This window comes from Streptomyces sp. NBC_00370, from assembly GCF_036084755.1.
In the GTDB taxonomy this organism is placed as follows: domain Bacteria; phylum Actinomycetota; class Actinomycetes; order Streptomycetales; family Streptomycetaceae; genus Streptomyces.
Genome location: NZ_CP107968.1, coordinates 7,243,254 through 7,358,596, shown reverse-complemented (window position 1 = coordinate 7,358,596; position 115,343 = coordinate 7,243,254). Strand labels below are relative to the sequence as shown.

Genomic DNA, 115,343 nt, shown 5'->3' with positions numbered 1-115,343 from the left:
CGACCGTATCGAACTGGTCGGTGAGGGCAGGTCGACGGCGACGCTGGACCTGGTCGGGGGCCAGGTCGCCCTCCTCGACGCGCTCGCCGCGACCGGCAAGCCGCTGGTGGTCGTGGTCATCAGCTCCAAGCCGCTCGTCCTGCCGCCGTCCGCCCGCGAAGCGGCGGCGATCGTGCACGCCTTCAACCCCGGCATGCTCGGCGGACAGGCGGTCGCGGAGCTGGTCCTCGGCCTCGTCGAGCCGACCGGCCGGCTGCCGATCTCCTTCGCCCGGCACGCCGGCCAGCAGCCGACGTACTACAACCAGGTACGCGGCCAGCACGGCACCCGCTACGCGGACCTGACGCAGCGCCCGGCCTTCGTCTTCGGCGAGGGCCTGAGCTACACGACCGTCGAGTACGCGGACCTGGAGATCCGCACCACGGAGCTGACGGCGGACGACTCGGTCCACGCCCGGCTCACCGTCTCCAACACGGGCACACGCCCCGCCCTGGAGACCGTGCAGGCGTACATCAGCGACACGGTCACCTCGGTGACCTGGGCGGAGAAGGAGCTGAAGGCGTACCAGCAGGTGGCACTGGCACCGGGTGAGTCACGCGAGGTCCTGATCGACCTGCCGGTCGCCGCGTGCACGCTCGTGGACGCGGAGGGCGAACGCGTCGTGGAGCCTGGCGCCTTCGAGCTGCTGGTCGGCCCTTCGTCCCGCGACGAGTCGCTGCTGCGGGCGGGATTCACCGTCAAGGACTGACGGCCGAAGCGCGTCCAGGGCCGGTTCCGCACGCCCCCGGAACCGGCCCCGGCTCTGCGCGGGGCCGTGTCAGCGTTTCGGCCATGCCGCGCCTCCGACCGCGCCGAGCCGGCTGACTCCAACGACCGCGAAAGGGGAGTCAGAGACACTAAGGCGCAATGCTGAAGCGGTAGTCGGCACGAGGGAGGCCTGATGGACGGCGCTGTGGCGGGACTGCTGGCCGCTGTGGTGGGTGTGGGCGGCACGCTCGGTTCGGCGTGGCTGACCCAGCGCCGCGCGGACGCCTCCCGCCGCGCGGAATGGGAACGCCTCGACGCCAACCGCCTCGCCGAACTCGCCGCCCAGCGGCTGGAGTCGAGCCTGGAGACCAGGAAGTCGGTGTACACGCAGTTCAACACCGCGGCCCGGCACTACCTGGCTACCCTGAACGATCACGCGCATGTACTGCGCCTCGGGTACGACCCGCAGGAGTCGCTGGCCCTGGTCGAGACGGCTCGCATTGAATACCGCCGCCAGTACGCCGAGGCCCAGATGACCGTGCCGGACACGGTGCTGCCGAAGGTGAGACGGGTCGACATCGGCCTGGGCTCGGTCTACGGGACCCTGGCCCGTATCAGCCACAACACGGCACGCGACGGCGACGACGCCGAAACCGTACGGGACGTGATCACCCAGGGCTGGCGCGACCTGTCCGCGATGCGCGCCACGATGCGTACGGATCTGGGCGTGACCGAGCCGTCGCACGAATAGGCCCCCGGGCTTCACCGGCAACGCGCCCTGGGCGGTCTTCAGTTGGGCGTCGTGGTTCGGGGCGGTGGTGCGGTGGAGCCGCGGGGGACGAGGCTGGGGACTTGTGCCGCGTGGGACGTCAGCTCCCGGTGCATCATCACGTCGAAGAGCGTTTCGGTGACGTCGGCGCCGAAGGAGAAGACGTCGTGCTGCATGGCCGACAGTGTCGGGCGCGTGAGCTGGCAGAGCTGGGAGTCGTCCCAGGCGAGGAGGGACAGGTCGGCCGGGACGGAGAGTCCGAACTCACTGGCGACCCCGAGGGCCGTGACCGCCATCAGGTCGTTGTCGAAGACGATCGCCGTGGGCCGCTCGGCCGACAGCAGCAGTGTGCGGCAGGCCTTGCTGCCTTGGTCGGCGGAGAAGTCGGCGACCACGGTCCGGGCCTGGAGGCCCAGTTCACGGGCGATGTCGGTGAAGGCGGTGGTCCGGATGGCGCTGTGGCCCAGTTCGGCCGGTCCGCTGACCCGGGCGATCCGGCGGTGTCCGAGCGCGGCCAGGTACCGTACGGCCTCCACGACGGCGGCGGCGTCGTCGGTCCATACCGAGGTGAACGGTCCGGCGAGTGACGGGTGGCCGACCACAACGGCCGGCAGTCCGATCGAGGACAGCGCCGGGATGCGCGGGTCGTCGACCCGCAGGTCGACCAGGATGCTCCCGTTGACCCGATTGCCCTGCCACCACTCCCGGTGGACTTCGACCTCCGCGTCGGGTTCCACGAGACGCAGCAGCAGAGAGCAGGAGTGCCGGCCCAGCACGCTTTCGATCCCGGAGATGAACTCCATGTAGAACGGTTCGAGGCCGAGCATCCGGGCCGGCCGCGCGATGGCCAGCCCCACGGTGTGCAGCGCCCGCCCCGACAGGGACTGTGCCGCCTGGTTCGGGCTCCATCCCAGTTCGCGGGCCGCCTGGAGAATCCGCTCCTTGGTCTTGGAGGAGACGCCGGGCTTGTCGTGCACCGCGATGGTCACGGCGGAGGGCGAGACCCCGGCCAGCCGGGCGACATCCTTGATCGTGACCTTGCGCCCGCTGCCGGTGGCTGCTGTCTGAGTCACTGGGGATCCCGCCTTCCCGTTGTCGATCGCGCACCAGGCTCAGCAGTGGCAGGCGGTAAAGCGCACCAGTGCGAGGACAGCTCAGGTTAGCCCCCGCCGGTCCGCGGACGTGCAATTGTCTCATCGTAAACGATGTCGCCCGTGTCCCTTGAGGGCTGGGGTCCTGTCGGGAGCCTTGAGAGCGGCCCTGCCCCTCGCAGACGCGCGCGTACAGGCGCTCGAAATCGGCCTCGGACGCCTACGGTTTACTCAACCGTTTTATGTCAGGCTCACGCGCACGTTCCCGCGCGTCACTGGAGGCGGATCAGGCCGTGCGCGTTCCAGAAGTCGCAGTGATGGTCGGCGGTGAAACCGGCCGTCAGTCCGGACCGCGGCAGGCGGAACTGCAGGGCTTCGGGGTGCCCCGGGCGGTAGGCCGGCCACCGGCCCTGCCGGGGGTCGGGCCGGCCGGTCGCGATGAACGCGCCCCACTGGGCGCGCATGGCCCGGGCCAGCCGCTCCTGCGCCGGGTTCAGCCCGGTCAGGAACTTCCGCGAGCCGTCGCTGCGGGTGAAGGTGAACAGGTATTCCAGTTCGGTGGTGTGGTAGGCGCCCCAGGCGAAGCCCGGAGTGACGTCCTCGGCCGGTGCGGTGAAGTCCGCGAACTCGTAGGCGTAGGTACGGGTCTGTGGCGCGAGCGCGTTCTCGATCGTCCACGTCCGGCACACCCGGTCCGGGTCGGAGGCGATGGCCCCCGCCGCGTCGGCCGGGTCCATGCCGGAGTACAAAGCCAGGATCTCGTCGGCCTGCTCCGGGTACGAGCGCCGCACCCAGGCGGTCAGGGTGTCCTCGGTGGCGGGCTGGGCGATGCCCGGGTAAGGGCGGTTCTCGTCATGGGTGTTGCCGACCAGGACGGGCACATGCGTGAAGTCGCCTGCGGCGATCGCCTGTCGTGGGTCGCGCGGCAGGAGCGTCCCGCCGATCGTGGGAGTACCGGGCGAGCCGGGCCGGTCGAGCAGTGTGCCGACGCTCTTGCCGCGCAGGCATCGCACGGCCGTCGCGGCGTCGTCGCAGCCGACCGAAGCGGCGAAGGTGGTCCCCGACTCCTGTGCCGCGCCCAGCGGCCCGGCGTCGCACGCGCCGCTCTCGATGATCGCCCGGGCGAACAGGCCCCTGGCCGACGGCACGGCCAGCAACCGGCAGACGGCGCGCCCGCCAGCCGACTGTCCGGCCACCGTCACCTTGGCCGGATCGCCGCCGAACGCACGGGCGTTGGCGCGCAGCCAGCGCAGCCCTGCGACCTGGTCCATGAGCCCGTACTGGCCCGACATGCCGTCCGGTGCCTCGCGGCCGAGCGCGGGCAGTGCCAGGAACCCGAGCCGGCCCAGCCGATGATTGACCGTCACCACGACGCTGCCGGTCTCGGCGGCCAGGTCGGCCGCCTGGTACTGGCTGCCCGAGCCGTTGATGCCACCGCCACCGAAGATCCAGTACAGGACGGGCGCGTGACCGGCCCGGGCCGCCGGAGTGTCAGGACGCCACACGTCCAGGTACAGGCAGTCCTCGGTCTCCGACCGGGGCCCGTTGCTGTTCTCGGTCTGCGGGCAGACCGGGCTCGGCTCCGAGGCGTCACGGACACCGTCCCACGCCTGCGCGGGTTGCGGCGCCCGCCAGCGCAGGGCGCCGATCGGCGGTGCGGCGTACGGGACATGACCGAAGAAGTCCACCCGGGGTGTGGCCGCTTCGCCGCGCAGAACACCCTGCTGAACCCGGACGACCGGTGAGCTGTGCGCCGTCGCTGCGGGAGCCCTGATGGAATCGGCGGGCGTACGGCCCGGCGGCGCAGCCGCGCTCGTCGCGCTCGTTGCGACAAGCACCGCCACCACCGCGAGGACAGCGCCCACCAGACGCTGGGAGGGCAGGCGAAGACAAGCTCGGAACACGTGATCATCTCCTCGACGGAACGCGGGAGTTGTTCTCCGTTCAGCACACTGCCGGCTGTCACCGCACGGCGCGGTCGGCGCCCGCCGCCGACCCTCGGCCGGCGCCTGACGGATCCGCCGTTCAAGGTAGACGCCACACCCGCAGTACGTCTATAAAACGTTCGAGGAAAGATGGGCGGCGCTCGGCCGGCCTGCTTCCCCTCACCACGGGAGACGACGATGCGGCTGACGACGCACACCTGGGGCACCGGCGACCGCGTGGCGCTGCTGATCCACGGCATGATGGCTGATCACCGCACCTGGCGCCGGGTCGGACCGGCGCTCGCCGACCGCGGTTACCAGGTCGTCGGTGTCGACCTGCCCGGGCACGGTGGCAGTCCCCGCAGCAGCGGCCGGGACGGCGCCAGGCTGTACGGCCTGGACGACATGGCGCGCGCGGTGGCAGCCGCCTGCCCGTCCAGGGCCGAGGTGGCGATCGGACACTCCCTGGGCGCCCTGGTGCTGGAACGGGCCGTCGACCGTGGCCTGGCAGTTGACCGCGCTGTCTACAGCGACCCCGCCTGGCGCAGCGAGCCGCACGACCTCGCGCCGGCCCGCGCCTACAAGCACGCGACCCGCGACGAGATCCGCACGGCCAACCCGCGATGGGAACCGGCAGCCGTGGACGACGAGTTGGCGTGCCTGGAGTTGTGGGATCCCGACACGCCGACAGTCCTGGACCCGCCGCCCGGCCTTCCCGCATCGGCGGCCGGTCCTTCCCTGGTGCTCCTCGCCGACCCCAGCGAGCGTATTCCGCCCGGCGGCCAGGAACTGCTGCGCGCCCGCGGGTTCGAGCTGCGGACCGTACCCGGCGCGGGCCACTCGATCCACCGTGACGACTTCCCCGGGTTCATGTCCGCCCTCTCGGGCTGGGTCTGACCGATCGTAAAACGCTGTACCAGTCTGCACACCCATCGCGCCGCCCATCATCGTCCGGACGGAAAACAGTCATGGTCACTCGATCCCCCGAGGCGTTGTCCCTGCCTCCCGTGCACACCGGCGACCAGCTTCTGGCCGCCCTCGATGTCGGCGGTACCAAAATCGCCGGCGCGGTACTCGACGGACAGGGAACCGTCCTGCACCGCTCCCAGCAGGGCACCCCTCCCGCGGGCGGCCCCCAGGAGGTGTTCCTGGCCGTACGGGCGGTGCTGGCCGAGCTGGCGGCGCTGCCGCAGTGGGCCCGGGTGATCTCGCTCGGCATCGCCAGCGCGGGCCCGGTCGACATCGCCCGTGGCACGGTCAGCCCCGTCAACATCCCCGGATGGCGTGAATTCCCGCTCGTCGAGCGGGTCATGGAGCTGCCGGCCGTGGCCGGGCTGCCCGTGACGCTGTGCGGGGACGCGGTCGCCATGACGGCCGCGGAGCACCGGAAAGGCGCCGCGCGCGGCTGCCGGGACGCGCTGTGCATGGTGGTGTCGACGGGAGTGGGTGCCGGACTGGTCATGGACGGCGTGGTACGCAACGGCCCCACCGGCAACGCCGGCCACCTCGGCCACATCACCGTCGACCTGCTGGGAGATCCGTGCGCGTGCGGGTCCCGGGGCTGTGTCGAGCAGCTCGCCAGCGGCACCTCCCTCACCCGCCGGGCCCTGCAGGCCGGTTGGCGGCCCTCCGGAACCGCCGACGGCGCCGCGCTCGCGGCAGACGCCCGCGCGGGCGACACCGTCGCCCTTGCCGCTTTCGACACCTCCGCCCGCGCTCTGGCAGCCGCCGTCGCCGCCGTGGCCACTCTGGTGGAGATCGAGGTGGCCGTCATCGGCGGCGGCGTCGCCGAGGCCCACGACGTACTCTTCCCGCCCCTGCGCCGCCACCTCGCGTCCTACGCGACGCTGCCGTTCGCAGCAGGGGTCCGCATCGAGCGCGCGGCGCTACGGGCCGACGCCGGACTCATCGGGGCCGGCCTGATCGGAGCCGGTCCGATCGCGGCCGATCCCAGGGCAAGCGGAATCGCCCCGCGTCACTAGCACGTTTTACTTCCGGGCTGTCCAATCCATTGACACTGTCATGTACGCGTTCTAACTTCCAGGCGTCGATCCCGACATGGATAGAGCGTGACAGTGACGCGCAGCCGCGGGATGTTGCTGATTCGAGCAGGCCGCGCATGCAGCGTTTCACCCCCACCGCACGCATGAGAGGGCTCCCCATTGAGACCGAAGCTCTTCACCCGTAGGACGACCGCTCTGCTGGCCGCACTGCCACTGGCCGCCGCGGCCTGGCTGGCCACGTCGCCGTCCCCGGCGTCAGCGGCCGGCGCCTCGACGCCGGCCGCCGTCATCGACTATCTGCATCAGATCAGCGGCAATCACGTGATCAGTGGCGTCCACAACAAGGAGCCGCTGAGCAACCCCTCGCAGTACACCGCACAGGCGCACTCGATCACCGGCAAGTGGCCGGGCCTGTGGGGCGGCGAACTCGGCTTCACCGCCTCGGACGTGGCCAACCGCCAGACCCTGATCAACCAGGCCAAGACCGAGTGGGCCAACGGCTCGCTGGTCTCCCTGACGTGGCACATGTGCCGGCCTGACGTGGCGACCTGCGCATTCGACGGCGGCATCAACGGCGCCAGCCTGTCGGACTCCGACTGGAGTCAGTTGATCACGAACGGCACCTCGCTCAACAACGCGTACAAGGCCAAGCTCGACACCGCCGTGCCGTACTTCCAGCAGCTCAAGGACGCGGGGATACCTGTGCTGTTCCGGCCGCTGCACGAGATGAACGAGAGCTGGGCGTGGTGGGGCGGCCGCTCCGGCGCCAACGGCAGCGCCAAGCTGTTCCAGATCACCCACGACTACCTGGTCTCCAAGGGCCTGACCAACATCGTCTGGGTGTGGAACATCAAGGACACCGACCAGAACGGCGGCTCCGGAGGCGTCTCCGGCTTCTACCCCGGTGACTCCTCCGTGGACGTCGCCAGCCTCGACCCGTGGGTGCACTCCTGGCCGGGTGGCGACTGGTACAACGCCATGCTCAACGTCGCACACGGCAAGCCCATTTCGCTTGCCGAGGTCGGCACGGTGCCGACGGCCGCACAGCTCGCCTCACAGCCGCAGTGGGCCTGGTTCATGATCTGGTCCGAGTACCTCACCTCGGCGAACTCCGCCTCGGGCCTGCAGGCGACGTTCAACTCCTCCCGGGTGCTCAGCCAGGGCCAGTTCACGATTCCTACGGGCAGTTCGCCGACGTCTCCTCCGGACGGTGCCCGTACGGGTGCGATCACGGGTGTGGGCGGTAAGTGCGTGGATGTCGCCGAGGCGAACAGTGCGAACGGCACGGCGGTGCAGCTGTACGACTGCAACGGCGGCACCGCGCAGTCCTGGACGGTCGGCACGGACGGCACCATCCGCGCCCTCGGCAAGTGCCTCGACGTGACCGGACAGGGCACCGCCAACGGTACGAAGATCCAGCTCTGGGACTGCAACGGCTCCGGCGCCCAGCAATGGACCACCGAGACCGACGGACACCTCAAGAACCCCCAGTCCGGCCGCTACCTCGACGCCCCAGGCGGCAACACCACCAACAGCACCCGCCTCCAGATCTACGACCGCAACACCAACCCCTGGCAAACCTGGCACCTCCCCACCTGACACCAGACGCACCCAACACCCAACACCCCACAGGCGTGCCGCCGTTCCCCTGATCGCGGTCGGGGGAACGGCGGTGGTCGACCACGATAATGTACTGGTGCGTTTTAGCACATTCAGTGAAGGCTTGTAGAGCGCGAAATGCTTACATAAAACTAGACCGTTCTATGGACACGTGCGGATGTTCCGTCTACGTTGAGCAACCATCAGCCGCTTCGCCCTCGACGACGAGACGTCCGTCGCTGCGCGGCATGCAGTGCGGCGCCCTTTCGTTCAGCAACAGGGAGTGGGATCGGCATGCGAAAAACAGTCCTTGCGGCCACCGGCGTGGTCCTCACCATGGTCCTGGCGGCCTGCGGCGGGGGAGGCGGCGGCGCCGCGTCCACCGACGTGGTGAAGGTGCCCGCCGACCCCTCGAAGGTGACCGGCACGATCACGGTGCTCACCAACCGTACCGACCAGGTGCAGGACGGCACCGCCAAGAAGTACGCGGCGGCCTTCAACAAGGTCTACCCGCACGTGAAGGTGAAGTTCCAGGGCCTCACGGACTACGAGGGCGACGTCAAGATCCGGCTCAACAGCAAGAACTACGGGGACGTGCTGTCGATCCCCAACTCGGTTCCGCTGAAGCAGTATCCGACGTTCTTCGCCCCGCTGGGCAGCTCCGCCGCCCTGTCGAAGACCTACGACTTCACCGACCACGCGACCGTCGGCGGGAACGTCTACGGCATCGCCAACATCGGCACCGCCAACGGCTTCGTCTACAACAAGGCCGTGTGGAAGCAGGCCGGGATCACCGACTGGCCCACCACACCTCAGCAGTTCATCGACGATCTGAAGGCCGTCAAGGCCAAGACCGGTGCGACGCCGTACTACACGAACTACCACGACGGCTGGCCGATGACGAACTGGGGCAACGCCCTCGGCTCGCCCAGCTGCGACCCCGCCGCCAACGACAAGCTCGCCGACACGAAGGAGCCCTGGGCGGCGGGCCAGGACCTCAACACCGTCGACACCCTGCTGTACGGCATTGTCCACGAGAAGCTCTCGGAGACCGACCCCAACACCACCAACTGGGAGAACTCCAAAGCCCTGATGGGCTCCGGCAAGATCGGCGCCATGTGGCTGGGCTCCTGGGCCGTGGTGCAGATGCGGGACGCCGCGAAGGCGGCCGGCAAGAACCCCGACGACATCGGCTTCATGCCCTTCCCGACGCAGAAGGACGGGCACTTCTGCTCCGTCGTCCGCCCGGACTACCAGTACGCGATCAACGTGCACTCCAAGAACAAGCCGGCCGCCCGCGCCTGGATCGACTGGTTCATCAACAAGTCCGGTGACGCACAGGCCGCCTTGTCCATCTCGTCGGTCAAGGGCTCGGCGCTGCCCGCCGACCTCAAGCCCTTCCAGGACGCCGGCGTCACGTTCGTCCCCATGGCGTACGGCAAGACGGCGACGGTCGACGAGATCGACAAGGCGTCCGAGATCGGCCTGAACAACCAGGACTACCCGCAGCACATCGTCGATGTCGCCCGCGGCGCCGCGGGCGGGGACATCGACAGCATCTTCAAGGACCTCAACAAGAAGTGGTCCGACGCCCAAGGCACCGTCGGCTGACCGGGCATGACCCACGCCGCTGCTTCGGCCCGGCCTGGCACCGACCGATCCGGGCGCCGGCCGGACCGGAGCAGCGGCACCCCAGGGCGCGCCCAGCCCTCGCAACAGGAGGGGCGGGCGACCGTCCCCCCGCCAGCACACAGACCTGCCGCCCCGCCACGCGGCGACCGGAAGAAGGACCCCATGAGCGCACCGCGGACCGCAGGCCGTACGCCTCCCGCCCGCAAGCCTCCCGCCGGCACGTCTCCCGCCAGCGCCGTACCGCCGGACGCGGCCCGCTCCCCCGCCGAGAACCGGCCCCGACGGCCGGGTTCGCGGCGCGGGAAGGGCGGCGCCCGGTGGTTCACCCCGTGGCTGTACCTGCTCGCGCCGCTCGCGCTGCTGGTGGTGTTCACCTGGCTGCCCGTGGTGGACATGTTCGGCTACAGCTTCACCGACTGGGACGGCATCAGCCCGGTCCGCAACTGGGTGGGACTGTCGAACTACTCGGACCTGTTCACCCGGCCGCAGCTGTTCCAGGTGTTCTGGGTCAGCCTGTTCTACCTGGGCGCTTCGGTCGTACAGATCTGCGCGGCCCTGTACTTCGCCACCGTCCTCAGCTTCAACACCCGGCTGCGCAACCTGTTCAAGGGGGTGCTGTTCTTCCCCTACCTGATCAACGGAGTCGCCGTCGGCTTCGTGTTCCTGTACTTCTTCCAGCCCGGCGGCACCCTCGACACGGTGCTCGGCTGGTTCGGCGCCGGGCCGCACCTGTGGCTGAGCGACCCGCACCTGGTCAACACCTCGCTCGCGGGCGTGTCGGTGTGGCGCTTCATGGGCGTGAACCTGGTGTTGTTCATCGGCGCCATCCAGTCCATCCCGCCGCAGCTGTACGAGGCCGCGGCGCTGGACGGGGCGAGCCGCTGGCAGCAGTTCCGCTACGTCATCGCGCCGAGCATCCGGCCGATCATCAGCCTCAGCGTGATCCTGGCCATCTCCGGGTCGCTGTCGGTCTTCGAGATCCCGTTCATCATGACCGGCGGCTCCAACAACAGCGAGACCTTCGTCATCCAGACGATCAAGCTCGCCTTCAACTTCAACAAGACCGGGCTCGCCTCGGCAGCCGCCGTCGTGCTGCTGGCGATCGTGCTGCTGGTGACCTGGGTCCAGCGCCTGCTGTTCCCCGACGAGAGGGTGGAACAGTCATGACGGCACTCGACGCTCCCGCCGTGGCGCGGGCCCCGCGCTCCCCCGGGCGGGCGGCGCCCGTGCGCGGCCGGGTCGCGGTGTTCCTGAAGTACCTCTCGCTGGTGCTGGCCAGTGCGGTCGTCCTGGTGCCGCTGGCCGCTGTGCTGCTCACCTCGCTGCGTACGAGCAAGGAGATGGCCGGCGGCGGCGCGCTCGCCGCCCCGGACAACTGGCTGAACTTCCACAACTACGCCATCGCGTTCACCGACGGGCACATGCTGCGCGCCCTGTGGAACACCACGTTCATTCTCTTCTTCTCCGTGCTCGGTACCGTACTGATCGGCTCGATGACCGCCTATGCGATCGACCGCTTCCACTTCCGGTTCAAGAAGCTGGTGATGACGCTCTTCCTGGTCGCGTCGCTGGTGCCGAGCGTCACCACCCAGGTGGCGACGTACCAGATCGTCAACAACCTCGGGGTGATGGACACCCGGTGGGCACCTGTCATGCTCTACATGGGCACCGATATCGTGTCGATCTACATCTTCCTGCAGTTCATCCGCTCCATCCCGGTCTCCCTGGACGAGGCGGCCCGGATCGACGGCGCGAACTCGTTCACGATCTACTGGCGCATCATCATGCCGCTGCTCAGACCGGCCGCCGCCACGGTCGTGATCATCAAGGGGGTCGCGATATACAACGACTTCTACATTCCCTTCCTGTACATGCCGGACGACAGCCTCGGCACGATCTCGACCTCACTGTTCCGGTTCAAGGGCCCCTACGGCGCCCACTGGGAGGTCATCTCGGCGGGCGCCGCACTGGTGATCATCCCGAGCCTGGTCGTCTTCCTCGCGCTGCAGCGCTTCATCTACAACGGTCTCGCCTCCGGCGCCACCAAGTAGCTCCACCGCACCGAAAAACACGCACCGCCCTCTACAGCCGAGCCCCCATCGGGCCCAAGGAGACCGTATGAAGGTCAGCACGCCGCTCACCCGCGGCTGGACCCTGTGCCTGGACACCTCCAGGCACCTCCCCGTGCAGGCGCCGCCGGTACTGGCGGCCGGACCCGTCACCGCGACCGTGCCGGGCTGTGTGCACACCGACCTGCTGACCGCGGGCCTGATTCCCGACCCCTTCCTCGACGCCAACGAGACCGACGTGGCCTGGGTGGGCCGGGCCGACTGGACCTACCGCACCGAACTGCCCGCCGACGGAGGCGGCCACGAGCGCACCGACCTGGTCTTCGACGGCCTCGACACCGTGGCCGAGATCCGCGTCGGGGAGACGGTGCTGGGCCGGACCCGCAACATGCACCGCTCGTACCGCTTCGACGTCACCGAGGCGCTCGACTCGGGTCCGGCGCCGCTCACGGTGGCCTTCACCTCGGCCTACCAGGAGGCCGAGCGCGTCCGCGCGCTGCTGGGCGATCGGCCGGGCCCGTACCCCGAGCCCTTCCCGTTCATCCGCAAGATGGCCTGCTCGTTCGGCTGGGACTGGGGGCCGACCCTCGTCACCGCGGGCATCTGGCGCCGGCCCCGGCTGGAGCGCTGGTCCACGGCCCGGCTCGCGGAGGTCCGCCCGGAGGTCACCGTCCGCGAGGACGGCACGGGAGTCGTCTCCGTCCATGTGACCGTCGAGCGGTCGGCCGGCGGGACCGGCCGCGGGCTGCGCCTCGGTCTCGACGTAGCGGGCGTCGCGGGCGTCTCGGGTGTCGCGGGCGTCTCCGTACACGGCGAACTCCCCCCGGGAGCAGACCAGTTGACGCTGCGGGCCGAGGTCCCCGACGCCGAGCTGTGGTGGCCCCGCGGATACGGCGAGCAGCATCTCTACCCCTGCACCGTCACCCTCGCCGACGCCGAAGGGGCCGAGCGCCTGGACATGTGGGAGCGCAACGTCGGCTTCCGTACCGTCGTACTCGACACCGGCGAGGACGAGCACGGCAGCGCCTTCACCCTGGTGGTGAACGGAACGCCGCTGTTCGCCCGGGGGGTGAACTGGATCCCGGAGGACGTCTTCCCGTCCCGCGTCACACCGGAGCGCTACCGGCGGCGGCTGGAGCAGGCAGCGGCCGCCGGGGTCGACCTGGTACGGGTCTGGGGCGGCGGGATCTACGAGGACCGCGCCTTCTACGACATCTGCGACGAGCTCGGCCTGATGGTCTGGCAGGACTTCCCGTTCGCCTGCGCGGCCTACCCCGAGGGCGAACCCCTGCGCTCCGAGATCGAGGCCGAGGCGCGCGAGAACGTCGTCAGGCTGATGCCGCACCCGTCCCTCGTGCTGTGGAACGGCAACAACGAGAACCTGTGGGGCTTCAAGGACTGGGACTGGGAACCGGCTCTCGCCGGGGCCTCCTGGGGCGAGGCGTACTACCTCGACCTGCTGCCCCGTATCACCGCCGAGACCGATCCCACCCGGCCCTACTGGGCAGGCAGCCCCTGGTCGGGCTCGTGGGAGGTGCACCCCAACGACCCCGGGCACGGCACGGCCCACTCGTGGGACGTGTGGAACCGCGAGGACTACACCGGCTACCTCAACGAAGTCCCCCGGTTCGTCGCCGAGTTCGGCTGGCAGGCCCCGCCCGCGTACGCGACGCTGCGCCGCGCGCTGAGCGACCGGCCGCTGACCCCCGACTCCCCCGGCATGCTGCATCACCAGAAGGCCGAGGACGGCAACGGCAAGCTGGACCGCGGGCTGGCCCACCACTTCGCGCCGCCCGCCGACTTCGACACCTGGCACTACCTCACCCAGCTCAACCAGGCGCGGGCCGTCGCCACCGGCGTCGAGCACTGGCGCTCCCACTGGCCGCGCTGCGCCGGCACGATCCTGTGGCAGCTCAACGACTGCTGGCCCGTCACCTCGTGGGCCGCCATCGACGGGGACGGCCGCGAGAAGCCCCTCTACCACGAGCTGAAACGCCTCTACGCCGACCGGCTGCTGACACTGCAGACCCGGGACGGACGTCTCGTCCTGGCGGCCGTCAACCAGAGCGGCGAGCAGTGGAGTTGCCAGGCCCGCGTGCGCCAGGTGGACGCCCACGGCGGCGCGGTCGCCGAACACCACGTCCCCGTCGAGGTGGCGCCGCGGTCGGTCGTCCTGCTCGACCTCCCCGACCGGCTGGCGGTACCCGGCGATCCGCGGCGCGAGTTCGTCGTCGCGGACGCGGACGGGCTGCGCGCCGTGCACTTCGCGGTGCCCGACCACTCCTTCGACTACCCGGTCGCGGAGATGACCACCCAGGTCATCTCCGAGGGCGACGACGCACGGGTGCGGGTCACGGCGCACACCCTCGTACGGGACCTGCTGCTGCAGGCCGACCGCCTGCACCCGGACGCCCGCACCGACCGCGGCCTGGTGACGCTGCTCCCGGGAGAGAGCGTCGAGTTCACGGTCACCGGCTGGAACGCCGAAGCCACGGAGGCCCTGTCGTCAGCGCTGCGCTGCGTCAACGCCGCCCACGCGTCGGACCCGGTCGGCGACCGGGTGTCGTAAGCCGGGAAAACCGGCAAGGGCCGGGTTCGGACGCCACCGGACCCGGCCCGCCCCGCGTCCCACGGCCCTTGCCGAACTCATTGACACGGACTGCCGCCGCTGCCAATGTCTCGTCTGGCAGCGGCAGTTCCCGGTGAAAGCCCCGACGGGACCGCCGCTCGTTCCTCCCCCCACCCGCGTCTCCCCCGTGGCCGATTCATCGCCGGTGTGGGAGCGCTCCCAGAAGGGCTGCACTCTTGAGAAAGAAGATGCGTACGCTCGTCACGTCGGCATTCGCGTGCCTGCTCCTGCCCCTCGGTGCCGGGCAGGCCGACGCCGGCGCCCTGGCCGATCCGATCGGCATGACCAGCGGGTTCTACGTGGACCCGAACTCGACTCCGGCCGCATGGGCAGCGGCGAACCCCGGCGACGGACGGGCGCCGGCGATCCGGGACAACATCGCCTCGCGCCCCATGGCCCGGTGGTTCGGTTCCTGGAGCGGTGACATCGGGTCCGCGGTTGGCTCCTACGTAGGAGCCGCGGACGCCGCCGACAAGCTTCCCGTCCTGATCGCCTACAACATCCCGGGCCGCGACGCCTGCGGCGGCCACTCCGGCGGCGGTGCGGGCTCTCCGGCGGCGTACAGCGCCTGGATCTCCGCCTTCGCCTCGGCCATCGGCGGACGACCGGCACTGGTGGTGATCGAGCCCGACTCCCTCGGCGACTTCAGCTGTATGTCCCAGCAGCAGATCGATGAGCGCAACGCCATGATCAAGGACGCCCTGGCGCGGTTCTCCGCGCAGGCGCCCAACACCTGGACGTACCTGGACGCCGGAAACCCCGGCTGGATCGACGCGGGCGCCATGGCCCGGGCTCTCGACGGCGCCGGGGCCCGACAGGCGCACGGTTTCTCGTCGAACATCTCGAACTACTACAACAACGACCGGAACATCAGCTACGGCAACGCCCTCAACTCGGCGCTGTCGGCGTCCTTCGGCTACACGAAGCCCTTCGTCGTCGACACCAGCCGCAACGGCAACGACTCCAACGGCGAGTGGTGCAACCCCGCCGGACGGAAGACCGGAACGGCCAGCCAGACGGGCGGCGGAGCCGAGATGCTGCTGTGGCTGAAGACCCCCGGCGAATCCGACGGCGACTGCGGAGTCGGCGCGGGCTCCGTGGCCGGGCAGTTCCTCCCGGAAGTCGCGTACAAGATGATCTACGGCTACTGAGACCGCCGATACGGCACGGTGGGCTGCTTCCTCCGGGTGGCAGCCCACTGCCGTCGGGGGCGCCGGGGCTTTCGCGCCGGCTTCAGCGGTGAGTGGTGCTCGCGTACGGACAGGTGCGCGCCCGCCATCAACCGACTGGCGGCGCTGCTGGGACGCACCGTCCCCGCCTGATCCCCAACTGGTCCCGGGAACGATCAAGGGCCGGTATCGGATTTCTCCGACACCGGCCCTGACCTCGACTCTTTCGAGTCGGGACGACAGGATTTGAACCTGCGACCCCTTGACCCCCAGTCAAGTGCGCTACCAAGCTGCGCCACGTCCCGATGCGTGCCGTGTACGGATGTCGCCGTGCGGTCACGCAGCGCCAACGTTACCGCACTCCGGGAGGGGGTTGTCCAACGCGGGGCTGCTCAGTCCGTGCCCGGGAGGCGGGCGGCCGCCAGGTCGCCGCTCGTCACCGCGTAGTACTGGAGGTCCTGCGACTGGGCCGGGGGGCCCACCGGGTAGCGGGTGGTCACCTCGGTCGACTTCCGGCCGTCGCGTACGACGGCCGCCGAGCTGTGGCCTGTTCGCAGCGGCAGCAGTGTCGCGGTGACGCCCGCCGGCAGGTCGAAGCTCTTGTGGTCGGTGCCCACGGCGGTGTCGACGGTCGCGGGTGCCGGGAGGAAGCTCAGCACCTCGACCTCGTCGCGTGGCTGCGCGGTCCCGGCGCGGGGCCGCATCAGTCGTTGGCCGGCGCCAGCCGACGGTACGGCGGCGGCGAACTGGACGCGGGAGGTCACGTAGAGCCGGTCGCGTACGAGCTGCGGCCACTTCCCCGTCTTGAAGCGGGTCAGGTAGTACGAGGAGATGTCGAGGTAGGCGTAACCGTTGTGGAGCGAGGGGGCGAACTGGCTGCCCTCCGAGTAGTCGTTCCAGGTGGTGAGCTGGACCCAGTCGGCGCCGTCGTCGATGGCATGGCCCCAGGTGGTGCGGAGGTTGGCGGTGTTGCCTGCCTCGTCGTACACGCCCTGGTTGGGGCGGGCGTCCTGGACGGAGACGGGCTGCATCCACACCTTGCCGAGCCGGTGGGCGAGCGCTGTGTGGGCGCTCGCGCCCTCCTGGGCGGTGTAGCTGCGGTTCCCCCACTCCGAGAATCCGTAGCTGATCGACGCGTAACGCTCCGCGTTGGCACCGAAGTTGAGGAACAGCGGGACCAGTGCGGTCCTGATGCCGTGCTGTCCGTCCAGCCGCGCCATCATCTGCGACCACCACGCGGGGTCCACGGCCTCGGCCTTGAACGGGGACACCACCAGCCTGCCGTCGGCCAGCCGGTGGGCCGCCGGCTGGGCGGCGAGCTTCGCCAGGGCTTCGGCCAGGGTCGCCGGGTCGGTGTGCAGGGACGTCATGTCCGGCATCAGCATGATGCGGAACGCCGGGTCGACCTCGTGCGCCGCTTTGAGCAGCAGGTTGACCCGGTCCCAGTTCGGTCCCGACAGCGAGAGGATGTCGACGCTGAATCCGTCGATCCCGGCGTCCCGCGCGGTGCGCACTTCCTGTTCCAGGTTGGCCAGTTGCCAGTCGCCCTGCTGCTCGGCGACCGGGAGCGGGCGGTCGCGCAGCAGCCCGCCGTACGCGGCGTGCTTGCCGTTCTCGCCCCGTACCGTGAGGTAGTTGCGGCTGTAGTAGTCGCTCTGCGCCGGCTGGTTGTCGAGGGAGAGCGGGTACGGCGTGAAGTAGTGGGCGAAGACCAGGTGCGCGCTGTCGCGCAGTTCGGCGGCGGGCGGCAGGTCGAACGGCAGCGCGTCGGTCGCCCTCGGCGGTGCCACACTCGTACCGCCCGGGGTCTCCTGCCCGCCGTTCGTGTCACCGGCCATGCCCACTCCGGCCCAGGCGCCGAGCAGCAGGACGCCGAGGACGGCGCCGAGCACCGCGCGGCGCTTGCGGCGCGCCGGGTGACGGCGGTGTGACGCGGGCCCCGCTGTCGGCTCGGCCATCGTCCGTCCTCCCGAAGATCGTCCCGTAATACGGGTATTGCGCAGTAGTAGAGCCGATCCGCGGCCCGGGGGCAACCGGCCCCGGGCGTCCCCGGGGCCCGTCCTGTCCCGCTAGGGGGTGGTCGTACCGAGCCGATCAGTACGGTGACCGGCGACGTACGACTTGAGGGTGTCCGCGCGCATCGCGTCCCACAAAGTACGGTCCTTGGCCGCGTCCAGGAGGACCACGGACTGTCCGTCGATCGTGTCGGTCCCGGTCACCGGAGCGTTCATGAAGACCATTCCGGAGGGCCTGATGTCCCGGGAGCCCCACAGCAGATCGCGCAGATCGCCGTTGCCGAGGCGGTCGTCCACACTGACGCTGTCGGTGAGGTTGTTCAGCACCTCGCCGGTCTTCAGCGGGTTGGTGAGGTTGCCCGGGGTGAGGACCTTGCTGAGCACGGCGCGCAGGAAGTTCTGCTGCCGGTGGGTGCGGTCGAGGTCGCCGCGGGCCAGGCTGTGCCGCTCCCGTACGTAGACCAGGCCCTGGGTGCCGTTCATGTGCCGGCGCTCCCCGTCGACGGTGAGGTCGACGCCGCCCACCGAGTCGGTGAGCTTCTTGAAGCCGTCCCAGTCGATGACGGCCAGATGATCGACCTTGACGTCGGTGAGCCGCTGCACGGTGTCGATGAGCAGCGGCGGGCCGCCCCAGGAGAACGCCGCGTTGAGCTTGGCCTTGCCGTGGCCGGGGATGTCGACCCAGGAGTCCCTGGGCAGCGAGACGACATAGGCGTTGGAGCGGTCCTCGGGCAGATGGACCAGCATCATCGTGTCGCTGCGCTGTGCCCCGTACGTCCACTGCGGGGCCTTGGCGTCCTTTCCTGTCGTGGGCAGGTCGGAGCGGCTGTCGACGCCGACGAGCAGGAACGTCTCGCCGCCGGCGCTGTCCTTGGGCTGCGCGGAGGCCGGGACCTTGGTGGGGAAGGCGTTCGGGATGCGCTCCACCCGGCCGGTGTAGTGCCCGACGGCCCACCAGCCGGCGCCGGCCAGCAGCAGGACGCCCACGCCGACCAGCGCCAGGCCGCCCAGCAGGAATTTACGCCGTTTCGTGCGGTGCTCGGGGGCGGACGGCGGTGGCGTACCCGCCGCGGAATCCGCTGCGGAATCCGGCGCTGCGGCCGGTTCCGCCGGGTCGAGCGGTCCGTCGGATCTCTCGTCGGCTGACTCGTTCATGATCTTGCTCTCTTCCCCCCTGCCGCCTCAGCGGCAACTCCAGTGGGCACCGATGTGATGAAACGGACGTCAACCGATAGGAACGATTCCGTAAACAGCGGTGCATGCGCACAAGTTTGTCGTACTGTTCCCTGTTGCGACACCTGTTCGTCGATCGGGGAATCGACTAACGGTGTGTAGCACGTCAACACGTGCCGGGGGGGTACATGTGGCATGTCCATCCATCTGAGACAAGCGCGCCCGGAACCAGAACCGGGCCGGGGGCGGTCCCGCGTGGGATGCGTCTCAAGGCGGGCTGGTATCTGCCCGTCGCGCTGCTGACCGACCTCGTCGGGGCGGCCGTGCCGGTGGCACTGCTGCTCTACCGGAGTGGTGAGCCCTACGCGCTGCGGAGCGCCTTCGTGGCCGCGCTGGCCTGGACGCTCGTCCAGTTCTGCCGGCTCAGATACGCGGCGCGCACACTCGGCGAGTCGCGCGGCGCGCTGCCCGTGCTGCACGACTGGCTGATCCTGGTCGGCACACTGGCCGTGGCACGGGCCGCCTTCGAACTGCATCACGCGCCGCTGCGCTGCCTGCTGGCACTGCTTCCGGCGCTGTTCCTCACGCTCGCCTGCCGCAAACTGACGTACCGTCACCTGGCGCGGGCCCGCAGAAAGGCGCAGGTCGTGACGCGGGTGCTGATGATCGGCGAGCCGTCGGCCGCCGACGATCTCGCGGAGCATCTCGCGGCCCGCACCGACCATCCGTATGTCGTGGTCGGCGTCGTCGCGATCGGCGAAGGCGACCTGGCCGCCGGCGCCCGGCTGTCCTGCCGGCTGCCGTCGGGCACACCGGCCGAGCCGGGCGAGGACAGCGGGCCCGTACTGGCCGCCATCCGTGAACTGCCCGCCGACGTGGTGCTGATCGCGCCGGGGGCCGGGATGTCGGGAGAGCGGCTGCGCCGGCTCTCCTGGGCGCTGCACGACGCGGGTGTCGAGCTGGCCCTGGCACCGGGCCTGCTGGAGATCTCCGTCAAGCGCCTGGAGACCACGTCGGCGGCGGGACTGGCCCTGCTGCGGGTCGTGCCACCGCTGCGGCGCGGACTCCAGCCGACCCTGAAGACTGTCATGGACCGAACAGCGGCGGCGCTGGGGCTGCTGGCCCTGTCGCCACTCTTCGTGGTCGTGGCGCTCGCCGTCGGACTGACGTCGTCCGGCCCTGTCTTCTACCGGCAGCGCCGGATCGGGCAGGCGTGTGTGCCGTTCGTGATGTGGAAGTTCCGCACGATGCATGTGGACGCGGATCTGCGCAGGGCCGAGCTGGCCTCGGTCAACGAGATCGACGGTCCGATGTTCAAGATCCGCAGGGACCCCCGGGTCACCCGGGTGGGCAGGCTGCTGCGCCGGGCGTCACTGGACGAACTGCCCCAGCTGATCAACGTGGTGCGCGGTGAGATGTCGCTGGTGGGCCCGCGCCCGCCGCTGGCCGACGAGGTCACGCACTACACCGAGACCGAACTGCGGCGGCTCGCGGTACGGCCGGGGATGACCGGTCTGTGGCAGATCAGCGGACGGTCGGACCTCTCCTGGGACGAGACCGTCCAGCTCGATCTCAGCTACGTCGACAACTGGTCCTTCACCAGCGACGTCGACGTCATGGCCCGTACGCTCCGCGCCGTCGTCGACGGTCGCGGAGCGTACTGAGAGGGGCCGGCGATGACTTCACGTGCGCTGCCAGTCGGCGTAGGTGGCGGCGATACCGTCCCGCAGCGGGATGCCCGGCTTCCAGCCGAGCGCGGCGAGCCGGGAGATGTCCAGCAGCTTGCGGGGCGTGCCGTCCGGCTTCGTGGTGTCCCAGCCGATGGTGCCCTGATACCCCGTCACCTCCGCTACGGTCTCGGCCAGTTCGCGGATGGTGAGGTCGGCGCCGCAGCCGACGTTGACGGGGCCGTCGGCGTCGTAGGAGCGGAGCAGCAGTGTGCAGGCGGCGGCGAGGTCGTCGACATGCAGGAATTCCCGGCGCGGCGTGCCGGAGCCCCACAGCACCACCTCGTCCTTGCCCTCGGTGCGCGCCTCGTGGAAGCGCCGGATCATCGCGGGCAGGACGTGCGAGGTCGCCAGGTCGAAGTTGTCGCCGGGACCGTACAGATTCGTCGGCATCGCCGAGATGTACCGGGCGCCGTACTGCCGCCGGTACGACTGGATCTGGATGATGCCGGCGATCTTCGCCAGGGCGTACGCCTCGTTGGTCGGTTCGAGCGGTCCGGTGAGCAGCGCGTCCTCGCTGATCGGCTGCGCCGCGTGCTTGGGGTAGATGCAGGACGAGCCGAGGAAGAGCAGCCGTTCGACGCCCGCCTGGTGGGCGCCGGCGATGACACTGAGCTGGATCTGCAGGTTGTCCTCGATGAACTGGACGGGGTACGTGCTGTTCGCCATGATGCCGCCGACCTTGGCGGCCGCCATGACGACGGCGTCGGGTCCGGTGTCCTTCAGCCAGGCGGCTGTCCGGCCGGCGTCGAGCAGGTCCAACTGGTCGCGGCTCCGGGTGAGTACCTCGTAGCCCTCGGAGGTCAGGTTCCGCGCGACGGCGGACCCGACGAGACCTCGGTGGCCGGCGACGAATATCCGGGCGCCGGCCGGCAGGAGCGGTTCAGTCATGTCAGTCATGAGCCGGATCATGCCAGGAAATCACTACATATACCCAGGGGGCATCGGTCATGAGCAAGTCCGCGCTGATCACGGGCGTGACGGGACAGGACGGTTCGTACCTGGCGGAGCTGCTGCTCGCCAAGGGATACACGGTCCACGGTCTGGTCCGGCGGTCGTCCAGCTTCAACACCGAGCGCATCGACCACATTTACCAGGATCCGCAGCAGGCGAACCGGTCGTTCGTGCTGCATCACGCGGATCTCTCGGACGGTGTGGCGCTGGTGAACCTGCTGCGGGAGATCGGCCCGGACGAGGTGTACAACCTCGGCGCCCAGTCCCATGTGCGGGTGTCCTTCGACGCGCCGCTGTACACCGGTGATGTGACCGGACTCGGTGCGCTGCGGCTGCTGGAGGCCATCAGGGCGAGCGGTGTGGAGACCCGGATCTACCAGGCGTCCTCGTCGGAGATGTTCGGCGCCACTCCCCCGCCGCAGAACGAGGACACCCCGTTCCATCCGCGCAGCCCGTACGGCGCCGCGAAGGTCTTCGCCTACTGGACCACGGTCAACTACCGCGAGGCGTACGGGATGTTCGCCGTCAACGGGATCCTGTTCAACCACGAGTCGCCGCGCCGCGGTGAGACGTTCGTGACCCGCAAGGTGACCCGCGCCGTCGCCCGGATCAAGGCGGGTCTCCAGGACCGGCTCTATCTGGGCAACCTCGACGCCGTGCGCGACTGGGGATTCGCGCCCGAGTACGTCGAGGCGATGTGGCGGATGCTCCAGCACACAGAGCCGACCGACTTCGTGGTGGCCACCGGAGTCCCGGCCACGGTACGGGAGTTCGTGGAGACGGCCTTCGCGCACGCGGGTCTGGACTGGGACCGGTATGTGCGGTACGACCCCAAGTACGAGCGGCCCAGCGAGGTCGACTCACTCATCGGAGACGCCGGAAAGGCGCGGGACCTGCTCGGCTGGAAGCCGACGGTGCTCGTCGACGAACTGGCCCGGATCATGGTCGACGCCGATCTGCGCCAGCTGGAGGACCAGTTGGCGGGTACAGCGGTCCGCGTCGACCGCTGAGCGACCGCGGAGGGGGCGGTCGCGGCACGGCATCCGCGCAGGGGTGGCGCGGATGAGCACGGCGAACCACACGCACAACAGAACTCCGGCCGTAGGGCCGGGCTATCCCGCCTGGGGGGTACATGCGTAGAACCTGGGGGCTTTCGGCGGCCCTCATCCTGTCCGTCACCGCCGGCATGGGGGTGACCGCCGTGCCGCAAGCAGCGGCGGTGACACCTCCGGTGGCGTTCACCGCCGACGATCTGCCGACCTGGCAGACCAACGGCATCGTCTGGGCACTCGCCCAGGCGGACGACACCGTCTTCGTCGGCGGCACCTTCTCGCAGGTGCGCCCGCCGGACGGTGCGAGTGGCACCGCGCAGAGCGCGGTGAACTTCGTCGCGATGAACGCCGCGACGGGCGCGCCCACTTCCTGCACACTCTCGTTCACCATCGGCAGCGGTACGGCGACGGTACGCGCGCTCGCCGTCTCGCCCGACAAGCAGACGCTATACGCGGGGGGTTACTTCGGCGCCGTCAACGGCACCCCGGTGAGCAGTCTCGCCGCCATCGACATCGCCACCTGTACGCCGAAGGCGGCCTTCCACCCGAGCTTCGCTGCGACGGTACGGGCGTTGTCCGTCACCGACGACACGGTCTTCGCGGGCGGCGACTTCGGATCGGTCCAGGGCCAGACCCGGCAGCGGTTCGCGGCCGTCGACAGCACGAGTGGCGCGCTGCGGCCGTTCACCGCCGACGCCGACGCTCCGGGGCGGGCCGTCGCCGTCACTCCTGACGGCGACCACGTCGTGGTCGGCGGGGACTTCACCACCGTCAACGGGGCGGACTCGCACGCGCTCGCCGTGGTGGACTCCACCACGGGCGCCAACGTGCAGACGTACCCGAACAACTTCGTGCCGGTCAACTCGGTCGTGAAGGCCATCGGGACCGACGCGACCGGCTTCTACACCGGCAACGAGGGCACCGGCGGCGGCGTCTTCGACGGCCGGATCGCGGTGGATCTCAGCAACTTCGGCCAGCGATGGCGCGACACGTGCCTCGGCGCCACCCAGGCGGTCGAGTCGTACCAGACGGTGCTCTACAGCGCGTCGCACGCCCACGACTGCTCCAGCATGGGCGAGTTCCCCGACGGGCCGCGCAACCATCTGCTCGCCGAGCCCACCAGCACCCCCAGTCTGCTCGGCTGGTTCCCGAACACCAACGACGGGCTGGGCGAGGGCATCGGCCCGCGCGCCCTGGCCATCGCCGGGTCGGGGGCGACCAAGTACCTGTGGGTCGGCGGTGAGTTCACCACGGTCAACGCGGCTCCGGCGCAGGGGCTGACCCGGTTCGCCTCGGGGCCCGACACCGGCGTGCCGGCGGTGCCGCAGGCGAGCGCTTCGAGCGTCAAACCCGGTGAGGTGCAGGTGCGGTGGCGCTCCAGCACCGACACCGACGACAGCACGCTGACGTACAAGGTCTACCGCAACGGCTCGTCGACACCGATCCGTACCGTGGACGGCGACTCACTCCCGTGGTCCCGGCCGCAGCTGTCCTTCACCGACACCACGGTGACCTCGGGCCAGACGTACACCTACCGGGTCACGGCGACCGACGCGGCGGGCAACGCGAGCGGGCTCTCCCCGACCGTGTCCGTGACCGTACCGACCTCGGCCGAGGCCTATCCGGCCGCCGTGCTCGACGACGGCGCCTCGCTGTACTGGCGCTACGACGAGGCGTCCGGCGCCTTCGCGGGGGACTCGTCCTCGTCGAACAACAGCGGTGTCTACCTCAACGCACCGGCCCTGCGGCAGACGCCCGCCGCGGTCAACGGGCCCAGCACGGCGCTCGGTCTCAACGGCACCAACGAGCAGGTCTACAGCGACCGGCCGACGACCGTGACCGGGCCCTACAGTCTGGAGACCTGGTTCAAGACCACCACGACCAGCGGTGGCAAGCTGATCGGCTTCGGCTCCAACACCACGGCCAACAGCGGCAACTACGACAAGCACATCTACATGACCAACGCCGGGAACCTGGTGTTCGGTGTGTACACGGGCTCGACCCAGACGGTCGTGTCGCCCGGCACGTACAACGACGGCACCTGGCACCATGTGGTGGCGACCCAGGGGCCCGGCGGGATGACGCTCTACGTCGACGGCGCGGCCGTCGGCACCAAGAACGTCACCACCAACCAGTCGTTCACGGGCTACTGGCACGTCGGCGCCGACAATCTGAACAGCTGGCCGAGTCAGCCGACGAGCAGCTTCTTCGCCGGCCAGATCGACGAGACAGCCGTCTATCCTTCGGTGCTCTCGGCCACGCAGGTCGCCAACCACCACACGCTGGCGTCCGCTCCGGCCGACACCGTCACCACCGTCCAGGCGGCGGAGGACAGTTACGTCAACGCCGGTGCGCCGAGCACCAATTACGGTACGTCGAGTTCGATGGCCGTACGCGGCACCTCCGCGTACACCAGCTATCTGCGCTTCACCCTGCCCGCCGCACCCAGCGGCACGGTACTGAAGAGCGCGCGGCTCGCGGTCAAGACATCCACCATGGCGGGCGCGGAGTCGGCGGACAGCCAGTCCGTCGTCCCGGTCACCGGGGCCTGGACCGAGGCGGGCGTGACGTACAACAACCGGCCCGCACTCGGCGCGGGGACCCTGGGCACGCTCAGCGGGGCATCGGCCGCGTCGAGCGTCTACTCGACGTCGCTGAGCACATCGGCGCTGTCGGCGGCGCTCGGCAGTTCGTACAGCCTGGCGCTGACGAGCACGGGCACCGACCCGCTGTGGCTGTGGTCGAGCGAGGCCACGGCGAACGAGGGGACACCGCAACTGGTGCTGACCTTCGGCGCGCCGTGACACGGCGTGACGCGGCTCTGACCGCACCACGATGATGGGGAGGTGCGGGGCCCGGCACACACCGGGCCCCGCACCCGCTCGTACCAACCGAACCCGCCCGTACCGCCCGAACTACCCGTACCGCCCGTGCCACAGGAGCCACTTGATGCGTTCGTTCCCCCGGCGTCCGGCAGCCGCCGCCGTGCTGGCCGCCGCCCTTCTCGCGCTGACCGCCTGCAGTTCGTCGCACGACAGCGACGACGCCGCCGCGCCACCGTCGGGGACGACCGGCAGCGGCCCTTCGGCGCAGGTCACGCCCGCCCCCGAACCGCCCGACGCGCAGGCCGGGGAGAGTCCCGCGCCTTCGCCGTCCGGGGGACCCGTGCTGCCGGACGCCCAACTGACGCCGGTCACCGGCACGTTCACCAAGAAGGAGAAGCACTACCTCAGCGGCAGGGTGCCGAAGAACATGGACCCGGCGGCGGTCCTGCAGACCGGCCAGGAGGCCTGCCAGCGGGTCGCGCTCACCGCGAAGCACAGCCGCGACGACGCGGTGGGAGCGGTGATCGCGGGTGACATCCCGGACGCGGCGGACGCCATCACCCAGCTGTGCCCCGACCAGAAGCCGGTGCTCGCCGCGGCCAGGACCGGCTTCCCCGACGGCAAGCGGGAGAAGCCTGCGGCCGGCACCTACCGGGCGCTGACCACAGACCCCTCGTGCACCTGGCGTGCTGTCGGCGCCGGCGGCAAACCACTGGCCTCGGGCCCGGCGCCCGGCGCCAAGGGCGAGGTCACCGCCAAGATCCCGGCGGGCACCAAGGAGTTCATCTCCTCGGGCTGCTACGCCTGGCTGCCGGCGTAAGGCCTGATCCGGACGACAGGCCCTACGCCCGCTCAGAGCTTCGCGTACGTCTCCAGCAGGGTGTCGAGCACGGCGTCCATCGAGAACGACTCAGCCGCCAGCTTCCGCGCCGCCGCCGAGGCCGCCGCCGCCGTCTCCGGCTCCAGCAGTTCCAGTACGGCGGCGGCGAGCCCCGAAGCCTCGGCGACCACACGGCCCGCACCGGCCGCGCGGATGTCGCCCGCCAGCCCGTTGGACGTCGTGACGACGGACGGCACGCCCACCGACAGCGCCTCCAGCACGGACATCGGGAACGGCTCGTCCACCGACGGCAGTACGTACACATGCGCGCGCCGCAGCTCGGCGAGCATCTCCTCGCCCGACAGCGCCCCCGGGCAGCGCACCTTTTCGCCGAGACCCAGTTCGGCGATCAGCGCCTGGACGGCGGCCAGTTCACCCTCGTCGGGTCCGGCGACCACGAACTCGGCGTCGGGCTGCGCCCGCAGGATCTCCGGGACCGCCGCGACGAAGTCCCGGGGGCGCTTGCGGGCCTGCAGCCGGGCCGCGTAGAGGATGCGCGGCGGCCCTTCGGGGGCGGTCCGCGCCTGCTGCGCCGGTACGCCGTTGACCAGCCGGACCGCCTGCTCCAGCGCGGGTGGCCCGGCCACCGCGTCCAGGCCCCTGCGTTCGTGGTCCGTCAGGTACAGCACGGCCGAAGCTCCGTGCAGCAGCCTGCGGACGGCGAGCGCGTCCAGCGCCTTGGCGAGCAGCCGGTCGCTCGGGTCGACCATGCCGTGTGTCTGGAGTACCAGTGGCCGCCGGTGCCTTAGCGCGGCGAGTGCGACGGGCAGGGTGACCAGATCGCGGGCCAGATGTACGTGGACGACGTCGGCGTCGCGTACGAGCCGCCCCGCAGCGGCGAGCAGCCCGGGTGAGGTGATGCCGCTGAAGCCCACCGGGAGGACCCTGCGGGCCTGATGGAGCTGGGCGGGCACGCCCTCGACCGCGGAGGGCAGCGGCCCTTCGAAGCCGTCGCCGAGCGCCAGCAGCCGCGCGTCGTGGCCACGGGCCCGCAGTCCCTTGGAGAGGTTGAGCGCGACCCGTACCGGGCCGCCGAAGGCGTGGGTGGGGCTGTGCAGCGTGACGGCGTGCAGCACCCTCATACCGGCTCCTCGACCGGCCGGCGGCCGGCGGCGGTGTGCAGGGTGAGCGCGGGCAGGTCGTTGTGCAGGACCGTGCCCGCGGCGACGACGGAGTGCGCGCCGACGGTGACCCCGGCCAGCACGACGGCCCGTGCGGCGACCCAGGCGCCGTCCTCGACGGCGATGGGGGCGTTGCGGTAGCGGAAGTCGGCGGCGCGGTGGTCGTGGCTGCCGGTGCACAGCAGCGCTTCCTGCGAGACGCAGACGTGCGCGCCGATGGTGACGGGTTCCAGGTTGAGCAGCCAGGCGCCCTCGCCGATCCAGCTGTGGTCGCCGATGGTCAGCTTCCACGGCCACAGGATCCGCACCCGGTGCCGGATCAGCACGCCCTCGCCGATCCGCGCGCCGAACGCCCGCAGCAGGGCGACCCGCAGCCGGGCCGGGCAGAACCACACCATGAACACCGTGTTGAGCACGGCGAACCACAGCGCCTGGACCAGTTTTCCGCGGCCCTTGTCGTATCCGGCCAGCGTGAAGGCCCTGAGATCCCGCATCCGTCCACCCCCCACGGGCGCCTCCCCTGGCGACCCGGATGCTCAGCCTAGTGGTTGACACAAGGTGACAGCGAGGTGGAGGCACGGCAGGCCCTAGACTCCTGTCCGGGGAACTTTTGAGGGGCAGGGGGGCCTGTGATGGCGACGGACGTGAACGAGGCCACCGGGCCGCCGGTTCCGGTGACCACCGGCGCAGCGCCGGTGGTCTCACCGCGCACACTGCTCTCCCGGGCGCTCTCGGTGCCGCTGGTCCTCGGCCTCGCGCTGGTCCTGCCGGTGGTGGTCGCGTCCCAGTCGGGCGACGGGGTGCACGACGCCGCGTACTGGCTCCAGCTCACCCTGACCGTCTACGCCGGGACCCGGCTGTGCGGGATGGTGCTGACCACCAGGCGCAAGCTGCTCCAGGGGTCGTTCTGGCTCTTCGTCTACATGGCGATGGGGGTGGCGCCGCTGGCGCAGCTGGTGCTCGGCCAGGAGCCCACCCCGGTGGTGGGCCCGCGCTCGGATCTGACCGAGGCCGTCGCGCTGATCCTGATCGGCTGTGTGGCTTTCGACGTGGGCGCGCTGCTGGCGCGGCACCGGCCCGGCGGTACGGGGCGAGGGGCGACCAGGCCGGCCCTGGTGCACAGACGGCGGCTGTATCTGCTGGTGGTGGCGGCCTTCGTGTGCAGCGCCGCGTTCGTCGTCAAACTGGGCGGCCCCGCGGTGTTCTTCAGCAGCCGGCAGGAGATCATCGCCGGGATCGCGGACGCGGGGCTCTCGCAGGCCGACTCACAGGCGGGCCAGGCGCTGCTGCGCGGTTTCGGCACCGTACCCGCGCTGCTGGCGCTGCTGGTGTACACGCGGTGGCTGGTCACGTCGCGGCGGGCCCGCCGCTCGGCTCCGGTGATCGCCACCTGGCTGGCGCTCTGCGCGCTCAACCTGGTGGTCAACAACCCGATATCCAATCCGCGTTACTGGTTCCTGACCGTGCTGTTCTCGCTGCTGTTCACGGTCTTCCCGGTGAGTGCGGCGATGTACCGGGCGGCGCTGAGTCTGGGTGTCGTGGTGGCGCTGGTGATCTTCCCGTTCGCCGACCGCTTCCGCTACGACGCGAAGAACTACCGCCCGGTGGAGACGACTTCACTGCTCCAGCCGCTGGCGCTCAAGGACTACGACCAGGTCGGCATGTTCGCCAACACGATCACCTTCGTGCGCTCGGGGCACGGCCACAGTTTCGGCCGCCAGTTGGCAGGTTCGGTCTTCTTCGCCGTGCCGCGCTCCGCCTGGCCGGGCAAGCCGCGCGACACGGGCGTGATGGTCGGCCAGTGGATGGGCACGGTCAACACCAATCTCTCCTCACCGGTGTGGGCCGAGCTGTGGATCGACTTCGGCCCGCTGGGCATGGCTCTCGGGCTGCTCGGCATGGGGTACGCGGCGGCCAGGGTCGACGGCAGATACGCCCGCAGGGCGACCCGGCGCGCGCCGCCGGGGAGTCTGATCGCGCTGGTGGTGCCGCTGGTGGCCGGCTATTCGTTCATCCTGCTGCGCGGGCCGCTGCTCCAGGCGTCGGGGCGGATCGCGATCGCCGTGCTCTGTGTCGCGCTCGTCATGACGTACCGTCAGGACAAGGGAGCGGCGCTGCGCTGATCGTCCGCGAGCCTGTCCGGTTCGGTACGCAGCCGGCTGACCCGTATCCAGGCGGCGAGGGCCTTGAGGGCGGAGCCCGCTGCCAGGCCCCACGCGGCGCCGAGCGCCCCGTCGACGGCGTAACCGCCGAGCATCAGCACGACGGTGAGCAGCGAGAAGACGATCTGCAGGGGCAGGGTGGCGCGCGGGCTGAGCACCCGCAGCGTGACCAGCCCGCAGGTGCCGAGCGCCATGAACGCGTACTGGGTGCCGGTGGCGGGGAACATCTGGGACGCCGACTGCCAGGTAGCGCCGAGGAGTTGGTGCCCGATCCGGTCGGGCAGCGCGTACAGCACGGCCGCCCAGCCGAGTCCGACGACGGCCAGCACACCGCCGAGTCCCGCCGCCGCGCGCGCGGTGGCGCGCCGGCCGCCGAGCCGGCCGAGCACCGGCGGGCCGAAGGCGTTGACGGAGTTGAACAGGACGTTGAGCGGCCCGAAGACGGTGGTGGCGCCGCGCAGCGCGCCGACCGTCAACGGGCTGGCGAACAGGCCGAGTCCGAGCACCGCGAGCTGGCTGGACGCGTTGCCGACGGCGAACTCGACGACGAACCGCATCCCGAGGTGGCCGCGCCGCAGGTAGCGCCGTACGTGCGTGGTGGCGCCGGTCACCAGCGGCCGCAGCAGCAGGAGTCCCACCAGCAGCGCGGGCAGCGCCGAGAAGCCCCACACGGCCACGAGCCGGGCGGGCGCCGCGTGGTGCGGCTGGAGCAGCAGGGCCGGTACGACACACACCAGCCGCAGGACGTCGGCGGCGAGCGCGCGGTGCGGCTGGCGCAGCGCCGAGAACGAGTAGCGCAGGCCGTCCTGGACGAGCACGACGGGCAGGACGAGACCGAGCGCCAGGAAGGCGCCGCCCGCCCGGCCGCCGGTCACCGCGCCGCCCGTCACCAGCAGCGCGCCGGCGATCAGGGAGGCGCAGGCGGTGAACACGGCGGCGGAGCGGCAGGCCGAGGCGAGTGTCCCGTCGTCGTCGCCGCGCTCCAGGACGACGGCCTGCCCCACGTACGACATGTTGAGGCCGAGCAGCACGGTGAAGGTCAGGTAGACCATCGAGAAGGCGGCGAAGCCGGCCGCCGTGGAGACCCGGGCCGCCATCACGAGCACCAGGATGTTGGTCAGGCTGGAGGCCGCCTGGTCGAGTACCGAAGCCGCGACGACGGCCGAGCGTCTCACCGCAGATCGCCGGCGCGTACGGTGCGCAGTCCCACCGTGTCGCTGCCGTCCCCCATCGGTGGCTGCTCCGGCTCCTGGGCCGGTCCGGCCGGTGGCGGCGGGCCGTTTCCCGCACCTCTGGCACCGCGGTGCGCCGAGCTGCCGCCCTTGCCGGGGCGGCGGTGCGGTTTGGTGTGCACCACGGCACCCAGCACCGTACCGCCGGCGCCGGTGATGAGTTCGCGGATCCTGGCGAGGTCGGCGCGGTGCACGGACGTCGGGTCGCAGACGACGAGGACGCCGTCCACCCGGTCGGCCAGTGCCAGCGCGTCGGCGTAGGCGAGGACCGGCGGCGCGAGGACGACGACGGTGGCGTTCGGCGAGTCGGCCTCGTCGATCAGCCGGGTCATCCGGGTGGAGGTGAGCGCACGGGCCACGTTGCGCACACGCTCGCCGGGGACCAGGTCGAAGGAGCCCGACTCGCCCGCGTCGACGGACAGTTGCCTGCTGCCCGGCCAGCCCGCCTCGTCCGGATCGGCGGGCAGGCTCCAGCTCGGCCGCGCCGCGGCGTTCACCCGCAGTCGCCCGGCGAGCGAGGGGGTGCGCAGATCGGCTTCGATGAGCAGCACGTCCTTGCCGGTCTCGGCGAACGAGGCGGCCAGGTTGGCGGCGACGGCGGCCGCCGCGTCGCTGCTGCCCCGCGGGGCCACCACGAGCAGCCTGCGCCGGTCGGCGAACCGCTGGTCGTAGGCGAGCCGGAAGGCCACCGAGCGGTACTCCTCGGCGATCCGCGAGTCCGCCTGGTCGGCCAGGAGCGGGCCCGACCCGGCGCGCGGCAGGGTGCCGAGCACGGGGGCCCGTACGGCTCGGACGATGTCGCTCGACGAGCGCGGCGAGGGGTCGAACACCAGCCGGACCCAGGCGCCGAGCAGACCGAGCGCGACCCCGACGGCGCCGCCGAGTCCGACGGAGAGCGGCAGCCCGAGCCCCTGGGAGGAGGCGGGCGCCGTGGCGACGGCGATGACATCACCCGGCGTCATGTTGAGCGACTTGAGGCTGCTGATGCTGCTCTGCAGATCGTTGATCTTGTTGAGCAGATTGGCCCGCACCGTATACGCGGAGTCCGAGGCGGCCGTGTCCTCGGGCAGCTCGTTGATCTCCTTGGTCAGCTCGTCCTGCTGCTTGCCGAGCGGGTTCAGCTCGTCGGTGTAGTTCTTGACCATGCTGTCCCTGATGCCGGTCCACTGCTTCTTGCGCAGGTCCAGATAGGCCTTGGTCAGGGCGTTGGCGCGGCGGGCCGCCTCGGTGGGCGAGGCCGCCGTGTAGGTGAAGTGCAGCACCATGGTCTGGGGCGGGTTGGTGACCTGGATCCCCGAGCGCAGTGCGCCCGCTCCCCCGGCCACACCGAGCCGGGAGGCCGCCAGGTCGAGGACGCTGCCGCTGATCGCGGTCTGCCGCTCGGAGCCCATGTCGACGCTCTTGTCCACCGAGACGGCGGAGTTGAACGGATCGGTGCTGGGCGCCCGCAGTCTGACGTCGCTGGACGCCGCGTACGACTCGGCGGACGTCACGCCCAGCCAGGCGCCGCCGACCAGGCCGATGCCGACGCCGCCGCCGATCAGCCAGCGGTAGCGCAGCAGCTGCCTGAACTGGTCCCTGAGCGGGTTCGGCTCGTCGTCACCCGCAGCGGAGACATGCATGTCCGTCACGTCAGTGGACCCCCCATGGCCTCGTCGATGAGTGCGTCGATCCGGGCGAGGCCGTCGGCCCGTGACAGATGAGCCGTCACATGGCGTGGTCCCGCCGCCCCCAGAGCGTCGGCGCCCGCCGGATCTTCGGCGAGTCTACGCACCGCCTTCAGCAGATCGTCCGGGTCCTCCGGCGGTACGAGCACCCCGGCGCCGGAACGCAGCACCTCAAGAGCCGTGCCGCCCTCGGCGGCGACCGAGGCGACGACGGGCCGCCCCGAGGCGAAGTACGAGGTCAGCTTGGACGGCACACTCATGTCGAGCACCGAGGCCCGCTGCGTGACGGCGAGGACGTCGGCCGCCGCGAGGATGTCCGGAAACTCATCATCCCCGGCGGGCGGCAGGAAGTCCAGGTTGGGGATGCCGTCGGCGGCCCTGCCCAGCGCCTCGCGCTGGTTGCCGTCGCCCATCAGGACCACCCGCACCGCCGGATCGCGTCTGGCCGCATCGACCAGGACGTCGAGGCCCTGTTTCAGGCCCATGTTGCCGGAGTGCAGCAGGACGGTCTCGCCTTCGGCCCAGCCGAGCCGCTTGCGGGTCTCCGCGCGGGCGCGCGACGGGCCCGGCACATGCGACCAGTTGGGCACGACCCTGATGCGCCCCGGGTCGACGCCCATCGCCCGGACGGGTTCGACGAAGGTCTCGTGGATGACGCCGACCAGCCGGCCGCGCCGCAGGGCGTACGACTCGGCGCGCTGCGCCACGGCGGCGGCGCGGTCGCCGCCACGGATTCCGCTCTGGGCGGCGGCGGCCCCCATCAGGTCCTGCACGACGGGTATGTACGGCACGCGCCAGCGCGCGGCGAGCCGCGCCCCGAGCACCCCGCCGGCGAGGCTGGGCAGCTGGGCCAGTACGGCGTCGGGGCGGCCCATCCGGGGCGGCGCAGCGATGCCGTGCAGCAGGATCGTTCCCTCGAACAGAGCGCGTCTGACGGCGGTCTGCCGAGGCGGGACGGTGTGCCTGCGCCGGTGCACGACGACCCCCCGCAGGTGTTCCGTGCGGCGCCAGACGCCCGCGTACGCCGGGTCCAGGGACCAGGACGGGTAGTGCGGCATTCCGGTCAGGACGTGCGTCTCATGCCCGCTGCCCGCCCAGTGCTCGGCGATCTGTGTGGCGTACGGGCCGATGCCCGCGTGCTCGGGCGCGTAGTTGGTGGACACCAGCAGCAGCCGGCGCGCACCCCCGCCCGGCGCGCCGGTATCTCGGTGTGCTTTCACGAAGCGGTCCCTTCCCCCCAGAGGTGAACCTGATCTCGCCCTCATTGTTCACCCTTACGGAAGGGAATGTGCACGCTATCGTCAGTAGCTTCAGCCGCGCCCGGGGGGGTGCGGCGCCGTGGGGGGTTCATTTCATGGCACACAGTAGGACGAACAACATGTCTTATCGCGTCGGCTACGCACCCGGTGCTTACGATCTTTTCCACATCGGGCACCTCAACATCCTGAGACATGCCCGCAGTCGGTGCGACTACCTGGTCGCCGGGGTCGTCTCGGACGAGATGGCCGAGCGGGCCAAGGGCCGCCGGCCGATGATTCCGCTTGTCGAGCGGCTGGAGATCGTCCGGAGCGTGAAGTACGTGGACGCCGCCTTCGTCGAGACGGTCCCCGACAAGGTGGAGACCTGGCGCCAGGTCCGGTTCGACGTCCTGTTCAAGGGCGACGACTGGCGGGGCACGCCGAAGGGCGACAAGCTGGAGCGGGACTTCGCCGAAGTCGGCGTCGAGATCGTCTACTTCCCGTACACCGTGCACACGTCGAGCACCCAGCTGCGCCGGGCGCTCGACGTACTGGCCGAGCCCGAGCCGCAGTTCAGCGCGGAACTGCGGTCAGTTCCCGGAACCACTTCGTGAGGAAGGCCAGCAGGAACAGCACGGAAGCGACACCCAGGGCCGTGTAGGTCCAGCGGAACCAGCTCCCGCCGCCCAGCAGCAGGAAGACCAGGCAGAACATGCCGTGGTCGACCGGCAGCAGGGCGACGGCGCGCAGGGTGGACGGCGCGGGTGCGGCGCTGCCCGGCGCGGGACGCGGCTTGAGTTTCTCGGTGAGCAGGCCGCCGAAGAACGTCACGACGGCGGAGAACTGGAATCCGAGCGGCACCAGCAGCCAGGCCTCTTCCGGTATCCCGTAGTGCTCGGGATACCGGAAGAAGGAGATCAGTACGGCGGTGTGCAGCGCGGTGATCTTCGCGCAGTCCACCACATGGTCCAGCCACTCCCCCGCCGCGCTGCCGCTGCCGCGCAGCCGGGCGAGCTGCCCGTCGGCCGAGTCGAAGGCGAAGCCGACGGCCAGCGCGGCCCAGACGGCGATGCCGAGGTCCCAGGACGGCCGGCCCACGGCCAGCGCGGTCACTGCGGCGAAGCTGAACACCGCGCTGACCAGCGTGACCTGATTGGGCGTCAGGCCGATGCCGTGCGATCCGGCGGCCAGGTAGCGGCCCACCGGCCTGTTCACGAAGCGGGAGTAGAGCGAGACTCCCTTGGCCGACTTCTGGGCCGTTCTCAGTTCCAGCAGTGCCGTACCGACGGTCCCCATGTCCCCCCCAGGTCATTTGTGTGCACGTCGCGTGAACATCATCGCAGCTGCCCCGCCCCCCGCAAGGCCCCGGTCCCCGCAAGGCCCCGGTCCCGGCCGGGCGGAGGGACCACCGCAGGAGGGACAATCGGAGGATGGACGACGATCTGCGGGAGACACGGGACCGGGACCAGGAGGGGCGCGCGCGCAACGCCCGGCCGCGGGACGATCTGGGGCGGCCACTGCCGTACGGGACACCGGGGGTCGAACGGCAACCGGAAGGACTCGTCCGCACTCCGCTGGAGACGGTCACCGAGGCGCAGCGGCTGCTCGGAGCGGGGATGCCGTTCCACGCGCACGAGGTCTTCGAGGACGCGTGGAAGTCCGGCCCCGAGGCGGAGCGGGCGCTGTGGAAGGGGCTGGCGCAGCTCGCCGTGGGACTGACGCACGCGGCGCGCGGCAACAGCACGGGCGGCGCGCGGCTGCTGCTGCGCGGCGCCGCCCAGATCGAGGGGTACGTGGCAGCGGCGCCGGCGGGCAGCGCTGCGACGCGCACCGCTCCCACGTACGAGATCGACGTGCCCGCGCTGATCGACTGGGCCCGGGAGCTGGCCGCGCGGGTCGCGGAGAGCGGCGGTGCGGTGGACGCCGCCACCCTCGCGCCTACTCTGCGGCGGCCGTGACGAGGACGACTTCGAGGGTGCGCGGGCCGTGCACGCCCTCGACCCGGTCGAGTTCGATGTCGCTGGTGGCCGAAGGGCCTGAGATCCAGGTCAGCGGCCGGGTCGGGTCGAGCCGGGGCATGGCGCGCGGCACGGACGCCACGACCTGGTCCGGCACCCGTACGACACAGATGTGATGGTCGGGGACGAGGGTGATCCGGCGGCGCCCCTGGTCGGGCGAGCCGTCGAGGACGATCGTGCCGGTCTCCGCGATGGCGACGGCGCAGCCGGTGACGACGCTGTCGACGGCGTCCAGCCGCTGGGCCGTCTCGTCGGCGCTGTCCGGGATCCGGCTGACGTCGGACTCCGCCAGCCAGTCCGCGGGGAGCAGCGGCGGTACGGCGACGGTGCGCGCGCCGCGCTCGGCGAGCAGCCGGGCGATGACGGCGGGCAGCCCCGCCTGGTCGGTGCGGTGGACGAGCGCGCGGTAGTCGGCGAGGTTCTCGGCGAGCAGTTCCACGATCCGGTCGTCGGGGGTGTGGGTGTCGAGGTAGTCGCGGGCGGCCTCGGGGGCTTCCGGGGCTTCGGCGACCGCGCTGCGGATCCGGGCGAGAATCCGCTCGCGCGATCCGGAGACGGTGCTTTCCCGCGAGGTGCCGGGCTCTGACGCGGTGCTCATGATCCGGTGTCCTTCCGGCCGTTCTCGCGGTTCTTCTTCCACCAGTCGCGGAACGACTCGGCGGGCATCTCCGGCAGGTCCCGGGTGTTGGTCCAGGCACTCGCGCCGGGCAGCTTCGCGGGGTGGAGCTTGCGGGTCCTGGAGGCCGCGCGCTCCCCCGCCGCCATCACCCGGGGGTGGTCGAAGACCCAGCCGGCGGCCTTCATCGCGGCCTTCTCCAGCCGGTGCCCCTTGCCGCCCTGGTCGGCGACGCGCTCGCGCAGGTGCACCAGCACCTCGGGGATGTCGATGGCGACCGGGCACACGTCGTAGCAGGCTCCGCAGAGCGAGGAGGCGAACGGCAGCGAGGCGTCGATGTCGCTCTGCGTGCCGCGCAGTTGGGGGCTGAGGATCGCGCCGATCGGGCCCGGGTACACCGAGCCGTAGGCGTGGCCGCCGGCCCGCTCGTACACCGGGCACACGTTCAGACACGCCGAACAGCGGATGCAGCGCAGCGCCTGCCGGCCGACCTCGTCGGCGAGTGTCCTGGTGCGTCCGTTGTCGAGGAGCACCAGATGGAAGACCTGCGGGCCGTCGGTGTCGTGCGTGCCGGTCCACATGCTGGTGTACGGGTTCATCCGCTCGGCGGTGGACGAGCGCGGCAGCGTCTGCAGGAAGACTTCGAGGTCCCGCCAGGTCGGTACGACCTTCTCGATGCCGACGACGGAGATCAGGGTCTCGGGGAGCGTCAGACACATCCGGCCGTTGCCCTCGGACTCGAAGACCGCCATCGTGCCGGTCTCGGCGACCATGAAGTTGGCGCCGGAGATGCCGACCTTCGCGCGCAGGAACTTCTCGCGCAGATGGAGCCGGGCGGCCTCGGCCAGTTCGGCGGGTGTGTCGGAGAGCCCGTCGGGGGCCGCCCGTCCCCAGTTGCCCATCTCCTTGGTGAAGATGTCCCGGATCTCGCCGCGGTTGCGGTGGATCGCGGGGACGAGGATGTGCGAGGGGCGGTCGTGGCCCAACTGGACGATCAGCTCGGCCAGATCGGTCTCGTACGCGGAGATGCCCTCCTCGGCGAGGGCTTCGTTGAGGCCGATCTCCTGCGTGGCCATGGACTTGACCTTGACGACCTCGGTCTCGCCGGTCGCCTTGACCAGCTCGGCGACGATCCGGTTCGCCTCGGCGGCGTCGGCCGCCCAGTGCACCACGCCGCCCGCGGCCGTGACGGACTCCTCCAACTGGACGAGATAGCGGTCCAGATGGCGCAGCGTGTGGTCCTTGATCTGTTTGCCGGCCTCCCGGAGCTGCGCCCAGTCGGCCAGTTCGGCGACGGCGGTGGCCCGTTTGTCGCGGATGGTGTGGGTGGCGTGGCGCAGATTGCCGCGCAGGGTCTCGTTGGCGACCGCTTCCTTCGCGGCCGTGGGGAAGGCGGGCATCCCGACAAATGTGCCGCTCATGACCAGGGCTCCTCTTCGGTCGACGCAAGGATCTCCGCGAGATGCAGGGCGCGCAGCGGGGCGTCGGCGCGGCTCAGTACGCCGCCGATGTGCATCAGACAGGAGTTGTCGGCGCCGCAGAGCACCTCGGCGCCGGTCGCGACGGCGTGACGGACCTTGTCCTGGCCCATCGCGGCGGAAACATCGGAGTTCTTCACCGCGAAGGTGCCGCCGAAACCGCAGCACTCCTCGGCGCCCTCCAGCTCGCGCAGCTCCAGGCCCTTGACCGCGCGCAGCAGCTGGCGCGGCCGCTCGCCCAGTCCCAGCATCCGCAGCCCGTGGCAGGACGGGTGATAGGTGACGGTGTGTGGGAAATACGCCCCGACGTCCGTCACGCCGACCACGTCGACCAGGAACTCGGTGAGTTCGTAGGTGCGCGCGGCGAGCGCGGCGGCGGCCGCGTCACCGATCTTCGGATAGTGGTTCCGCACCATGGCGGCGCAGGAGCCCGAGGGCGTCACCACGTAGTCGTAGCCGTCGAAGGTCCGCGCCATCCGGCGTACCAGCGGCTCGGTCTCGCGGCGGTAGCCCGTGTTGAACTGCGGCTGGCCGCAGCAGGTCTGGGCCTCGGGGAAGTCCACCTCGACGCCCAGGCGCTCCAGGAGCCGCACGGTCGCGATGCCGGTGGACGGATACACGGCGTCATTGACGCAGGTGACAAAGAGAGCGGCACGCATGAGCGGAGCATATGTCGCCGGTGGTGGCCCGGGTAAGAGCGGTGCGCGGGACCCTTTCGATCAGACATCCGATGAATAGGGCTACGCGATCTGTCAGGTCGAGGATTTTTGCTTTCACCTTCATTTTTTGCGCAGATTCATAGACTTCCTGCGCTGGTGCTCCTAGCCTTTTCGCGTCCGCAGAGTCCCCACGAGCCGCAAGGACGTATGTCTGTGACGCCTCCCCCTAGACGCCGCTTGTTCCGCCGCGGCATATCCGCATCTGTCTCACTCGCCCTCGCCGTGGCCGGGACGGCCACGGCGGTGGTGCTGTCCACCGCACCCGCCGCCCAGGCGGCGGGGGTCCCCGCACCCTCGCCGGTCGGTGTACCGGGCCGCGGCGCGACGGTTCCCTTCAAGGAGCAGGAGGCGGAGTACGCCGCCACCAACGGCTCCCTGATCGGACCTGACCGCCTCTACGGCCACCTCCCCTCGGAGGCCTCGGGCCGCCAGGCGGTCACGCTCGACGCGACCGGCGAGTACGTGGAGTTCACCCTCACGGCGCCGGCGAACGCGATGTCGTTCCGCTACTCGCTGCCGGACACCTCGGACGGTGCGGGACGCGACGCCAGCATCGACCTGAAGGTCAACGGCAACCAGCTCAAGAGCGTGCCGGTGACCTCCAAGTACAGCTGGTACTACGGCGGTTATCCGTTCAACAACAACCCGGGCGACACCAACCCGCACCACTTCTACGACGAGACCCGCACGATGTTCGGGTCGACGCTGCCGGCCGGCACCAAGGTCAGACTGCAGGTCTCGTCCACCGCGCAGTCGCCCACCTTCACCATCGACCTCGCCGACTTCGAGACGGTCGCGGCGCCCATCGCCAAGCCGTCCGGCGCGCTCGACGTGGTCAGCGACTTCGGCGCCGACCCGACGGGGGCCGCCGACTCGACGGCCAAGATCCAGGCGGCGGTCGACGCGGGCAAGGCCCAGGGCAAGACGGTCTACATCCCGCAGGGCACCTTCCAGGTCCGCGACCACATCGTCGTCGACCAGGTGACCCTCGCGGGTGCGGGCCCCTGGTACAGCGTGCTGACCGGACGCGACCCGTCCAACCGGGCCAAGGCCGTCGGGGTGTACGGCAAGTACGCCAACGCGGGCGGCAGCAAGAACGTCACCCTGAAGAACTTCGCCATCCTGGGCGACATCCGGGAGCGCGAGGACAACGACCAGGTCAACGCCATCGGCGGGGCCATGTCGGACTCCACGGTCGACAACGTGTGGATGCAGCACACGAAGGTCGGGGCGTGGATGGACGGCCCGATGAACAACTTCACCATCAAGAACAGCCGCATCCTCGACCAGACCGCCGACGGCGTCAATTTCCACATGGGCGTCACCAACTCGACGGTCACCAACACCTTCGTACGCAACACGGGTGACGACGGTCTGGCGATGTGGGCGGAGAACGTCCCGAACGTCAACAACAAGTTCACGTTCAACACGGTGATCCTGCCGATCCTGGCGAACAACATCGTCACCTACGGCGGCAAGGACATCACGATCTCCGACAACGTGATGGCGGACACCATCACCAACGGCGGCGGGCTGCACATCGCCAACCGCTATCCGGGGGTCAACTCCGGTCAGGGCACGGCCGTCTCCGGCACCACGACGGCGGCGCGCAACACCCTGATCAGAACCGGCAACAACGACTTCAACTGGCAGTTCGGCGTCGGCGCCGTCTGGTTCAGCGGACTCAACGAGCCGGTCAACGGCAACATCAACATCACCGACAGTGAGATCCTGGACAGCTCGTACGCCGCGATCCACCTGATCGAGGGCGCGACGAACGGGCTGCACTTCAACAACATCAGGATCGATGGCGCGGGCACGTACGCGCTGCAGATCCAGGCGCCGGGCACGGCCTCGTTCACCAACGTCAAGGCCACCCACATCGCCCAGTCCAACCCGATCCACAACTGCATCGGCTCGGGCTTCCAGATCACCCAGGGCACCGGCAACTCCGGCTGGTTCGCCAACCCGCCGGTCTGCACGGGCACCTGGCCGACCCCGATCTGGACCAACGGCGGCGTCGCACAGGGCGGCAACCCGCCCACCGACCCGCCGACGGACCCGCCCACCGACCCGCCGACCGACCCGACGGACCCGCCCACCGACCCGGGCGACCAGGGCAACATCGCGCAGGGCCGGCCGATCGCCGAGACCAGCCACGCCGATGTGTACGGCGTGGGCAACGCGGTCGACGGCAACGCCAACACCTACTGGGAGAGCAGGAACAACGCCTTCCCGCAGTCGGCCACGGTCGACCTCGGCGCGAACAAGGCCGTCAAGCGGCTGGTCCTGAAGCTGCCGCCGGCGGCGGCGTGGGCCACCCGTACGCAGACCCTGAGCGTGCTCGGCTCCACGGACAACAACACCTTCACCTCGCTGAAGGCCTCGGCGGGCTACACGTTCAACCCGACGAGCGGCAACACGGCGACCATCACCCTGCCCGGCACGTCCGCCCGCTACATACGGGTGACGTTCACCGGCAACACGGGCTGGCCGGCCGCGCAGCTCTCCGAGCTGGAGGCGTACACCAGCTGACCGCCACCACTCGGTGACACGCGTGCGGGCCCGGCCGCGAAGGTCGGGCCCGCACTGCTGCCCCCGGACGGACGGCGGCCGACCGGTCGGCGGACTGGACGGCCGACCGGCTCAGCGGGCCAGGACAGCGCTGATCGTCTTGCCGCCGCCGGGCCCCGGCAGCACGGTGACCTTCTGGGCCAGCATCTTGATCATCGGCCAGCCGAAGCCGCCGTCGCGTCCGGTGATGTCGGGAACCCGGTCCTCGGGCGGTGCCGGGCTCGGGTCGTCCACCGTGATCTGCAGCGACCGCCGGTCGGCGCGCAGCCGCATCGAGGTGACCGCCCCCGCGTGCCGCAGCGCGTTGGTCACGAGCTCGGAGACCACGAGTACCAGATTCTGGGCCGTACGGGTGGAAGGGATCGGATCGAGGCCGGCCAGGAATCCGTAGGCGGCATCGCGTGCCTCGGCCGCGAGGAGCGGCCGGGAGTCGCGTTCCGCGGACGGGAGATGCCGGTCGTCGCTCGCGTGCGGATGGTGCATCGTGGCTCACCCCGGAGATATGGGCTGTGGCTCTGGCCTGTCCTTTCTCCGCCTACCCCGCAGAGCGGCGCCGAACAGTGCCGGAGTGAACCCAGTGGCGGCCGGGGCACCCGTCCGGCCCCCTGGCGCCGTGTGAGAACGGTCTCAGCGGGCAGAGCAGTGGCATGGAAGGCCACCTTCCCGAGGAGCGGGTCCCGTCAGGGCCCGGGGCCGACGACCCCGGGGTTTCGGCGGAGACTGTCGCCGACATCTCGGTGCGGGCGGCTGTCGCCCTCGACCCGCAGCTGCTGCCGCACCGGCTGCGGGTGCTGTACGTGGTCGGGGAGCGCCCCAGGATCAATCTGACCCGGCTCGCCAAGGCCGTCGATCTCGGACTCCCCCGGGCCAGCCGGCTCTGCGGCCGGCTGGCGGCGGCGGGCCTGCTGACGCGTACGGCGGTGGCGAGGGACCGGCGCGGTGTCGAGTTCACGCTCACCGAGGAAGGCGCGGCCGAGCTGGCCGGTCATCTCGCGGGACGGGCGGCCGAGCTGGCGGCCGTCATGCGGCTGATGTCGGTGGAGGAACGCCGGGACCTGCTCGCGGGGCTGCGGTCCTTCGTCGTCTCACTCGACGCCGTCAGAGGCGACAGGCCCTGACGCGTCGGGGGCGGCCAGGGCCGCCTCGACCGTCTCGTACACCGGCAGGGCGCTGCCCAGACCGATGACCTCGAAGAGCCGCGCGATGAAGGCGGAGGGCTTGGCGACCCGCAGCCGTCCGCCCAGCTCGCTGCGCCCCTTGAGCAGCACGTTCACCGTCGTGGAGTCGGCGAAGCCGACCCCGGACAGATCGAGGACGACGGGCCCGGGACAGCTCTCGCCGGCCTCGGTGAGCGCTCCGGCCAGCGGCGCGATGTTGTCCAGGTCCAGATCACCACTGACGGTGAGAACGACCGCGTCACCGGCTTGGCCGGCAACCAGTCCCATGACTTGGCCTGCACTGTCGGGAGGGAGCACGGAGATCCTTCGAGCTGTCGGTGAGACGGTGTAACGCTGACCCCACGATAGAAGCGATAGTTGTCATTTGACAACATTCTCTGGTGAGCAACAATCTGTTCACTGTCTCCGCACGACGCTTCGCGCGGAGAGTAACGTGCATGGGGCGGGAGATGGGGCCGAATGAAGCTATGCGCTGTCCGCGACCTCGTCCTGCGCCTCTCCGGGCCCGTCCTGGGCGGTGCCCAGCCGGGAACGCGCCGCGGCACGGAACGCGGCGAGCCCTTCGGCGAGCATCATGATGTCGGAGGGGTCCATCTGCTCCAGCACGGCCTCGACCTCACGGGAGCGGAAGGCCCGGTACTCGTCGAGCACCACATGACCGCGCCTGGTGAGTCTCAGTTCCACCTCCCGGCGGCTCGTCGGACTCGGCGAACGCTGGACCAGGCCCATGGCCTCCATCCGGTCGCAGAGCCTGCTCAGCGAGGAGGGACGCGAGCCGAGCACCTCGCTCAGCGTCCTGAGGTTGGCACCCTCGTGCTCCTCGATGACGAGAAGGGCTCTTAGCTGGGAAGGCGATACGGGCCCCGAGGGCGCGGCGTCCTGGCCTCGCCCCCACAGCACCTCAAGCAGCTCGGAGGCGGCGCAGGCGGCCTCGGCAACCTGCTCACGCTGGCGCGACTGACCGGTGAAGCGGGACATCGATCCACTCTTTCATCCGGCACGGGCCTTTGTCAGCCCGGACGGATCCGCCCCTGGACGAAGAAGGCCTGAACGAAAGTGACTGTACTCGCGGATGTGGAGAGAGCGGTGCGCACGGCGGCGCCGCACGCCCTGGTGGAGGCCGTACGCGGGGTGCTCGAAGCCGCGTACGGGGCGACATCCGTACAACTGCACCTGGTCGACTACGGGCTCACGGTGCTCCAGCCGGTCGGCGGCGGCATTCCCGCCGACCGCCCCGACGAGGCCCTCTCGTTGAACAACACGCCCGAGGGGCGCGCCTTCGGCAGCCAGGAGCCGAGCGAGCGGGAGGTCAGGCACAAGGACGCCGTCGACCACCATCTGCCGGTCACCGTGCGCGGCGAGCGGCTGGGGATCCTGACCGTGCGGCTGCCGGCCGACCGCTCGACGGCGGCGACCACCGAGGAGCTGACCGAGGTCGCCGAGCTGCTGGGCCACGAGATCCTGGTGGCCGAGCGCGACACGGACCTCTACCGGCGGGCGCGCCGGGTGAACCGGCTGACGCTGGCCGCCGAGATGCAGTGGGAGCTGCTGCCCGCGCGGGCCTGCGCGGCGCAGGAGTACGCCCTGGGCGCCCAGCTGGAGCCCGCGTACGCGATCCACGGCGACAACTTCGACTGGTCGGCCGACGCCGAGACGCTGACCCTCGCGGTGACCAACGGCATGGGTGAGGGCATCCAGGCCTCGCTGCTCACCAACCTCGCGGTCAACGCCCTGCGCAACGCCCGCAGGGCCGGGATCGGCATCGCCGACCAGGCGGCGCTGGCCGATCAGGCCCTGTACGAGCAGCACAGGGGCGCCTCCCACGTCTCGACGCTGCTGCTGCGCTTCGAACTGGCCACCGGCCAGGTGGAGGCGGTGGACGCGGGCTCCCCGCAGCTGTGGCGCCAGCGCGGCAAGAACGTGGAGCGCGTCGAGCTGGAGGCGCAGCTGCCGCTCGGCATGTTCGAGGAGTCGGACTATGTGGCGCAGACGTTCCAGGTCGAGCCGGGCGACCGGCTGCTGTTCGTGAGCGACGGCGTCTACGCGGCAGTCTCGCCGCGCGGGGAGCTGTACGGGGACCGCGCGCTGAGCCGGGCGATCAACTCCACGAGCCTGCTGCCCGCGCCGATGGTGCCGCGCGCGGTCCTGCGGGAGCTGGCGGAGCACCGGGACGCCGAGTCCCTCGACGACGCCCTCGTCCTGTGCCTGGACTGGTTCGGCAGGAAGGACGACGGTACGAGCGGCGACATGCACCCGTACGGCGGCCCAGGGGCGCTCGACAGCTGACCGGGGCCGGCAGCCGCCTGAGAGCCCGGCTCAGGCCTTGCGGCGGCGCTCCAGGTCGAAGACGGCCTGGACGCGCTTGCCCACCGGGACGCGCTCGGCGCTCAGCCGGTCGCTCAGCGCGTGGACGATCTCCATGCCGTGGCCGCCGAGCCTGCTGGGGTCCTGCTCGTAGCGGCGCGGCAGGGTGGCGCTGCTGTCGTACACCGTGACCGTGACATGCCGGTCCGTGCCTTCGAGCTCCAGCAGGTACGGGCCATGGCTGTGCCGCTCCGCGTTGGTGACCAGTTCGCTGACCACCAGGAGCAGATCGTCACGGGTACGGCCGCCGAGTTCGGCGAGCCACTCCGCCTCCAGCTGCTGGAGGAAGCGCACGGTCAGCTGCCGGGCCTCGGCTATGCATCCCGGTTCGCCACTGAATTGAGCCGCTCGTCGCAAAGGCTGCACAGAATCCGCCGCGGTGGGCGCGTACTCCGCGCCGATAGTGATCTGTTCGTTCATTCGCTCCTGCCCTGCCCGGCACCGGTGAGAGTGATCGGGGACCCCCTGCTCCGGTTGCCCTTCTGCCCTCACACGCCGTGGATATGCCCACGGGTTTCGTGAAGGGGTTCACTGGCGGCCCGGGAGCCGGACCACGGTGACGAAGAATTCGTCGATCTGCCGGACCGCCGCGATGAACTGGTCGAGGTCGACCGGCTTCGTCACGTACGCGTTGGCATGCAGTTTGTAGCTGCGCAGGATGTCTTCCTCGGCCGACGACGTGGTCAGCACGACGACCGGGATCAGCGCCAGCTCGGGGTCCGTCTTGATCTTCTCCAGGACCTGCCGCCCGTCGTACCTCGGCAGGTTGAGGTCGAGCAGGATGAGGTCGGGGCGCACCGCGTCCGTGTGGTCGCCCCGCCGGTACAGGAAGTCCAGCGCCTCTTCGCCGTCGCGCACCACATGCAGGGTGTTGCGGATCTTGTTGTCCTCGAACGCCTCACGCGTCATCAGCTCGTCGCCTGCGTCGTCCTCGACCAGGAGTACCTCGATGGACTGCATGCGGGTGGTCACGTGGCGGCTCCCGGCAGGGTGGTGAGAAGTTCGGTCGTTTTGCTGCGGTCGGGCTCGACGGGGACGGTGAAGTGGATACGCGTGCCACCCTCCGGCACGGACTCCAGCCAGATCCTGCCACCGTGGAACTCGACGATCTTCCGGCACAGGGCGAGACCGATGCCCGTCCCCTCGTACTCGTCCCTGGCGTGCAGCCGCTGGAAGATGACGAAGACCTTCTCGGCGAATTCCGGAGCGACCCCGATGCCGTTGTCGGTGACGCTCAGATGCCAGTCGTCCTCCTCGCGGACACAGCCGACGGTGATCACGGACGGCTCGTCGGCCCTGCGGAATTTTATCGCGTTGCCGACGAGGTTCTGCCAGAGCATCGCGAGGGTGGTCGGGTCACCGCTCACCTCGGGCAGCGGCTCCTCCCTGACCACGGTGACCTCCGCCTCCTCGATGATCAGGCCGAGGTTGCCGAGCGCCCGGTCGAGGGCCATGTCCAGCGAGACCGTCTGCCACGCCTCGAGGACCCGGCCGACCCGGGAGAAGGTGAGCAGGTCGTTGATGAGGACCTGCATCCGCTTGGCGCCGTCGACGGCGAAGTCGATGTACTGCTTGCCGCGGCCGTCGAGCTGTTCGCCGTACCGCTTCTCCAGCAGCTGGCAGAACGAGGCGACCTTGCGCAGCGGCTCCTGGAGGTCGTGCGAGGCGACGTAGGCGAACTGCTCCAGCTCCGAGTTCGAGCGGCGCAGCTCCTCGGCCTGTTCGCCGAGCAGTGCCTCGCGCGCCTGGGTGACGGCGAGTTCGTCGGCGAGCCGGCCGCGCATGTCCTCGACGGCGGCGCCGACCGCCCGTACGTCGGAGGGGCCGAGGACGGTGATACGCCGGTCGAAGGCGCCCGCGCGCACCCCGTCGGACGCGGCGCGCAGCGCGCTCAGCGGCCGGCCGACCATCCGGTGCACGACGAGGCCGAGGCCCACGACGGCGACGACGAAGACAGCCAGCATCGTGAGGAACAGCGCGTCGCTGACCCCGCGCGCGTGGTTGAGTTCGGCGCGCGCGGTGTCCCTGGCGGCGTCGAGGTGGTCCTCCTGCAGGGTGAACCGGCGGCGCAGCGTGTCGAAGGTCGTCTTGCTGCGGGTGAGCTGCTCGGCCGAGGCGGCTTCGGCGCCCCGGGTCCGCACGGAGGTGATCAGCGGCTCGGCCACCTGGCTGCGCCAGTCGGCCGCCGCCTTGGTGATACCGGCGAGGTCGGCCTCGGACCTCGGGTCGCCGGCCACGAAGCGCGCGACGTTGGCGGTGAACCGCTGCTCGTCCTTGCGGCCCTGCTGGTAGGGCTGGAGGAAGGAGGGTTCGGCGGTGAGCGCGAAGCCGCGTACGCCGGTCTCCTGGTCGAGCAGCGACTTCTGCAGCTGGAAGACGGCGGAGCGGGCGGGCTGGATGTGGTCCACGAGCTGTGCGGTGCGCTCGTTCGTACGGGACAGCAGCACGCTGCCGACGGCGGCGCAGCAGGAGACGACCAGCACCATGGCCGCGAGGATCAGCCAGACCCAGCCCTGGACGGAGAGCCGCGTGCGCGCGGTGCTCCACAGACTCATAGGGCATCGTCCCAGCCGAGGTGGAGCACGGCCACGTCGTCGGCGAGTCCCCCGTAAGGCGCGGCCCCGCGGGCCGCCCCTTCGACCAGGGCGTCCACGAAGGCCTGCGCGGGCAGCTCGCCGTGCCGGCGGGCCAGTTCCAGCAGACCGTCCTCGCCGAGCCGCGTGGTGGGGCTCGTACGCCCCTCGAAGAGGCCGTCGGTGAAGAGGACCACCGACCCGTCGGGCGGCAGCGGCAGCACCGCCTCGGTCCAGCGGCCCATGCCGGGCATCAGCCCGAGCGCCATGCCCACGTGCGGTTCCTCCCAGTTCACCGATGTCCCGTGCCGTACGAGCAGCCCCGGGTGGCCGGCGCGGACGACCCGCACCTCGTGGCGGCCCGGCGGGAACACGAGTGAGGTGACCGTGGCGAAAAGATGATGGTCGGTGCGCTCGGCGACCAGTATCTCCTCCAGCAGCCGGACCTGTTCCAGCGGCTGGGTGCCGCACAGCACGGCGGTGCGCCAGGCGACCCGCAGACACACCCCGAGGGCGGCCTCGGCGGCGCCGTGGCCCGACACGTCACCGATGACGGCGTGCACGCTGCCGTCGGCCGTCTGCACGACGTCGTAGAAGTCCCCGCTGAGCAGTCCGTGGACGCGGCCCGGCTCGTACCGGGCGATGGCGCCGAAGTCCTCGCCGCGCAGCAGCGGCACGGGCAGCAGACCGCGTTCGAGCCGGGCGTTCTCCTGGGCCATCAGTTCGTTGGCCCGCAGCGCCGCTGTGGCCCGCTCGACCTGCTTGCGCTGGAGGGCGTAGCGGACGGCTCTGCTCAGGGTCTCCGGGTCGAGCCTGCCCTTGACGAGATAGTCCTGGGCGCCGGTCGCCACGGCCTGCAGCCCCGTCTCACCCTCGGCCATGCCGGTCAGGACGACGATGGCGGCGTCCGGCGCGCTGCGCACGATGCGGGTGACGGCGTCCACCCCGTGGACGTCCGGCAGATGGAGGTCGAGCAGCACACAGACCGGCTGGGGGCAGGTCAGCAGGAACCCCTGGGCCTCCGCCAGCGTCTTGCACCAGGTGAGGGTGGACTCCAGGTCGCTGTCGGCGAGCATCTCCTCGACGAGGAGCGCGTCGCCCGCGTCGTCCTCGACCAGCAGCAGCACGGCGTCCACGGCCCGTACGGAGCCGCGTACAGCGGTGACGTCCTGAGCCGGCACGCCGGGCAGCGCCACGTCACGGCGGCGCCGTCCGGGACGCGCCGAGACGCCCGTGGGCAGCTCGGCCACACTCCACCCCCTCAGCAGACGACGTCGGCGGAAGACGTCGTTTCGGCCGGAAGCATATGCGACAACCGGAGCATCATTCCGGCCACGGTCCGAGAACAGCCCCGGGCCCCCGGTACCGCCACGAGTTGTCGCAAAGCGGCAGGACCGGAGGCCGGATTCGAGCACACTGGCACCGTGCGACGCTCACGGCCGGTCAGGACCCGCAGGCTTGACCCGGCACCACGAGGGCAGACGCACGCCAGAGAGCCCAGCCGCGTACGGGGGTGCAGGCCCAATGACAACGGTTGACGACGGAGCCGACAATGCCGTCGCCGGCGCGCTGAGATGGATCGACGCGCTCCCGGCCAGCGCCGCCGAGGCACGCGCGCTGACCGGCGAATTTCTGGCGCATTATGAGCCACCGGTGTCCTCGCGCACGCTCGGGGACATCCTGCTGGTCGTGTCCGAGCTGGTGACCAACGCGATCCGGCACGCCGGGGGCGTGACAGCGATGCGGATCACCGCGGGGGACGGCCTGGTCGAGGTGACGGTACGGGACGCGAGCGCGACCGCACCGTCGGTCAGGGACCACGGGTCCGGCGGCCGGGGGCCCGACTGGCTGCCCGGCGGATACGGCTGGCCGCTGGTGCGGCGGCTGGCCGACGTGGCGGTCGTCCCGCTCCCCGAGGGGGGCAAGCTCATCCGGGCGACGCTCGCCTCGTGACCCCGCGGGGGCCCTACCGGGGGCCCTACCGGGGGCCGTACCGCGGGCCGTACCGGCGGCCTGATGCGAACGAGCGGCCCTACCGGTGGCCGCGCAGGCGCGCGCGCAGGAGGTTGGGGTCGGTGGCCGTCGTGTAGGCGGCGCTCAGTACGTACACCTCGTCGCCGCGCAGCGCCACGGAGGTGGGGTTCTGGAGCCCGTCGGCGGCGTCGAGGACGGTGGAGCTGCTGCCGTCGGACGTGATCCTCACGACACCGTTCGGACCGTTGAGCGCGGCCAGTACGTCGTCGCCGCGGCCGGTGAAGGCGAAGTCGTCGATGCCGGCCAGGCCTGACGCCCTGAGCTGGGGCGCCCCCGCCCGGTTTCCGGGGCGGATCGGTATGCGCAGGAGCGTGCCCCGGTCGAGGTTGGACACCCACAGGGCGCCGTCGTGCACCTTCGCGCCGTTGGCCCCGAGGAAGCCGGCCGAGGCGAGTTCGGGGGCCGTGGACCACGCGATGGGGACGCCGCCGGTGACGGGGACGGTCCAGACGACGCCGAGCACCGAATCGGTGATGTAGAGCTGCTTGCCGCGTGCGTCCAGGGCCAGCCCGTTGGGCAGCCCGTCGGCGGGCAGCGCGGCGATCCTTCGCGGCGCCTGTCCCGGGCTCAGCCGCCACAGCCCCGTCAGATCGGCGGTACCGGTCGCGTACAGCACGTACACGGTGCCGTCCGGGGTGTGGACGATGCCGGTGGTGAGCGGGAAGCCGAGGACGGGCGTGCCGACTCCGCCGTCGGCGGGCGCGGGCAGGGTCGCCAGGACGCGCGTCGTACCGTGCGCGCTCACCCGCGCCACTTGACGGCCGCCGGCGAAGGTGACGTCGGCCGAGCCGTCGGGCAGCAGGGCGACGTTCTCCGGCATCTGCCCGGCCGAGAGGTCGAAGTGGGCGGCGATCCGGACATCCGCCAGTGGACTCGGGCGCGTTGTCGCAGCGGCGGAGCCGACAGGGGCCACCGCCGCGAGGACGGCCACGGCCGCCAGGACGGCCGATGTGGTGATCTTGGTACGTCGCTCGGTCATGATTCCTCACTTGTTTTCGGGCAGGCGTCAGCCGCGGTGCGGCGGGACGGTAGGGACAGGGGTGCGGAACTCGGTTCAGGCGGCGCGGTGTTCGGCGTCGCCACGGGCCGGTTCCCGCGGTGCGACGGGCGCGGTGGGAGCGGTGGCGTGGGCGAGCAGGGTCAGGGCCGTGGCGGACGGGGAACCGGGTTCCGCCGTGGCCACCACCAAGGCAGGGCCTGTCCCCTGCGGGCTCTGCAGGGTCTGCTGACTGACCGTCAGCGATCCGATCAGCGGATGCCGCATCTCGTACTCCGCGACATCGCAGGGCACGATCCGGTGATCGGCCCACATCGTGGTGAACACCGTGCTGCGCATGGTCAGTTCGCCGATCAGTGCGGCCAGCGGCGGATCGTCCGGGTGACGGCCGGCGGTCAGCCGCAGATTGCCCACCACGGCCTTGGCCTTGGCGGGCCAGTCCGCGTACAGCTCGCGGGTGTGCGCGTCCAGGAAGACCAACCTGGCCATGTTCGGGCGTCGTTCGGGGTCGTCGGGGCTGTCCGGGTCGAGATGGCCGGCGAACAGCGCGTGGCCCTGGCGGTTCCAGGCCAGGACGTCGGTGCGCCGGCCGAGGACGACGGCGGGCGTGCCCTCGACGGCCGCCAGCAGGGCCCTGGTCGCCGGGGTGACGCGTTCGGGACGTACCCGGCCGGCGGGTCGCCGGCCCTTCGGGGCCCGCGCCAGTTCATGGAGATGGGAGCGCTCGGGCTCCCGCAGGCGCAGAGCGCCGGCGATGGCGTCGAGCACCTCGGGCGAGGCGTTGTGGGACCGGCCCTGCTCCAGGCGTGTGTAGTAGGGGACGCTGACTCCCGCCAGCATCGCCAGTTCCTCACGCCGCAGCCCCGGCACCCGGCGCCGCTCGCCGTAGGTCCGCAACCCGACGTCCTCGGGGCGCAACTGGCTCCGGCGGGCCTGGAGGAAGGCGGCGAGCTGCCCGTGCTTGTTCATGGATCCGAGTATGCGCGGCGCCGACGATCCGTGCCTGACCCTGCCGGGGTGCGGTTCCGGAACCGGGTCCCGGCCGGCGGTCCGCTCTCCCGAGCTCTCCTTATTAACCACTCGGGCCAAGTGAATCCCGCTGTCCCGGACGGCGGTTATGAACAACGCAAGATCGGGGAACGCGGGAAACGGAATTCAGGCGTTTCCGAGCTTGAACCCCACACCGCGTACGGTGATGATCCAGCCGCTTCCGCCGAGTTTCCCGCGCAGACTGCTGACATGGGTGTCCACCGTCCGCCGGGACCACGAGTCGCCCCAGACCTGTTGCAACAGGCGTTTGCGCGAGATGACGGTGTCGGGGTGCGAGGCGAGCAGGCACAGCAGGTCGAACTCCTTGCGGGTCAGCCCCACGCCCTGGCCGTCCACGCTGACTTCACGGGAGTTGACGTCTATGTGCAGCGGACCGTGGTCTATCGCGTGCCCCAGTCTGCGCTGGGTGCTCACCCGTCTCATGACCGCCTCGATACGGGCCATCAGCTCGCGGAAGCCGTACGGCTTCACCAGATAGTCGTCGGCCCCCGCCTGAAGTCCCAGCACCCGGTCCAGTTCGGAGCCGCGTGCGGTGACGACGATCATCGGGACGCAGCTGACGGAGCGGATGGCCTTGCAGACCTCCAGCCCGTCCAGGTCCGGCAGTTCGAGGTCGAGCAGGACGAGATCCACGCTCTCGTGCGCCTCCAGGGCCAGGCTGCCCCGGTCCACCGCCGCCACCTCATGGCCGTGTCTGCGCAGCCCTTCCTCCAGCGCGCAGGCGTCGGCGGTGTCGCTCTCCACGATCAGAATGCGCCAGCCGCCGGACGCAGGTGTTCCCACCTGCAACGGACCGGGTAGGAGTTCGGTGACCGATCGCTGCACCGACGATCGTTGCGTCATGCTCTCCCCCGGCAGGTCAAGTTCGTCGTACGAAGCGAAACTTGACACAAAGATACAAAGTCATGGTGCTGAATTCAAAGACTCTTCCAGTGAATTAACTGTTGCAGTCATATGAAGCGGTATTAAGCCATCGAGAGCCTTCGGAACTACCTTTCCGCAATTCGGTCGTCGGCGTCCAGCAGCCGCCGGAGCAGCGTCGTCAGCGTCTCCCGCTCGGCCTGGGTGAAACAGCCGAGGAAGGAGTCCTGGGACTCCTCGGCCACCAGCCACAGACGGCGCTGGAGCGCGACGCCCTCGTCGGTCAGCTCGACCACCTGCCGGCGCCGGTCGGCCCTGTCCCGGGTGCGGCGGACCAGACCGCGCTCCTCGATCGCGTCCAGATAACTCCCCAGGTGGCTGCGCTGGAACCCGAGCCGGTCGGCCAGCACGTGCTGGGGCAGCGGGCCGAAGTCCGAGAGCGCGGTCAGGGCCGCGAAATGCGGCAGCCGCAGCCCGTTCCTGCCGACCGCCTCGACCAGGGCGTCGTGGCCGATACGCGCCGCATGACCGGCGAGATACGAGGGCAGCGCCAGCAGGCTCGGCGGGCGCAGCACCGCGTCGGCCGTGCCGATCGCGCCGCCCGTATCGGGTTCAGGGGTTTCGCTCATGCGTTCACGATACCGGAAAATAGTGGCTGGACGTAAGGATGACATCATGGAATCATTCCGTGGTGATACCAGTTCGGCGCTCGTTCCTTCCGTGTTCCTGAACGCTCCTGGACCGCGGACGGCTGCGCCCATTTCCGGAGGACCGCCCCATGACCGACACACCCACGCAGGCCGGGGCCCCGGCCACCGGTGCGCGCGGCGGCACCGCGGCGCCGTTCGCCGCCCTGCTCCTCGCCGTACTGTCCTTCTCGCTGATGCAGACGATGGTCGTGCCGGCCCTGCCCGACCTCCAGCGTGAGTTCGACGCCTCCACGACCAGCGTCTCCTGGGTGCTCAGCTCGTTCCTGCTCACCGCTTCGGTGGCCACGGCGCTGCTGGGACGGGTCGGTGACATGTTCGGCAAGCGCCGGGTGCTGATCGCCAGCCTCGGCGTGTTCGCCGCTGGCACGCTGCTCGCCGCCCTGTCCAACTCGCTGCCCCTGCTGATCGCGGCCCGCGCGGTGCAGGGGGTCGGCTCGGCCGCCTTCCCGCTGGCGTTCGGCATCGTGCGCGACCAGTTCCCGCGTGAGCGGGTGCCCGTCGCGATCGGGCTGATCTCCTCGACGTTCGGCATCGGTTTCGGTGTCGGCCTGGTCATTCCGGGCCCGATCGTCGACGCGCTCAACTGGCACTGGATCTTCTGGCTCGGCCTTGTCGTGATCCTGCTGGGCATCGCCGCCGTCGCCGCGTTCATCCAGGAGTCCGCCCTCCGCTCCCCCGGCCGGATCGACTGGACCGGTGTGGTCCTGCTCAGCGCCGGTGTGGTGGCCTTGCTGCTCGCCATCAGCGAGGGCAAGTCGTGGGGCTGGGCCTCGGGCGGCGTCATCGGGCTGTTCGTCGGCGCCGTCGTGCTGCTCGTGGTGTTCGTCTACGTCGAGACCAAGGTCCGCGAGCCGCTCATCGACATCGAGCTGCTGCGCAGGCCCGCCGTGCTGACCAGTCACATCACCGCGCTCATCATCGGTTTCGGCATGTACGGCGCCTTCACGCTGGTGCCGCTGCTCGCCCAGACACCGTCGAAGGTCGGCTACGGCTTCGACGCGTCCGTCACCGAGTCCGGTCTGTTCATGGTGCCGATGGCGGTGACCATGCTGATCGCCAGTCCGCTCGCCGGGCGGATCGGCGCGGCCGTGGGCTGGAAGCTGCCGCTGGTGCTGGCGTGCCTGATCGGTGTCGTCGGCTTCGTGATCTACGCGGGGGCGCACGACACCGAGTGGGCGATGTACGCGGGCTCGGCCGTACTGGGGATCGGTGTCGGCTTCGCCTTCGCCGCCCTGGCCAATCTCGTGGTCAGCGCGGTCGACCGGAGCCAGACCGGCGAGGCGACCGGCATCAACACCATCATGCGTACCATCGGCGGCTCGCTCGGCGCGCAGATCGCTGCTTCCCTGGTGGCGTCCAAGACGATCGCGGGCACCCGGATTCCGGCCGAGTCCGGTTACACCACCGCGTTCGTGATGTCCGCCATCGCACTCGGGGTCGCCACCCTCGCCGCGCTCGCCGGTCCCGGCAGGCTCTGGCGCAAGGTCGCCGCCGCCCCCGCGCCCACGCCCGCCTCAGCACCCAGCGACGGCCGGACCGCCGCCTAGGTAGGGCCTGTCGTTCGGATCAGGCCGGGCTCGCGTGCCCCGGCACCGCTCCCTGATCCGGCCCGATCCAGACGAAAGACCCTAGGAGTTCGCGCACATGCCTGACTACGGACACGACCTCCTCTTCGGCACCGTGCTGGTGCCGACGGCGGGACACAGCGACGACGCGGTGGCGATGGCCCGGGTCGCCGACCGGACCGGACTCGACCTGGTGAGCGTGCCGGACCACCCGTACCGGCCGGAACTGCTCGACGCCTGGGTGGCGCTCGCGGTCATCGCCGCCTCCACCACCCGGGTGCGGGTCTTCCCCAACGTGGCGAACCTGCCCCTGCGACCGCCGGCGGGACTGGCACGGACGGCTGCGGGCCTGGACCTGATCAGCGGCGGCCGGGTCGAACTGGGCCTGGGCGCCGGGTCCTACTGGGACGCCATCGCCGCCGACGGCGGGCCGCGCCGCAGTCCGGGCGAGGCCGTCCGTGCGACCCGTGAGGCCATCGAGGTCATCCGGGCGCTGTGGACCCCGGGCAGGGGGGCCCATGTCGAAGGCAAGCACTACGGACTCGACGGCGCCGCCCCGGGGCCCGCCCCCGCGCACCCCATGGGGATCTGGGTCGGCGCCGTCGGTCCGCGCATGCTGAAGCTGGTCGGCTCGGCGGCCGACGGCTGGCTGCCCAGCGCCCCGCACGTACCACCGGGCCGCCTGGCGGAAGGGCACCGGATCGTCGACGAAGCGGCGGTCGCCGCGGGGCGCGACCCCGCGGCGGTGCGACGGCTGTACAACCTCTCGCCGGGGCCCGGCGGCTTCCCCCGGGGAGCGCCGGAGGCCTGGCCCGAGCAGCTGGCCGCGCTCACCCTGGAGCACGGGACCAGCGCGTTCCTGCTGCCGACCCAACAGCCCGCGCTGATCCAGCTGTTCGCCGCCGAGGTGGCGCCCGCCACCCGGGAGCTGGTCGCGGCGGAACGCGGCCGGGCAGCGAAGCTGCCGGGTCCGCAGCCCGCGGTGGTCGGCGCGGCGGGCAGCCCCGGTGACCGGCCGGTGCCCGTGGCTGCCTCCCCGGCCACGGGCACCCTCACCTCTGACCGGGGCCGGGCGGGGGGTTCCGGGGACCGGCTGTCGGTGCGAGCCACCCCGGACCCCGGGGTGCGCCGGTCGACGGAGCGGCTGTGGGACGAGTCGACCCGCCCCACAGGCCCGCCCGCCGACCCCGGCCGGCGCTATCCGCGCCGCGAACAGGAGCCGGCCCGGAATCTGGTCGCCGCACACGACCAGCTGCGCGCCGATCTCGACCAACTCGGTTCCGTCGTACGGGAGGTGCTGGCCGACACGCGCGACGTGGGCGAGGCGCGCTCCGAGATCCAGAAGCTGAGCCTGCGGCAGAACATCTGGACGCTCGGCGCCTACTGCGCCTCGTACTGCAGGGTGACGACGCTGCACCACACCCGCGAGGACCAGGATCTCTTCCCGTATCTGCGCCGCTCCGATCCCCGGCTCGCCGCGGTGCTCGACCGGCTCACCGAGGAACATCACGCCATACAGGGTGTGATCGAGCGGATCGACCGCGAACTGGTCGCCTTCGCCGGCGAGGAGCAGGACCGTGCCGGACTGCGGGCCGCCATGGACCTCCTCACGGACACCCTCCTGTCGCATCTCGCGTACGAGGAGAGTGAACTGATCGAGCCCATGGCGCGGTTCGGCACCGGCTGGTGAACCGCCGTCCCCGCTAACCGGGTTCCTGTCCCGTCGCCACCGGGCGGGACAGGTCCGCCGACCAGGCGGACCAGGAGCCCGGGTAGAGGGCCGCGCCGGTGATCCCGGCGCGTTCCAGGGCCAGCAGGTCATGGCAGGCGGTGACCCCGCTGCCGCAGTAGACGATGACCTCCGCCCCCTCCCGCACGCCCAACGCCTCGTATCGCTCGCGTAGTTGCTCCGGTGTGGCGAACGTCCCCTCCGGCGTGATGTTCGCGCTCCAGGGCGCGCTGCGAGCCCCGGGGACATGGCCGGAGCGGATGTCCGACGGCAGGACGGTCTCGCCCGAATACCGGTCGGCCGCGCGGGCGTCGAGGACGACGGCGTCTCCCGCTGCGACCTCGTCCGCGGTCCGCAGCACCTCCTTGGGCCACTCCACCGGGGTCAGCCGCGCCTCGGGGAGCGCCACCCCACCGGTCTCGGTCGCGCCCGGCCAGGCCGCAAGTCCGCCGTCCAGCAGGGCGGCGGCCCTTCCGGTCCTGCGCAGCAGCCACACCAGCCGGGCGGCGTAGGGGCCGCCGTCGGCGTCGTACGCCACCACCGTCGTACCGTCGCCGATGCCGAGCGCGCCGAGCGCACGCGCGAAGCCGGCCGGGTCGGGCAGCGGATGGCGTCCCTCGGTCTCGTCGGGTGGCGCCGACAGGACGGTGTCGACGTCGACCCAGACCGCGCCGGGCAGATGCCCGGCCAGGTAGGCCTCGTAGCCGCTGCGGCCGTCCAGGAACCAGCGCACATCGGCCAGTACGAGGCCTTCGCCGTGCCCACGTACCCAGCCGGCGTCGACCACCGGAGGGAGGGTCGAGTGGTTGATCGCGTCGTCAGGCACCGGCCGCCACCGTTCCTGAGCCGAGTCCCTTGACCTGGGGCAGCACTTCGGACGCGGTCAGTTCGCTGGCCGCCTGCACCTCGGCGTACGGGATGCCGCCGACGTCGATGGCGAGCAGATGCAGATCGTGGCCCCACAGCTCGTGCAGCCGGCCCAGCTTGTCGACGACCTCGGCGGGACTTCCGCAGATGGCGGGCCCGTTGTCGCCGATGTAGGTGTCGAAGTCCGGCGGGGTCGAGAAGTGGGTGTTGCCGGGCTTCTTCACGGTCAGATAGTTGTTCATGTACGAGGCCCAGACCGAGCGGGCCCGCTGGGACGACTCGGCGACGAAGACATGGCTGGCGGCGCCGAGCCGGCCGGGCGGGTCGGTACGGCCGCTCTCGCCCCACAGGGTGCGGTAGGACTCGAAGACCGGTGCGAACGTGCCCGGTTCGCGTGCCGTCGTGCCCACGACGAGCGGCAGCCCGTGGTCGACGGCGAGGTGGACGGAGTCCAGGCCGACGCCGCCGCTGATCCAGAACGGCGGCCGGGGCTGCAACGGCCTCGGCTGGACGGTGACATCGGTCAGCGCGGGCCGGAACTCGCCCTGCCAGCTGACGCGTTCCTCGGTCCACAGCCGCAGCAGCAGCTCGGTGTTCTCGCGCTTGCGCGCCGCCTTCGACTCCGGGGCCTGGTCGAAGACCGCGTACGGCTCGGGGAAGAAGGAGCCGCCTGCCATCAGTTCGAGCCGGCCGCCGGACAGCAGGTCGACCAGCGCGTAGTCCTCGGCGACCAGGATCGGATCGCGGTTGGCGACGAGCGTGGTGCCGGTGGCGAGCCTGATCGTGGAGGTGTGTTCCGCTATCGCGGCCAGCACCAGCGCGGGTGAGGAGATCACGTCCCGCTCGCCGAAGTGGTGTTCACCGACGGTGTACCAGGCGAATCCCGCCTGCTCCGCCTCGGCGGCGGCGCGCACCACGTCCCGCAGTCGCTGCTGCTGGGTGAGGGTCTCACCGGTGAGCGGGTCGGGGAGAAGGCTGCCGAAAGTGATGAGCCCTAGCTCCATGGGGTGTCCTCCGTTGCGCTGTGGTTGCTTCGGTCGCCGGGCACGGCGGCCAGCAGTTCTTTGGTGTAGGGGTGGCTCGGCGAGCGCAGCAGCTCGTCCGCGGGGCCGCTCTCCACGATCCGGCCGTCGCGCATGACGGCGATCCGGTCGCTGACCTGGGCGACGACGGCCAGGTCGTGGGAGATGAAGAGATAGCTCAGACCGTGTCGCTCCTGGAGGCCGACGAGCAGTTCCAGGATGCGGGCCTGGACGGTGACGTCGAGTGCGGAGACCGGCTCGTCGCAGACGAGGAGTTCGGGTCCGAGGGCGAGCGCGCGGGCGATGGCGACCCGCTGGCGCTGGCCGCCGGAGAGTTCGGCGGCCTTGCGGCGCTCGGTGCCTTCCGGCAGGGCCACGTCGTCCAGCAGCCGCCGTACGGCGCCGGCCCACTCGTCCTTCGTGCCGATGGCGTGATTGCGCAGCGGCTCGGTGAGCAGTTCCCCGACGGTGAAGCGCGGGTTCAGCGAGGCGTAGGGGTTCTGGTAGACGAACTGGATACGGCGGTGCAGTGCGCGGCGGGCCGCTCCCCGGGCGGTGGTGACGTCGGCGCCGTCCAGCAGGACCGTGCCGCTGTCGGCCCGCTCCAGGCCGAGGATCATGCGCGCGGTGGTCGACTTGCCGGAGCCCGACTCGCCGACGAGGCCCAGGGTTTCGCCTCTGTCCAGTTCGAAGTCGACACCGTCGACCGCGGTACGGGAGCGGCGGCGGGCCAGTGCGGCGCCCCGTACGGGGAAGGCCCGGGTCAGCCCGGTCACCCGCAGGAGCGGTACCGCCGTGCTTCCCGGCTCGGTGCCCGCGGTGGTGCGGGTACGGTGCGATGCGCGGCCCGCGATGGTGGGCGCGTCGGCCAGCAGCCTTCGGGTGTAGGGGTGTTGGGGATCGGTGAGCACCTGCTCCGCGGGGCCTGCCTCGACCACCCGGGCCTGTGACATCACCACCACGTGCTGGGCGCGGTCGGCGACCACCGCCAGGTCGTGGGTGACCAGGAGCATCGCGGTTCCGGTGGTGGTCACGACCGACTGGAGGTGGTCGAGGATCTGCCGCTGCACCGTGACGTCGAGTGCCGAGGTGGGCTCGTCGGCCACCAGCAGGCGCGGACTCGCCGCGGTGGCGACGGCGATGAGGACCCGCTGGCGCATCCCCCCGGACAGCTCGTGCGGGTACTGGCGGGCCCGCTGCGCCGGATCGGGCAGCCCGGCCTCCGCGAGCAGGTCGACGGCCCGTGCGCCGGCGTCCCTGCGGGTCGCCAGACCGTGCACCAGAAGCACCTCGGCGACCTGGCTGCCGACCGGTTTGACGGGGTCGAGGGAGACACCGGGGTCCTGCGGGACCAGTCCGACGCGACGCCCTCGTACCTCGCGCCAGGCCCGCTCGCCGAGCCCGGTCAGTTCCTCGCCCTGGAGGCGTACGGAGCCGCCCAGGACCCGGCCGCCGGCGGGCAGCAGACCGATCAGCGCGTGGGCCGTACTGCTCTTGCCCGAGCCCGACTCGCCCACCACGGCGGTGATTTCTCCTGCCGCTGCCGTCAGGTCGAGTCCGTCGACGGCGATATGGGTGCCGCCCTCGGTGCGGTAGCCGATCCGCAGTCCCTCGACGGCCAGCAGTGGGGTGTCGGCGGTAGTGGCCGGGGCCGCTGTGCGGGGAGCCGGATTCGTCACGTTCACCGGTTTCTCCCTTCGGTTTCCAGCACCCGCGAGAGCCGGTTGGCCGCGAGGACGACCACGGTCACGGTGAGACTGGGCAGGGTGGTGAGCCACCAGGAGGTGGCCAGGTAGTTGCGTCCGTCGGCGACCAGGGACCCCCACTCGGGGGCCGGCGGCGGCTCCCCGTACCCGAGGAAGCTGAGGCTGGAGATGGCGAGGACGACCAGGCCGAAGTCGAGCGCCGCCAGGGCCAGTACGGGTCCGATCGCGGCCGGCAGGATGTAGCGGGGCAGGATGCGCCACCACCGGGTGCCGCAGAGGATCGCCGCTTCGACGTACGGCGCTGTCCGCACCCGCAGCACCTCGGCCCGCATGACGCGGGCGAAGGCGGCGACGCTGGTGACACCGATCGCGACGGCGACCTGTGCGGTGCCGAAGCCGAGCGCGGTGATGATGGTGAGCGACAGCAGTACCGGTGGCACCGACAGCATGACCTCGACGATCCGCATGATGACGGTGTCCGTCCAGTGCCCGAAGAAGCCGGCGACAAGGCCGAGCACGACGCCGCCCACCAGGGCGATCAGGATGGCCGCGACGGTGGCGCGCAGCGACAGGGCGGCGCCGTGCACCACCCGTGCGTAGATGTCGCGGCCCAACTGGTCGGTGCCGAAGAAGTGTTCGGCACTCGGTGACCGGAACCGCTCGGCGGGGACGCCGGTGAGGGGACTGCGGCTGGTGAACCACTCGGGGACGAGGGCCCAGCCGAGTACGAGCAGCAGCACCAGGACGGAGAGGGTGACGCCGGGGGAACGCAGCGGCGCGGTCAGGATCCGCCGGACCCGGGCGGGCTCCTCGGCGCCGTGCCGCTCGGCCGGGACCGGCGCGGGTTCGGCGGTGACGGGGGTCTTCGTCAGGTTCGTCATGTGGTCACCAGCCGTCCCGTTGAGCGGATCCTCGGATCGAGGACCGGATAGACCAGGTCGATCAGCAGATTGACCACCGCGAAGGCGAGGGCCGCCACGACCACGACGCCCTGCACGACGGGCAGATCCTGCGACGACACGGCCGACTGGGTGATGCGGCCCATGCCGGGACGCGAGAACACCGTCTCCACCACGACGGCGCCGCCGATCAGATAGCCGACGAGCAGACCGACCACGGTCACGGCGGGGATGGCCGCGTTGCGCAGACCGTGCCCGAAGAGCAGCCGGGCCCTGCCCGCCCCGGTGGCCCGTACGGTGTCGGCGTACGGCTCCTGGAGGGTGGTGTGGAGGCTCTTGCCGAGCACCTGTGCCACCAGCGCGGCCCCCGGGACGGCCAGGGTGAAGGCGGGCAGGATCATGCTCTGCACGCCGGTGTTGCCGAGTGAGGGGAAGAGATGCCATTGGAAGGACAGCACCTGGATCAGGATGAGTCCCACCCAGAACGACGGCAGCGACACCGCGAACGACGGTATGGAACGCAGCAGTTGACGCAGGGCGGGGCTCGCGGTCAGGTTGGCGGTCACCCCGGTGAGGGTGCCGAGCACCAGCGCGAGTACCAGTGCGAGGCTGCCGACCTGGAGCGTCGGCGGGATCGCTTCGGTGATCATGTGGGAGACCGGCTGCCCGCTCTGGAGGGACGAGCCGAAGTCGCCGTGCAGCGCGTCGGCGAGCGCCGAGCCGTACTGGACGATCAGCGGGCGGTCGAAGCCGAGGTCCGCGCGCGTCTGGGCGATCTGCTGGGGCGTCAGGCCGGCGAAACCGCCGCGTCCGCTCAGCATCAGCGCCACCGGGTCGCCGGGCAGCAGACGCAGCGCGACGAAGGTGAGCGTGAACGCGGCCCAGACGACGAACAACGCGCGCAGCGTCCGGGTGACCGCGTACAGGGCCGTGTTCACTGTCGGACCCTCCCTCAGCCGAGCCAGGCGTCGTGCAGGTCGAAGCGGTTGGAGGCGTCGAGTTTCAGCCCCTTGACCTTGTCGGACACGCCGTGGACGTTGGCGCCCTGGTACAGCGGGACGGTGTCGGCGTGGTCGAGGATCCAGCCGACGGCGTTGTTGACCGCGGTCTGCCGGGCGGCTTCGCTCGTCGCCGTGACCTCCTGCTCCAGATAGGTGTCGAGCTTGCTGGGCGGCAGATGCCAGAGGTTGTCGCCCTTGGTGTAGAAGATGTTGCGCAGGACGTCCGGGTCGGCGCGGGTGACCCCGACGGCCGTGAGGTCGAACTGGCCCTTCTGCTGCTGTTCGACGTAGACGGCCGGTGCGACGGGCTTGAGCTTCACATCGACGCCGATCTTGCGGAGCTGCTGCTGGACGGCCTCGTCGACGGGCGGCAGGGGCGCGGGTATCAGCCAGGTGAGCGCCAGCGGCTTGCCGTCCTTGACCCGGATGCCGTCCTTGCCCACCCGCCAACCCGCGCTGTCCAGCAGGGACTTGGCGCCCGCCGCGTCGTAGCGCAGCTTGTCGGAGAAGTCCTTGTAGTACGGGGTGCCCGAGGACAGCGCGCTGGTGGCCGGCTTGTAGGAGCTGCTGAAGACGGAGTCCACGAGCCCCTTCCTGTCGATGCCCTTGAGCAGCGCCTCACGGACCTTGAAGTCGGCGAGGATCCCCTTGTGGTTGAGGGAGAGCGGCGGTACGAGCCCGGGGCTCGGCGCCGACAGGATGCTGAAGCCGTTGCCCTTGAACTGGGCCTCGTCCGTGGGCAGGAGAGCCTTGGCGACCCCGACCTGTCCCGAGCTGAGCGCGCCGGTGCGGGCCCCGCCCTCGGGGATGAAGGAGAACTTCACCTCGTCGAAGTGCGCCGCGCCCTTGTTCGTGGCGATGGACGAGGGCCAGGCGTAGTCCTTGCGCTTCTTCAGGACCACTTCCTGGTTGGTGGTGTAGTGGTCCAGGACGTAGGGGCCCGAGCCGACGAACTTGCCGCGGCAGCGGTCGGCGGCCGAAGCGGTGAAGGTCGACGGCGACAGAATGCCCAGGCCGACGGTGGAAGTCGCCTGGAGGAACTGGGCGTTGGCCGTCGCGAACTTCACGGTCACCCGGTGCGCGTCGGTCACGGTGGTGCCCTTGTAGCCGATCAGATAGCTGGGGGCGCCGTTGGCCGGCAGCTTGACCAGGTTGTCGAACGTGGCCTTCACCGCAGCCCCGTCGACGGGCTTGCCGTCACTGAAGGTGGCGCCTTCGCGCAGTACGAAGGTGAACGCGCTGCCGTCGGCGCTGGTGGTGAAGGACTTGGCCAGCCAGGGCACGATCTTGCCGGTCTTCGGGTCCTGCGAGGTGAGCCCGTCGACCACGGCCCTGGAGATGTCCACGGCGCCGAGCTGCCCGGTCTGCTGCGGGTCGAGGCAGCTCGGGTCCGCCTCGCTGCCCACCAGCAGGGTGCCACCGTCACGCGGTGCGCCGTCACTCTTGCCGCCGGAGCCGGTCCCCTCGCCCGAACAGGCCGCGACGGGCAGAACGACCGCGAGCAGTGCGATCGCGAGACGGAGCCGTGGACGCGAGCCGGTGGTTCTTGTGGACATCTGAGGACCTCTCCGAAAGGTGCTGTGGTGCGGACGTGCGGGGGGTGGCAAGTGAAGGGGGCAAGTGAAGGAGGTGGCAAGTGAAGGGGGTGGCAAGTGAAGGGGGTGTCAGCCCTTGGCGACGGCCTCGCGGACGGCGGGCACGATCTCCTCGGCCCAGCGACCGAGGCCGACCTGGCCCGAGGGGTCGCCCGAGGCGAAGTACACGAATCCCGATGCGCCGTGGTCCAGCACGGCCTCGGTCAGCTCGGTGATCCACTGGTCGACGGATCCGCCCAGCCAGCGGCCCGACGCATCGCGCGGGACGTTGACGGGGGCGTCGGTGATGCGTGCGGGCAGATTGAAGACGGTGGTGACGTCGGCGGGGTCGCGTCCCGCGGAACGGGCCGCCTCGTCGATCACCGGGCGGGACTGCCGGTAGCGCTCGCTGTGCCAGTCGGCGGCGTTGCCCGGTATCCAGCCGTCGGCCGAACGTCCGGTGACGGCGAGGGACTTGGGCCCCACCGAGCCGGTCCAGACGAGCGGCGCGGGAACCGGCGCCGGGTCCAGTGCGAGCACCTGTGTGAACTCGCCGTCCAGGGTGACGGGTCGTACGCCGCCGGACAGCGCCTTGACCAGACCGATGGCCTCCTCCAGGGCGCGTACGGCGGCGGCCGGGTCGAGCCGGGTGGCGCCGAAGCGCGCGATGTCGTCCCAGTACCCGCCGGCGCCGAGGCCGAGGACGACCCGGCCGCCGCTGAGCGCCGACAGTGTCGACAGGGTGCGGGCCAGCAGGGGCACCGGGCGGGTCGGCAGATTGGTGACGGTGGTGACACCCGTGATGTTCCTGGTCCTGCCGAGGAGCAGCCCGAGGGCGCCGTAGGCCTCCAGCCGGTCGCCGTAGTAGGGGTGGTCGGACAGGGCGAAGAAGTCGAGTCCCGCACGGTCGGCGTACTCGACCCTGCGGACGACCTCCGGCGCTTCGGCGAGGGCGACCCCCGGGCCGATTCCGAACCACAGCTTGCGTGCGAGCCGTTCTGGCATGGCTGGTGCCTACTCTTTCCTTGGTACTGGTTGCGGGGAAGCGCGCCCGGCGCCGGACATGACGGGGCACCGGCGGGTCCGGCGCCGGGCGGGATGTCAGGCGCGTACGGCCTCGACGACACTGCAGTGGCCGCCGGGCACGATGCGCGACAGTTTGAGGCCGGAGTCGGCCAGCAGGGACTCGAACTCGGCGGCGGTGCGCTGCTGTCCGCCGGCCACCACCAGCATGTCCAGGTCCATCAGGGAGACCGTGGGCGAGGGGCGCGGCCGGTCCGGCAGCACCGCCTCCACCAGCAGGACATGCCCGCCGTCGGTGAGCGCGTCCCGCGCGTTGCCGAGGATGCGCCGCGACTGCTCGTCGTCCCAGTCGTGGATGATGTTGGACAGGATCACCGCGTCGGCTCCTGTCGGTACGGATACGAAGAAGTCGCCGGGGACCAGTTCGGCACGGTCGTCCACACCGGCGTCGCGCAGCGGCTGTCCCGCGCTCGCGATGACCTCCGGCCGGTCGTAGAGGACACCGCGGGTGCCGGGCGCCGAGGCCAGTACGGCGGCCAGCAGTGCGCCGCGCCCGCCGCCCGCGTCCACCACGGTGCCGAACCGGCCGAAGTCGTAGGCGGCGACGACGGGGGCGATGATCTGCCGGGACGCCTCGGTCATGGCGCGGTCGAAGACGCCGAGCACATCGGGGTGGTCGTGCAGATAGTCCCAGACGGGCTTGCCGAGCACCTCGGCGAACGCGGTGTTCCCGGTCCTTACGGCGTCGGTGAGGCCCGCCCAGGCGTGCCGTTCGGCGGGCAGCCCGGTCCAGATCGCGAAGTTGCGCAGACTGGTCGGGGAGTCGGCGCGCAGGGTGCCGCCGAGCTCGGTCAACTCGAATACGCGGCCGTCGTGTTCGGTGAACAGACCGATGTCGGCGCCGGCCCGCAGCAGCCGGTAGAGGCTGGGGGCGTGGGTGTCGGTCGCCGCCGCGATCTCGGAGACCGGTCGGGGTCCTTCGGCCAGGACGTCGGCGACGCCGAGTTCGGCGGTCGCGCTGACCGCCTGGGCGAGCCAGCCGGCGGTGATGATCTGCAGAACCTGGGCGGGCAGGGGCAGTTCGTTGGTGCCTGGGGGCATGACGGGGCTTCCTCCTTGGTACCGGGGGTGGCCGGTGGGTTCGGACCGGGACGCACCGACAGGCCCAGATGAAGTGTGTTCCGGGTGACTGGGCGGTTCAAGGCGCGCCGGTGTCAGGTCTTTGTGCGCTACGTCAGATCTCTGCAGGTTCCGAGGTCAGTGGCCCGGAGCGCCCTGCGGACCCTGTCCTTCGTGCCATATCAGCTCGAAGACGAACCGGTTGATCCGCCAGCCCTCGGGGGTGCGGACGGCGTCGGCCTCGTAGTGCCCGCCGATGGTGAAGTGGGTGCCGGGTTCGGCTGCCCGGCGTACGTGTACGGCGGTCAGATGGGCCCGGATCCTGGCGCGGTCGCCTTCGACGTCGACGGTGTAGTTGGAGGCGGTGTGATGGGTGCGTTCGAAGGTGGTGCGGGCCAGCTCCTGGAACTCGGCGAGTCCGGCCGTTCCCTTGTACTCCCCCATGGGGAAGGTGAGATGGACGTCGTCGGTGAAGACCGAACCGAACCAGTCGTCGCGGTGCCGGTCCCGGTCGAGGTGGGTGACGTAACGGTCGGCGAGAGCGGTGAGTTCGGCCCGGTCGGTGAGGTCGCGCAGCTGGGCCCGCAGCGCGGCGACGGTCTCTTCGGTGCTTTTGGTGCTTTCGGTGCTTTCGGTGCTGGTGACGGCACTCATGCCGGTACTGCCTTTCGGTGGGTGTGGTGTGCCTGCGGTGGTCAGCTCCTGGGGGCGGCGGCCCGCCAGCTGCGCGGGCCGTCGAACATGGCGGCGCGCTCCGGTCTGCGCCAGCCGGCGAGCGAGCGCCGGCGTACCGGGCCGCTGTCCGGTGCCACGGCGGTGAGCCGGGTGAGGAGGGCGGCGGTGAGCGCCGCGAGTTCTTCCGGACGGGGGTTGCCGCGCTGTACGCGCAGGATGTGCTGGTCCATGACGGTCACCTCGAGGGAGTGGTCACTGGGGCGGGTTGCCGTGCTTGCGGCGTGGCAGGTCGGAGTCCTTGGCCAGCAGCATCGCCACGGTGCGGGCCAGGACGGGGCGGGTCTCGCGGGGGTCGATGACGTCGTCCACGAGTCCGCGCTCGGCCGCGTAGAAGGGGTGGACGAGTTCGGCGCGGTATTCGTCGATCTTCTGGCGCCTGGTGTGCTCCGGGTCGTCGGCGGCGGCGATCTCCCGGCGGAAGACGACGTTGGCCGCGCCTTCGGCGCCCATCACGGCGATCTCGTTGCCGGGCCAGGCCAGCGCGACGTCGGCGCCGATGGACCGGGAGTCCATGACGATGTAGGCGCCGCCGTAGGCCTTGCGGAGCACCACCGAGATCCGGGGCACGGTCGCGTTGCAGTACGCGTACAGCAGTTTCGCGCCGTGCCGGATGATGCCGTCGTGCTCCTGGTCGACGCCGGGCAGAAAGCCCGGTACGTCGACCAGGGTGATCAGCGGGATGTTGAACGCGTCGCAGAACTGGACGAATCTGGCGCCCTTCTCGCTGGCCCTGATGTCGAGGACCCCGGCGAGCGCGGCGGGCTGGTTGGCGACGACACCGACGACATGGCCGTCGAGCCGGGCGAGTGCGCATACCAGGTTGGGTGCCCAGCCCGCGTGCACCTCCATGTAGTCGCCGTCGTCGACGAGTTCCTCGATCACGGGGCGTACGTCGTAGGCGCGGCTGCCGTCGGCAGGCACCAGTTCGGTCAGCGCGGGCGAGGTCCGGTCGGCGGGGTCGTCGGCCGGTTCGTACGGCGGCATCTCCCGGTTGTTGGCGGGCAGCAGGGTGAGCAGATGGCGCACCTCGGCGATGCAGGTCTCCTCGTCGTCGTACGCGAAGTGCGCGACGCCGGAGGTCTGCGCGTGCACGTTGGCGCCGCCGAGGCCGTTCTGGGTGATCTCCTCACCGGTGACGGCCTGGACGACATCGGGTCCCGTGATGAACATCTGCGAGGTGTCGCGGACCATGAACACGAAGTCGGTCAGCGCGGGACTGTAGGCCGCGCCGCCGGCGCACGGGCCGAGCATCACGCTGATCTGCGGGATCACCCCGGAGGCGCGGGTGTTGCGCCGGAAGATGCCGCCGTACCCGGCCAGCGCGGAGACACCTTCCTGGATACGGGCGCCCGCGCCGTCGTTCAGCGACACCAGCGGGGCGCCCGCCGAGATGGCCATGTCCATGATCTTGTGGATCTTCGCCGCGTGCGCCTCGCCGAGCGCGCCGCCGAAGATCCGGAAGTCGTGCGCGTACACGAAGACCGTCCGGCCCTCGACCCTGCCCCAGCCGGTGATCACACCGTCCGTGTACGGCTTCTTCGCCTCCAGACCGAAGCCCGTCGCCCGGTGCCTGCGGAACGCCTCCACCTCGGTGAAGCTGCCCTTGTCCAAGAGGAGTTCGACGCGTTCGCGTACGGTCAGCTTCCCCTTGGCATGCTGCCGTTCCGTCGCGGCGGCGCCGGGTCCTTCGTACGCCTCCTTCCTGCGCGCCGCCAGATCGGCGAGCGGTCCTGGGACATCGGGGCTGGGCTGAGCGGTCGCCATGGCGGTCCGTCCTTCGGGTGGGCTCAGTCTGGTCGGCTCATTCGGGGTCGGACCGGCCGGGGTCGGATCCGCCGAGGTCTGACAGGCCGGGCAGGCAGCCGCCCAGGAAGTCCAGCGCCCGCAGGTGGTAGGTGCGGGCCGCCAGTCCGAGGCTGATGTTGTGTCCGGAGCCGGGCTGTCGTTCCGTACGGACCCGGGGTGCGCCGGTCAGCGCCGCCGCGAGATCGGCGAGGTCGTCGTCGCCGTGCAGCCAGGACCGTTCGTGTTCGGCGAAGGTGAAGCGGACCGGTACCCGCACCCGGGACGCCAGCGCCCCGAACTGCTCGGGCCAGCGGGCGACTTCGGCGCTCTCCCGTATCGGGACCGGCGCCGCGGGTACCCGGTCGTGGCGGAAGGTGCCCGCCGGGTAGAGCCGGAGCGGACCCCAGAGCCGGGTCGTTCTCAGCCGGCCGCCGCCGAAGGGGAGTTGTCCCGGCAGCAGGGCGCTGCGATGTCCGCAGCCCGAGATGTCGAGACCCCGCAGGTCGCAGAGTCCGCCGGCGGCGAGGTGCAGGGCGAGCTTGCCGCCGAAGGAGTGGGCCAGCAGCAGGAGTCCGCCGCCGGTCGGATGACGCGCGGCGAACGCCCCGAGCGCGGCACGCACCATGGCGGCCTGGTCGGTGAGGGACAGTCCGTCGGGCAGATGCGCGGCGGAGCGCCCGTAGCCGGGGCGGTCCAGCGCGAGGACGGTGTACCCGCGGCTCGCCCCGAGTGTCAGCAGCGAGAGGGAGGGGTGGGCCTGCCCGTCGAAGTAGCCCGAGGTGAGGCCGCCGCCGTGCAGGGCGACGATCACGGCGCGCGGCGTGGTGGCGGGTTCGGCGAGCAGCGCCGAGAGGGGCGCTTCGGCGCCGTTGAGGGTGATGCGGCGTACGCCCGACGACAGTGCGGGGGTGACGGCCGGCCGGGCGGGGTTCATCCGGCGCCCCCTGTCGTCGCCCGCTCGATTCCGGCGCCGAGCGGGCCTGCCAACTCCGCCGCAGCGGGCTCGCCGTGAGCGCGTTTGACGCCCAGCAGCAGCTCGTCGGCGCTCAGTTGGTAGTCCTGCGTGCCGACCGTCTCCAGTACGACGGTGGCGACGGCGCAGCCCAGCCGCGCGGCGGCGGCGGCCGGAAGCGACCAGGAGAGCCCGGCGAGGAACCCCGCGCGGAAGGCGTCGCCCACGCCGGTGGGTTCGGCCGGCACGTCGGTGGGCACGGCCGGGACCCGCAGGGGCGCTTCCCCGGCCCGCAGCAGGTCGACCCCGTCGGCGCCCCGGGTGACGACCCAGGTGCCGACGTGCGCCAGCACCTGCTCGTCGGTCCAGCCGGTGCGTTCGCGCAGCAGGCCCGCCTCGTACGCGTTGGTGAAGAGGTGACACGCCCCGTCGACCAGCCGGCGGGTGGCGGCCCGGTCGAGCCGGGCGAGTTGCTGCGAGGGGTCGGCGGCGAAGGGAAGGCCTGCGGCGCGCGCCTCGGTGGTGTGCCGGAGCATCGCCTCGGGATCGTCCGGTGCGATCAGCACCAGCTCCGGCCGGCCGGCGCCGGCCACGGTCCTGGTCAGTGAGATGTGCCGCGCCTCGGCCATCGCCCCGGCGTAGAACGTGGCGATCTGGTTGTGGTCGGCGTCGGTGGTGCACACGAAGCGGGCCGTGTGCAGGGTGTCGCTGACCCGTACGGGTGTGATGTCCACGCCCTGCCCGGCCAGCCAGGCGCCGTAGTCGGCGAAGTCGGCGCCGGCGGACCCGGCCAGCACGGGAGCGAGTCCGAGCCGGGCGAGGCCGAGGGCGATGTTGGCGCCCACTCCGCCGCGCCGGATCTCCAGGGTGTCGGCGAGGAACGACAGCGAGACGCTCTCCAGTTGACCGGTGAGCAGCTGCTCGGCGAACCGGCCGGGGTAGGCCATCAGATGGTCGGTGGCGATGGACCCGGTGACCAGCACCCGGTGGCCGCGCGCGGTGCGGCTCGTGGGATGTGCCATCACACGTCCTTCGTCTGCGGGGCCGTCGGGGCGGGCGGCCCGAACCAGTGGTGCAGGGCGGCGGTCAGACCCTCGCCGCTCGGGGCCGTCGACACCCAGCCGACGTGGCCGTCGGGGCGTATCAACAGGGCGCTCAGCCCGCGAAGTTCGTCGTCCTGGTCGTCGAGTGGCTTGGGGGCCGCCGTGGTGACGGTCACCCGGTCGGCCCAGGGCGCCGCCGCGGTCCGTACCGCAGCGTCGTCAGCGAGGTCGAGCAGGACACCGCGCGCGGGACGCAGCAACTGGGTGGTGCTGGTCTCCCCGCCCGGCCCGACGAGGACGCGGTGCGCGACGCGCCTGCCGGCCAGCGGGTGGTCGGCGCCGAGGTCGTAGCGGATGTCCAACCCGCTGACGACACCGGCGAGATGCCGCTTGACGGTGTCGTACGCGATGAGTTCGGCGAACAGGGCACGCAGCGGGTCGGACTCCCGGCCGCCGAGGAAGACCGTTCCCTGGGCGCGGGTGTTCACCAGCAGCCGGGCGCCGACCGGGTGGCGCTCGTCGTGGTAGGTGTCCAGCAGGGCTTCGGGCGCGGTGCCCCGGCTGACGGCGGCGAGTTTCCAGCCGAGGTTGCCGGCGTCCAGGATGCCGGTGCTCATCCCCTGGCCGCCGGCCGGCAGATGGACGTGGGCGGCGTCCCCCGCCAGCAGGACGCGCCCGCGCCGGTACGCGGCCGCCTGACGGGTCGCGTCCGTGAACGAACTCACCCACTGGGTACCGGCGTCGGCGATGTCCTCGCCGGTGAGCCGCAGCCACGCCGCCGCCACCTCGGCGAAGGTCACCGGCGCCGCGTCCTCGCGTGGCGGGGCGCCGTCCGGGCAGACGATGATGCGGTCCACCCCGTCGCCGAGCGGCGCCGCCATCACCATGCCGTGCTCCAGGCGTTCGCCGAGCGGCCGGGGGCGCAGCGAGCGGCCCACCACGTCGGCGAGGTACATCACACGGGACGCCGGTGTGCCGGGGAAGGCGATCCCGGCCGCCGTGCGTACGGGACTGTGCCCGCCGTCGGCGCCCACGAGATAGCCGGCGCGCAACCGTCGGGGGCCTTCGGGGGCTCGTACGGTGATGACCACCGCGGTGTCGTCCGGGCCTGCTCCCTCGTGCAGTTGGGTGAACTCCCAGCCGCGGTGGATCTCGGCTCCGAGGCCGGTTGCCCAGGTCTCCAGGACGGACTCGGTCAGCGACTGCGGTATGCCACGGGCGCCGAAGTGGGCGCCGGGCAGCACGGTGTAGTCGAACCGCACGCCGCCGAAGTGGCCCACGGGGCTGATGTCGAGGGTGTCGCCCTGCCCGAAGCGGGGCAGCAGGCCCCGCTGGTCGAACGCCTCCATGGCGCGGGCCGTGAAGCCCAGGCCACGGGACTGCCCCGTGGGTGCGGCCAGCCGCTCCACGACGGTCACGCGCGCCCCGCCCAGGCGCAGTTCACCGGCGAGTGTCAGCCCGGTCGGTCCGGCGCCGACGACGATGACGTCCGTGTCGTCGGCGTCCTGCGCGGTCGCTGCCTCGGGTGCCATGCCGGTCAGCCCTTCGCCGACCGGGAGTGGGTCACCCGGTAGGTGTTGGCCTGGCGGTTGGTGACGAGCGAGCGGGCCCGGTGCCTGCCGTCGCGGATGTCGGCGGGCCTGTCCTCCTCGGGCAGGCTGTGGAAGGCGTCGTACAGCTCCTTGCTGTCCCACTGGGCGTAGTTGACGACGAAGCTGCCGTCCACACCACGGAAGTAGGTGTGCGACCGGTAGCCGGGCACCGTGGTGATCCACTCGTCCGGCTTGGCGAGTGTGTCCAGCAGTTCCCGCTGGTCCTCGGGTTTCGTGTCGAACACGATCAGTACGGTGTAGTCGTCGCGCTCCGGCGAGATCTCGATGTCCCCGCCGAGTGCGGGGTGGTGCTGGGTGAAGGCGAGCTCGGTCTTCAACAGCCGCACGGTCCGGGCGAGTTTGTGGAACAGCGGCACGGTCTTGCGCTGGAACTTCTGTCCTTCGTAGCGCGCCTGGAGATCGGCGGCGCTGCGCCACTGGATGTAGTTGACCGTGCCCGGCTCGTCGACGCCCGCGTGCAGGGTCGAGGAGATCCAGCCGGGGTAGTCGGCGTGGTCGATGATGTCGCGCATCGCGTCGAGCACGTCGTCCTGGAGGGGCACCGTGTCCGTCTCGAAGAGGTTGAACACGGTCAGATATCCGTCGTCGGGCGAGATCAAGGGCATGGCGGGGGTTCCTTCCGGGTGCGGTCTGCGGGGGGGTACGGGGTACGCGCGGCCGGGCTGCGGGGGCGAGCGGGCCCGGCGGGCGCGAGACGGTCAGGCGGGGCCGAACCACCGGTCGAGTGCCGCCGGCAGCCCCTCCCCTCGCGGTGTGCCGGACGTACCTGCCCATACGACGTGGCCGTCGGGCCGTACGAGCGTCCAGCCGGCGCGGTCCGGCGCGGAGACCGTCCCGGAGGCCGTTCCGGAGTCCGGGGCGGCGGGCGTGGCGAAGGGGACGGCACGGCCGCCGAGGACGGCCCCGAGGTCCGGGGCGCCCGCCGGGCCGAGCAGCAGCCCCCGGCCCGCGCGCAGCGCCTGCGTACTGCTGGACCAGCCCGCCGCCGAAGCGGCCAGCGGTGTGTGCGGCAGCCGGGCGCCGACGAGCGGGTGGGCGGGGCCGCCGACGTCGTACCGGATGTCGAGTCCGCTGATCGTGGCGGCGAGGTGGGTGCGCACCTCTTCGCCGCCGATCAGGTCGGTGATCAGGGCACGTACCGGCTCCACCTCCGGGCCGCCGAGCAGCAGCAGCGCCTGGGCCTCGATGGCCGCGAGCACCCGCAGGCCGACGCTGTGCCGCTCGGCGTGGTAGCTGTCGAGCAGGTCGGGATGGGCGCGCCCCGTGGCCTCGGCGGCCAGTTTCCACCCGAGGTTGAAGGCGTCCTGGAGGCCGAGGTTGAGCGCCTGCCCGCCGATGGGCATCTGCCGGTGGGCCGCGTCCCCCGCGAACAGCACGCGCCCGTGCCGGTACCGCGCGAGCTGGCGCGCAGCGTCGCCGAACGCGTTCACCCACAGCGGGGTGCCGCCGCTGATGTCTTCGCCGGTGACCCGCTTCCACGCCTGTGTGATCTCACCGAACGTGGGCGGGCCGGTACGGCTCAGTGCCGGCGCGCCGTGCTCGTGCACCATGACCCGGGTCACCCCGTCCGCCCGCCGCGCCGCGATGGCCAGCCCGTCGGGGAGCCGCTGGAACCGCCGGTCGGGCACCTCGATGCCCGCGACGTCGGCGCGCAGCAGTTCGCGGCGCGCGTCGTGGCCGGGGAAGTCGGCTCCCAACAGGCCGCGTACGGCGCTGTCTTCGCCGTCACAGGCGACGAGATGGCTGCCGCGTACCAGGAAGGGGCCGCTGTCCCCGACGGCTTCGACCTCGACGTACGCGCCCGTGTCGGTGACCGCGCGGACCTCGTGGCCGCGCCGGATGTCGGCGCCGAGCCCCGTGGCCCACTCCCCCAGCAGCCGTTCGGTGTCGAACTGCGGGACCTTCCACTGGCCCGGCCGGCTGCCGGGCAGTGTCAGGTCCAGCGGAATGCCGGCGAAGTGTCCGCGCAGGTCGTTCGGCGGGGCGGGTAAGGCGGCCGTCAGTCCCCGGCTGTCGAGGATTTCCATGGTGCGGGCGTGCAGGGTCGAGGCCCGCGACTCGGTGGTCGGCGCCGTGCGCCGTTCCAGTACGACGACGTCCGCGCCGCCGAGGCGCAGCTCCCCGGCGAGCAGCAGCCCGACGGGGCCCGCGCCCACGACGATGACCTGGGTGTCCAGGGGGTCACCCGGCATGTCAGCCCCGCTCGCCCGTGCGGCCTTCGGCGTACGCCTTGGCGTGGCCGAGGGTGGCGAGGCTGTTGGTGGACAGGGCGGTGTGCACGTAGCTCCGCGCGTCGTCCGCGGTGGCCTCGGGGCCGAGGACGGCGGAGATGTTGTCGGTGTTGAGGGTGACGGTGTGCTGGGAGGAGGCGACGGTGCCGTCCCCGGTCTCCTCGAAGGTCCAGATCCCGGTGTGCAGCGTCAGCAGCGCGGGCAGGGTGACCTGCTTGTAGGCGATGCGGTGGTGCGGGAAGGTCACGCGGTACGACTTGGTGGTGTGCGTGGAGCCGTCCTTGGCCCGGGTGTCCATCTCCAGTGTCTGGAGCCCCGGGGTGTCCTCGGTGAGGCGTACGGACGCGACGTGCGGCAGCCGCTCGGCCCACAGGTCGGCCTCGTTGACGAAGTCGAAGAGGTCCTTGGCCGCGCCGTCCACGGTGACGCTGTCGGTGAAGGAGAACGTCAGGTCCTCGGCCGCGTGGGCGGCTTCGACGTTGGTGCGCAGCGCGGCGAGTTCCGAGCGGCTGTTGCGGTCGACCGCCTCGTCGATCCAGGCGAGCCCCTGCGGGTCGTCGTCCACGGCGCGGTAGTCGTGCAACAGCCGTACCCGTGACTTCTGTTCGCCGAGCTGTTCGATGATCCAGACGCCGCCCATCGCGGCGACCGGCGGGGCACTGATCTCCTGCCGGAAGGTGATGCGCAGGCCGTCCGGGTCCAGCGTGCGGCGCGAGGTCCAGTTCTTCGCCTCTTCACCTGCGGTGGCCCAGATGCGGATGCGCTCCTCGGCGCCGTTGTGCTCGACCTGGTCGACATGGATGGTGGGCGGGAAGATCCGGGGCCAGTTCACCACTTCCGCCAGGAGACGGTAGACGGCCGATGCCGGCGCGCCGACGGTGATCTCGTGCTCGACCTCACGGGTCGTCATGGTCGCTGCTCCTCAAGGAGTCCGGTGACGGGAGGGATGGCAACGGCGGTACCCGGCTCAGAAGTTGCCGAGTCCGCCGCAGACGTTGAGGGCCTGGGCCGTGATGGAGGCCGCGGTGTCGGAGGCGAGGTAACCGACCAGTCCCGCGACCTCGTCGGGGGTGGAGTACCGGCCGAGCGGGATCTTCGCCTGGAACTTCTCCAGGATCGCGTCCTCCGTGGTGTCCCAGGCGGCGGCGTACCCCTGCCGCACGCGCTGCGCCATCGGCGTCTCCACGTATCCGGGGCAGACGGCGTTGACGGTGATGCCGGTGGGGGCGAGTTCGTTGCCGAGGGCCTTGGTGAAGCCGACCACGCCGTGCTTGGACGCGGAGTACGGGGCGCCCAGCACCACGCCCTGCTTGCCCGCCGTGGAGGCGATGTTGATGATGCGGCCCCGGTCCTTGTGGCGCAGCCCGCCGGCGGTGAGGACTTCGCGGGTCAGCCGGAACACACTGGTGAGGTTGGTCTCGATGACGTCCTCCCACAGCTCGTCCGGGATGTCGGCGGTGACGCCGCCGCCCGAGCGGCCCGCGTTGTTGACGAGGACGTCGATCGCGCCGAACCGGTCGACGGCGGCCCGCACGAACTCCCGTACCGCCGCCGCGTCCCGGACGTCGACGACCGCGCCCGCCACGTCGAGCCCTTCGGCGGTGAGTTCCTTGACGGTGGCCTCGACGTTCTCCGCGTCGCGGGCGCCGATGAACACGCGGTGCCCCTGGGAGCCGAGCAGCCGGGCGACGGCCAGCCCGATGCCGCTGGTGGCGCCGGTGACCAGGGCGACGCGGCCGGTGCCGGTCGTGGTGGTGTCGGACATGGTGGTCCTCTCAGGCGATACGGGGGGCGGTCAGCAGGTCGTTGACGACGCCGATGAGGGCGCGCGGTGTCAGGGCGTTGGTCAGTACGTCGTCGTCGAGGGCGATGCCGTACGTACGCTCGATGCGCCCGCCGGTCTCGAGCAGGGCCAGCGACTCGTAGCCGAGTGCCTCGAACTCCGTGTCCAGGAAGTCGCCTTCGAAGTCGACGCCCTCCTCGGCGCCGGCGGCCTCCAGGAGGATCTGCTTGAGGTCGGCGGGGGTGAAAAGCTCGGCAGACAAAGGAAAGGTCCTTCCGGTGGGGGTGATCGGTCCCGGCGCGCTCAGCGGCCGGGGTGGGGCGTCGCGGGGGCGCGCAGGACGACGGCGGAGTTGAAGCCGCCGTGGCCGCGGGCCAGCACCAGCGCGGTGCGCAGTTCGGTGTGGCGCGGGCGGTCCACCACGAGGTCGAGGTCGTAGTCGGGTGAGAGGCGGACGTTCACCGCCGCCGGAACGACGCCGTCGCGCAGGGCGAGCAGCGCGGTCGCCAGGTCGAGGGGTGCGGCGCCCGAGTAGAGCCGTCCGGTCATCGTCTTCGGGGCGCTGACCGGAACGCCGTGCGGTCCGAAGACCTCGACGAGCGCGTCGGCCTCGACGCGGTCCAGGTCCAGGTCGGCGGCCGCGTCGGCGAAGACCACGTCGATGTCCGCCGGGTCGGCCGAGGCGTCGGCGAGGGCCAGTTCGACGGCCTTGCGCAGGGCGGGCGGCCGGCCGCTGCCGGGCTTCGGGTCGAAGGTGGCGCCGTATCCGGCGATCTCCCCGTAGCTGTGCGCGCCGCGTTCCCCGGCCGCTTCGGCGTCCTCCAGGATCAGGATCGCGCCGCCCTCGCCCGGTACGAATCCGGCGGCGTCGCGGTCGAAGGGCAGGTAGGCGCGGGCGGGTTCCTCGCTGGTGCTGAGGCGGCCGCTGGCCAGCTGCGCGACCCAGCCCCAGGGGCACAGGGAGGCGTCCACGCCGCCCGAGACGACCAGCCTGGTGCCCTTGCGGATCTGCCGGCGGGCCTGGGCGACGGCGTCGAGCCCGCCTGCCTGGTCGCTGACGACGACCCCGCTGGGTCCCTTCATGCCGTTGCGGATGGATATCTGGCCGCTGTTGACGGCGTAGAACCAGGCGAACGACTGGTAGGCGGAGACGTACTGGCTGCCCTGGCCCCACAGTTTGCGCAGTTCGTTCTGGCCGAACTCGAAGCCGCCCGAGGCGCTGGCCGTGACCACGCCCATGTCGAACCCCGCCAGCTCGTCCGGGCTGACGCCCGCGTCGGCGAGCGCCCAGTCGGCGGCGGCGAGCGCGATCCTGGTCATCCGGTCGGTCTGCGGGATGAGCCGGCTCGGCAGATGCTCCTCGGCGGCGAACCCCGGTATCTCGCCCGCCAGTTTGGCCGGGTAGCCCGACGGGTCGAAGCGGGTGAGGCGGCCGATGCCGCTCTTGCCCCCGCGGGTGGCTTCCCAATGGTCCCGCGCGCCGAGCCCGTTCGGCGACGCGACGCCAAGTCCGGTCACCACGACCGATGTTCCCTTGCTCACGCCAGCTTCCTTTCCGGACCTGCCAGCACCATCGCGCTCTGGAATCCGCCGAACCCACTGCCCACGGTGAGCACCACGTCGATCAACTGGTCGCGTGCGTGCAGCGGCACGTAGTCGAGGTCGCACTCGGGGTCGGGCGTGTGGAGGTTGGCCGTCGGGGGCACCACGTCGTACTCCATGGCCAGGACCGAGGCGGCGATCTCGATGGAGCCGATGGCGCCCAGTGAGTGGCCCACCATGGACTTGATCGAGCTGACCGGCGTCCGGTAGGCGTGGTCGCCGAGGCTCCTCTTGAACGCGGCGGTCTCGTGGCGGTCGTTCTGCTTGGTGCCCGAGCCGTGCGCGTTGATGTAGTCGACGGCCTCGCCGGGCAGCCGCGCCTCGTCGAGGGCGACCCGGATCGCCTCGGCCATCTCGGCGCCGTCCGGGCGCAGTCCGGTCATGTGGTAGGCGTTGGAGCGGGTCGCGTAGCCGGCGATCTCCGCGTAGATGTGCGCGCCGCGTCTGCGGGCGCTGTCCAGTTCCTCCAGCACGAACACCGCGGCGCCCTCGCCGAGGACGAATCCGTTGCGCGTCCCGTCGAAGGGGCGTGACGCGTGGGCCGGGTCGTCGTGGCGTGGTGTGGTGGCTTTGATCGCGTCGAAGCAGGCCATGGTGATCGGCGAGATCGGCGCGTCCGAGGAGCCCGCGACCATGACGTCGGCCGAGCCCTCGCGGATCAGCTCGGCGGCGTACCCGACGGAGTCGATCCCTGACGTGCAGCCGGTGGAGACCACGGTGCTCGGGCCTTCGGCGCCGACCGCCCAGGCCACCTCGGCGGCGAAGGAGCTGGGGACGAGATGGTTGTAGAGGTGCGGCGCCGCGTACCGGTGGTCGACCAGGTCGAGCCGGCCGCCGTCGCTGACGACGCGGTACTCCTCGTCGAGCCCCATCGTGGCGCCGACGGCGCTGCCGACGGTGACCCCGGTGCGGTACGGGTCGAGGTCGGCGAACTCGATGCCGCTGTCCGCGACGGCGCCGCGCGCGGCGACCACGGCGAACTGCGCTGCCCGGTCCATCCGGCGGATCTCCTGCGGGGCCAGGCCGTGTGCGTAGGGGTCGAAGTCGATCTCGGCTGCGACGCGTGAGCGGAACGGCGTGGGGTCGAAGAAGGTGATGCCGCGGGTCGCCGTGCGTCCTTCGCTCAGCAGGTCCCAGAAGTTCTTGGCACCGACACCGCCGGGGGCGAGGACCTCCAGGCCGGTGATGACGACGCGTCTGGCGCTCACGCCGACGCCTCCCAGGAGTAGAACCGGGTCGCCATCGCGTCGGCGGGTGAGCGCCAGGTCGCGGGGTCGTACGCCTCGATGAACGGCTTCAGGTCGTTGCTGATGCCGATGAACCGGGGGTCGGTCTTGGCTGCCTCGATCAGCTCGCCGCCGTTGTCCTCGTCGAAGTCCTGGAGGTGGAAGTACAGCCCCCGGTAGGAGAAGAGCTGGCGGCGCCGCGTCCCCATCCGGTGCGGCATCTCCGTCGCGTCGAAGTCGGCGAACAGCCGGGCCACATCCGTGCTCGCGCCCGGCTCCAGCCTGGCGACAATCAAGGTGCTGTGCATGCGTACTCACTCCTCGTTCGTGTAATGTCCATGACATACGAGCGCAACATGTCGCCCCCGGATGTCAGCAAGTGATCGCGCCGGCCAACGACATCAAGGCTCATCGGTTCCGGTGCGGCGATCAATACGAGCCGGTTCAGGGCTTCGTCAGGCTTTTCCGGGGACCACACGGCAATGTCAGACCCGCGCCGGACAATGACAAAAACACGCAGGAATGTGACAGGACCCGACCGATTGCGTCAGACGACCCGCGGTTCATGCGAGGACGATGCCGACGGCGGTCGCCGAACTCCGCACGGCCAGGGCGGTGCCGAGGCTGAGCAGGCCGATCAGTACGAGGTAGCGGACGGACCCCACGGCGGCCCGCAGGGGGCGGTGAGCAGCGCGGCCGGTACGACGGAGCCGCTGCGGCCGAGCCGGTACTGGGCGACGAGTTGGGGGGCGAGACCGGCCAGCGTCAGGGCGCCGAAGATCAGGAAGGAACCGGCGCTCGCCGCCGTGACGGTGATCCCCGCGGTCAAGGGCCGCAGGAAGGCCAGCGGCAGCCCGGTAGACAGGCACAACAGGCCTACCAGCATGGCGAATTGGACCCCGGTGGCGGCTTCGGCGAACATCCGGGGAATCGACCCGTGGGCGGCGGCGAACTCGGTGAGTGATGCCAGGACGGCGAGCAGCACGAGCAGCGACCCGGCCACGGCGTTCGTGCGGGGACGGTCCGCCACCCGGCGTAGCGTGCTGCTCCAGGTGTCACGCATCCAGGTGTCACGCCAAGCCGTCACGCTGTCCACGACGGCCCGTATGGCAGTGGGTGCGGAGCGCCGGGGGGACAGCGCCGCCGACGCCGGGGGCGGGCCGTCGTCCTACGGCGTATAGACGGCGTCGCTGCCGTACAACTCCCTTGTGAACGTGGAGACATCGGCGCTGCGATCGGCGCCGTCCAGGTTGTACGTGAGGAAGACGCCGTACCCCTCGCTGACGGTGCGGCGGGCGAGGTCGGCGACCGTGCTCTGCGAGGTCCCGCCGATCTGGACGGCCGCCGGCGAGAGCTGCGACTTGGGCAGTCCGATGCCGGGGACCTGCCAGCTGCCGTAGTACGGGTTCCAGGCGTAGCTGAACTTGGACGACACGTCGACGCCGCCGGAGGAGAGCCGCGAGGCGGCCGGGCCGATGTTGTAGAGGCTGATGATCTTGTCCGGCATGTTCGCGCGGAGCGCCGTCACGAGATTCACGAACGAGCTGTCGTTGGGCTGACCGGTGCCGTTGTTGCCGTAGTCGGCGTACTCGTCGTCGAAGTCGATGCCGTCGAGGCCGTACTGGGCGACGGCGTCCGACAGTTGTTTCGCGAAGGCCGACGCCGCCTGCTGGGACGGGAAGTTGGCGAAACCGGCGCCCTGGTGGTTGCCGAGCACCGACAGGACGACCTTGATGCCCTTCTGCTGCAACGGCCTTATCTCCGTGGCGGCGTTGTCGAGGACGCGCTGCACGTTCTCGTTGAAGGAGAGGTAGGCCGCCTGCGTGCCCGTGTCGTAGTTGATGTTCGCCGCGAAGATCACGGCGACGTCGAAGACGTTGCCGCCGCCGTCCGCGAGGCTGTACTTGCCGACGTTGACCATGCTGTTGTTGTTCACCTCGACGTACGCCACCGAGGTCGGCCCCTGCTTCGCGGCGGCCGACGCGGGTGCGGGGGCCGGGGCGGGGGCCGCCGCCGCACCGGTGGTGGCGGTCGCGCCGAAAGCGAGGGCCGCGACGGCCGACAGCGCCAGCGCGGCCGTCCGTACTCTGCTCCGTACCGGAGTGAACATCGTTGATCGGTCTCCCCTCGCGTGGGTCGGCGCGTGCCCGGCCTGTCCGGAGGCGCCGCGTGAGCCCTCCGAGTTTTCCGCCTCCGGGGTCGAATCCCGGGAATCTCGCGCGAACTCTCACGATCTCCACCCACGCTCCACCACAACTCCGCTTCCACATAGGCGAGTTGGCGCGTCCAGCACAGTCGACCGAGCACCAACTCGGCACCCGGGCCGAAATATTGCACAGACTTCTGTGCACTGCCTTCTATGCACAGACTTCTTTGTGGTCTAGCTTGAGTGTCATGGAACTACCGCAGCAGCCCTCCCAAGTACATCTGACCGCCCGCAACTTGCGCGGCATCGCGCATCCCCTGCGGGTCCAGATCCTCACCAGTCTGCGGACGGAGGGCCCGGCGACGGCGACCACGCTGGCCCACCGGCTGGACCAGAACACCGGGGCGACCAGCTACCACCTGCGCCAGCTCGCGGAGTACGGCTTCATCACGGAGGCGCCCTCGCGGGGCGGCCGGCGGGAGCGGTGGTGGCAGGCGGCGCACGCCAACACCGTCGTCCCCGACGACGAGGTGCTGGACGGCAGCGAAGGGCTCGGCATCGCGTACCTCCAGGCCCTCGGCCGGGTCTGGTCCGACGCCATGACCGCGGCGATCGAGGCCACCCCTTCGCTCACGCCCGAGTGGCGTGACGCACAGGACTTCGGCGACTACGCGCTCACCCTCTCCGCCGCCGACGCCAAGGAGTTGACGGCGGAGATCCACGCCCTGCTCCGCCGGCGTACGTCCGCCGCCGCCGACGCGGCGGGCGCGGGCGAGCGGCCGCAGGACGCGGCACGGGTCTCCTTCCAGTTCCAGTTGTTCCCGATCAGCGAGGACCGGCACGTCACCCAGACCACCGACATGGAGTAGAACGATGGCCACTCAGCACACAGCCGCCGAGACGGCGGCGGACAACGGCGCACCCGCGACCGCGCCGGACCTGGGCCCCCGGGTCCTGCGCGGCCTGATCGGCATGCTGTCGGCCAACGCGGCGGCCCTGTCGGCCAACCGCGTGTTGTCGATCGCGCTGCCCTGGTTCGTGCTGACGACCACGGGCAGCGTCGGCAAGACGGGTCTGGTGGCCTTCTGCCAGATCGTGCCGTACGTGATCTCGCAGGCGCTGGCCGGCCCGATCATCGACCGTATCGGCCCCAAGCGGATCAGTGTGGCGGGCGACCTCCTGTCCACCGTCGCGATGGCCACCGCTCCGCTGCTCTACATGACCGGCAGCCTGCCGTTCGGCCTGCTGCTGGGGCTGCTCGCGATCGTCGGCGCCGCCGACGGTCCTGCCAACGGCGCGAAGGGACTCTTCGTGCCCGGGGCCACCCGCGCCGCCCGGGTGCCCATCGAGCGGGGCACCGGACTCTCGGCCGCCGTCGAACGGACAGCGACCACCGTCGGGCCGGCCATCGCCGGCGTGGTCGTCACCGCCTTCGGCAGCCTGTACGCGCTGTGGATCACCGCCGCGCTGTTCGCGGTGTCGGCGCTGATCGTGTCGACCACCCTCAGCGACCCGGTGCCCGAGCCGCACGAGACGCCGATCGAGGAGGGCGGCGGTTACTTCTCCCAACTGCGCCAGGGTGCGGCCTTCCTGCGGGACGCGAAGCTGCTGCGGTCCATCGTGTGCATGCTGGCGGTGACCAATCTCCTGGACCAGGCGTTCATGTCGGTGCTGCTGCCGGTGTGGGCGAAGGAGTCGGGGAACGGCGCGGAGGCCATCGGCCTGGTGGTCAGTGTCTTCGCCGCGACGTCGATCATCGCCGCGCTGGTGGCGGCGGGGGTGGCCGAGCGGCTGCCCCGGCGCACCGTCTATCTGATCGGCTTCTCCCTGGGCGGCCTGCCCCGGTTCGCCGCGATGGCGACGGGAGCACCGCTGTGGCTGGTGCTGACGGTGCTCGCCGTGGGCGGCCTGGGCTCCGGCTTCGTGAACCCGATCGTGGGCGCCGTGACGTACGAGCTGATCCCGACCCCCCTGCTGGGCCGGGTCAAGACACTGGCGCAGGCGGTCACTTGGGCGGGTATCCCGTTCGGCGGGCTGCTGGGGGCAGGTCTGGTGACGCTGACCGGCACCTCGACGGCGCTGTGGATCGTGGGCGGGCTGTACCTGATCGCCATCGTTGTGCCGGGCCTGAGCAAGGAATGGTCCGGGATGCGCAAGCAGCCGGCGGCCGAACCCGCCACCGTCGAAACCGCGGACACCATCGATACGGCGGACGCCGTCGCGAGCGCGGCAGCGCGGGCCGTACCGCTGGAGAAGCCCTCGGTCCCGGCCGGGGTCTGAACCGGCGCGGCAACGCGCGGGACGCGCGTGGCGGCCGGGGCATCTCGCCCCGGCCGCCACGCGTACGGGCAGAAGTACCCATGTGCCGCGGGCAGAAGTAACCAGTTATCTCGTCAAGATCGCTCTGCCAGCATCGAATTCGGCTGAGCATCCGAGGGCCTTCCGTTACGGGTCGACGACGAGGAACTGGTGGACGCATGACTACGAATCCGATGGTGCCCCCGGCGCCGGCACCCGGCCGGGAAGCGGGACCTGAGCCGTTCTCGCCGGCGGAGGCCCGTATAGCCGACGTATGGCGGTCCGTTCTCGGCACCGATGTGGCGACGGCGGACTCCGATTTCTTCCTGCTGGGCGGCACCGGCGAGCAGGCGGCGGAAATGACCCGCCGGGTCGCGGCGGAATTCGGCTCGGAATTCCAGGCCCTTTCACCACCGGGCTCGTTGACCGTACGGACCGTGGCGTCGTTCCTCGCCGACGAGGCCATGGAGCGGGCCCGCCTGCTGTTCGCCTCCCTGGACGAGAGCGACGAGGGCATGGCCGACGGTGCGGCTGCCCTGGCCTCGGCATCCGCTCCCGACGACACCGCCGCGATCCCCGTCGCAGCACGGGACGGGCGGCCGTTGCCGCTGTCGTTCGCGCAGCGCCGTCTGTGGTTCCTGGACCAACTGGAGCCGGGCCGGGCCGAATACCTCATCCCGATGGGGCTGCGCATCAGCGGTCCGCTGGACGTGCCGGCCCTGGAGGCGTCACTGTCGGAGCTGGTGGCGCGGCACGAGGTGCTGCGGACCCGTTTCGTCACCGACGGGGACGGCACCCCCGGTCAGCTCGTCGACGAGCCACGGCCACTGCCGCTGGCCGTGCACGACCTGCGGTCCGTGGCTGACGCCGGCGCCCGTGAGGAGGCCGCCGTCGCGCTCGTGGACACGGAGGGCTTCCGGCCGGTGGATCTCGCCACCGGGCCGATGGTCCGCGCCCTGCTGGTCCAGCTGGGCGACGAGGACCACCTGCTGTCGCTGACGATTCATCACATCGCCTTTGACGGCTGGTCGGTGGGCGTCCTCTCCCGGGAGCTGACCACGCTGTACACGGCGCGGGTCACGGAAGTCGCCGCAGGTCTGCCCGAACCGCCCCTGCAGTACGCCGACTTCGCCGTCTGGCAGCGCGGGTGGCTCACCGGTGACGTGCTGGACGGGCAACTGGACTACTGGCGCGGGGTGCTGGCGGGCACCGAGCCGCTGGAGCTGCCCACCGACCGCAGGCGCCCGGCGCGGCGCAGCGGCAACGGAGCGATGCTCACCTTCACCGTCCCGGCCGAAACGGCCGACGGGGCCCGCCGGCTGGCGCACGACACGGGCGCGAGCCTGTTCATGACGCTGCTCGCCGTGTTCCAGGTCGTGCTGTCGCGCTACAGCGGCCAGGAGGACATCGCGGTGGGCACGCCGATCGCGGGCCGCAACCGGTCCGAGATCGAGGACATGGTCGGCTTCTTCGTGAACACGCTGGTGATGCGGACGGACCTGTCGGGCGACCCGACGTTCACCGACCTCGTCGACCGCGTCAAGGACACCGCACTCGGCGCCTACGACCACCAGGACCTCCCCTTCGAGCGGCTGGTGGAGGAGCTGGCGCCGCAGCGGGACCTGTCCAGGAACCCGCTGTTCCAGACCATGTTCGTCCTGCAGAACACCCCCGACAGCCGCTCCTGGGAGCTGCCCGGCGTCAGCGTCCGTCAACTGGACGTGGCCGCGCAGGAGTCCAAGTTCGACTTCACCTTCTACGCGACGGAGGCCGCCGACGGCGCTCTGGACGGCACGATCGTCTACTCCACCGACCTCTTCGACGAAGCCACGATGGTCCGGCTCGCCGGACACTTCGAGACCCTGCTCGGTGCGGCCGCCGACGCCCCCGACGCCCCGCTCTCCACGCTGGAGATGCTGACGGCCGCGGAGCGCCGGGACATCCTCACCGCGTGGAACGGGGCGGACACCGACGCCCCCGACGCCGTCACCGTGCACCGGCTGTTCGAGGACCGGGCCGCCGAGCGCCCGAACTCCCCCGCCGTCACCTGCGGTTCGGATCATCTGACCTACCGGGAGCTGGACGAGCGGGCCGAGTGGATCGCCGCCCTGCTGCGCGAGCGCGGAGCGGGGCCCGGGACCCTGGTCGCCATCTGCCTCGACCGGGGCACCGACATGGTGAGCGCCCTGCTCGGCATCCTCAAGTCGGGCGCCGCGTATGTGCCGTTGGACCCGACGTACCCGACCGAGCGGCTTGCCTACATGGTCGAGGACAGCGGGGCGCCGCTGATCGTCACCCGGTCGTCGCACGCCGAGCGGCTGCCCGCCGCCACCCCGCTCCTGCTGCTGGAGGACTGGCCGTCAGAGCTGCCCGCCCGTACCGATGACGGTCCGGCGCCCGAGGCGGGGCCGGACGACCTGGCGTACGTGATCTACACGAGCGGTTCGACGGGCCGCCCGAAGGGCGTGCAGATCACCCACGGCGCCCTGCGCGCGCGGATGCGGGAGACCCGGCGGCAGCTGGAACTCAGCTGCGAGGACCGGGTGCTGCAGTTCGCTTCGATCTCCTTCGACTCCTCCGTGGGTCAGCTGTTCGCGCCGCTCGTCTCGGGCGCGTCCCTGGTGCTGCGCGACGACGCGTGGGACCCGGGCATGCTGGCGCAGGCGCTGCGCACCAACAAGGTGACGGTGGCCTGGCTCACCCCTTCGGCGTTCGGTGCGCTCGCCGCCCAGCTCGACGGGCCGGACGCCGTCGGCCCGGAGCTGCGGCTGGTACGGCTCGGCGGTGAGGCGCTCCCGCGCGAGCAGGTACGCCAGTGGTTCCGCCACACCTCGGTGCCGCTCGTCAACGGTTACGGTCCGACCGAGGCGGCGCAGGAGGCGGCGACGGCGCGGATCACCGGACCCGGCGACCATGTGCCGATCGGCCGCCCGGTCGCCAACGCGAAGGTCTTCGTGGTGGACCGGCGCGGCCGGCCGGTCCCGGTGGGCGTCCCCGGCGAGATGTGGATCAGCTGCCCCGGCCTGGCCCGTGGATATCTGGGCAGGCCCGAGCTGACCGACGAGAAGTTCACCGTCGTCACCGTGGACGGGGCGCCACGGCGCGTGTACCGCACCGGCGACCTCGCGAAGTGGCACCCGGACGGGGAACTGGAGTTCGTCGGCCGGGGTGACAACCAGGTCAAGCTGCGCGGCTACCGGATCGAACTCGGCGAGATCGAGGCGGCGCTGCTCACCCACCCGTCGGTCACGCTCGCCACCGTCCTGCTGCGTGAGGACGTACCCGGCGAACCCCGGCTGGTGGCGTACGTCGTCGCTGACCCGCCCGTCGAGACAGCCGCGCTGCGCACCCACCTCCAGCGCGACCTGCCGGACTACATGGTGCCCGCCGCCTTCGTGCCCCTCGACCGCATTCCGCTCACCCCCAACGGCAAGACGGACCGCCGCGCACTGCCCGCGCCCGCCTCCGACCGGCCCGAGCTGGGCGCCGCGTACACGGCCCCGCGCACCGAGACGGAGCGGACGGTGGCCCAGGTCTGGGCAGAGGTGCTCGGCATCGACACGGTCGGCGTGGACGACGACTTCTTCGCGCTCGGCGGCCACTCGCTGCTGGCGACGCAGGTCGTGTCGCGGCTGCGCCGGCGGCTCGGTGTCGACGTCCCCGTACGGACCCTGTTCAGCGCGCCGACCCCGGCGCTGCTCGCCGCCGCCGTGGCGGACCTCGACGACGTCGGGATCTCCCGCATCACCGCCGTACCGCGCGACGGCGATCCGCTCCCGCTGAGCTTCGCCCAGCAACGGCTCTGGTTCCTCGACCAGTTGGAGCCGGGCAGGGCCGAATACCTGCTGCCCTTCGCCTACCGCGTCCAGGGCCTGATCGACGGGGACGCCCTCAACACGGCCTTCACCGAGCTGGTTTCCCGCCACGAGATCCTGCGCACCCGGTTCCGCACGGACGAAGCGGGCTCCCCGGTCCAGTCGATCGCCCCGCCGGGGCCGATGACGGTGCTGGTACGGGATCTGCGGCCCGTCGCCGACGACACGGCCAGGGAAGAGGCCTGCACGGCGGTCCTGGCCGAGGACGCGCTGCGCCCGGTGGACCTCACCGCCGGCCCTGTGCTGCGCGCCGTGCTGGTACGACTCGCCGACGAAGAAGCGGTCCTGGCGGTCACCGTGCACCACATCGCCTTCGACGGCTGGTCGGTGGGCGTGCTGGTACGTGAGCTGTCCGCGCTGTACGCGGCGGCCCTGGGCAAGGGATCCGTCCCCGCGCCGCCGTCGGTGCAGTACGCCGACTACGCGCTGTGGCAGCGCGGCTGGCTGACCGGCGCACCGCTGGATCGCCAACTCGACTACTGGCGCGACCGGTTGGCGGGCCTGGAGCCGCTGGAGCTGCCGACGGACCACGCCCGGCCGACGGAGCGCACCGGCAAGGGCGAGGTCGTCCGGTTCTCGGTGCCCGCCGACGTCGCCGCACGGGCCAAGGCGGTCTCCGCCGAGGGCGGCGCGAGCCTGTTCATGACGCTGTTGTCGGTGTTCCAGCTGCTGCTGGCCCGCTACAGCGGACAGCGGGACGTCGCGGTGGGCACCCCCATCGCGGGCCGCAACCGGGCCGAGACCGAAGACCTGATCGGCTTCTTCGTCAACACGCTCGTCCTGCGCACCGACCTGTCCGGCGATCCGGCGTTCACCGAGCTGCTGGCCCGCGTCAAGGACGCGGCGCTGGGCGCGTACGACCACCAGGACCTGCCGTTCGAGCGGCTGGTGGAGGAGCTGGCGCCCGACCGTGATCTGTCCCGCAACCCGCTGTTCCAGACGCTGTTCGCGCTCCAGAACACGCCCGGCGCCGACGCGTGGAGCCTGCCGGGGCTGACGGCGGAACCCGTCGAGTCCCCGGTACGCGACGCGAAGTTCGACCTGTCGATGTACCTCGCCGAGGCGGCCGACGGCACCCTGGACGGCGCGATCGTCTACGCGGGCGACCTGTTCACCGAGGCCACCGCACGACGCCTCGTGGACCACTTCACCAATCTGCTGGACGCGGCCACCGCGCGCCCGCGCACCGCGCTGTCCGAGCTGGAGATGCTGGGCGCGGACGAGCGCCACCGGATCGTGACCGAGTGGAACGCCACCTCGGCGCCCATCCCGGCCACCGCGACCCTGCACGGACTGTTCGAGGCGCGTGCGGCGCTCACCCCGGACGCCGTCGCCGTCGTGTGCGGCAGCGACGAGCTGACGTACCGCGAACTCGACGAACGCGCAAACCAGTTGGCCCACCGGCTGCGCGCCGAGCCGGGGATCGGTCCCGACGTCCCGGTGGGGGTCTGCCTGGAGCGCTCCCCCGCCCTGGTGTGGACACTGCTGGGCATCCTCAAGGCGGGTGCGGCCTACGTACCGCTCGACCCGGAGCATCCGGCGGAGCGGCTGGCGTACCTGGTCGAGGACTCCGGTGCGCCCCTGGTCGTCACCGACATCGCGCACGCCGGCCTGCTGGGCGAAGGCCCTGGCCTGCTGGCCGTCGACCGCCCGGCGGACCTGCCGGACACCCTCCCCGTCACCGCGCCGGAACCCGTCGCGGGACCCGGCGACCTGTCCTACCTGATCTACACCAGCGGCTCGACCGGACGTCCGAAGGGCGTGCGCATCGAACACCGGGGCGTGGTCAACTACCTGGCCGGGATGCAGGACGCGTTCCCGCTCACCCCGGGCGAGGGCTTCCTCCAGGCGACGCCGCTGTCCTTCGACGTCTCGGCGTACGAGATCTTCTGGCCGCTGTGGCAGGGCGCGAAGGTCGTGCTCGTACCCGGCTCCGACCGGCTGGACATGACCGCGGTGTCCCGCCTGATGCACACCCACCAGGTGGTCGGCCTGCACTTCGTCCCGAGCCTGCTGGACCTGTTCGTCTCCCAGGTACGGCCCGAGGACTGCGCGCGTCTGCGGTACGCCTTCGCGAGCGGCGAACCCCTGCAGCCGACGCTGGTGGCCCGCTTCCTCGACAGTTTCCCCGGAGACCTGATCAACCTGTACGGCGCCACGGAGGTCTCCGTCGACACCACGTACTGGCGGGCGTCGCGCACCGACCCGCACGGTCCGGTCCTCGCCGGACGGCCCATGGTGAACCAGACCGTGTACGTCCTCGACCCGGACCGCCGTCCCGTACCGGCCGGAGTGCTGGGCGAGGTGTACCTCGGCGGTGACAGCGTCGGGCGCGGCTACCACGAGCGGCCCGAACTCACCGCCGAGCGCTTCGTACCCGACCCGTTCACCGGCGGCCGCATGTACCGCACAGGTGACGTCGGCCGCTTCACCCCCGACGGTGAACTCGACCTGCTGGGACGCATCGACCGTCAGGTGAAACTGCGCGGCGTACGGGTCGAACTCGCCGAGATCGAGGCGGTCCTGCTCACCCATGAAGCGGTCGGGGTGTGCGCGGTCACCGTCCGCGAGGACGCCCCGGGCGACAAGCGGCTCGTCGCGTATCACGTACCGGCGCCCGGCAGTTCGGCGGAGACCGGCGCGCTGCGGGGATGGGCGGCCGAGCGGCTGCCCCGGGCCATGATGCCGTCCGTCTTCGTGGAACTGCCGGAACTCCCGCTCAACAGGAACGGCAAGGTCGACCACGCGGCGCTGCCGGCGCCCGACGAGGACGACATCACGGCGGGCTTCGTGGCGCCCCGTGACGGCATCGAGGCGGAGATCGCCGAGATCATGGCAGGGGTGCTCGGCCGCGAAAAGGTCGGAATTCACGACCGCTTCTTCGACATCGGCGGGCATTCCCTCCTCGCCATTCAACTCGTCAACCGTATCGAGGCGGTGACCGGCGTCCGTATCGGTCTGCGCCGGCTTTTCCAGGCGCCGACGGTCACCGGTGTCAAGGAACAGCTCATCGAATTGTTCGACGCGCAGGAACAGGCTTCCTGAATTCAGCGGCCCTGCCCACACGCAGAGACCCGTTGCCCACCCGAGAGCAGAGGACAGACATCATCATGGGCGAGAACTCGATCGAGGCGCGGCTGCTGTCCCGTATGCGACGGCGCGCGGACACGGACCGGATCACACGCGGCGACAAGAACGGCACCGGCCCGCTGCCGCTGTCGTTCGCACAGCAGCGGCTCTGGTTCCTCGACCGCCTGACCCCCGACAGCGCCGACTACTTGGTGCCGACGGCACTGCGGGTGCGCGGCCCGCTGGACGTCACAGCGCTGGAGACGGCGCTGTCCGGCCTGGTGGCCCGGCACGAGGTGCTGCGGACGGCCTTCACTGCGGGTGACGACGGCACACCGCGCCAGGACATCAACGCGCCCTGGCCGGTGGACGTTTCGGTGCACGACGTACGGGACGAGGCGGACGCCGAGGCGCGGGGCCGCGAGGTGCTGCGCACCGAGGCGAAGCGGCCCTTCGACCTCACGACGGGCCGTCCGCTGCGGACGGACGTCGTACGCCTCGCCGAGGACGACCACTTCATTCTGCTGACGGCACATCACATCGTGTCGGACGGCTGGTCGTCGGGGATCCTGGCGCGCGAACTGCGTGAGCTGTACGCGGCGGCCCTGGCGGAGCGCGAGGCGTCGCTCCCCGAAGTGCCAGTACGGTACGCGGACTTCGCCGTCTGGCAGCGCGACCAGCTCACGGGGCCGGCGCTGGAGCGACAGCTCGGCTACTGGCGCGAACGCCTCGCCCACTCCACCCCGTTGGAGCTGCCGACCGACCACCAGCGTCCGGCGCACGCGAGCGGCGCAGGTGACGTGGTCACCTTCGAGCTGTCCGACGAGGTGGCGGAGCGGCTGCGGGAGGCGGCGGCGCGGCAGGGGGGCAGTCTGTTCATGGCGCTGCTGTCCCTGTTCCAGGTCGTGCTGGCCCGCTACTGCCGCCAGGACGACATCGCGGTGGGCACCCCGATCGCGGGCCGCAACCGCGCAGAGATCGAGGATGTCGTCGGCTTCTTCGTCAACACCCTGGTGATGCGGACCGACCTGTCCGGCGACCCGACGTTCGGCGAGCTGATCAACCGGGTCAAGGACACGGCACTGGGCGCGTACGACCATCAGGATCTGCCGTTCGAGCGGCTGGTGGAGGAGCTGGCGCCGGAGCGCGATCTGTCCAGGAACCCGCTGTTCCAGACCATGTTCGTCCTCCAGGCGCCGGGGAGCGCGGACAGCGGAGGGTGGGAGCTGGCGGGCACGGACGTCGAGCCGGTCGAGATCGAGCGCGGCGTGGCCAAGTTCGACCTGACGCTGACCGCGGTCGAGTCGTCGGACGGTCTGCGCGCTGTGCTGGAGTACCGGACGGATCTGTTCGACCGGGCGAGGATCGAGCGGATGGCCGGCCACCTCGCCACCCTGGCCGCGTCCGTGGCGGCCACTGCTGACGCACGTCTGTCCGAGCTGAACATGCTGACGGAGGCGGAGCGGCAGCAGATCCTGGTCGACTGGAACGGAGTCACAGGCCCATACCCGGACACCGCGACCATCCACCAGCTCATCGAAGACCGCGTCGCAACGGACCCGGATGCCGTGGCTCTCACGCATGGGGCCGAGGAGTGGACGTACGCCCAGCTCAATGCTCGCGCCAACCAGCTCGCCCACCACTTGCGCACGACCGGCATCACCCCGGACACGTTGATCGCCGTCTGCCTCGACCGGTCCCCGCAGCTCATCGCGACCCTCCTCGGCATCATGAAGGCGGGGGCGGCGTTCGTGCCGCTGGACCCCGAGTACCCGACCGAGCGCATCACCTACATGGTCGAAGACGCCCAGGCCCCACTGATCATCACCAGCACGGAGCACACCGACCGACTGCCGGCCGACACCCCGCGTCTCCTCGCCGACAGCGAGTGGCCGGACGGGTCCACGAGCAATCTGGATCCCCTGGCCTCGCCTGACGATCTGGCCTACATCATCTACACCTCAGGTTCCACCGGCAGGCCCAAAGGCGTCGCCCTGGAACACCGGGGGGTCGTCAACTACCTGCACTGGTGCGACGAGAACTACCCCGTCACCGAACCCGGCGGAATCGGCACCATCCTCTACTCCTCCATCACCTTCGACCTCACCATCACCGCCCTGTTCCTGCCCCTCATCCAGGGCACCCAACTCGCCATTCCCCAGACGGAGCCGGGTCAGAGCGCGTTCGACGCGGCGATCGATCTGATCCTGACCGATGTGCCGATCAGCTTCCTCAAAGCCACGCCCTCCCACCTGGAAATCCTCGCCGCGCATCTGACCACCCGAAACGCCACCCACCACATCACCACCATCGTCGCCGGCGGTGAAAACCTCACCCCCACCCTCGTCTCCCAGCTCCTCGACACCAGCACCACCCGCACCACCATCAGCAACGAATACGGCGCCACCGAAGGCTCCGTCGCCAACGTCATGAGCCTCACCACCACACCCGACCCCAACGGCCACACCACCACCCTCGGCCGCCCCATCACCAACACCACCACCTACCTCCTGGACCACCACAACCAGCCCGCACCCATCGGCATCCCCGGACACTCACTCCTCGGCGGCATCTGCCTCGCCCGCAACTACCACAACCGACCCGACCTCACCACCCAACGCTTCACCCCCAACCCCCTCAACCTCACCAACGACCCCCGCACCTACCACACCGGCGACCTCCTCACCTGGCGCCCCGACGGCACCCTCGAATTCATCGGCCGCATCGACAACCAAATCAAACTCCGCGGCTACCGCATCGAACTCGGCGAAATCGAGAACTCACTGATCACCCACTCCGACGTCGCCGGCGCGGCCGTCGTCGTGCGCGAAGACACGCCGGGGGACAAACGACTGACCGCCTACATCACCATCGCGCCGGACACCGACCCAGAGATCAACGAGCTCCGCGCCCACCTCCAGCAGCAGCTCCCGGACTACATGATTCCGGCCACGTACGTCACGCTCGACCAGCTCCCCCTCACCCCCAACGGCAAGGTCGACGCCAAAGCCCTCCCTGTCCCCGACCACCACCGCCCCGACCTGGACGCGACCTATACCGCTCCCCGGACCACCGCAGAGCACGTCGTCACCACCATCTGGTCCGACATCCTCGGCATCGACACCATCGGCGTCCACGACAACTTCTTCGCGCTCGGCGGGCATTCGCTGCTCGCGACGCGGGTGACATCCCGGCTGCGGCAGCAGCTCGGCATCGACGTGCCGGTCCGTACCCTCTTCACCTCGCCCACCCCGGCGACTCTGGCTGTGGCCATGCGTGAGCTGGCAGCGGCCGACGAGGCCCCGCTCGTACCGGTCGACCGTACGGACGGTTCGCTGCCGCTGTCCTTCGCCCAGCAACGTCTCTGGTTCCTCGACCAGTTGACGCCCGGGAGCGCCGAGTACCTGGTGCCCTTCGGCCTGCGCATCCGCGGCGAGCTGAACGCCGGCGCCATGGGCGCGGCCTTCACCGCTCTGGTGGCCCGGCACGAGATCCTGCGGACCCGGTTCGTCACCGACGACTCCGGGCGGCCCTCCCAGATCGTGGACGCGCCGTGGTCGGTCACCCCGGTGGTACACGACGTCCGGACTGTCTCCCCCGGCGAGGACAGGGAGCGGACCGCACAGGAGATCATGGCAGCGGAGGCGCGCCGCCCGTTCGAGCTGGACAGCGGACGGCTGCTCCGCGTGGACCTGGTCCGCGTCGCGGAGGACGACCAGTACCTGTTGATCACGCTGCACCACATCGTCTCGGACGGCTGGTCCTCCGGCATCCTGGCGCGCGAACTGCGCGAACTGTACGCGGCGGCCCTGGCCGAGCGCGCGGGAGCCCTCCCCGAACTTCCCGTGCAGTACGCGGACTTCGCCGTCTGGCAGCGCGAACAGCTCACCGGCGACTTCCTGGACGAGCAGTTGGCGTACTGGCGTGAGCGCCTGACCGGTGTGCCGGTGCTCGAACTGCCAACGGACCACGGACGCCCCGCCGAGCGCGAGGGCGCCGCAGGGGACACCGTGCACTTCACACTGCCGGCCGAGGTGGCGGAGCAGCTGCGCTCGACGGCGGGACGGCAGGGCGCGAGCCTGTTCATGACGCTGCTGTCCCTGTTCCAGGTCGTACTGGCCCGCTACGGCCGCCAGGACGACATCGCGGTGGGCACTCCCATCGCGGGCCGCAACCGCGCCGAGACCGAAGACCTGATCGGCTTCTTCGTCAATACGCTGGTGATGCGCACCGATCTGTCCGGGGACCCGACGTTTGCCGAGCTGATCAACCGCGTCAAGGACACGGCGCTGGGCGCGTACGACCACCAGGACCTGCCCTTCGAGCGCCTGGTGGACGAGCTGGCCCCGAACCGCGATCTGTCGCGCAATCCGCTGTTCCAGACCCTCTTCGTGTTCCAGAACACTCCGGACGGAGACACGTGGAGCCTGCCCGGCCTCGACGTCGAGCAGGTCGGCGTGGGCGGCCAGGACGCGAAGTTCGACCTTCAGCTGACAGCGGCGGAGTCGGGCGGTGAGGTGCTGGCGGCGCTGGAGTACCGGACGGATCTGTTCGACCGGGCGCGGATCGAGCGGATGGCCGGCCACCTCGCCACCCTGGCCGCGTCCGTTGCAGTCACTCCTGACGCCCGCTTGTCCGAGCTGAACATGCTGACGGAGGTGGAGCGGCAGCAGATCCTGGTCGACTGGAACGGAACCACCGGCCCCTACCCGGACACTGCCACCATCCACCAGCTCATCGAAGACCGCGTCGCAACGGATCCGAACTCCGTGGCCCTCACGCATGGGGCCGAGGAGTGGACGTACGCGCAGCTCAACGCGCACGCCAACCAGCTCGCGCACCACCTACGCGATACGGGCATCACGCCGGACACGCTGATCGCCGTCTGCCTCGACCGCTCCCCGCAGCTCATCGCGACCCTCCTCGGGATCATGAAGGCAGGGGCGGCGTTCGTGCCGCTGGACCCCGAGTACCCGACCGAGCGCATCACCTACATGGTCGAGGACGCCCAGGCACCACTCATCATCACCAGTACGAACCACACCGACCGACTGCCGGCCGACACCCCGCGTCTCCTCGCCGACACCGAGTGGCCGGACGGACCGACCGAAAACCCCCTGCCGCTCGCCTCGCCCGATGACCTGGCCTACATCATCTACACCTCAGGCTCCACCGGCAGACCCAAAGGCGTCGCCCTCGAACACCGAGGAGTCGTCAACTACCTCCACTGGTGCGACCAGAACTACCCCGTCACCGAGCCGGGTGGGATCGGCACGATCCTGTACTCCTCCATCACCTTCGACCTGACCATCACGGCTCTGTTCCTGCCGCTCATCCAGGGCACCCAGCTCGCCATCCCCCAGACCGAGCCCGGCCAGACGGCCTTCGACGCGGCGATCGACCTCATCCTCACCGACGTCCCGATCAGCTTCCTGAAGGCGACCCCTTCCCACCTGGAAATCCTCGCCGCCCACCTCACCGGCCAGAGCGCCACCCACCACATCACCACCATCGTCGCCGGCGGCGAAAACCTCACCCCCACCCTCGTCGCCCAGCTCCTCGACACCAGCACCACCCACACCACGATCAGCAACGAATACGGCGCCACCGAAGGCTCCGTCGCCAACGTCATGAGCCTCACCACCACCCCCGACCCCAACGGCCACACCACCACCCTCGGCCAACCGATCACCAACACCACCACCTACCTCCTGGATCATCACAACCAGCCCGCACCCATCGGTGTCCCCGGACACTCACTCCTCGGCGGCATCTGCCTCGCCCGCAACTACCACAACCGACCCGACCTCACCACTCAACGCTTCACCCCCAACCCCCTCAACCTCACCAACGACCCCCGCACCTACCACACCGGCGACCTCCTCACCTGGCGCCCGGACGGCACCCTCGAATTCATCGGCCGCATCGACAACCAAATCAAACTCCGCGGCTACCGCATCGAACTCGGCGAAATCGAAACCGCCCTCACCACCCACCCCGACATAGCCACCACAGCCGTCGTCGTACGCGAAGACACCCCTGGCGACAAACGGCTCACCGCCTACATCACCACCACCCCCGGGTCCACCACACCCACCACACACGAGCTGCGCGCCCATCTCCAGAACCAGCTCCCCGACTACATGGTTCCCGCCGCCTACACCACGCTCGACCAGCTCCCCCTCACCCCCAACGGCAAGGTCGACACCAAAGCCCTCCCCGCCCCCGACCACCACCGTCCCGACCTCGACACCACCTACACCGCCCCCCGCACCCCCACCGAGCGCACCCTCGCTTCGGTGTGGGGCGACATCCTCGGCATCGAGACCGTCGGTATCCACGACAACTTCTTCGAGCTGGGCGGCGACTCGATCATCAGCATCCAAATGATCGCCAGGGCCAAGAAGTTCGGCCTGCACCTCACCCCGCGCACGATCTTCAAGCATCAGACGATCGCCGAGATCGCGGCCCACGCCGGCGCGGCCACTCCGGTCGACGCGGAGCAGGGCCGTGTCGTGGGCGACGTACCGCTGACACCGATCCAGCACTGGTTCTTCGAGAAGGAACTGCCGGCGTTCGACCACTTCAACCAGGCCGAACTGCTGGCCACCGACGCCTTGGACCCCGATGTCCTCAGGCTGGCGCTGGCCGACCTGGTGGAGCACCACGACGCGTTGCGCCTGCGGTGCGAGAACGGTGACGACGGCTGGCGGCAGTATCTGGACGAGTCCGTGGACACCGGCATCCTCGACGTCCACGACTTGTCCGACGTCACCGACGACGACTTGAGCTCGGTGTCGCTCGCCATCGCGGAGGAGACCCAGCAGAGCCTCGACCTGGCAAAGGGGCCGCTGATGCGGTGTGCCCTGCTGCAGCTGGGGTCGGCACGTGGACAGCGGCTGCTCATCGCCGTACACCACCTGGCCGTCGACGGTGTGTCCTGGCGGATCCTCCTTGAGGACCTGGGGAGTTGCTACGAGCAGCGCGCCGCCGGCAGGGCGCCCCGGCTCGCCGCGAAGACGACGTCCTTCCGAGCCTGGGCGGAACGGCTGCGGGCGTTCGCTACGTCGGACACCGCACGGGCCGAGTTCGCGTACTGGGCGGAGGCGAAGCCCTCCGGGCGGGTTCCGCGTGACCGGGACGGACGTAACGAGCTGGGCTCGGCGTCCACCGTCGCGGTGGCCCTCACCGCCGAGGAGACACGGGCCCTGCTGCGCGACGTCCCCCGCGTCTTCAGCACGCGGATCAACGACGCGCTCCTCACCGCTCTCGCCCACGCGCTGCGGGACTGGACGGGCGACGACGAGACGCTGATCGGTCTGGAGGGACACGGCCGCGAGGACCTCTTCCCCGACGTGGACCTTTCACGGACCGTCGGCTGGTTCACGTCGGTGTTCCCCGTCGCGCTGCGACTGACGCCCGGCACCGGGCCGCTCGATTCGGTCGACTCCGTCAAGGAGCAGCTGGGCCGGATCCCGAACAACGGTGTCGGCTACGGCATCCTGCGCCACCTCGGGGCGCCCGAAGTGGCGTCCGTCCTGGGCCGGCAGCCGATCCCGGAGGTCAACTTCAACTACCTCGGGCAGTTCAGCCGGGACCTCCCGGGCATCGGGCGGTACGCCGCAGCGGACGAGCCCAAGGGGCACTCGATCAGTCCCGACGGCATGCGCTGGAACGTCCTCGACGTGACCGCGGCCGTCGAGGGCGACACGTTCGGGGTGTACATCGGCTACTCGTCGGCGCTGCACGACCGGCGCACCGTCGAGCGGCTGGGCGACGGCATGATCCACCACCTGCGCGGACTGATCGCCGGCAGCGCCGAAGGCGCCGCCGACTCCCGCCGGACGACCCCCGGCATCCCCCTCACCGACGTCGGTGACACCGACATGGCCGCGATCCTGAAGAGGTTCTCGATATGAGCACGCACAACGTGGAAGACGTCTACGGGCTCTCGCCCCTCCAGTTCGGGATGCTCTTCCACTCGCTGGAGGACACGTCCGACACCCGCCCGTACATGGTCCAGATGACGGAGGAGGTCGAAGGCGCCTTCGACGACGCGCTGTTCGGACAGGCGTGGCAGCGACTCGTCGACCGGCACTCGATCCTGCGCAGCGCGTTCGTGTGGGAGGGCGTGTCGGAACCGGTGCAGGTGGTGCAGCGCCAGGCCCCCGTGCCCTTCGAAGTACGGGACCTGCGCGGCCTGCCCGACCAGGAGCGGCAGTTGGACGTCTTCCTCGCGGAGGACTGGGAGCGCGGCTTCGACCTGTCCCGGGCGCCGCTGGTACGGGTGACGGTGCTGCGGACGGCGGAGCAACGGCGGTTCGTGGTCTGGTCGTTCCACCACATCCTGCTCGACGGGTGGAGCGTGCAGATCCTCCAGAAGGAGCTGTTCGCCCTCTACCGCAGCCTGCTCGACGGTACGTCCGCCGCTCTGCCGACGACCGTTCCCTACCGCCGCTACATCGAGTGGCTCAACGCCCAACGGGACGACAGCTCGGCGGAGTTCTGGACGAAGTATCTGGCAGGGGTCACCGAACCGACCAACCTGCACGTGGACCGGGACACCGGGGACACGGGCGTCGGGGAGTTCGAGGTGGAGGCCTCCTCCGAGCTGTTCGCACAGGCCCGCGACTACGCCAGGTCGCAGCGGATCACGATGAACACCCTGGTGCAGGGGCTGTGGTCGATCCTGCTCTCCCGGTACAGCCGCAGCGACGAGGTGCTGTTCGGCTCGACCATCTCGGGCCGCTCGATCGCACTGCCGGGCGTGGACTCGATGATGGGTCTGTTCATCAACACGCTCCCGGTACGAGGCCGGCTCACGGGTGAACTCGGCGTCGCGGGCTGGCTGCGGGATCTCCAGGACGAGCAGTTGGAGATGCGGCAGTGGGAGTACTGCCACCTCGTCGACGTACAGAAGCACAGCAGCATCCCGCGGGGAGAGCCACTGTTCCGGTCCATCCTGGTCTTCGAGAACTATCCGGTGGTGCAGAAGCCTTCGGACTTCCCCGAGGGGCTGACCCGGCGCCTGGTCAACTGCGTTGAACGTACGGGCTACCCGCTCACGCTGGTCGCGTCGGCGGGCCGCGCCCTGGAGTTCCGGTTCGTGTACGACCGGAGCCGGTTCGACGCGGCGACGATCGAGCGGATGGCCGGCCATCTGCGGACCTTGCTGGAGTCCGTCGTGACGGCTCCCGGAGCGCGCATCGCGGAACTGAACATGCTGACGGAGGTGGAGCGGCAGCAGATCCTGGTCGACTGGAACGGAACCACCGGCCCGTACCCGGACACTGCCACCATCCACCAGCTCATCGAGGACCGCGTCGCAACGGATCCGGATGCCGTGGCTCTCACGTATGGCGAAGAGCAATGGACGTACGCGCAGCTCAACGCCCGTGCCAACCAGCTCGCCCACCACCTACGCGATACGGGCATCACGCCGGACACCCTGATCGCCGTCTGCCTCGACCGCTCGCCGCAGCTCATCGCCGCTTTCCTTGGCATCCTGAAAGCCGGGGCCGCATTCGTGCCGCTCGACCCGGAGTACCCGACTGAGCGCATCACCTACATGGTCGAGGACGCCCAGGCACCGCTCATCATCACGAGCACGGAGCACACCGACCGGCTGCCGGCCGACACCGCGCGTCTTCTGGCCGACACCGAGTGGCCGGACGGACCGACAGACAATCCGGCCCCGCTCGCCTCGCCCGACGATCTGGCCTACATCATCTACACCTCAGGCTCCACCGGCAGGCCCAAAGGCGTCGCCCTCGAACACCGGGGGGTCGTCAACTACCTGCACTGGTGCGACCAGAACTACCCCGTCACCGAACCCGGCGGAATCGGCACCATCCTCTACTCGTCGATCACCTTCGACCTGACCATCACCGCCCTGTTCCTGCCCCTCATCCAGGGCACCCAACTCACCATCCCCCAGACGGAGCCGGGTCAGAGCGCGTTCGACGCGGCGATCGATCTGATCCTCACCGACGTGCCGATCAGCTTCCTCAAAGCCACGCCCTCCCACCTGGAAATCCTCGCCGCACATCTGACCACCCGAAACGCCACCCACCACATCACCACCATCGTCGCCGGCGGCGAAAACCTCACCCCCACCCTCGTCTCCCAGCTCCTCAACACCAGCACCACCCACACCACGATCAGCAACGAATACGGCGCCACCGAAGGCTCCGTCGCCAACGTCATGAGCCTCACCACCACACCCGACCCCAACGGCCACACCACCACCCTCGGTCAACCGATCACCAACACCACCACCTACCTCCTCGACCACCACAACCAACCCGCACCCATCGGCATCCCCGGACACTCCCTCCTCGGCGGCATCTGCCTCGCCCGCAACTACCACAACCGACCCGACCTCACCACCCAACGCTTCACCCCCAACCCCCTCAACCTCACCAACGACCCCCGCACCTACCACACCGGCGACCTCCTCACCTGGCGCCCCGACGGCACCCTCGAATTCATCGGCCGCATCGACAACCAAATCAAACTCCGCGGCTACCGCATCGAACTCGGCGAAATCGAAACCGCCCTCACCACCCACCCCACAGTCACAACCGCGGCCGTGGTGGTACGCGAGGACACGCCGGGCGACAAACGGCTGACCGCCTACCTCGTCACCACCCCCGAGACCAGCCCGGACGTCAGCGAACTCCGCGCCCATCTGCAACGCGAGCTGCCGGAGTACATGGTCCCGGCGGCCTACGTCACGCTCGACCAGCTCCCCCTCACCCCCAACGGCAAGGTCGACACCAAAGCCCTCCCCGCCCCCGACCACCACCGCCCCGATCTCAACACCACCTACACCGCTCCTCGCACCCCCACGGAGCACATCCTCACCACCATCTGGTCCGACATCCTCGGCATCGACACCATCGGCGTCCACGACAACTTCTTCACGCTCGGCGGCCAGTCCATCAGCGCGGTGCGCGTGACCTCCCGGATCCGGGAGGCCGGTCTGCCGATGGCCCTTCAGCAGCTCATGCGGCATCCCACGGTGGCCGAGCTGGCCGCCGTGCTGGACACCCCGGAGTCCGGGGCCGGCGGACTGCTCGTACTGCTCTCGCCCGAAGCCGACCCCGCTCTGCCCACGCTGTTCTGCGTGCACCCCGGCGGCGGGAGCACGCATCCGTACCGGGCGCTCGCGCAGCGCCTGGCCGGGGCGTTCACCGTGTACGGCATTCAGGCGCCGGGGCTGAACGCAGGCGAGTCGCCGCTCGTCGGCTTCGAGGCCATCGCGGACCGCTACTGGCGGGAGATCCGCCGGGTGCAGCCCGAGGGGCCGTGCACGATCCTCGGATGGTCGACAGGCGCTGTGATCGCCCACGCGATGGGGGCACGGGACCCGGAGGCGGTGGCCGCGCTGCTCCTGCTGGAGCCGGCGACGACCGGGGACGACCAGCAGGGCCGGTTCCAGCGGCACGCGGAGGTGTACCGCCAGGTGAACGCCCTGTGGCAGCGGGGTCAGGGCGAGACCGGCGCGCAACGGGCCCGTACCGAAGGGGAGATGAAGAGTCTGGCCCCGGAGATGAATATCGACGAGGCCGCGATCACGCTCACCGAATGGCTGACCTACGCCGTGCTGGAGGCCGAGGTGCGCTCCCTCGCCGCCTACCGGCCCGTGGGCTCGGCGGCGGCCGCGACGCTGTTCGTCAGCGACACCGTACGCGACGGCAGCGGCGACGAGGTGCCGCAGGCGCGGTACGTCGCGCACTGGAACGGGCTCTACCCGATGGGTCTGGACATCCGTCCCATGCCCGGTCGCCACATGGAGATGGTGAAGGGTGAGGAGCAGCTGTCCGTGCTGGTCACCGCGGTACGAGAGGCCATGACGGCGAACGGCTCCGGCCGGAAGGCCGGGCTCCTGCTGCCGGCCTGACGGCCATCACGCCACCACAAGCCGCCCCCCGCCCACGCGGGGGGCGGCTTCCGTTCGTCCGGGGCCAGGGTCCGCCCGTTCAGGGGCCTCGGTGCTCGGTGCGGAGTGTGGGGTGCGGAGTGCGAGGGCATCCGCCCTGCGCAACGTCGATGCCCTTGTCCCGGATCCGGGACAAGGGCATCGACGTTGCGCAGGCAGCTCAGGTCAGGTCACCACCGCGTCAACTCCGGTATGAAGCTCGGGATTTCGGTGGCCCGGCCGCTGTCCAGGGCCGTCCGGTAGATGTGGCAGCCGACCGCCAGGTCCAGGACGCCGAGGCCGAACGGGGAGAACACCGTGGGGCGCTTCCGGTCGAGGGTGACCTTGCCGTTCAGGACGTCGGCGAGGGTGCCGTCGATGAAGTCGCGGCTGCCGTACTCGATCTCGGTGAGGTGGGGTGAGGTCTGGGCGGTGAGGCAGTGGTCGATGTCGTCGAGGATGTTGTTGCACTTGATCATGACCGTGGGGTGGATGTCGCGCAGGGACAGGTTCAGGATCAGCTGGTCCGGCAGCAGGGGCTGGCCGTCCGCCAGCCACGGCGCAGGGGCGGTGGTCGCGAGGACCACGACGTCGGCGGTGGCCAGGGCCGCGTCGATCTCGGTGACGGCTCTCGCCTGCCACCCGTGGGCCTCGGCCGCGTAGGCGGCGAACTTCTCTGCGTACGCCTCCACATGGTCGTGGACGAGGCACTCGCCGACGTTGAGGCCGCAGGCCGCGAGGAAGTCGGAGACCGTACGGCCGATGACGCCGGCGCCGACGAAGAGCACCGTGCGGGGCGCGTCGTCGGGGGCCAGGGTCTCCACGGCGAGTGCCGCGGAGGCCGCCGTACGGGCGGCGCTGATGGCGGACGCCTCCAGGCAGGCGAACGGGTAGCCGGTCTCCGCGTCGTTGAGGAGCAGGACCGCCGACGCGCGCGGCAGGTTCTGCCGTACGTTCTCCGGGTAGCTGGCGATCCACTTCAGGCCGGAGACCGGTGCCTCGCCGCCCAGGTGGGCGGGGAGGGCGATGATGCGGGCGCCGGGGTTCTCGGGGAAGCGCAGGAAGTAGCTGTCCGGGTTCACGGTGGCGCCGCGGCTGTGCTGGAGGTAGGTGTCCCGCACGATGTCCAGGATCTCGGACGGCGCGGAGGTGATGACGTCTCGGGCGACGGCCCCGTCGATCACATGGAATGCAGACATCGGTGGTCCCTTTCACGGGAGGGGCGCGGAGTGGTGTCGATGGCGGTGGTGCTGGTCACGCGAGCACACCGAGGTGTGCTCCCACCCAGGCGTCGTTGTAGACCGTGCCGAGGTAGCGCTCCCCCAGGTCGGGTGAGATCGCGGCGATACGGGAGCCGGCCGGGAACACGTCCGCGTACCGGCGGATCGCGGCCAGGACGGATCCGGTGGAGCCGCCGACCAGCAGGCCGTGGGTGCGGGCGAGCAGCCGGCACTCGTGGACCGCGTCCTCCTCGGGGACGAGCACGACGTCGTCGGCGAGGCCGGGTTCGAACAGTTCGGGGATGCGGCTGGCGCCGAGTCCCGGGATGACCCGCGGTCCTGGCGGGGCCCCGAAGATGATGGAGCCGACGGCGTCGACCGCGACGATCCGGGTGTCGGGCGAGAATTCGCGCAGGTACCGGGAGCAGCCGACGAACGTGCCGGTGGAGCCGGCGCCGACGAACAGGTAGTCGATCTGCTGGAGTTCCTTGAGCAGGGTGCGCGCTGTCTGTTCGTAGTGGGCGCGGGGGTTGGCCGGGTTGGCGTACTGGTTGAGCCACACCATGGTGGGGTCGGCCTCGACGCGGCGCCGGATGTGGGCGATGCGGGACTGGAGGAAGCCGCCGTTGGCGTCGACGGTGTCCACGACGACGACTTCGGCGCCGAGGGCGCGCATGTGGTCGATGCTGGTGGCGTTGGTGTTGGGGTCGACGACGCAGGTGAAGGCGTATCCCTTGGTGGCGCAGATGGAACTGAGGGCGATACCGAGGTTCCCCGAGGACGACTCGATGACGCGGGCCCCGGGGGTGAGGACGCCGCGGTGTTCGGCGTCCTCGACCAGGCTCAGTGCCGTCTTGAGTTTGACGGATCCTGCCGGGTTGAGGCCTTCGATCTTGAGGAAGACCTCGGCGCCGGGTGCCATCCGGGGCAGCCGGACGAAGAGGTCGTCGGTGACCAGCTCGTACGTGTGCTCGTAGATCATGACTCGGGCCTCCACAGGTCCTCGGGGCCGGTCTCGTCCGCCGCGTATCTGCCGAGGGAGCTGACGGCCATCCGCATCTCCAGGGCCATGGCCTCCAGGAGGCGTTCGAGCCCGTGTGCCGGGTCCTCGTCGGCGGCGACGAGCGCCGCGCGGCCGAGGCCGACGGCGCGGGCGCCGAGGGCGAGCAGTTTCACGGCGCGGATGCCGTCCCAGACGCGTCCGCTGGCGAGCAGGGTGCGGCCGGCGGGTTCGACGCGGCGCAGGCACTCGGCCAGGGGCAGTCCGACGTGGCCGAGGAAGCCGGTGGGGGCCCAGCCGGTGCCGCCCTCGGCTCCGTCGACGGTGACGGCGTGGGCGCCCGCGTCCCAGGCGATGCCGGCGGCGTGGCCGACGTCCCTGCCGGGGAAGAGTTTCACCCAGCAGCGGGCGCGGGGGTAGTTGTTGCGCATGAGCTGGATCTGCCGGCGGAAGATCTCGTCGGTGAAGGTGCCGGGGCTGGAGCAGCGCAGGACGGGTCCGGCGTCCGTGAGCCGCTCGACGGCGTACTGTCCTTCGAGGTCGGCGGCGACCGCCTCGCTGATCATGGTGAGGCCGCCGAGTCCTGGCTTGGCGCCCTGGCCGACCTTCATCTCGAAGCCGAGGCGGCCGGAGGCGAGGAGTCCGGAGACGGCGGGGTCGCTGTAGACGTGGTTCCAGACCTCGGAGTCGGCGTCCTCGGTGCTCTGCTGGACACAGACGCCGCCGACGCCGTCGGGCAGTTCCTCGCAGTAGGCGAGGATGCGTTCCAGCAGACCCTTGCGGTGGTCGTCGCCGCTGCTGCGGAAGCCGTTCATCGGGGCGACGTTCTCGCCGATGACCATGGGGATGCCGAGGCGTCCCGCCTGGCGGCTGAGGGCGAGGCTGGTGCCGGCGACGCGGGTGGAGCCGAGGGCCGACACGTACACCGGCAGCGGGGTGTCGAAGCCGCCGAGGGCGGTGGTGAGGCTGACGTCGGAGTAGAGCGGTTCGCGGCCGAGGTCGATGAGTTTGGCGAGGCGGCCGGGCATGAAGACGGGCGGGGCCAGGCGCAGGGCGTCGATCTCGTCGCCCTGTTCGCGGGTTCCGCCGAAGACGGCGGTGCCGTAGCTGTCGAGCGGCGGGAAGACGGCGGCGGCTCCGTCGCGTGCGCGGGCGCGGATGTCGTCCTCGGGCAGGCCGGGTGCGGTCAGGTACGTCACGGGGACACGACCCCCGCGAGCTTCGGGAAGGCGGTGGCCTGCCAGACGGAGTCGAGGCCGGCGACCCAGCGGGTGAGACGTTCCAGGCCGATGCCGAAGCCGGCGCTCCTGGGGATGCCGTGCCGGGCGACCTCCAGGTACCAGGCGTACTTGGAGGGGTTCTCGCCGGTCTCCCGCATCCGGGTGACCAGCGCCGCGTACTCGCTCTCGCGCTCGCTGCCGCTGCACAGTTCGCCGCAGGACTCGGGCGCGATCAGGTCGAAGTTGAGCAGGGTACCGGGCTCGGCCGGGCTCTCCTTGTCGTAGAAGCCGCGCGAGCCCTTGGGGTAGCCGACGACGAAGAACGGGGCCTCGGCCTGGCGGGAGATGCGCTCCTCGGCCTCCCACTCGATCTCCGTGCCCTCGGCCTGCGGGTAGCCGTCGTTGCGCAGCCGCTCGACGACCTCGCCGTGCGGCACGCGGGCGAACGGCCGGGCGACGAACCGGCGCAGGGCGTCGGGATCGCGGCCCAGTACGGCCAGTTCGGCGCCGCACTCGTCGGCGACGGTGGTGACGGCCCGGCGGACCAGGCCCTCGGCGATGTCCATGGCGTCGTCGCGGCTGGCGCCCGCGTACTCGACGTCGATCTGCCGGAACTCGGCGAGATGACGGCGGGTCGTGCTGGTCTCGACCGGCTCCAGGCGGACGTTGGGCGCGACGAGGAAGATCCGGTCGTACGCCAGTAGCGACGCCTGCTTGTAGAGGATGGCGCTGGTCATCAGCTTGTAGCGGTGCCCGTAGTAGTCGACGTCGACCTGCTTGGCGCCGCGCGAGCCGGGGTCGGTGACGGGGCCGATGATCGGGTGGGACATCTCCACCGCGTCGTCGGCGCGCAGGTAGGCGCGGGCGCCGGCCACCAGGGCCTGCTGGATGCGCAGGGCCGCCCGGGTGCGCGGGTCGCGCAGGTGTTCCAGCGGCGAGGGAAGGGTGGGAGCGGCGGCGAACGCCAGGGGGTGGTCGATCTGGAGTGTCATGTCGGTCCTTGTCCGGTCGACGTACGGTTCACCGGCCCGAAAAGGGCCGCGGAAGGGGGAAAATGACGGTCCGTCAGCTCGCTCGGGCGAGCGGGTCGGCGGACGCGTCGTAGCGGGTCTTGACGTGATGCAGCGCGTACATCAGCCCCGAGGAGGTCAGGGGGTGGGTGCTGTGCGCGGTGGCGGTGGGGCCGAGCGGCAGCGACCCGGTACGGGACCACTCCAGCCGGCCCTGCTCGGAGATGACGCTGCGGGTGCGGCCCGCGTTGTCGGGGTGCAGGCAGAAGGGGACGTCGAGGTAGCCACGGGCGAAGGCCCGGATCAGGGCCTGTCCCAGGTCGTCGTGCAGGCCGAGTACGGCCTCCACGAGGGCACGGGCCTCCTCCTCGATGCCGGTGGACGACGGTGGTGCGGTGCGCCGCTCGGACCGTCCGGCGGTCGTGGCGGTCTCCAGCGCCGTGACGTTCTCGGCGATCGACGGAATGCGGGCGGACTCGGCGGCCGTCTTGACGATGAGGCGTGCGGCTCCGGTCCGTACCGCGAGCCGGGCCGCGTCGGCGACGAGGGCCAGCGCACCGGACCTGGTCTCCGGATAGACGCCCATGTAGGCGTAGACGACCACGTGCCAGGAGGTGTCGGGGAGGTGGTCGGCGGCCAGGGCGCGCAGCGCGTGGACGGCTTCCGCGTCCTGCGCGGCGCTGGTCTGCTGGGCGTAGCTCAGCGAGATGCTGCGCAGGCCGTGCTGCCGGAAGAACATGCCTTCCAGTACGGAGATGGCGACGAGCAGCGAGGGCGGGCAGAGCTGGCCCAGCATGCAGCCGCCGAAGCTCTCCAGGTGCGGTTCGACGCCGGTCGCCCGGAGTTCGGCGAGCCTGCGGCACGTCTCGCCCCACGCCTGCACGGAGGTGGCCAGCGGGATGCGGCCGTAGGGCAGGCAGTACGAGACGGGGCCGCCCTCGGTGGCGTCGAGCCCGGCCTCGACCAGTGCCTCGACGATCCGGCCGGGCTGCGCCGAACCGTGCCGCACCTGGACGGGGAAGTCCTCGCCGCGGACGCCGTCGAGCATCCCGGTGGTGGTGGCGACGGGCATGCTCACGAGCGGGTAACCGTTGAGCTGGTGGCCCTGGGCGGCGGCGCGGGCGGCGGCAGCGTAGTCACCGACGCGGGTGAAGCTGTCGAGGGTGAGGGTGCCGACGGTGGTGGCGGCCGCGCCACGGGTGGCGAGCAGTCCCGCGCGCATCCTGGCGGGGTCGGCGAACCCCATGCGGGGCTGGACGACGAGTGTGCCGTTGTGCGCCGCTTCGGCCATGAAGCGGTGGAAGGCGCCACCGGGGAGCGGGTCGGTGAGCGGCCCCGCGCTGCCGGGGGCGGGGTCAGCCGACGGCATCGGCGTAGGCCCTTCCGTGCCCGCGCTGGGACAGGGAGTCGAGCAGGGCGAGCATGCGCGGTACGGCGTTCGGCCCGGTCAGGACCGCGTCGAAGCCGGCCTCGGTGAGCGCGGGATGGGCGTCGGGGTCGACGGACCCCTCGGTGTCGAGCTTGCCGCCGATGACGAGCGGTACCCGGGCCAGGGCGGGCTCGGCACGCACCGCGCGGGCGAGGGCCGGGGCCTCCTCGGCGCCGTGCCCGTTGACGGTGCTCACGACGATGAGGCCGGGGGGCCGTGCGGCGGACTCGGTGACCAGGGTGTCGACCGGGACGCAGGCGCCGAGGTTGGTGACCTCCCATCCCTGTTCCTCCAGGGTGAGTTGGAGGAACAGCAGGTTCCAGGTGTGCGCGTCCGAGGGAATGGTGCTCAGGACCGCGTGGGGCGGGCTCTCCGGGGGCTGGTGACGCTGGTACACGACCGGCTTTCCTCTCGACACCGTAGGGGCCTCGATCGCTGCGATCGGGCCGGTCATCCGGGGCAGTCCCCGCCCTGGCCGGGTCCCCCAAGTCCCGCCCGTTTCCAAGGCGTTCGGTGGGACTTCGGGGAGTCGGCTGCGGGCGTACGGGCTGTCGGCGGGTGACGTCGTCCATCGTGGCCAGCGGTGTTCCCCAGCGGCACTGGGCACTTGTGGCCAGCCCCGGAGGCGTCACTTGTGCCCACTGGGGGCGCCCGCGCCCGCGTCCTAACGTGCTGACCGCGGACGTCCTTCCGGCGCCGAACCGCTTGTACCGCTTGTACCGCGTATATCGCTGACAACGTGCTGACGATGGGGAGTGAACGGTGGCTGATCACCAGGTTGAGGAGTGGCGGCGCGCGCTGGCGGGTCTTGAGCCGCTGGAGCTGCCGGCGGACCGGCGCCCGGCCGACGACGGACCGGGTCCCTCGGACCGGGTCCTCTTCGACGTGCCCGCCGTGACGGCCGCGGCGCTGTCCGCGACGGCGCACGAGCGCGGGACGGAGCTTTCGACGGCCCTGCTGACGGTGTTTCAGACACTGCTCGCACGGCACACCGGCCGGGGCGACGTCCCGGTGGTGGTGCGGGGCGACGACGCGCTGGTGCGGGCCGTACGCGGTCCGGCGGGCGACCCGCAGTTCGAGGACGCGCTGACGCAGGTCGCGACGGCCGTACGGGCGCGCGGCGGCCTGCCGTACGCGGCGCTCGCCGACGCGGCCGACGGCGCGCTGACCGGTGCCCCGTGGTTCGTGTGGCGTACGGCGGGTGAGACGTCGGCGGCGCTCGCGCCCACGGCGCAGCTCACCCTGGAGCTGGCCGCCGACGGCGACGCGCTGCGCGGTGTGCTGGGCTACCGCACCGACCTGTTCGACCGCGCCACGGCCGAGCGTCTGGCGGACCACTTCGGTGTCCTCGCCAGGTCCGCCGCCGAAGCGCCGGGGACGCGGCTGGCCGCGCTGGAGATGCTGACGGCGGCCGAGCGGATCCGGATCCTCACCGAGTGGAACGGCCCCCGGTCCGCCTTCCCCGACACGTCGACCGTCCACCGGCTGGTGGCGGAGCGGGCCGACCGGCAGCCGGACGCGGTCGCCCTGGAGCACGACGGGCAGCTGCTGACGTACCGGGCGCTGGACGAGCGGGCGAACCGGCTCGCGCACCACCTCGCCGAGCGGGGCGTCGGACCCGGCGCCCTGGTCGCCGTGTGCCTGGACCACGGCCCTGATCTGGTGTGCGCCCTGCTCGGGGTGCTCAAGTCCGGCGCCGCGTATGTGCCGTTGGACCCGTCGTACCCGGCCGAGCGGCTGCGTTACATGGTCGGCGACAGTGCGGCGCCCGTGGTGGTCACGCAGTCCGCGCACGCCGGCCTCTTCGCGCCCGGTCCTGAACTGCTGCTCACCGACGGCGGCTGGCCGGACGGCGACACCTCGGCCCCGGCGGTCGAGGCGGGCGCCGGCGACCTGGCGTACGTCATCTACACCTCCGGCTCGACGGGCCGCCCCAAGGGCGTGCGGGTGGCGCACCGGGGCGTCGTCAACTACCTGCACTGGTGCGACCGCAACTACCCGGCGGCGCCCGGCGCCGAGATCGGCTCGCTGCTCTGCTCGTCGGCCGCGTTCGACCTGACGGTCACGGCGCTGTTCCTGCCGCTGGTGCAGGGGCTGCGCCTGGTGATACCGAACCCGGGTCCCGGGCAAACGGTGTTCGACGCCGCCGTGGATCTCGTGGCGACCGGTGCGCGGATCAGCTTCCTCAAGGCGACGCCGTCACATCTTGAGCTGCTGGTCGCCCGGTTGGAGCGGGACGGGCTGCGGCACGACATCGTGACGGTGGTGGCGGGCGGCGAGGACCTGACACCGGCGCTGACCCACCGGATGCTGACCAACGGCACGGACGCCACGGCCGTCGTCAACGAGTACGGGCCGACCGAGGCGACCGTGGGCAACGTCGTCAGCCGTACGGTGTCGGTGGACCCCACGGCCGACCATGTGCCGATGGGCCGCGCGATCGACAACACCGAGGTGTTCGTGGTCGGCGCGCACGGCGAGGTCCAGCCGGTTGGCGTGCCGGGCGAGTTGCTGATCGGCGGCGTGAACGTGGCCCTCGGCTATCTGGGCCGGCCCGACCTGACGGCTGAGCGGTTCGTGCCGCACCCGTTCTCCGCGGACCCGGACGCCCGGGTGTACCGCACCGGGGACCTGGTCAAGTGGCTGCCGGACGGCCGCCTCGTCTACCTCGGCCGGATCGACGACCAGGTCAAGCTGCGCGGTCACCGGGTGGAGCTCGGCGAGATCGAGAACGCCCTGCTCGCCCGGCCCGGCGTGGTGGCGGCGACCGTCGTGGTCCGCGAGGACGTCCCCGGCGACAAGCGCCTGGTGGCCTATCTGGTGACGGCGGACGAACCCGGTCCTGCGGCGCCCGAGCTGCGCCGGGCCCTGGCGCGGGACCTGCCTGAGCACATGGTGCCCGCCCGCTACGTGACGCTGGAGCGGCTTCCGCTGACACCGAACGGCAAGGTCGACCGCAAGGCGCTGCCCGCACCGCAGGGCCACCGGCCCGAGCTGTCCGTGGCGTTCACGGCGCCGGGCACACCGACGCAGATCGCGGTCGCCGGTATCTGGGCCGAGTTGCTGGGTGTGGACCCGGTGGGCGCCGACGACGACTTCTTCGAGCTGGGCGGGCACTCCCTGCTGGCCGCCCGGGTCGCTTCCCGGCTGCGCCGGGACCTGGGGGTGGACGTGTCCCACCGCACCCTGTTCGAGGCACCGACCCCCGCGCTGCTGGCCGCCGCCGTCGACGCGCTCGACCCGGGCACGGTGACGGCGATGGGGCGCGCCGACCGGTCGGCGGGGCCGCTGCCGCTGTCGTTCGCCCAGCAACGGCTCTGGTTCCTGGACCAGTTGGAGCCGGGACGGGCGGAGTACATCGTCCCGGCCGGGCTGCGGGTCACCGGGCGCTTCGCCCCTGACGTGTTCGGCGCCGCGCTGACGGCGCTGGTGGCCCGGCACGAGATCCTGCGGACCCGGTTCGTGGCGGACGCCGCGGGCCGGCCCGCGCAGATCGTCGAGGCGCCGCGCGACGTGGCTGTCGAGGTGCGCGACGCACGGGACCTCGGCGGCGAAGCGGCGCTCGGCATCCTGCGCGAGGCGGCGGGAGCGCCGTTCGACCTGGCTGCGGGACCGCTGCTGCGGGCGGTTGCGGTGCGTGTCGCCGACGAGGAGTGGCTGCTGCTGATCGCACTGCACCACATCGTCTCCGACGGCTGGTCGGAGGGCATCCTCGCCCGTGAGCTGCGGGAACTGTACGGCGCCGCGGTGGCGGGACGCGAAGCCGGTCTTGTACCGCTGGAGTTCCAGTACGCGGACTTCGCCGCCTGGCAGCGTACGGCCCTGGAGGGGCCCGCGCTGGACGGTCAGGCGGCGTACTGGCGCGACCGGCTCGCCGGCCTCCAGCCGCTGGAGCTGCCCGCCGACCACCGCCGGCCGGCGGAGCGGTCGGGGCGCGGAGACGCGGTCGCCTTCACCGTGCCCGCCGGCGTGGTCGACGCCGCCCGGCGGACCGCCGCGGGGCAGGGCGCCACCCTGTTCATGTCCCTGCTGGCGGTGTTCCAGCTGCTCATGGCGGAGTACAGCGGGCAGGAGGACATCGCGGTCGGCAGCCCGGTCGCGGGCCGCGGCCGGGCCGAGACGGAGGAGCTGATCGGCTTCTTCGTCAACACGCTCGTGATGCGCACGGACCTGTCGGGCGATCCGAGCTTCGGTGAGCTGCTCGACCGGGTCAGGGACACCGCGCTCGGCGCCTACGACCACCAGGAGCTGCCGTTCGAGCGGCTGGTGGAGGAGCTGGCGCCGGAGCGGGACCTGTCGCGCACACCGCTGTTCCAGACCATGTTCGTGCTCCAGAACACCCCGGACGGGAACGCGTGGGGGCTGCCGGGTCTTGGCGTCGAGCCGTTCGCTGTGCGGGCGGAGGAGGCCAAGTTCGACCTGACGCTGTTCCTGACGGAGCGGCCCGACGGTTCGCTCGACGGGAACCTCGTGTTCGCCGTGGACCTGTTCGACCACGCGACGGCGGCGCGGCTGGCCGGTCACTTCACCACGCTGCTCGAAGCGGCGGTGTCTGACCGGCAAAAGCGGCTGTCGGAGCTGGAGGTGCTGACCGGCGCCGAGCGCCGGCTCGTACTGACCGAGTGGTCCGGGACCGCGTCCCTCGCCCGGGACGCCGACACGACGGCGCACCGGCTCGTCGAGGAGCGTGCCGCGCAACTGCCGACTGCGGCAGCGGTGTTGTCGGAGACCGGGGAGCTGACCTACCGGGAGCTGAACGAGCGTGCCAACCGGCTCGCCCGGCACCTGCGGTCGCTCGGCGCCGGAGCTGGCCGGGTGGTCGCGGTCTGCCTGGAGCGCGGGCCCGACCAGATCACCGCGCTGCTCGCGGCGCTGAAGGCCGGGGCCGCCTATCTGCCACTGGACCCGGAGCTTCCGTCCGACCGGCTCGCCTTCATGATCGAGGACTCGGCCGCAGCCCATGTGGTGACCGACGCGGCGCACACGGCGCGGCTGCCCCGTACACCCCACCGCTTCCTCACCGACCAGGACTGGCCGGGGATCGAGGAGCTGGCGACGGACGACCTCGAACCCGCCGCCGCCCCGCACGACCTGGCCTATCTGATCTACACCAGCGGCTCGACCGGCCGCCCCAAGGGCGTACAGATCGAGCACCACAGCCTGGTCAACCTGATCCACTGGACGGTGGAGAGCTTCGGCGCCGCGCCGGGCCGCCGGGTCGCGCATCTCGCCGGTATCGGCTTCGACGCCGCGGCGTGGGAGCTGTGGCCCGCGCTGGCCGCCGGCGCCACCGTCTGCGTCCCCGAGGACACGGTGCGGCGCACACCGGAGTTGCTGCGGAGCTGGCTGGCCGAGCGGCAGGTGACCGGTACGTTCCTCTCCACGCCCATGCTGGAGGCGCTGGCCGCGCTGGACTGGTCGGAGCCGACCTCGCTGGCGTACGTCCTCACCGGCGGTGACGCGCTGCGCCTGCCGGCCGGGCTGCTGCTGCCGTTCCGCGTCGTCAACAACTACGGTCCGACCGAGTCGACGGTGGTCACGACGTCCGCCGAGGTGGTGCCGGGGGTGCCGGTGCCGCCGATCGGCCGGCCGGTACGCAACACAGTCGTCCATGTCGTCGACCGGCACGACCGGCCGGTGCCGATCGGTGTCCCTGGCGAACTCCTCGTCGGCGGCGCCGGGTTGGCGCGCGGCTACCAGGGGCTGCCGCAGCAGACAGCGGAGCGGTTCGTCACCCTGGACATCGACGGCACCCCCCGGCGGGTCTACCGCACCGGGGACCGGGTGCGGTGGCTGTCCGACGGGCAGCTGGAGTTCTTGGGACGCCTCGACGACCAGGTGAAGTTGCGCGGCCACCGCATCGAACCGGGCGAGATCGCTTCGGTACTGCTGGCAGGTCCCGATGTCACGGCCACGGCCGTCGTCCTGCGCGAGGACGTCCCGGGCGACAGGCGCCTGGTGGCGTACGTCGTGCCGGACGGCCGGCCGCCGACCGCCGAGGAACTGCGCGTGAGGCTGCGGCGCGAACTGCCCGACTACATGGTGCCGTCCGCGTTCGTGACGCTGGACCGGCTGCCGCTCACCCCGAACGGCAAGGTGGACCGGCGCGCGCTGCCCGCGCCCGAGCCCCGCTCGGCCGAGGCCGGCGTCGCGCCGCGCACACCGGCCGAGCACGCGGTGGCGGCGGCCTGGTCGCAGGTGCTGGGGACGGACGTCACCCGGGTCGGCGACAACTTCTTCGAGCTGGGCGGCCATTCACTGCTGGCCACCCAGGTCACCTCGCGGCTGCGGGCAGCACTCGGCGTGGAGGTGCCGGTACGCGCCCTGTTCGCGGCGCCGACCGTCGCCGCGCTCGCGGCCGTCGTGGCCGAGCTGGACGTGGACGACGCGGGGCGGATCGCGCCCGTCGCCAGGACAGGCGCCCCGCTGCCGCTGAGCTCCGCCCAGCAGCGGCTGTGGTTCCTGGATCAACTGGAGCCCGGACGCGCCGAGTACGTCGTACCGTTCGCGCTGCACGTCCGTGGCGTACTGGACGCCTCCGCGCTGGACACGGCGCTCACGGCGATGGTGGCGCGGCACGAGATCCTGCGGACCCGGTTCGTCACCGACGACGGCGAGCCGGGGCAGTTCATCGACGCGCCGGCGCCGGTGGGAGCGAGCGTCCACGACCTGCGGCACATCGCCGATCCGGCCGAACGGCACGCGGCGGCACGGCGGTTCGCCGAGGACGAGGCGGGTCGCCCGTTCGACCTGGCGACGGGTCCGCTGCTCCGCGCCCATCTGGTACGGCTCGCCCACGACGAGGCGTTCGTCCTGGTGACGGTGCATCACATTGTCGCCGACGGCTGGTCGGAGGGAGTCATGGCGCGCGAGCTGCGCGAGGGCTACCGGGCGGCTGTCGCCGGGGTCGCACCGACCGGACTGCCCGAACTGCCGCTGCAGTACGCGGACTTCTCCGTATGGCAGCGGGAGCGGCTGGCCGGTGACCTGCTGGAGGAGCAACTGGCGTACTGGCGGGAGCGGCTGGCCGGGGTGGAGCCGCTGGAGCTGCCGAGTGACCACCGCCGCCCGGCGGGACCGCCCCAGGGCGGGGCCACTGTGCCGTTCGAGGTGCCGGCCGAGGTCGCCGCGCGACTGCGGGCGGCGGCGACGGCGAACGACGCGAGCCTGTACATGGTGCTGCTGGCCGCGTTCCAGGTGCTGTTGGCGAAGTACAGCATGCAGGACGACATCACGGTCGGCAGCCCGATCGCCGGCCGCAACCGCGCCGAGACCGAGGATCTGATCGGCTTCTTCGTCAACACCCTCGCGATGCGCACCGACCTGTCCGGCGACCCTGCCTTCACCGAGCTGGTCGCCCGGGTCAAGGACGCCGCGCTCGGCGCCTACGACCACCAGGATCTGCCCTTCGAGCGGCTGGTGGAGGAGCTGGCGCCCGACCGCGACCCGTCGCGCAACCCGCTGTTCCAGACCGTGTTCGCCCTGCAGAACACCCCGGACGGCCACACGTGGAGTCTGCCGGGCCTCGATGTGGAGCCGTTCGCGGTGACGCTGCCCGACGCCAAGTTCGACCTGACGCTGATCATGTCCGAAGGTCCGGCCGGCAGCCTGCGCGGGACCCTGGAGTACCGCACCGACCTCTTCGAGCGGGACACCGTCGACCGGCTGGCCGGCCACCTCGGCACACTGCTGGACGCGGTCGCCGGCGACCCCGGTGCCCGGCTGTCGCAGCTGTCCGTGCTCACCCCCGCCGAGCGGCGGCAGACACTCGTCGAGTGGAACGACACCACAGCGGCCTACCCGGACACCGCCACCCTGCACGGCCTC

84 protein-coding genes and 1 tRNA gene (2 of these 85 cut by a window edge) are annotated in these 115,343 nt (G+C 71.0%); 29 read left to right on the top strand and 56 right to left on the bottom strand.

Annotated elements, in window-relative coordinates:
* Positions 1-748: the 3' portion of a glycoside hydrolase family 3 N-terminal domain-containing protein gene (locus OHS57_RS32605; protein ID WP_328584234.1), read on the top strand. It extends 1,541 nt beyond the left edge of the window; only the last 748 of its 2,289 coding nucleotides appear in the window; the start codon falls outside the window, past its left edge; its stop codon occupies positions 746-748.
* Between the two features lie 192 nt (positions 749-940).
* Positions 941-1,498, top strand: a complete 558-nt coding sequence (locus OHS57_RS32600; protein ID WP_328584233.1) for a hypothetical protein — start codon at positions 941-943, stop codon at positions 1,496-1,498.
* A gap of 38 nt (positions 1,499-1,536) precedes the next feature.
* On the opposite strand, the gene OHS57_RS32595 is transcribed toward OHS57_RS32600, so the two are convergent.
* The gene (locus OHS57_RS32595) at positions 1,537-2,589 is read right to left on the bottom strand and encodes a LacI family DNA-binding transcriptional regulator (protein WP_328584232.1); all 1,053 of its coding nucleotides are present in this window, start codon (positions 2,587-2,589) and stop codon (positions 1,537-1,539) included.
* A gap of 290 nt (positions 2,590-2,879) precedes the next feature.
* Positions 2,880-4,511 carry a carboxylesterase/lipase family protein gene (locus OHS57_RS32590; protein WP_328584231.1) on the bottom strand — a complete coding sequence of 544 codons (1,632 nt, stop codon included), beginning with the start codon at positions 4,509-4,511 and terminating at the stop codon, positions 2,880-2,882.
* Between the two features lie 171 nt (positions 4,512-4,682).
* Between OHS57_RS32590 and OHS57_RS32585 the strand changes: the two genes are divergently transcribed.
* The 8 genes from OHS57_RS32585 to OHS57_RS32550 all read left to right on the top strand — a co-directional run bounded on the left by OHS57_RS32585 (position 4,683) and on the right by OHS57_RS32550 (position 15,615).
* Positions 4,683-5,429, top strand: coding sequence for an alpha/beta fold hydrolase (locus OHS57_RS32585; protein WP_328584230.1), 747 nt, complete (start codon positions 4,683-4,685; stop codon positions 5,427-5,429).
* Between the two features lie 71 nt (positions 5,430-5,500).
* Positions 5,501-6,514 carry an ROK family protein gene (locus OHS57_RS32580; protein ID WP_328584229.1) on the top strand — a complete coding sequence of 338 codons (1,014 nt, stop codon included), beginning with the start codon at positions 5,501-5,503 and terminating at the stop codon, positions 6,512-6,514.
* A 180-nt stretch (positions 6,515-6,694) separates the two neighbouring features.
* Positions 6,695-8,134: a glycosyl hydrolase gene (locus OHS57_RS32575; RefSeq protein ID WP_328584228.1), complete on the top strand. Its 1,440-nt coding sequence runs from the start codon at positions 6,695-6,697 to the stop codon at positions 8,132-8,134.
* Positions 8,135-8,428: 294 nt separating this feature from the next.
* Positions 8,429-9,745, top strand: a complete 1,317-nt coding sequence (locus OHS57_RS32570; RefSeq protein WP_328584227.1) for an extracellular solute-binding protein — start codon at positions 8,429-8,431, stop codon at positions 9,743-9,745.
* Between the two features lie 183 nt (positions 9,746-9,928).
* The gene (locus OHS57_RS32565; RefSeq protein WP_328584226.1) at positions 9,929-10,933 is read left to right on the top strand and encodes a carbohydrate ABC transporter permease; all 1,005 of its coding nucleotides are present in this window, start codon (positions 9,929-9,931) and stop codon (positions 10,931-10,933) included.
* Positions 10,930-11,817 (top strand): carbohydrate ABC transporter permease, encoded by an 888-nt coding sequence (locus tag OHS57_RS32560; RefSeq protein ID WP_328584225.1) that lies wholly within the window; start codon positions 10,930-10,932, stop codon positions 11,815-11,817. The genes OHS57_RS32565 and OHS57_RS32560 overlap by 4 nt, the downstream gene beginning before the upstream one ends.
* Positions 11,818-11,884: 67 nt before the next feature.
* Entirely contained in the window at positions 11,885-14,404 is a 2,520-nt protein-coding gene (locus OHS57_RS32555) for a glycoside hydrolase family 2 protein (protein WP_328584224.1), read from the top strand.
* A gap of 248 nt (positions 14,405-14,652) precedes the next feature.
* Positions 14,653-15,615, top strand: a complete 963-nt coding sequence (locus OHS57_RS32550) for a glycoside hydrolase family 6 protein (protein ID WP_443043006.1) — start codon at positions 14,653-14,655, stop codon at positions 15,613-15,615.
* Between the two features lie 249 nt (positions 15,616-15,864).
* Here the strand turns inward: OHS57_RS32550 and OHS57_RS32545 are convergent.
* The 3 genes from OHS57_RS32545 to OHS57_RS32535 form a co-directional block, all read right to left on the bottom strand.
* Positions 15,865-15,938: transfer RNA gene (locus OHS57_RS32545), tRNA-Pro, on the bottom strand.
* Positions 15,939-16,025: 87 nt separating this feature from the next.
* Entirely contained in the window at positions 16,026-17,591 is a 1,566-nt protein-coding gene (locus OHS57_RS32540; RefSeq protein WP_041993465.1) for a glycoside hydrolase family 71 protein, read from the bottom strand.
* A 111-nt stretch (positions 17,592-17,702) separates the two neighbouring features.
* Positions 17,703-18,803 carry an LCP family protein gene (locus OHS57_RS32535; protein WP_078863798.1) on the bottom strand — a complete coding sequence of 367 codons (1,101 nt, stop codon included), beginning with the start codon at positions 18,801-18,803 and terminating at the stop codon, positions 17,703-17,705.
* Positions 18,804-19,081: 278 nt separating this feature from the next.
* Here OHS57_RS32535 and OHS57_RS32530 point away from each other — a divergent pair, with 278 nt between their 5' ends.
* Positions 19,082-20,485 (top strand): sugar transferase, encoded by a 1,404-nt coding sequence (locus OHS57_RS32530; protein ID WP_041993463.1) that lies wholly within the window; start codon positions 19,082-19,084, stop codon positions 20,483-20,485.
* A gap of 18 nt (positions 20,486-20,503) precedes the next feature.
* On the opposite strand, the gene OHS57_RS32525 is transcribed toward OHS57_RS32530, so the two are convergent.
* Positions 20,504-21,448, bottom strand: a complete 945-nt coding sequence (locus tag OHS57_RS32525; RefSeq protein ID WP_443043005.1) for a GDP-L-fucose synthase family protein — start codon at positions 21,446-21,448, stop codon at positions 20,504-20,506.
* 50 nt (positions 21,449-21,498) lie between these two features.
* On the opposite strand from OHS57_RS32525, the gene gmd reads away from it, so the two are divergent.
* The 3 genes from gmd (at position 21,499) to OHS57_RS32510 (ending at position 26,199) form a co-directional block, all read left to right on the top strand.
* On the top strand, positions 21,499-22,512 hold the full coding sequence (gene gmd, locus OHS57_RS32520) for a GDP-mannose 4,6-dehydratase (protein ID WP_328584222.1): 1,014 nt from the start codon (positions 21,499-21,501) through the stop codon (positions 22,510-22,512).
* 122 nt (positions 22,513-22,634) lie between these two features.
* Positions 22,635-25,358: a CBM96 family carbohydrate-binding protein gene (locus OHS57_RS32515; protein WP_041993455.1), complete on the top strand. Its 2,724-nt coding sequence runs from the start codon at positions 22,635-22,637 to the stop codon at positions 25,356-25,358.
* A 145-nt stretch (positions 25,359-25,503) separates the two neighbouring features.
* Positions 25,504-26,199 (top strand): hypothetical protein, encoded by a 696-nt coding sequence (locus OHS57_RS32510; RefSeq protein ID WP_041993453.1) that lies wholly within the window; start codon positions 25,504-25,506, stop codon positions 26,197-26,199.
* A 32-nt stretch (positions 26,200-26,231) separates the two neighbouring features.
* Here the strand turns inward: OHS57_RS32510 and OHS57_RS32505 are convergent, their stop codons facing one another.
* Both OHS57_RS32505 and OHS57_RS32500 read right to left on the bottom strand, forming a co-directional pair.
* The gene (locus tag OHS57_RS32505; RefSeq protein WP_328584221.1) at positions 26,232-27,341 is read right to left on the bottom strand and encodes a glycosyltransferase; all 1,110 of its coding nucleotides are present in this window, start codon (positions 27,339-27,341) and stop codon (positions 26,232-26,234) included.
* On the bottom strand, positions 27,338-27,874 hold the full coding sequence (locus OHS57_RS32500) for a WcaF family extracellular polysaccharide biosynthesis acetyltransferase (RefSeq protein ID WP_041993447.1): 537 nt from the start codon (positions 27,872-27,874) through the stop codon (positions 27,338-27,340). The genes OHS57_RS32505 and OHS57_RS32500 overlap by 4 nt, the downstream gene beginning before the upstream one ends.
* A gap of 138 nt (positions 27,875-28,012) precedes the next feature.
* Between OHS57_RS32500 and OHS57_RS32495 the strand changes: the two genes are divergently transcribed.
* Entirely contained in the window at positions 28,013-29,503 is a 1,491-nt protein-coding gene (locus OHS57_RS32495; protein ID WP_328584220.1) for a hypothetical protein, read from the top strand.
* Here the strand turns inward: OHS57_RS32495 and OHS57_RS32490 are convergent.
* Genes OHS57_RS32490 through OHS57_RS32480 form a run of 3 tightly spaced genes read right to left on the bottom strand, consistent with a single transcriptional unit; the run spans position 29,476 to position 33,607 of the window.
* Complete coding sequence (locus tag OHS57_RS32490) at positions 29,476-30,717, bottom strand: hypothetical protein (protein WP_328584219.1); 1,242 nt, start codon at positions 30,715-30,717, stop codon at positions 29,476-29,478. The genes OHS57_RS32495 and OHS57_RS32490 overlap by 28 nt on opposite strands.
* A complete protein-coding gene (locus OHS57_RS32485) occupies positions 30,714-32,396 on the bottom strand; it encodes a lipopolysaccharide biosynthesis protein (protein WP_328584218.1) in 1,683 nt (560 codons plus the stop codon). Before OHS57_RS32485 ends, OHS57_RS32490 begins: the two co-directional genes overlap by 4 nt.
* 5 nt (positions 32,397-32,401) lie before the next feature.
* Complete coding sequence (locus OHS57_RS32480) at positions 32,402-33,607, bottom strand: glycosyltransferase family 4 protein (protein ID WP_328585220.1); 1,206 nt, start codon at positions 33,605-33,607, stop codon at positions 32,402-32,404.
* A 212-nt stretch (positions 33,608-33,819) separates the two neighbouring features.
* Between OHS57_RS32480 and OHS57_RS32475 the strand changes: the two genes are divergently transcribed.
* Entirely contained in the window at positions 33,820-34,293 is a 474-nt protein-coding gene (locus OHS57_RS32475; RefSeq protein ID WP_328584217.1) for an adenylyltransferase/cytidyltransferase family protein, read from the top strand.
* Here the strand turns inward: OHS57_RS32475 and OHS57_RS32470 are convergent.
* Complete coding sequence (locus tag OHS57_RS32470; RefSeq protein ID WP_328584216.1) at positions 34,253-34,975, bottom strand: CDP-alcohol phosphatidyltransferase family protein; 723 nt, start codon at positions 34,973-34,975, stop codon at positions 34,253-34,255. The two genes, OHS57_RS32475 and OHS57_RS32470, sit on opposite strands and share 41 nt — an antisense overlap.
* A gap of 146 nt (positions 34,976-35,121) precedes the next feature.
* Between OHS57_RS32470 and OHS57_RS32465 the strand changes: the two genes are divergently transcribed.
* A complete protein-coding gene (locus OHS57_RS32465; RefSeq protein ID WP_328585219.1) occupies positions 35,122-35,637 on the top strand; it encodes a DUF309 domain-containing protein in 516 nt (171 codons plus the stop codon).
* On the opposite strand, the gene OHS57_RS32460 is transcribed toward OHS57_RS32465, so the two are convergent.
* Genes OHS57_RS32460 through OHS57_RS32450 form a run of 3 tightly spaced genes read right to left on the bottom strand, consistent with a single transcriptional unit; the run spans position 35,618 to position 38,450 of the window.
* Positions 35,618-36,295 carry an LUD domain-containing protein gene (locus OHS57_RS32460; RefSeq protein ID WP_041993432.1) on the bottom strand — a complete coding sequence of 226 codons (678 nt, stop codon included), beginning with the start codon at positions 36,293-36,295 and terminating at the stop codon, positions 35,618-35,620. The genes OHS57_RS32465 and OHS57_RS32460 overlap by 20 nt on opposite strands.
* The gene (locus tag OHS57_RS32455; RefSeq protein ID WP_328584215.1) at positions 36,292-37,734 is read right to left on the bottom strand and encodes a LutB/LldF family L-lactate oxidation iron-sulfur protein; all 1,443 of its coding nucleotides are present in this window, start codon (positions 37,732-37,734) and stop codon (positions 36,292-36,294) included. The genes OHS57_RS32460 and OHS57_RS32455 overlap by 4 nt, the downstream gene beginning before the upstream one ends.
* A complete protein-coding gene (locus tag OHS57_RS32450; protein ID WP_041993426.1) occupies positions 37,731-38,450 on the bottom strand; it encodes a (Fe-S)-binding protein in 720 nt (239 codons plus the stop codon). The genes OHS57_RS32455 and OHS57_RS32450 overlap by 4 nt, the downstream gene beginning before the upstream one ends.
* Positions 38,451-38,663: 213 nt before the next feature.
* Between OHS57_RS32450 and OHS57_RS32445 the strand changes: the two genes are divergently transcribed.
* Positions 38,664-41,045: a galactose-binding domain-containing protein gene (locus tag OHS57_RS32445; RefSeq protein ID WP_328584214.1), complete on the top strand. Its 2,382-nt coding sequence runs from the start codon at positions 38,664-38,666 to the stop codon at positions 41,043-41,045.
* A 111-nt stretch (positions 41,046-41,156) separates the two neighbouring features.
* Here the strand turns inward: OHS57_RS32445 and OHS57_RS32440 are convergent, their stop codons facing one another.
* Positions 41,157-41,567 carry an ATP-binding protein gene (locus OHS57_RS32440; RefSeq protein ID WP_328584213.1) on the bottom strand — a complete coding sequence of 137 codons (411 nt, stop codon included), beginning with the start codon at positions 41,565-41,567 and terminating at the stop codon, positions 41,157-41,159.
* A 164-nt stretch (positions 41,568-41,731) separates the two neighbouring features.
* Here OHS57_RS32440 and OHS57_RS32435 point away from each other — a divergent pair, with 164 nt between their 5' ends.
* Complete coding sequence (locus OHS57_RS32435) at positions 41,732-42,202, top strand: MarR family winged helix-turn-helix transcriptional regulator (protein ID WP_041993416.1); 471 nt, start codon at positions 41,732-41,734, stop codon at positions 42,200-42,202.
* Here the strand turns inward: OHS57_RS32435 and OHS57_RS32430 are convergent.
* Positions 42,170-42,529 carry an STAS domain-containing protein gene (locus OHS57_RS32430; protein WP_328584212.1) on the bottom strand — a complete coding sequence of 120 codons (360 nt, stop codon included), beginning with the start codon at positions 42,527-42,529 and terminating at the stop codon, positions 42,170-42,172. The two genes, OHS57_RS32435 and OHS57_RS32430, sit on opposite strands and share 33 nt — an antisense overlap.
* Before the next feature lie 198 nt (positions 42,530-42,727).
* Complete coding sequence (locus OHS57_RS32425; RefSeq protein ID WP_041993409.1) at positions 42,728-43,240, bottom strand: MarR family winged helix-turn-helix transcriptional regulator; 513 nt, start codon at positions 43,238-43,240, stop codon at positions 42,728-42,730.
* Positions 43,241-43,318: 78 nt separating this feature from the next.
* Between OHS57_RS32425 and OHS57_RS32420 the strand changes: the two genes are divergently transcribed.
* Positions 43,319-44,548: a PP2C family protein-serine/threonine phosphatase gene (locus OHS57_RS32420; RefSeq protein WP_328584211.1), complete on the top strand. Its 1,230-nt coding sequence runs from the start codon at positions 43,319-43,321 to the stop codon at positions 44,546-44,548.
* A 30-nt stretch (positions 44,549-44,578) separates the two neighbouring features.
* On the opposite strand, the gene OHS57_RS32415 is transcribed toward OHS57_RS32420, so the two are convergent.
* From OHS57_RS32415 to OHS57_RS32400, 4 genes are all read right to left on the bottom strand, one after another.
* The gene (locus OHS57_RS32415; protein ID WP_041993402.1) at positions 44,579-45,046 is read right to left on the bottom strand and encodes an ATP-binding protein; all 468 of its coding nucleotides are present in this window, start codon (positions 45,044-45,046) and stop codon (positions 44,579-44,581) included.
* A 108-nt stretch (positions 45,047-45,154) separates the two neighbouring features.
* Positions 45,155-45,586, bottom strand: coding sequence for a response regulator (locus OHS57_RS32410; protein ID WP_107070225.1), 432 nt, complete (start codon positions 45,584-45,586; stop codon positions 45,155-45,157).
* A gap of 8 nt (positions 45,587-45,594) precedes the next feature.
* A complete protein-coding gene (locus OHS57_RS32405) occupies positions 45,595-47,181 on the bottom strand; it encodes a sensor histidine kinase (RefSeq protein ID WP_328584210.1) in 1,587 nt (528 codons plus the stop codon).
* The gene (locus OHS57_RS32400) at positions 47,178-48,395 is read right to left on the bottom strand and encodes a PP2C family protein-serine/threonine phosphatase (RefSeq protein ID WP_328585218.1); all 1,218 of its coding nucleotides are present in this window, start codon (positions 48,393-48,395) and stop codon (positions 47,178-47,180) included. The genes OHS57_RS32405 and OHS57_RS32400 overlap by 4 nt, the downstream gene beginning before the upstream one ends.
* A 328-nt stretch (positions 48,396-48,723) precedes the next feature.
* Here OHS57_RS32400 and OHS57_RS32395 point away from each other — a divergent pair, with 328 nt between their 5' ends.
* Entirely contained in the window at positions 48,724-49,152 is a 429-nt protein-coding gene (locus tag OHS57_RS32395) for an ATP-binding protein (protein ID WP_041993393.1), read from the top strand.
* 79 nt (positions 49,153-49,231) lie between these two features.
* Here OHS57_RS32395 and OHS57_RS32390 read toward each other — a convergent pair whose 3' ends face one another.
* The 4 genes from OHS57_RS32390 to OHS57_RS32375 all read right to left on the bottom strand — a co-directional run bounded on the left by OHS57_RS32390 (position 49,232) and on the right by OHS57_RS32375 (position 52,770).
* Positions 49,232-50,212 carry a hypothetical protein gene (locus OHS57_RS32390; protein WP_328584209.1) on the bottom strand — a complete coding sequence of 327 codons (981 nt, stop codon included), beginning with the start codon at positions 50,210-50,212 and terminating at the stop codon, positions 49,232-49,234.
* 75 nt (positions 50,213-50,287) lie between these two features.
* Complete coding sequence (locus OHS57_RS32385) at positions 50,288-51,199, bottom strand: helix-turn-helix domain-containing protein (protein WP_328584208.1); 912 nt, start codon at positions 51,197-51,199, stop codon at positions 50,288-50,290.
* A 186-nt stretch (positions 51,200-51,385) separates the two neighbouring features.
* Positions 51,386-52,123, bottom strand: coding sequence for a response regulator transcription factor (locus tag OHS57_RS32380; RefSeq protein ID WP_041993384.1), 738 nt, complete (start codon positions 52,121-52,123; stop codon positions 51,386-51,388).
* A gap of 146 nt (positions 52,124-52,269) precedes the next feature.
* Positions 52,270-52,770, bottom strand: coding sequence for a MarR family winged helix-turn-helix transcriptional regulator (locus tag OHS57_RS32375; RefSeq protein ID WP_328584207.1), 501 nt, complete (start codon positions 52,768-52,770; stop codon positions 52,270-52,272).
* Between the two features lie 149 nt (positions 52,771-52,919).
* Here OHS57_RS32375 and OHS57_RS32370 point away from each other — a divergent pair, with 149 nt between their 5' ends.
* Together OHS57_RS32370 and OHS57_RS32365 are read left to right on the top strand one after the other, a co-directional pair.
* Complete coding sequence (locus OHS57_RS32370) at positions 52,920-54,398, top strand: MFS transporter (protein ID WP_041993378.1); 1,479 nt, start codon at positions 52,920-52,922, stop codon at positions 54,396-54,398.
* 97 nt (positions 54,399-54,495) lie between these two features.
* Positions 54,496-56,106, top strand: a complete 1,611-nt coding sequence (locus OHS57_RS32365; RefSeq protein ID WP_328584206.1) for an LLM class flavin-dependent oxidoreductase — start codon at positions 54,496-54,498, stop codon at positions 56,104-56,106.
* 13 nt (positions 56,107-56,119) lie between these two features.
* Here the strand turns inward: OHS57_RS32365 and OHS57_RS32360 are convergent, their stop codons facing one another.
* The 24 genes from OHS57_RS32360 to OHS57_RS32245 all read right to left on the bottom strand — a co-directional run bounded on the left by OHS57_RS32360 (position 56,120) and on the right by OHS57_RS32245 (position 80,436).
* Positions 56,120-56,971, bottom strand: a complete 852-nt coding sequence (locus OHS57_RS32360) for a sulfurtransferase (protein WP_328584205.1) — start codon at positions 56,969-56,971, stop codon at positions 56,120-56,122.
* A complete protein-coding gene (locus OHS57_RS32355; RefSeq protein WP_328584204.1) occupies positions 56,964-58,016 on the bottom strand; it encodes an LLM class flavin-dependent oxidoreductase in 1,053 nt (350 codons plus the stop codon). Before OHS57_RS32355 ends, OHS57_RS32360 begins: the two co-directional genes overlap by 8 nt.
* On the bottom strand, positions 58,007-59,719 hold the full coding sequence (locus OHS57_RS32350) for a dipeptide ABC transporter ATP-binding protein (RefSeq protein ID WP_443043004.1): 1,713 nt from the start codon (positions 59,717-59,719) through the stop codon (positions 58,007-58,009). Before OHS57_RS32350 ends, OHS57_RS32355 begins: the two co-directional genes overlap by 10 nt.
* Positions 59,716-60,621, bottom strand: a complete 906-nt coding sequence (locus OHS57_RS32345; RefSeq protein WP_328584203.1) for an ABC transporter permease — start codon at positions 60,619-60,621, stop codon at positions 59,716-59,718. The genes OHS57_RS32350 and OHS57_RS32345 overlap by 4 nt, the downstream gene beginning before the upstream one ends.
* Positions 60,618-61,577, bottom strand: coding sequence for an ABC transporter permease (locus tag OHS57_RS32340; RefSeq protein ID WP_328584202.1), 960 nt, complete (start codon positions 61,575-61,577; stop codon positions 60,618-60,620). Before OHS57_RS32340 ends, OHS57_RS32345 begins: the two co-directional genes overlap by 4 nt.
* Positions 61,578-61,591: 14 nt before the next feature.
* Positions 61,592-63,196, bottom strand: a complete 1,605-nt coding sequence (locus OHS57_RS32335) for an ABC transporter substrate-binding protein (protein WP_328584201.1) — start codon at positions 63,194-63,196, stop codon at positions 61,592-61,594.
* Positions 63,197-63,304: 108 nt separating this feature from the next.
* Complete coding sequence (locus OHS57_RS32330) at positions 63,305-64,219, bottom strand: LLM class flavin-dependent oxidoreductase (RefSeq protein WP_041993360.1); 915 nt, start codon at positions 64,217-64,219, stop codon at positions 63,305-63,307.
* Between the two features lie 96 nt (positions 64,220-64,315).
* Positions 64,316-65,338, bottom strand: coding sequence for a methyltransferase (locus OHS57_RS32325; protein ID WP_328584200.1), 1,023 nt, complete (start codon positions 65,336-65,338; stop codon positions 64,316-64,318).
* Positions 65,339-65,494: 156 nt separating this feature from the next.
* Positions 65,495-66,010, bottom strand: a complete 516-nt coding sequence (locus OHS57_RS32320) for a nuclear transport factor 2 family protein (protein ID WP_328584199.1) — start codon at positions 66,008-66,010, stop codon at positions 65,495-65,497.
* Positions 66,011-66,051: 41 nt separating this feature from the next.
* Entirely contained in the window at positions 66,052-66,261 is a 210-nt protein-coding gene (locus tag OHS57_RS32315; protein WP_328584198.1) for an acyl-CoA carboxylase epsilon subunit, read from the bottom strand.
* A gap of 22 nt (positions 66,262-66,283) precedes the next feature.
* Entirely contained in the window at positions 66,284-67,855 is a 1,572-nt protein-coding gene (locus OHS57_RS32310) for an acyl-CoA carboxylase subunit beta (protein WP_328584197.1), read from the bottom strand.
* Positions 67,856-67,892: 37 nt separating this feature from the next.
* Positions 67,893-68,810, bottom strand: coding sequence for an alpha/beta hydrolase (locus OHS57_RS32305; RefSeq protein ID WP_328584196.1), 918 nt, complete (start codon positions 68,808-68,810; stop codon positions 67,893-67,895).
* Entirely contained in the window at positions 68,807-69,850 is a 1,044-nt protein-coding gene (locus OHS57_RS32300; RefSeq protein ID WP_328584195.1) for a carbohydrate kinase family protein, read from the bottom strand. The genes OHS57_RS32305 and OHS57_RS32300 overlap by 4 nt, the downstream gene beginning before the upstream one ends.
* Positions 69,850-71,403 carry an FAD-dependent monooxygenase gene (locus OHS57_RS32295; RefSeq protein WP_328584194.1) on the bottom strand — a complete coding sequence of 518 codons (1,554 nt, stop codon included), beginning with the start codon at positions 71,401-71,403 and terminating at the stop codon, positions 69,850-69,852. Before OHS57_RS32295 ends, OHS57_RS32300 begins: the two co-directional genes overlap by 1 nt.
* Before the next feature lie 5 nt (positions 71,404-71,408).
* Positions 71,409-72,089, bottom strand: coding sequence for an antibiotic biosynthesis monooxygenase family protein (locus OHS57_RS32290; protein WP_328584193.1), 681 nt, complete (start codon positions 72,087-72,089; stop codon positions 71,409-71,411).
* A gap of 93 nt (positions 72,090-72,182) precedes the next feature.
* Complete coding sequence (locus OHS57_RS32285; protein WP_328584192.1) at positions 72,183-73,676, bottom strand: FAD-dependent monooxygenase; 1,494 nt, start codon at positions 73,674-73,676, stop codon at positions 72,183-72,185.
* Between the two features lies 1 nt (position 73,677).
* Positions 73,678-74,625 (bottom strand): aromatase/cyclase, encoded by a 948-nt coding sequence (locus tag OHS57_RS32280; protein ID WP_328584191.1) that lies wholly within the window; start codon positions 74,623-74,625, stop codon positions 73,678-73,680.
* A gap of 57 nt (positions 74,626-74,682) precedes the next feature.
* Positions 74,683-75,480, bottom strand: coding sequence for a 3-oxoacyl-ACP reductase FabG (gene fabG / locus OHS57_RS32275; protein ID WP_328584190.1), 798 nt, complete (start codon positions 75,478-75,480; stop codon positions 74,683-74,685).
* A 10-nt stretch (positions 75,481-75,490) separates the two neighbouring features.
* The gene (locus OHS57_RS32270; RefSeq protein WP_041993325.1) at positions 75,491-75,760 is read right to left on the bottom strand and encodes an acyl carrier protein; all 270 of its coding nucleotides are present in this window, start codon (positions 75,758-75,760) and stop codon (positions 75,491-75,493) included.
* Between the two features lie 41 nt (positions 75,761-75,801).
* Complete coding sequence (locus OHS57_RS32265; protein WP_041993322.1) at positions 75,802-77,040, bottom strand: ketosynthase chain-length factor; 1,239 nt, start codon at positions 77,038-77,040, stop codon at positions 75,802-75,804.
* Entirely contained in the window at positions 77,037-78,308 is a 1,272-nt protein-coding gene (locus tag OHS57_RS32260; RefSeq protein WP_041993320.1) for a beta-ketoacyl-[acyl-carrier-protein] synthase family protein, read from the bottom strand. The genes OHS57_RS32265 and OHS57_RS32260 overlap by 4 nt, the downstream gene beginning before the upstream one ends.
* Positions 78,305-78,634 (bottom strand): TcmI family type II polyketide cyclase, encoded by a 330-nt coding sequence (locus OHS57_RS32255; protein ID WP_328584189.1) that lies wholly within the window; start codon positions 78,632-78,634, stop codon positions 78,305-78,307. Before OHS57_RS32255 ends, OHS57_RS32260 begins: the two co-directional genes overlap by 4 nt.
* Positions 78,635-78,963: 329 nt before the next feature.
* Positions 78,964-79,413 (bottom strand): hypothetical protein, encoded by a 450-nt coding sequence (locus OHS57_RS32250; RefSeq protein WP_328584188.1) that lies wholly within the window; start codon positions 79,411-79,413, stop codon positions 78,964-78,966.
* A gap of 81 nt (positions 79,414-79,494) precedes the next feature.
* Positions 79,495-80,436, bottom strand: coding sequence for an endo-beta-N-acetylglucosaminidase H (locus OHS57_RS32245; protein WP_328584187.1), 942 nt, complete (start codon positions 80,434-80,436; stop codon positions 79,495-79,497).
* A 284-nt stretch (positions 80,437-80,720) separates the two neighbouring features.
* Between OHS57_RS32245 and OHS57_RS32240 the strand changes: the two genes are divergently transcribed.
* From OHS57_RS32240 to OHS57_RS32220, 5 genes are all read left to right on the top strand, one after another.
* Complete coding sequence (locus OHS57_RS32240) at positions 80,721-81,341, top strand: winged helix-turn-helix domain-containing protein (RefSeq protein ID WP_328584186.1); 621 nt, start codon at positions 80,721-80,723, stop codon at positions 81,339-81,341.
* Positions 81,342-81,345: 4 nt separating this feature from the next.
* Positions 81,346-82,752, top strand: a complete 1,407-nt coding sequence (locus OHS57_RS32235; protein WP_328584185.1) for an MFS transporter — start codon at positions 81,346-81,348, stop codon at positions 82,750-82,752.
* 197 nt (positions 82,753-82,949) lie between these two features.
* The gene (locus OHS57_RS32230) at positions 82,950-89,690 is read left to right on the top strand and encodes a non-ribosomal peptide synthetase (RefSeq protein WP_328584184.1); all 6,741 of its coding nucleotides are present in this window, start codon (positions 82,950-82,952) and stop codon (positions 89,688-89,690) included.
* A 65-nt stretch (positions 89,691-89,755) separates the two neighbouring features.
* Entirely contained in the window at positions 89,756-97,633 is a 7,878-nt protein-coding gene (locus OHS57_RS32225; RefSeq protein WP_328584183.1) for a non-ribosomal peptide synthetase, read from the top strand.
* A complete protein-coding gene (locus tag OHS57_RS32220) occupies positions 97,630-101,619 on the top strand; it encodes an amino acid adenylation domain-containing protein (protein WP_328584182.1) in 3,990 nt (1,329 codons plus the stop codon). The genes OHS57_RS32225 and OHS57_RS32220 overlap by 4 nt, the downstream gene beginning before the upstream one ends.
* 209 nt (positions 101,620-101,828) lie before the next feature.
* On the opposite strand, the gene sbnB is transcribed toward OHS57_RS32220, so the two are convergent.
* The 6 genes from sbnB to OHS57_RS32190 form a co-directional block, all read right to left on the bottom strand.
* A complete protein-coding gene (gene sbnB / locus OHS57_RS32215) occupies positions 101,829-102,836 on the bottom strand; it encodes a 2,3-diaminopropionate biosynthesis protein SbnB (protein ID WP_328584181.1) in 1,008 nt (335 codons plus the stop codon).
* A gap of 55 nt (positions 102,837-102,891) precedes the next feature.
* Positions 102,892-103,839: a 2,3-diaminopropionate biosynthesis protein SbnA gene (sbnA, locus tag OHS57_RS32210; RefSeq protein WP_041993293.1), complete on the bottom strand. Its 948-nt coding sequence runs from the start codon at positions 103,837-103,839 to the stop codon at positions 102,892-102,894.
* Positions 103,836-105,056: a glutamate synthase-related protein gene (locus tag OHS57_RS32205; protein ID WP_328584180.1), complete on the bottom strand. Its 1,221-nt coding sequence runs from the start codon at positions 105,054-105,056 to the stop codon at positions 103,836-103,838. Before OHS57_RS32205 ends, sbnA begins: the two co-directional genes overlap by 4 nt.
* A complete protein-coding gene (locus OHS57_RS32200) occupies positions 105,053-106,069 on the bottom strand; it encodes an asparagine synthetase A (RefSeq protein ID WP_328584179.1) in 1,017 nt (338 codons plus the stop codon). Before OHS57_RS32200 ends, OHS57_RS32205 begins: the two co-directional genes overlap by 4 nt.
* A 73-nt stretch (positions 106,070-106,142) precedes the next feature.
* Positions 106,143-107,456, bottom strand: a complete 1,314-nt coding sequence (locus OHS57_RS32195; RefSeq protein WP_328584178.1) for a methylaspartate mutase — start codon at positions 107,454-107,456, stop codon at positions 106,143-106,145.
* On the bottom strand, positions 107,443-107,913 hold the full coding sequence (locus tag OHS57_RS32190) for a cobalamin B12-binding domain-containing protein (protein WP_041993286.1): 471 nt from the start codon (positions 107,911-107,913) through the stop codon (positions 107,443-107,445). The genes OHS57_RS32195 and OHS57_RS32190 overlap by 14 nt, the downstream gene beginning before the upstream one ends.
* A gap of 365 nt (positions 107,914-108,278) precedes the next feature.
* On the opposite strand from OHS57_RS32190, the gene OHS57_RS32185 reads away from it, so the two are divergent.
* Positions 108,279-115,343 carry the 5' portion of a non-ribosomal peptide synthetase gene (locus OHS57_RS32185; protein ID WP_328584177.1) on the top strand. 1,764 nt of this gene lie beyond the right edge of the window, so 7,065 of the gene's 8,829 nt are visible here — the first part of the coding sequence; it begins with the start codon at positions 108,279-108,281; its stop codon lies beyond the right edge, outside the window.

Bases quoted from the DNA above. Each gene is read 5' to 3' on its own strand.
- OHS57_RS32600 (WP_328584233.1), top strand. From the start codon at position 941: ATGGACGGCGCTGTGGCGGGACTGCTGGCCGCTGTGGTGGGTGTGGGC.
- OHS57_RS32585 (WP_328584230.1), top strand. From the start codon at position 4,683: ATGGGCGGCGCTCGGCCGGCCTGCTTCCCCTCACCACGGGAGACGACG.
- OHS57_RS32580 (WP_328584229.1), top strand. From the start codon at position 5,501: ATGGTCACTCGATCCCCCGAGGCGTTGTCCCTGCCTCCCGTGCACACC.
- OHS57_RS32570 (WP_328584227.1), top strand. From the start codon at position 8,429: ATGCGAAAAACAGTCCTTGCGGCCACCGGCGTGGTCCTCACCATGGTC.
- OHS57_RS32565 (WP_328584226.1), top strand. From the start codon at position 9,929: ATGAGCGCACCGCGGACCGCAGGCCGTACGCCTCCCGCCCGCAAGCCT.
- OHS57_RS32560 (WP_328584225.1), top strand. From the start codon at position 10,930: ATGACGGCACTCGACGCTCCCGCCGTGGCGCGGGCCCCGCGCTCCCCC.
- OHS57_RS32555 (WP_328584224.1), top strand. From the start codon at position 11,885: ATGAAGGTCAGCACGCCGCTCACCCGCGGCTGGACCCTGTGCCTGGAC.
- OHS57_RS32550 (WP_443043006.1), top strand. From the start codon at position 14,653: ATGCGTACGCTCGTCACGTCGGCATTCGCGTGCCTGCTCCTGCCCCTC.
- OHS57_RS32540 (WP_041993465.1), bottom strand. From the start codon at position 17,591: ATGGCCGAGCCGACAGCGGGGCCCGCGTCACACCGCCGTCACCCGGCG.
- OHS57_RS32535 (WP_078863798.1), bottom strand. From the start codon at position 18,803: ATGAACGAGTCAGCCGACGAGAGATCCGACGGACCGCTCGACCCGGCG.
- OHS57_RS32530 (WP_041993463.1), top strand. From the start codon at position 19,082: ATGCGTCTCAAGGCGGGCTGGTATCTGCCCGTCGCGCTGCTGACCGAC.
- OHS57_RS32525 (WP_443043005.1), bottom strand. From the start codon at position 21,448: ATGACTGACATGACTGAACCGCTCCTGCCGGCCGGCGCCCGGATATTC.
- gmd (WP_328584222.1), top strand. From the start codon at position 21,499: ATGAGCAAGTCCGCGCTGATCACGGGCGTGACGGGACAGGACGGTTCG.
- OHS57_RS32515 (WP_041993455.1), top strand. From the start codon at position 22,635: ATGCGTAGAACCTGGGGGCTTTCGGCGGCCCTCATCCTGTCCGTCACC.
- OHS57_RS32510 (WP_041993453.1), top strand. From the start codon at position 25,504: ATGCGTTCGTTCCCCCGGCGTCCGGCAGCCGCCGCCGTGCTGGCCGCC.
- OHS57_RS32505 (WP_328584221.1), bottom strand. From the start codon at position 27,341: ATGAGGGTGCTGCACGCCGTCACGCTGCACAGCCCCACCCACGCCTTC.
- OHS57_RS32500 (WP_041993447.1), bottom strand. From the start codon at position 27,874: ATGCGGGATCTCAGGGCCTTCACGCTGGCCGGATACGACAAGGGCCGC.
- OHS57_RS32495 (WP_328584220.1), top strand. From the start codon at position 28,013: ATGGCGACGGACGTGAACGAGGCCACCGGGCCGCCGGTTCCGGTGACC.
- OHS57_RS32485 (WP_328584218.1), bottom strand. From the start codon at position 32,396: ATGCATGTCTCCGCTGCGGGTGACGACGAGCCGAACCCGCTCAGGGAC.
- OHS57_RS32475 (WP_328584217.1), top strand. From the start codon at position 33,820: ATGTCTTATCGCGTCGGCTACGCACCCGGTGCTTACGATCTTTTCCAC.
- OHS57_RS32470 (WP_328584216.1), bottom strand. From the start codon at position 34,975: ATGGGGACCGTCGGTACGGCACTGCTGGAACTGAGAACGGCCCAGAAG.
- OHS57_RS32460 (WP_041993432.1), bottom strand. From the start codon at position 36,295: ATGAGCACCGCGTCAGAGCCCGGCACCTCGCGGGAAAGCACCGTCTCC.
- OHS57_RS32455 (WP_328584215.1), bottom strand. From the start codon at position 37,734: ATGAGCGGCACATTTGTCGGGATGCCCGCCTTCCCCACGGCCGCGAAG.
- OHS57_RS32450 (WP_041993426.1), bottom strand. From the start codon at position 38,450: ATGCGTGCCGCTCTCTTTGTCACCTGCGTCAATGACGCCGTGTATCCG.
- OHS57_RS32440 (WP_328584213.1), bottom strand. From the start codon at position 41,567: ATGCACCATCCGCACGCGAGCGACGACCGGCATCTCCCGTCCGCGGAA.
- OHS57_RS32435 (WP_041993416.1), top strand. From the start codon at position 41,732: ATGGAAGGCCACCTTCCCGAGGAGCGGGTCCCGTCAGGGCCCGGGGCC.
- OHS57_RS32430 (WP_328584212.1), bottom strand. From the start codon at position 42,529: ATGGGACTGGTTGCCGGCCAAGCCGGTGACGCGGTCGTTCTCACCGTC.
- OHS57_RS32425 (WP_041993409.1), bottom strand. From the start codon at position 43,240: ATGTCCCGCTTCACCGGTCAGTCGCGCCAGCGTGAGCAGGTTGCCGAG.
- OHS57_RS32415 (WP_041993402.1), bottom strand. From the start codon at position 45,046: ATGAACGAACAGATCACTATCGGCGCGGAGTACGCGCCCACCGCGGCG.
- OHS57_RS32410 (WP_107070225.1), bottom strand. From the start codon at position 45,586: ATGCAGTCCATCGAGGTACTCCTGGTCGAGGACGACGCAGGCGACGAG.
- OHS57_RS32405 (WP_328584210.1), bottom strand. From the start codon at position 47,181: ATGAGTCTGTGGAGCACCGCGCGCACGCGGCTCTCCGTCCAGGGCTGG.
- OHS57_RS32395 (WP_041993393.1), top strand. From the start codon at position 48,724: ATGACAACGGTTGACGACGGAGCCGACAATGCCGTCGCCGGCGCGCTG.
- OHS57_RS32390 (WP_328584209.1), bottom strand. From the start codon at position 50,212: ATGACCGAGCGACGTACCAAGATCACCACATCGGCCGTCCTGGCGGCC.
- OHS57_RS32385 (WP_328584208.1), bottom strand. From the start codon at position 51,199: ATGAACAAGCACGGGCAGCTCGCCGCCTTCCTCCAGGCCCGCCGGAGC.
- OHS57_RS32380 (WP_041993384.1), bottom strand. From the start codon at position 52,123: ATGACGCAACGATCGTCGGTGCAGCGATCGGTCACCGAACTCCTACCC.
- OHS57_RS32375 (WP_328584207.1), bottom strand. From the start codon at position 52,770: ATGAGCGAAACCCCTGAACCCGATACGGGCGGCGCGATCGGCACGGCC.
- OHS57_RS32370 (WP_041993378.1), top strand. From the start codon at position 52,920: ATGACCGACACACCCACGCAGGCCGGGGCCCCGGCCACCGGTGCGCGC.
- OHS57_RS32365 (WP_328584206.1), top strand. From the start codon at position 54,496: ATGCCTGACTACGGACACGACCTCCTCTTCGGCACCGTGCTGGTGCCG.
- OHS57_RS32355 (WP_328584204.1), bottom strand. From the start codon at position 58,016: ATGGAGCTAGGGCTCATCACTTTCGGCAGCCTTCTCCCCGACCCGCTC.
- OHS57_RS32345 (WP_328584203.1), bottom strand. From the start codon at position 60,621: ATGACGAACCTGACGAAGACCCCCGTCACCGCCGAACCCGCGCCGGTC.
- OHS57_RS32335 (WP_328584201.1), bottom strand. From the start codon at position 63,196: ATGTCCACAAGAACCACCGGCTCGCGTCCACGGCTCCGTCTCGCGATC.
- OHS57_RS32330 (WP_041993360.1), bottom strand. From the start codon at position 64,219: ATGCCAGAACGGCTCGCACGCAAGCTGTGGTTCGGAATCGGCCCGGGG.
- OHS57_RS32325 (WP_328584200.1), bottom strand. From the start codon at position 65,338: ATGCCCCCAGGCACCAACGAACTGCCCCTGCCCGCCCAGGTTCTGCAG.
- OHS57_RS32320 (WP_328584199.1), bottom strand. From the start codon at position 66,010: ATGAGTGCCGTCACCAGCACCGAAAGCACCGAAAGCACCAAAAGCACC.
- OHS57_RS32315 (WP_328584198.1), bottom strand. From the start codon at position 66,261: ATGGACCAGCACATCCTGCGCGTACAGCGCGGCAACCCCCGTCCGGAA.
- OHS57_RS32310 (WP_328584197.1), bottom strand. From the start codon at position 67,855: ATGGCGACCGCTCAGCCCAGCCCCGATGTCCCAGGACCGCTCGCCGAT.
- OHS57_RS32305 (WP_328584196.1), bottom strand. From the start codon at position 68,810: ATGAACCCCGCCCGGCCGGCCGTCACCCCCGCACTGTCGTCGGGCGTA.
- OHS57_RS32300 (WP_328584195.1), bottom strand. From the start codon at position 69,850: ATGGCACATCCCACGAGCCGCACCGCGCGCGGCCACCGGGTGCTGGTC.
- OHS57_RS32295 (WP_328584194.1), bottom strand. From the start codon at position 71,403: ATGGCACCCGAGGCAGCGACCGCGCAGGACGCCGACGACACGGACGTC.
- OHS57_RS32290 (WP_328584193.1), bottom strand. From the start codon at position 72,089: ATGCCCTTGATCTCGCCCGACGACGGATATCTGACCGTGTTCAACCTC.
- OHS57_RS32285 (WP_328584192.1), bottom strand. From the start codon at position 73,676: ATGCCGGGTGACCCCCTGGACACCCAGGTCATCGTCGTGGGCGCGGGC.
- OHS57_RS32280 (WP_328584191.1), bottom strand. From the start codon at position 74,625: ATGACGACCCGTGAGGTCGAGCACGAGATCACCGTCGGCGCGCCGGCA.
- fabG (WP_328584190.1), bottom strand. From the start codon at position 75,480: ATGTCCGACACCACCACGACCGGCACCGGCCGCGTCGCCCTGGTCACC.
- OHS57_RS32255 (WP_328584189.1), bottom strand. From the start codon at position 78,634: ATGCACAGCACCTTGATTGTCGCCAGGCTGGAGCCGGGCGCGAGCACG.
- OHS57_RS32245 (WP_328584187.1), bottom strand. From the start codon at position 80,436: ATGTTCACTCCGGTACGGAGCAGAGTACGGACGGCCGCGCTGGCGCTG.
- OHS57_RS32240 (WP_328584186.1), top strand. From the start codon at position 80,721: ATGGAACTACCGCAGCAGCCCTCCCAAGTACATCTGACCGCCCGCAAC.
- OHS57_RS32235 (WP_328584185.1), top strand. From the start codon at position 81,346: ATGGCCACTCAGCACACAGCCGCCGAGACGGCGGCGGACAACGGCGCA.
- OHS57_RS32230 (WP_328584184.1), top strand. From the start codon at position 82,950: ATGACTACGAATCCGATGGTGCCCCCGGCGCCGGCACCCGGCCGGGAA.
- OHS57_RS32225 (WP_328584183.1), top strand. From the start codon at position 89,756: ATGGGCGAGAACTCGATCGAGGCGCGGCTGCTGTCCCGTATGCGACGG.
- OHS57_RS32220 (WP_328584182.1), top strand. From the start codon at position 97,630: ATGAGCACGCACAACGTGGAAGACGTCTACGGGCTCTCGCCCCTCCAG.
- sbnB (WP_328584181.1), bottom strand. From the start codon at position 102,836: ATGTCTGCATTCCATGTGATCGACGGGGCCGTCGCCCGAGACGTCATC.
- sbnA (WP_041993293.1), bottom strand. From the start codon at position 103,839: ATGATCTACGAGCACACGTACGAGCTGGTCACCGACGACCTCTTCGTC.
- OHS57_RS32200 (WP_328584179.1), bottom strand. From the start codon at position 106,069: ATGACACTCCAGATCGACCACCCCCTGGCGTTCGCCGCCGCTCCCACC.
- OHS57_RS32195 (WP_328584178.1), bottom strand. From the start codon at position 107,456: ATGCCGTCGGCTGACCCCGCCCCCGGCAGCGCGGGGCCGCTCACCGAC.